Genomic DNA, 111,434 nt, shown 5'->3' with positions numbered 1-111,434 from the left:
TGACCAGGTCACCGCTTTTACCTTGAACTCCACACTGTACTGTTGAGTTCGTTTTCCTGTCTTGTAGGCAGGCATTCTGACACCTCAATCTATCGATTTTGGTGTCCACTAAAACGGGTCAACTTCATTGTCCGCTTAAACGCCTTGTTAGAACACGTTTACTAAAAACTAGGTATTAGTTAGTTGCTTTACTTTTTGATTTACAAAAATAAATATATTTGACGAGAACATACCTACAAGTATTGCGACCAAAGCCATTGAATAAAATGCATCCTCCCCTTGCGCCGGAAAAGATACAACTTTTTCGCCGACCTCTTTACTAACTTTCTCTACATATGGTGACACTAAAGTGAGGAATACTTTGCTTTTTATTCCCATCCACGAGAATGCAGCGATAAGGCCGGACGAAAAAATAATCTTGTAATATTCATTAGTTTCTTCACCTGAAATTAGGACACGTGCATATGCTGCGAGCGCTCCGAACATAAAAGGAACAACCAGCAAAAGAATAGCATTTATTGCTTGATTCCATACTTTTAAAGTCTCGCTATTAATAAGAAAAACATGGGGGTTAAGATAAGCTATATAACCTAAGCCGAATAGAGCCCCGGTAGCGGCATATACAAACGTAATTTTCTTGTAGGTAAGGAGTCTAGATGCTTGGACTATGGTAGAGTGTTCCGATTTTTGAACAGGTTTTTTTTCGTTTGCAGGTTCTTTACTTTTGACGGCGTTTTCCAGATGACTAACTTTCTTTTCTTCCATAGTTGGAAATTCCTAGATTTTGATTTAGTGTTTTAACAGCTATTTTTATGCGGCTAATCGCCGCCTTTCACTCGGGACACTCTTGCCGCATATCTGAAAGCCGCAGCCGTAAGTCGTTGAGATCATTTTCCAAATATATCAGTAGATTAGGTCGAGCTCAACGCCCTTAGGTGCGTGTTCATCAGCACGAAAGGCGGATCTGCTCGAAAAAAAGCGGCAAAGCCTTATGTGGTAAACGTCAATGACCGGTACTAGCGCCGGAGCGGGTAGCCCCCGGGGGGGGGGCCAGGCGCAAGTAAGCCAGTGACAAGCTGTTGGCTCCTGATGGCACGCATCAACTAATCGGAGCCTCAACTCGCAACACCACCAAAACTGTCAGAGTACCGTTTTATACAGAATACTGCCCAATTGGTACCCTGGCTGTTATGGCATCTAGCGCTTTGTATCTTTGTTCCAGCCAACTTGTTGCCAAGTATCACCCTCACGCCACACGACACCTTCAGAACGACGCCAACAAGACTCACTATTATTTCCATTAGGCCATGTGTTTCTTTCTGCGATCATCACCCAAAGAGGCTCAATGTCGAACTTGCCTACATAGTAGTTAAGAGTTTCTTCATCAATTACTACTGCGGTTTGATGCTCAAAAGGTTTGTGAGCTTGGACTACAACATCGCCAAATTTATTTAACCATATATAAGGTTCACTCTCAGACATCGACAACTCAAGTTCATCGGCAAACCACTTTTGTGGCATATAGCTGGAAAAGCCATCAGGAAGGGATTTATCCAAATGACTCTCCCAGTGGTAGTTGGCTACAGGGATTGCAAATTTGCAATCATCAGGAGCATTCCATAAACACTCCGAGAACTTTTCAGACTCCCATGTATTACGCCAATGTGCTTCATGAAGATATGGCCCATCGGTAAACTCCCTTGGTTTAAAGGAGTCAACATCAAGGCTTTGTTTAGCTTTAAGGAATTCTGCTAGTTTTCTTGCTTTTCCTTTCTTTAGAAATACGCAATAAAAGAACCTAAATTCCTCGTATCGCATCCCATGCAAGCCTTGTCTAGGTCCTCGATATTTATCACTAGCACAATTAAATTCATACAATACACGCCAGTTTTTACCGTCTTTATCAAGCCTCGATAGGTTCTCTACTATCGACGTCGTCGGGTCTTCCTCAAATGGCCACTGCTTCAGGTTTTCTTCGGCCACTTTCGGGAGTTTGATAATCGGCTCTACAATCCAACCCTCTGGTCGAGCGTCTGGCGTTTCAAACGGCAGAATAGTCGGTTCAATATTTCTACGAAAGTCATGATTGCTGTACCGATAGACAAGCGGTTCTTCAGGCCAACCTTGGACTAACCAAAAATTATCTGCCAGCCTAGCTTGAATTTCATCCAGAGCGATACGTTGGTACTTTTTTCCTATCCGTTCAAAATCATTATCATATCTAGAATAACTCGTACCATAACCATCCCTAGGAAAGAGTTCTGAATTCCAACCAAGTTCATAGGCTCTTTTGGTTATCCAAAGTCGGCATTGTTGAACGTCAACTTTGTCAAAGTCTTCATAGTCGCCGTCATCTCTAAAATAGTCCGCCGAAAGCCTTTCTCTCTCATCGACATCTAGCAAGCTTTCTAAGCGGCGGAGGATATTAACTTGAACATCCTCCTGAGCAGAGCCTTCGTTTTCGGCCTCCTCTTTGTCGGTCTCATCCTCAAATAGGCAAAAAAGTGCCTCTTTAGAGAAACTGGACGCTTTCTCATATTCTTCTAACGCCTTAACACGCTCGCCGTGAGGAAATATCACTTCCTCGACGAAAGCTCGCTTTAATTCTTTCTTTGAAATTGGCTTTGGTTGAGAAAGGGGGGTTGTCGAAAAACTTCTAACACGACCTGGAATACTATATTTTCCGAAGTCACCCCATTCACTTGAAGCCGAATTTAAAATTTCTTTACCACCTTTTTCTTCAGAAATTTTCTTCACTTCCTCCTCAGTCAAACCAAACATTGGCGCATCAGAACCCAATGGGTGATAGCAATCCTCAAGGTTAATATCGCTGCTCAGTGCACTTTTGCTATCAGCGAGTTCAATGATCCCCAATGCGTAGTCTCTGGTAAGCAGGGCAACTGGTGGCTGTTTATTTGCAAAAATCTTCACAAAGACTTCACGCGAGTAAATATCCAGACGCTCAGAACTTTGATCGATGCAGCAAGCGCCAAAGGCTGCCGCATAGAGTCGCTCTACCACATACGGATCATCGCAATCGTACATTTTTTCAATCACAAAGCCAAATAAGCTTGAGTTGACCAAAAATAACGTCGTTAATGCTTTGGTCGCTCGATCACGCAATGTCTGGTGGGACGACGACAAAGACCACGCCAGAATTATTGAAGCTAACTCCATGTGTTTAACGTCTGCGGATCGATTACGTATAGACAAGGCCCAAGAGACAATCCTGTCTACTTGATTGAACTCTTCTCGCGAGGCCCTATTTATCCAACGTGTCCAGTGACTATCTCTTTCTGGCATTAACCACTGCTTCAGACGGCAGTGTAGGCGCAGAGCATTGAATGGATGATCAATTGTCATCGACACTTCCAATAGCAGCCCCAGAGATTCTACATGACAGTAGTCCAATCGGTTCAATAGCTCTCGAGTAGTATCTGAAAAGGCATCCACACATCTCCATTTGAAACTTTCACCAAAGCTTTCTTGAAGTAGCTGATCCCTTTCCCAATGCTGCTCCCAGTCTGGTAGTGCCTTAACAAATTCGACGCCAAGCTTCTCAGGATAGATTGTGGATAGAGCGCTAACCAATCCCGCATACTCATAACGGAAACCAGAGTCTGATTGCCCATCATAAAATAGGAAATTGAGAGGCCCGCCCGCATCGAAAGCTATATTTGCTTGATCTCCGGCCACCTTCGAAACCAAAGATGTTGCCATGAGATGGTCTTGGAATCTCTGAAAGGAGAAGCGTATTAGTTCCGGTGGCGGATTAAATGGATCAGCCTCTTTCGAATAAGGCGGTGGATCGCGCCGAAACAAACTTGTTTCTATTAATACTTGCAGCCAAGTCTTTCCCTCTGGCGGAGTCCTGCCCTTAAAGCTGTCATCTGCAAATGTTGTCGCCTCTCCGATTTCAATGAAGTCGCAACCATTCGTTGCCATCTTATCAGCGACGAGGCCAACACACTTTTTGATAGAAGCAGAAATAGTATCTGAATTTGTTGCTTCTACCCCCGTTCGCCAACTCAGTGCATCGAGATACAGCGCCATTATTTGTGATATTCCGTTCAGCCCGCGAGGAAATTCTGTAAGTCCTTTCGCATGCAAAGCCTCACTGGCACTTTTTAGGAAGAGCGGGTTACTAAATTCCGGCGATAGCCACGGTGTATTCGGTCTAGCTATACCTTTGGTATCAAGGTATCGGATTGCCGCTCGTTCCATCTCCTCTGGGCTGGAAAAGCCTTTGATAAAGAATTTTGGTAATTTATCCGATAAAGTGTCCGGAACTGCATACGGAAGATACTCATCGCGACAAGAGAATACGGCGGACAAATGGGAGTATTTTTGAATCGCGTTTAAAACTTCCGGCAGATTCTGCCTCCAATATTGTGCACCAACGCCTTCGTTGATTGCGTCGAAGAGCAGAATAGTCCGTTCTCCTTTACGCTCACCGGCTGCGCTAAGAGTTCCCAAAACATCCTCTACGGTTCTGCCTTCTAGACCCAACACACTACCGATTTGTTCCCAGAACACTGACTTTGAAAGGCTCTGACCTAACACTAGAACTGTTGGAAAACCCGCACGAGTACGCTGTTCTGCCACCAACCCAAGAATATGAGACTTTCCTGCCCCTGCTGGTCCATAAACTACAGCACACCGGAGAGCTTCAGCTTTAAGATTACGGTCACGAAAGATATCGCTTAATGAGGAGCAGGAAGAGGAAATATCGCGGAGACTTCGGGACAGAGTTTCCAGTTTACTTTGGTCATCCTTTGCAAGAATTTTCTTGTCTATTGAAGCATACTGCCTTTCAAGCGTCCAAACTGCACTGTGAAGACGTTCTAGAATCGAGGTTGCCGAATCAATGTCCCATTCTTTAGTAAAATCCTTCGTAAACGAGCCCTTAAGTTCCACAAGTTTTAGCCAAGCGTCATTTGCTATTAAAAGTGCGTCGGCGTCTGGTGCATGCTCTGTAGATATAAGCTCTATACTTGGAATTCTTGCCTTCTCAAGTTCGTTGAAGGCATTTCTCAATTTTTGAGCAATACCTGGACCACGGGCCATGGTGTCGAACAAGGCTTCAATAGACACTTCGACGTGATCATCAGGGTTGAAACGATCATCTAATGCTCGCTTTGCCACATCAATTTGATTTTTGAACCAAGTATCGTTCAAAACGTCGCCACCAAACCAATGCTTGATCAAAGCGGCGTTCTCTTCTCGAAGGAGCATTTCCTTTAAAGTGGTTTCGGACCAAAGCTCAAATTCTAGGTCAATTGACTTTTCTTTTGCCCAGATTTTCCACTTTTGTACTCGGTCATCCCACTTTTCTCGTTGAGATTTACCTTGTGTTCCCCTAGCTGGCGTTAAGTCTTTTGGTAATGCAAAAATATATGTTTGAAGTTCGGGGTGCACCTTCAACGCTTGTTTTACAGATTCATCCATTTGACTCCATTGGGAGTCACTAATTGAAGTGAAATACTTCGCTTGATAACCAATTTTTCGCCCATTGTTTAGAATCCAGATCGCTTCTACACCTCCATCTCCCCCACAACCATCATTGGGTTGGAAGTCGACCCCATTTTCAGGGTGTTCACGACGAGCAAGAACACAAATCAAGTCTTCAAAGGACTCTCTTGGCCCTTTATTGAAGGGATTAATAGAGGAAAAATCAATCAAGTTTGTATTTCCTTTTTATTGTCTGAAAGGTAGGTACCGTAGATCACTTTGATACAGCGGTTGTTGGCTTTCGCAGGCTCCGATTGCCTCGACAGTGGGTTCCAAGACCAACGGTTCAGAATGGATTGAAATAAAGTTCATATCAACCCAGTTCAGTCCGCAAAAGTCAACAACAGACAAACGGCCGCAGTTGGCGCCAATGGTATCCTTTCCTCATAACCTGCAAACCCAAACACTCAACTCTTCAACTGTAGATAGCTGGGTCCAACAAACGACCGTTAAATGGACCCAGAGAAAGGCAGCGCTGAGTAGGGTCATCAACCTAGGGATATGCTTTGCTGGGCCCGTTGAGACGATGAACCCAGGTATGTTGAACCTGCAGTCATGGCTGTTTACTACAATGATCGCTATTGGCGCCATAGCAGCCTAAGCTCGCTTCTATCAAAATGCGCCGCTGGGCCAGAAGGAGCGACCTGGTGGACAGGTGTACAACCCGCAGCGCCATGACGGCGCTAAAACCTTGACGCCACTATGGCCCAGGGGCGGTCTTGGGTCAGCACCTGTGTCTGTTCGAAGCCCAGCCCCTCGGTCAGCATCTGCAACACATGCTCGACCCGGGTGGAGCGCTTGTCGATGCGGTGGGCGTCGCTGGCCAGGTAGTGGTAAGCGCCCTTGTCCAGCAGTTCCCAGGCGACCCGCTTGATCTCGACACCGAAACTGCCCCCCAGGGCGCTCAGGGTCCCCTGCAGCCAGGCCCCGGTTCCCTTGAGGGTCAGCGCCAGGCTGGGATGGGCGATGATCTCCCGGTTGCGCTCCGGGTGGGCCACCACCGGCTGCACCCCCTGACTGCTCAGCCAGCGCAACAGCTGGGCCGTCCCGGCCGGCACGTGGCTGTAGGGCATCTCCAGCAGCAGCACCGGCCGCCCCTGTTCGGTGCTCCCCAGCTTGGGCAGGCCCTTCCAGGCCTCGCCGAGAAGCAACTCCGGCGCCATGCGCACCTCGGCCCCCAGGGCAACCTGCAGGGGAATCGCCCTCTGGGCCAGGGCCTTTTTGAAGCGATGAAAGTGCGGCGTCAGCGACTCCAGGGTGTTGGGGTAGTGGCGCAGGTGGATGTGGGGAGTCAGCACCGAGTGGGTGATCCCCTGCTCTACCGCCAGTTGCGCCAGTGCCAGGGCCTCCTCCATATCCCGGGCGCCGTCGTCCACCCCGGGCAACAGGTGACAGTGAAGATCGATCATGGCATGCCCGTCCCATAGTAGCTCTGGTAGCGCTTGTAGGTCGCCAGGTCCTTGGGCACCCCGTTAAGCACCACCCCGTCCACCCGCGCCTGGGCGGCGAACAGCCGCCCCAGCGAGCGGGCGATAAGATCACGCCTGGCCTTGCCACACTTGACCACGTACACCACCGAGTCCACCCGGCGGGCGATCACCAGGGCGTCACTGACCACGTCCACCGGCGCCGTATCCACCAAGATTCGATCATAGTGGCCCTGCAACCGCTCCAGCAGGGTGCTGAAGCTCTTGGAGGCAATAAGCTCCAGGGGGGTGGAGACCCGGGTGCCGGCCACCATCACATCCAGCTCGGTATCGGGCACGGTGTACAGGCAGTCGTTCAGCTTGTGGGTGCCGCTGAGCAGATTGGACAATCCGGGCTGATAGTTGGGCAACCTCAACATCTCCCCCACCACCGGCTTGCGCAGATCCGCCTCGATCAGCAACACCCGCTCCAGCTGGGACAGGGCCAGGGCCAGGTTGAAGGAGCTGGTGGTCTTGCCTTCGCCGGGCACCGTCGAGGTCACGCACAGGGTCTTGGCGCCATCCTCCACATGGGTCAGCAGATAGCCGGTGCGCACCGTTCGCCACGCCTCGGAAAAACTGTGGGCCTCCTTGGAGAAGAAGTGGTCCGCCTTGAGCCTTTTTCGCGCCTTCTGCTGGGGGATCGCCCCCAGCAGCTTGGCGGAGAGTTTGCTCTCGACCTGGTCGCCGGCGGTGATGGTGTCGGTCAGGGTGTGGTAGACCAGGGCGAAGGCACACCCGAGCAGTCCCGACATGACCGCCACCATGATGACGATCAGCTTCTTCTTGGGCTTGGAGGGATAGAGGGGCGGTTCGGCCCGGTCGGTGAACCGGGCATGGGCGGCATCAAAGTCGGCGACGGCGCCGGTCTCCTTCATCCGGTTGAGGAAGGTCTCATAGATGCGGCGGTTCGACTCCACCTCCCGCTGCAGCTCGCGGTACTCCACCTCGACCCGGCTCTGCTCCTGGTACTGGGACTTGATGCCGCCGAGCTGGCGCTCCAGGGCCATCACCGCCGAGTCCAGGGTCTGGAACTCCTGCTCAATGCCTCGCACCAGCTGGCGCACCTGGGCACGCATGTTGGCGCGCACCTCGGCCAGTTGCGCCTTGGCGGCAATCATCTTGTTGTGTTTCGGGCCATAGCGCCGGGACAGCTCCGCCACATTGGCCGAGGCGGTGACCTCGGCCTGCTTGACCTGCTCGATGAGCGGGTGGCCGCTGATCTCCGCCAGCCCCTCCAGGCTGTCGATGTTGTCGCTGCCTTTACGCCTCACCAGGTTCAACAGGGAGCGGGCCTCCTCCCGCCTCTGCCTGGCCAGCCCCAGTTGCTCGGTCAGCTCATTGATCTCCTTGGAGGCGGTGCCCACGGAACCGTCGAGCTCCAGCAGCCCCTCCCTTTCACGGAACGCCTGCAACTTCTCTTCCGAGTTGCGCAGCCCCACCAGCAGCTCGTCCAGGCGGCTGCTGAGCCATTCGGAGGCCTTGCGGGTCACCGCCAGCTTGGCCTCGAGGTGATTTTCGATGTAGATCTCGCCCATGGTGTTGGCCACCAGCGCCGCCAGGCTGGGGTTATGGGCGTAGAAGCCCACATCCACCAACTGGGTCTGGGGCACCGGCGACACCGTCAGCCGCTTGGAAAACTCGTAAAACAGGCGGACCTTTCTCGTCGCCAGGCGCTGGGCTTCATCCACCGACTCCGGCGTCAGATCCACCGGCAGCCAGGAGAGCCAGCCGCGCACCACCTCCATGGGATCCTGGTTGGGCGCCGTCGGTATCAGGCTGAGTATCTTGTCCTGCCAGGGGGGACGTTCGGGGATAATGAACTCCGGATGCCGGGTCAGTTCCAGCCGATCGATCACCCGCTCGGCCAGGTGGCGGCTCTTGATGATCTCAAACTGGGTCTTCAGGTACTCCTGGCGGGAGGAGTCCAGGCCATAGACATCTTCGATGGACACCGCCTTGGCCTGCTGCGACTCGAGCAGCAGCCTGGCCTGGGCCCTGTACATAGGTTGCACATTCAGCAATACCGCGACGGCGATGGCGGTCACCAGCATGGAGAACAGCAGGATGCGCCCCTTGTACCGCCACAGCACCCGGAAGTACTGAGTCAGGTCCAGATCCCGTTCCGAGGCGAAGGCCTCCTTATCCATCTGGATCGCCATGTTGGACATCTGCTCTCCCCTCAAAAGAAGCTGTCTTTAATCAGGATGGAATCGTCCGGATAGACCGAGGTGGACATCGAGACCCTGATGCTCTTCTCCTGGCCACTGAGGATACGGTTGATGGTCATATCCTTGATGGAGGCCCTTTCGGTCAATCCCCCCGCCAGCGCCACGGCACGCTCCACCGTGAGTCCCGGCTGATAGGGGTAGCCGCCGGGCGCTTTCACCTCGCCGTAGATGTAGAAGGGACGATACTCGGTGATGCTGATGTGAACGCTGGGATTGATCAGGTAGTCACCCTTGAGTCCGCTGACGATGCGGCTCTCGAGCTCGGCCACCGTCAGCCCCTTCACCTTGATCACCCCCAGGTAGGGGTAGTTGATCACCCCGGACTCCCCCAGCCGGGTCTGCAGGGTCAGATCATCCTCACCATAGACGTGGATGGAGATGGTGTCGCCGGAGCTGAGCCGATAGTCGCCGGTGGCGGCGGCCACCGGCAGGCACAGTACCAGCAGCAACAGGACACTACAGAGAGAGGCGCACTGTTGCCAGGAACAGGTTCTTGTCATAGTTGAGCCTATCGATGTTGGAGCTCTGGTCCGCGTAGCGGTACTCGAACTCGGTGGAGAGCCAGCGCTTCCAGATCAGGGTGGCTCCGAGGGTGGCTTCCCACAGCTCATCGTCCCTGTCGATGCCGGTGAAACTCTCGTCCAGGTAGCGGATGGCTGCCAGGGTGGAAAGGCGGCTGCGCCAATCGTGGGTCCAGCGCACCCCTAAACTGTTCTCCTCCACATAGTCGCCCAGGGTGTCCGGATCCTTGGCCCGGCTACCGCCGTCGATGGTAAAGGTGGAGTAGCTCCTGGGCTTCCAGTCCACCGCCACGTTCCAGGCGACGCCATCGAAATCCTCCCGGCTGTCGGCATCGAAGTTGCGGTCCTCATAACCCAGCTTGACGGTACCCGAGGTTTTGCTGGTGGCATCCCATTTGAAGCCCACCAGCAGACGCTGGTCGAAGCTGTCCCTGGAGGGCTCCCCCTGGGCGGAGCGGTCGTAGCTCTTGTCCTCCCCGTCCCACTCGAACAACACGCTGGTCTTGGGCCCCAACCGCCAGTAGACGGTGGCCCGCCCCAGCACGCTGTCGTAGTCCCGGAACTGGGAGATGGTCTCCAGGTTGGTGTAGTTTTTGTCGTAGTAGCCCAGTTCCAGATCCAGGTTGATCTTGGCAGAGGGGACACCGAAGCCGTAGATCAGGCCGACATCGTGCACATCAAACTCGGCCACCTCATCGAAGTCCTGGCCAAAACCCTCGGTGATCCCCTCACCCCTGGCCTCGTGGTCCCGGTAGTAGGTGTAGTTGAAGTTCAGGCGATGACGACGGGTGAACTCGTGGTGGATGTCCAGCTTAACCCTGTGGTCGGTGAAGTCATCCTCGCTGCTGTCTTCATAGTTGCCATCTGTCACCAGGTAACTGAGCTGATAGCTATTGACCTGGTTTCCGGCATGGATCAGAAACTCCGGGCTCACCTCCCAGTACCAGCTGTCGATGGCATCGGCACTGGAGTGGGCGGTGTTATCGTCATACCCCAGGCCCACCCCCAACTGGGGCATGAACTGCCACCCCTTGCCCATCTCGAGATTGGCGGGTTGATACTCGCCTGCGCCCACGGTAAAAGGCAGTAACAGGGAACCGGTTAGCAACAGTGGCGTGAGTGCTTTCATGGTGATCATCCTTCCTTAGTAAGCGTTGGAGCTTGTAAACCCCTGAAAAACAGTACGAATAACAATCTTTATATCCAGCCATACCGACCAGTTGCGAATGTAGGCCAGATCAAACTCCAGCCTTTTCTGCATCTTTTCCAGCGTGTCTGTCTCCCCCCGCCAGCCGTTGATCTGCGCCCATCCGGTGATGCCCGGCTTCATGTGATGGCGCAACATGTAGCCATTGATCAGCGCCCGGTACTCCTCGTTATGGGCCACCGCATGGGGCCTGGGGCCGACCACCGACATCTGGCCGGCGAGGACGTTGAAGAACTGGGGCAACTCATCCAGCGAGGTGCGGCGCAGGAAGGCGCCGAACCGGGTGACCCTGGGGTCGTTGCGGACGGCCTGCTGCACCACGGGGCCATTGTCCTGGGAGGTCATGGAGCGAAACTTCCATACCTCGATCTTTCGGCCATCCAGGCCATACCTGTGCTGCTTGAACAGCACAGGTCCCGCCGACGTCAGCTTGATGACCAGGGCGATCACCAGCATCGGCAGGGCGACGATCGTCAGTATCACCGTGGCCAGCAGGATATCCTCCACCCGCTTCACCCAGCTGGTCAGGTCATCCAGGGGCGAGTCATAGACACTGAGGGACTGCACCTCACCCACCTCATGCCAACGGGCATACAACAGGTTGTAAACGAAAAAGTCCGGAATGATGTGCACCGAGGCGGTGCTGTCCCCGCACATCATCAGGATCTCGGTAATCCGCTCCTCGGCCCGCATCGGCATGGCGATATAGAGCACGTCCACCGCATTGCTGCGAGCCAGCTTGATGGCCTGATCGATATTGCCAAGAAGAACGGGCTGCCTCTCCCCTATCCCGTCAAACCGTCCCGGCTCCCGATCGTCGAAGAAGCCGATAAGCCGAATCCCCAGCTGCGGATTCTCCTCGAGGCTCCTGGCCATGGCCAGGCCCGAACGGGTGACCCCCAGGATGGCGGCGGTCTGGGTGTTATAGCCCCGTCGCCTCAGGGAGAAGATCAACTGCCGGCCCAGGATACGGAAGGTGCCGAACACCAGCAGTCCGACCACCGCCCACAGGATCAGGATCTCGCTGTCGATGGACAGCCTGGCGGGCACCAGGTAAGAGCAGGTCAGCACAAACAGCCCCGCCAGAAACCAGGCGGCAAAGTTGGTCGCTAGCAGTTTCATCAGCCGGGTGGAGCGCCAGGAACGATAGAGGGACAGGGATTCAGCAAAGAAGGAGAACCCGGCAATGGCCAGGATCGAGGCCAACAGGGGGTCATCGAGTTGACGCCCCGCAACCGCCTGAGCCAGCAACAGACTGAAGGGGACGATGACCATGTCCACCAGGCGGAACAGCACGGCGAAGCCGTGAAACCGGGTGAAGCTCATTCCCTTGTGTGGCGGTGATGCTGAGTGCATAGCCGTTGTCCCGCTCCCAGGCAGCAGCCGGACCCCATGCCCGGCGTCAAGGCGCCATCCCTGCTTATCCCATCCCTGTACCTATAAAGCGTAGACGAAAATTTTCAGTGGAAACCAACAAATTAGACCGGGAGCCTCAAGGGTTGCCACCACCCTGCCCGTCGCCGGTCAACAGCCCTTTGAGCTCATCGGTCTTGCGCCGCATCAGGGCCTCGTCCCCCCTGGACTCCACATTGAGGCGCACCACAGGCTCGGTGTTGGAGCTGCGCAGGTTGAAGCGCCACTCCCCCTCCGGGCCATCGAAGCTCATGCTGATGCCATCGGTTTCATCCAGCTCCCGGGCCTGGTGACGATAGTGCTGCACCACCCGGTTGAGGGACTTGGCCGGAGCCGGCAGCCTGAAGTTGATTTCGCCGGACGAGGGGTAGGCACGGATCTGCTGTTCCACCATCTGGGCCAGGCTCTGACCACGCCGGCTGATCAGCTCACACACCAGCAGCCAGGGGATCATGCCGCTGTCGCAATAGCCAAACTCTCGGAAATAGTGATGGGCGCTCATCTCGCCGCCATAGAGCGCGTCCTCGGCGCGCATCCGCTCCTTGATGAAGGCGTGCCCGGTCTTGGACTGGATCGGCACGCCGCCGCCCTGACGAACCACCTCGACGGTGTTCCAGAGCAGCCTCGGATCATGAATGATGCGGGCGCCGGGATGACGGGCCAGGAAGGCCTGGGCCAGCAGGCCGACGATGTAATACCCCTCGATAAAGCGGCCCCGCTCATCGAACAGGAAGCAGCGGTCGAAGTCGCCGTCCCAGGCGATTCCCATCTGTGCGCCATGGGCCAGCACCGCCTCACTGGTAGCCGCCCGGTTTTCCGGCAGCAGCGGGTTGGGAATGCCGTTGGGGAAATGTCCGTCGGGCTGATGGTGCACCTTGACGAACTTGACCGGGACGCCGCGGCGCTCGAACACCGACTCGATGGCGTCCACCACGTGACCGGCGGCGCCGTTGCCGGCGTTCATCACCAGGGTCATCGGCTTCAGCACCGAGGTATCGACGTAGCCGAGCAGGTGAGCCACATACTCATCCAGCGGGTTGCAGCCGCGCAAGCGGCCCATCTGTGCCGGAGGCACCTCCTCGAACCTGGCCTGCTCCGCCAGGCGGCGGATCTCATGGAGGCCGCTGTCGCCTGAGATCGGCCGACTCTGACTCCGCACCAATTTCATGCCGTTGTAATCTTTGGGGTTGTGGGAGGCGGTCACCTCGATGCCGCCGTCGGCATCCAGGTAGCGGGTGGCGAAGTAGACCTCTTCGGTTCCCACCATGCCGATGTCGATAACGTCGCACCCCTCCTCCATCAGCCCGCGCGCCAGCGCCTGCTTGAGTCCGTCACTGCTCAGTCGCATGTCGGCGCCCACCACCACGGTCTGGGCGTTGAGGTAACGGGCAAAGGCGCGGCCAATGCGCCAGGCGATGGTTTCATTCAGTTCATCACCCAGGCGCCCGCGGATGTCATAGGCCTTGAAGCAGCTGAGTCTCTCCATGGATCATGTCCGTCCGTAGTTGTCCTGCAGGCGCACGATGTCATCCTCCCCAAGGTAGGACCCCGACTGCACCTCGATAAGCTCCAGCGGCACCTTGCCCGGATTCTCCAGGGCATGGACCACCCCGACAGGGATGTAGGTCGACTCGTTTTCCGTCACCAGGAAGGTGCGCTCGCCGTTGGTGACCCGGGCGGTGCCCGACACCACCACCCAGTGCTCGGCCCGGTGATGGTGCATCTGCACACTCAGCTTGGCCCCGGGTTTCACCGTGATGTGCTTGACCTGATAGCGCTGGCCATGATCGATGGAGTCGTAATTGCCCCAGGGGCGAAACACCTTGCGGTGGCAGATCACCTCCTCCCGGCCCTGGGCCTTAAGCTTCTCCACCAGGTGCTTAACCTCCTGGGCCCGCTCCCGGCGGGCCACCAGCAGCACATCCTGGGTGTCCACCACCACCAGGTCGTCCACCCCCACGGCGGCAATCAGGCGATCATCCCCTTGAATCAGGCAGTTATCGCAATCATGCAGCAGCACATCGCCGCGCAGGGCATTGCCACGTTCGTCGTGCTCGCGTACATCCCACAGGGCGGACCAGGCCCCGACGTCGCTCCAGCCGGCATTCAGCGGCACCATCACCGCGGCCTCCGTATGCTCCATCACCGCATAGTCGATGGAGTCTTCCGGGCAGGCCTCGAACGCCTCGGTGGCGACCCGGACAAAATCCAGATCCCGGCTGATGTCAGAGACGGCCCCCTGACAGGCGCTCAGAATCTCAGGCCGGTGTTGTCCCAGCTCCTGCAGGTAGCGGCTGGCACGGAACAGGAACATACCGCTGTTCCAATAGTATTCACCGCTGCTGAGATAGGCCTGCGCCCTCTTTGCATCCGGCTTCTCGACAAACTGACTGACCCTGAAGCCGCCGTCACAGGCGTCACCGCGGCGGATGTAGCCATAGCCGGTGTGGGGGGAGTCGGGCACCACCCCAAAGGTCACCAGGGCCCCGGCCTCCGCCAGGGGGGTGGCCGCCTCAACCGCCCGGGTAAACGCTTCGGTGTCGGTAATGACGTGATCCGCCGCCAGCACCATCAGCAGGGGATCCTCCTGCTGTTGCAACAGCGCCGCCAGGGCCAGGGCGGGGGCGGTGTTGCGCCCCACCGGCTCCAGCAGGATCTGTCCCACCCGGCCGATGGCACGCAGCTGCTCCGCCACGATAAAGCGGTGCTCCTCATTGCAGATCACTGTCGGTGGAACCGTCTCCAGGTCCCCCAGGCGGTTGAGGGTTTCCTGCAACATCGACTGCTGTGCGGCCAGGGGAAGAAACTGTTTGGGAAACAGGGTGCGGGACAGGGGCCAGAGTCGGGTGCCGGCACCACCGGCCAATACCACGGGGAGTAGAGTCGCCATCGTTGTGCCTGCTCCATTGCCATCCGGCCCCGGCGCGTCGGGACCTCATTGATCCATGGGCTAAAGAATAGCAGCGGATTTAACACGCGCCGCCGAGAGTGGGAAAACACGCAGGAAACCCATTCTCGGTCTAAGCTAAAAATCAGGTGCTTGCAGCGATATGAAATGAACGGTGGCGAGAGGGAGGTAAGGTGAAAACCAAGGTAATGGTGTCTGCCATCGACCAGGGGCTGCTGAGTGCCTTCAACTTCGGTCTAAACCTGCTGCTGATTAAGTTTTGGACTCCGGCGATGTTCGGCGTCTACTCGATCCTGTTTACCCTGGGCTTCGTGTTCATCAGCCTGCAAAATGCCCTGATCAACACCCCCTACTCGGTGCTGATTCCGGCCCGAAAGAACCCCGACGCCCTGAGGCGTGCCCTGTCCCAGGGCAACCTGATGTTTCTGGTGTCCCTGGCGTTGCTCTGCCTGCTGCTGCAGTTGCTGCCCGGCTTCAACCAGTCCTATGCCTCCCCGCTGCTGATCACCCTGTTCTTCGTCGTCCGGTTGTTGCGGGAGTACCTGCGCTGCCGATGGTCCGCCGAGCTGGACCTGATGCCGGTGATGTGGGCCGATATGGCCTTTGTCATGCTGTTTGCCCTCGGCGGCGCCTGGCTGTGGTGGCAACAGGGGTGGGGCGACTTCTCGCTGAATCAGCTGCTGTGGCTGCTGTGCATGAGCCAGCTGCTGAGCCTCTGCTACCTGCTGGCCAAGGAGGTCCCGTTATTGCGGCCCCTGGGGTGGCGCAGGCTGGCACGGGTGTATGCCCCGGTATGGCAGCAGTCCCGCTGGTCCCTGGTCGGCGTCACCACCACCGAGATTCAGAACCGTGGCTACATCTTCGTGGTGGGGCTGCTGTTCGGTTCCGCCATGGTCGGCTTCATCCAGGCCGGCCGGGTGTTTTTCGGCCCCTTGAACATCATCACCTCCGCCTGGACCCGGGTGGCCAAACCCACCCTGGCCCGTCTCAACGCCGAGGGGAACCAGGGGGCCTTTTTCAGGCTGGTCCGCCAGGGGCTGCTCGGCTTTACCCTGTTCAACCTGCTGTTTGGCCTGACCCTGTGGCTGTTCTGGCCACTGATGGATCGGCACCTGTTCTCCCATGAGTACCACGGCGTGGGCTGGGTCACCCTGCAGTGGGCCATAGTGACCCTGCTGTTTCACCTCAGGGCCACCAGCAGCGCCGCCATCCAGGCGCAGAACCGCTTCAAGCCCCTGGCCAAGGCCACCTTGTGGGGCGCCGCCTTTGCCCTGACCACCCTGGCCATCATCGGCCTCACCCATGGTGGGGAGTGGGTGGTGCTGTCGGTCATTCTTGGGGAGGCGGTGGCCTTCGGGTACATCATCAAGCTGCTGCAGCCCCAGCCGCCTCTGCCCCTCAGCCCGAGGGTGACCCATGATCCTTGAGCGCCTGTTCAACTGGTTTGCCGGCCGGGACAGCCGGGTGTCTACCCTGAACAACGTGCTGGCGGTGCTGATCATCGCCTTGGTGACCGCCCTCTCCTTCGACGTCCTGACTCCTCAGCTGGAGGCGGCGGTAGAGCTGGAGGATCTCGACCTGAGCGCCCACTCCGCCAGCACCTCCACCGGCAACAGGTTCAATCAGCTGTTCTGGATTGCCCTGATGGGGCTGTCCGTGTACATGGTGGCCCGCCAGCCCGAGCGTTTCCAACGGATCATCCTGGCCCAATGGCCGCTGCTGCTCATCGCCGCCCTCGCGCTGATCAGCGTGCTCTGGGCCCTGGCCCCGGGGATCGCCTTTCGCCGCTCTGTGCTGCTGATCTTCGTGATCACCACCATCTTTGTCGGGGTCTGTTACCTGCGCAGCCCCTACCAGCTGCCATTGATCGTCTATCGCATGGGCACCCTGGCGCTGGGGCTGAACCTGGTGGCCGTGGGCCTGGGCAGCTTCGACATCGAGGGTTACTTTTACGGCATACACGGACACAAAAACGTGATGGGGGCGGTGGCGCTGACGGCCCTGTTTTTCGGCATGGCGGTGCGCCACTTCCACAGGGAGAGCATCAGCCGTTTCTACAACAACCTCTACCTACTGCTGTGGTTTGGGCTGCTGCTGCTGTCGGTTTCCAAGACCTCCATCGGCCTGCTTTTTCTGGTGCCGGGGATCATCTTCGGTGCCCAGACGCTGTCCCGGGGCTTCAGGCTCAACCTGGGGTTGCTGATGTTGGGGGTGACCCTGGTGACTGTGCTGTCGGTGTTTATCCTGCTGGCCTGGAATGACTGGCACATCAAGCAGTTTCTGGCACTGTTCATGTCGGACACCGGCTTTACCGGGCGGGACTATATCTGGGCGTTCCTGCTGGAGCAGATCGACAAGCGCTGGTTGCTCGGCCATGGCTACGGCTCCTTCTGGGGGATCGGGCTGAACTCACCCAACATCGTCCACGGCCGTGGATTCCTGACCCTGCTGAACCAGGGACACAACGGCTACCTGGACCTGCTGGCCAAGCTTGGGGTGATGGGCCTGATGGTCTATCTGCTGGTTATTGTTCAGTTTGCTCGTCAGTCCGGTGCCATCCGGGCGCAACACCCCGGGCTCTTCACCCTCTGCTGGATCCTACTACTATTAACCCTGTTGCATAACATCACCGAAAGCAGCCTGCTGCGCGGCAGTCACTCCCTGTGGGTGATTCAACTGCTTATGCTGGCCCTTATTGCCCGGCTTTACATGGACAAGGAGAGAGCCCGATGACGGCAACCATCAGCGTCTGCCTGTGTACCTACAAGAGACCCCAGTTGCTCGACACCCTCTCCAGCCTGCAGGCACAGAGACTGCCACCGGGTGTCGCCATGGAGATATCCATCGCCGACAACGACGCCCAGGGCTCGGCCAAGGCGCTGGTGGACCGCTTCCGGCGCAGTGTGACCTTCAAGGTGCTTTACGAGGTGCAACCGGAGAAGAACATCTCCTGCGCCAGGAATACCACGGTCAAGAACGCCTCGGGTGACTGGCTGGCCTTCATCGATGATGACGAAATTGCCGAGCCCGATTGGCTGGCTTCGCTGTTGGCCTGCGCCCAGGCCCACGACGCCGACGTGGTGCTGGGCGCGGTGCAGATTCACTATCCGCCTCAGACGCCCGAGTGGATCCTGGAGGGCGACTATTTCCGTAAATTCACCCCTCCGACCGGGACGGTGATGAATGTGGGCTCCACCTGCAATGCCCTGGTGAACCGGCGGGTGCTGCCGGATCCCGAGGCGCCTTTCGACATCAGGTTTGGCATCACCGGTGGCGGTGACACCCAGTTCTTCAACCGCATGCACCGCTCAGGGGCCAAGATCGTTGCCTGCCGGGAAGCCAGGGTGTCTGAGACCGTTGAAGAGAACCGACTCAACCGGGACTACCTGATGCGTAAGGCGACCCGAATCGGTGAAACCTATGCGGTGATCTTCTTCTCCGCACTGCCTCTGCCCGCCAGGGTGTGGCACTGCACCCGGGCGGCGGCCCAGGCGGCCGTTGCCGGAAGCCTGGCGCTGGTCTGTGGGCCACTGAGTGCCAGGCGCAGCTTCCGCTACCTGATGAAGATGCGGGCAAACTGGGGCAAGGTGCGCTTCTTCATCAATACACCTCCGGTTGAGATCTACAAATAGGGGAGCCGATGCGAATCCTTCACCTGGTGAGACAGTTTGCTCCGGCCGTCGGTGGACTGGAGAACTTCGTCCGCTGCCTGGTCCGGGAACAGCGCCGACAGGGGGTGGACGCCCGGGTGCTCACTCTGGACCGGGTGTTCCACCAAGACCAGCCCCCCTTGGCCGATCAGGAGCTGGTGGACGGCATACCGGTGATCCGCATCCCCTACCGGGGCAGTTACAAGTATCCCCTGGCGCCCTCGGTGCTCAAACACCTGGCCAGCTTCGACCTGATCCACGTCCACGGCGTGGACTTCTTCGCCGACTTCCTGGCTCTCACCCGCCGCCGGCATCGCAAGCCCCTGTGCCTCTCCACCCACGGCGGCTACTTCCACACCAAATTCGCCCAGAGTTTTAAACGGCTCTACTTCCAGCTGATCACCCGGTACACCCTGAGCGCCTACACCAGGGTATTTGCCTGCAGCGTAAACGATGAGGCCCTGTTCCGCCCCCTGGCCGGCGACCGGCTGCAACTGCTGGAAAACGGCGTGGAGCTGGACAAGTTTACCGATGCCGGTAGCAAAGCCTGGACTCCCCATCTGCTCTGCCTGGGGCGGTTCTCGGACAACAAACGGATCGACCGGCTGCTGCTCGTCATGGACAGGCTGCGGCGCCGACACCCCGACGTGCGGCTGTCTATCATCGGACGCGACTGGGACGGCAACCTCGATGCACTGCTGGCGCTGAGGGCACAGCTGCAGCTTGAACCCTGGGTCAGCATCGAGACGGACCTCGACGACGCGGCGATCCGGAAGAGGATTGGTACAGCCAGCTTCATCGTCAGTGCCTCTGAGTACGAGGGGTTCGGCCTGACTCTGGTCGAGGGGATGTCCGCCGGACTCATTCCCCTGGCCTCCCCCATCCCCAGCTTTCGCCGCATCGTGGAGAGGGCCGGGATCGGCACCCTGGTGGATTTCGACGCCCCGGAGGCGGCGACCGATCAACTGCACCAGTTTATGCTTGGGTGCCGCGACGGCTACCCACAGCTGCGTCAACAGGCGATGACCGCGGCACAGCGCTACGCCTGGCCGGGGCTGGCCAGCCGCTTCATCCAGGCCTACCGGGAGCAACTCACCGTGCCCAGGGTGATCCAGGGGGTCGCGATGGACGCCCGCAGTGGTGAAGAGATCATCCACCACCTGGATGACGCCATCGACAGCCATACGCCGGTCAAGATGGCCTACGCCAACGCCCACACCATCAACCTGGCCCGGCAGGACGGTGAGTTTCGCACCATCCTCAACCGATTCCTGGTGGTCAACGATGGCGTCGGGGTGGAGATCGCCAGCCGCTGGAAGTATGGCCGAGGCTTCCAGGAGAATCTCAACGGCACCGACTTTACCCCAAGGTACCTGGCGGAGAGCCGCCACCAACTGCGGGTGTTTCTGCTGGGAGCGGATCAGCAGAGTGTTCAGGGCTGCTTTGAGGTGTGGCGCAGCCGGTTCCCCCGGCACCAATGGGTCGGTTTCCATCACGGCTTTGCCCCGGAGTCGGCCCAGGCCGGGATCTGCGATACCATCCGCCAAAGCGGTGCCAACCTGGTGGTGGTCGCCATGGGCAATCCCCGTCAGGAGCAGTGGATAGAGACGCACCTGGAGGCCACCGGCGCCACCCTGGCCATCGGCGTCGGCGCCCTGTTTGATTTCACCGCCGGCAGGGTCAGCCGGGCACCGCCGTGGATGAGAGCCATTCGGGTCGAATGGGCCTATCGGCTGGCCCAGGAACCCAGGCGGATGTGGCGCCGCTATCTGCTGGGCAATCTCAGCTTTCTGTTCAACGCCTGGGGAGATCAATCGTGACCGGCACCCCTGATTCCAGCCAGACGAGAACGCGTAAGCGGGTGCTGCACCTGGCAGTGGAGTACCCCTCGCTGAACCGGGACTCCAACACCCCGGCCGTGCGCCATTTTATCCGGGCCAACCCTGATGTGGACTACCGGGTGTTTGCCCTGAGGCGCACCAGCAACCCTTTTGCCGTCAACGCCCTCGAAGGGGATGACGAGGGCGATCCCAAGGTTACGTCGATGCAGTACTGGGGACTGCCCTGGGGCATGCTGCTGTTCCTCTCCATGACCCTGCTGGCCTGGCGCATACGCCGCCAGATTCGCCGTGAGCGGCTCCACGTCGACCTCGTCCATGCCCACAAGTTTGCCTTCGAGGGGATCGCCGGCTGGTGGCTGTCACGTTGGCTTGGGGTTCCCCTGGTGCTGTCGGTCCGAGGCGAGGCGGAAGCCAAGATCCTCAGGTTCAAGCCCCACTACGACCTGTTTTTCCGCCGCCAGCTCCGGGATGCCGCACGCATCTACTATGTGTCGGCCTGGTTCAAGCCTCTGCTCAATGCCAGATTCACCATCGACCCCAACAAGCAGAAACTGCTGCCCAACTTCGTCGCCGAGCGTCACTGGGTGATCACCCCGGACTTCAGGGAGGATCACCTGGTCAGCATCATGGATCTCAATGTGCTGAAGAAGAAGGGGCTGGCGAAACTGCTGACGGCGGTGGCGCGGTTGGCGCCCCGCCATCCCAAGCTGAAGCTGGACATCATCGGCGGAGGCAGCGGTGCCGCCATGCGCCAGGCCCGGCAGATGATCGCGGCACAGGGGGTCGAGGACAGGGTCACCCTTGTCGGCGAGATGGACAACACCCAATTGCTGGCGCAGCTGCCGCGCTATGGCGGCATGGTGCTGCCCAGCGTGGATGAAACCTTCGGCATGGTCTACGTCGAAGCCCTGATGAGCGGCGTGCCCATACTGCACTCCAAGGAGACCGGCATCGACGGCTTCCTGGAGGAGATCCCGGCGCGGGTGATGGCCGATCCCTATTGTGATGACTCGGTGGCAGAGGCGATGGAAAGGCTGCTGAGCAGCCAGAGAGATTACCGGGAATGGCTGCTGGCCCACCAGGATGTTGTTGCCGAGAAATTCAGCCGACGCTCCCATATCGAGGAGTACAACAGGGATCTCAGCCTCTCTACCCTGCTCGGCACCGTCGGTGATGCCGTTTCCTGAGGCGCCGCTCGTCGTCAACGCCGAACACCCAGGACACAGAGTGCCCCGGACGCGCACAGCCCCCTTTCCGGTGCCGGGTGGCACAACCTAATTCAACCAAGATCAGCGGGCTTCAAGGACTTTCATCCTGACTGGTTTCACCGGTCAGGGGCAGCTTCTGACTCTTCGCCGGCCTGATGGGAACCAGGGACGACCGAAATCCCCACAGATCTTTCGCAGCCCGGAGAAGGACATAGCCCAGTATCACCCAGGCATGCCATTGAAGCAGCTGCGCCAACTGGACACCACCAGCCAGCCAACACACCAGCAACAGCATGATCAGCAACAGCCCGTTCATCAGATGCAACGGCATCCCCTTGCGCTCGCCGCCAAACCGGTAGGTCACATAGGGGATCCACTTGGAGACACTGTGGGTAAAGCAGTAGAGGGCGCCGACCAGCGATGTGGAAAAGATCACCAGATAGCCGGCGGTTCTGGCCAGCTGCAACAGCAGCATCGGCACCACTCGACCCCGCTCCCGGATGCGGTTGAACCAGGCGAACACCACACGCACCGCCACAAGCAGTGACATGAAGACCATCCACACCGCCGCGGCGCTCTCCATCGGGGTCGGGGCCAGATTGCTGGTGATCCAGCTCAGGTCCCTGGCCAGCCAGGCGCCCGGAAGGGCAAACAGGGCCGCACAGCTCCAGGCAAACCATGGACGGAAGGCCTCGGCGAGTGACCCATACTCCGGACTGACCTTGGGCTTCTCCTCGTAGAGCAGTCCCAGCCGGTCATTTTCGAAATAGCCGATCTCATAGGCGCTGAAGTAAGCCAGCAGGAAACAGAACAGGCTGGCGGCAACCGACAGCGGCTGAGCGCTGCCCAGGGCGAACACCAGAAGCAGCGTCAGGTAGTCGTGGCCGAAGATGACGCGGCTGATGTAGCTCTCCGTCGGCCGCTTAACCTTCTTGGTATACACCAGCGGCAGCATCGGCTCCAGCCCGGCTCGCAGGGGTCGGCTCTCGGGCCACTGACACAGCAGACCGACAGAGCAGGCTTCCAGCAGATCCCGATCCAGCAGGCTGTCGGTCAGGCACCAACTGGCGGCCAGGCGCTCCCGCCCGAGCAGGCCGCGAAGCTCCGCCGCCTTTCCCCTCATCCTCAGCTCCACGGTGTTGTCCAGGGTGGAGCTGAGCAGCAATGGCCACTCCAGCTTTGCAGCATCCAGTATCGGGCGAATAATGAAATCGAAGCCAAAGCTGACCAGATGCACCGGCCCCCTGTGGCTTCGGAGCAGCGCGCACAGCGGCTGATTCAGGTAATCCGGCCCTAGGGAGTGGGCGGCCCGCTGCCACTGGCTGCGGCACCAGGGAAACAGTAAGAGGACAACCCTGATGCGCAACAGATCCCGCGAGTGCCGGTGTCCCCCGCGGGTAAACCAGCGCCACGGCTGCAGCAGGTCGAGCAGCTGCAATACCATGGACACCAGCAGCGCCGGGCGAACACAGGCAATAAACTGTTCGGTGGAGTTGGCCAGCCACAGGGTGTCGTCGAAATCCACCAGCAGCAGTGCCTCCTCCGGGCAAGCTGACAGCCTGGTGGCCAGCTCCCCGGGTGTGGTTCGGGAGAAGGATTGCTGCGCCTTGGTCTTCGAATGTCCCAACGGTTTCTCAGGATCCGCCACTCACCCTCCTCCGTTTTACCTGTGCCATTTCGCTAAGTTTAGGCAGCCTCCAAACGAGGCTCCAGCAAAGCGGGTAAATTCAGCGGCGGGTTCCCGCTGTATCTTCCTCTCAGACAGGATCTATTCCGAGATCTGGATCACGCAAAAATCCTGCTTAAGACAAACATTCATTACTGATAAAGAACGTTTTACGCATGGTAAATAACAAAATTTTTACCACTCATGGATGTCTCTGTTTTAAGGTTGGATAATTGCACTTTTGCTTCAAAATAACCCAATAAATCCAAATATTAGGTTGTTTTATGATCTCTTGTTGGGCATTCTAACCTCGCCTTCGGGCCCTGGGGTCGCTCGCACACCATAAGGGTGGTTACGCCAATGTTGCGAGCGACAGGTATATCCACGACAGCAGACAAAGGCAAACTTGGCGAAAGCCAAGGACGCAACATTTCCGGTCTAAAGGCTCCGGCCCAAGATAGCGGGATTACCTCATGTCGATGGTGTACTGTGGACACACAACTCCTTGTAAAGAAGAGAGGTTGTGTCTTGTTGTCGCAGTCCCTCACTGACGTTGCCGTTTTGTCTGCCTACTTTTGAGGCTTGTCATGATTGCTCGGCAGTTTTTTTGGGGGAAGTCACTAAGGCAGGGTGGCTCGCTAGCGCACACCTTTGTTTTTATTTTCCTTTTCTCTATTTTTTTCACTTCGACCGTTTCGGCATCCGACGCCGTCTATTTCAGCGGTAAACATGCCTACGCCAAAATCGATACCTGGAAGCCCAGTGGCTCCTACAAGGTCATGGCCTGGTTTGCCGAGCTGGATCCAACCGCCAGTAACAGGTCGATTCTCCTCAGTTCCTCCTCAACCAGAGAATTTCTCTCTTTTACCCACAATAGCGTACAAGGCCAGTGGGGAGGAGAATACCCCGGAATCTGGAACAAATTCGACTTCAACGCCTCCCGCTACCTGGAGATTCAGGTGGATTACGGCAAACTCACCGCCAGCGACGGTGTGACCAGCGCCACTGTCTCCAACAGCGCCATCACCCCGACCGCCGTCAGCTTTGACCGGCTGTTCCGCCGCGGCAATAACGATTACTCCCAGGGTGCCCTGCAGGGGCTGGCGTTGATCGACCTGGGAAATGCCGCCAACTCGCGCGCCTTCGCCTTCCATCAGGGACAAGGCATGACCGAGGTGGGTGGCAGCGCCTCGTTCGCGCCCCTGGTAAAGGTCGGCAGCGGCGACTGGCGCACCGGCCCCCATACCATCGGCAACCCCTCTGCTGAGCATTTTGATGACGGCCAGTGGGATGCGGCATTCGGCAACGGCACGGTAGACCCGGTCGAGCCCACCGATCCGGTGGAGCCGACCGACCCGGTGGCCCCCACTCCTGCGACCCAATCCGCCGCCGCCCGCTTCAACGGTACCAACGCCTATGGCGAAATTGCCTCTTGGCAGCCCACCGGTAAGTTCCGGGTTATCGCCTACCTGAGCGAGCTGGATCCTGCAGCCGGCACCCGCACCATCCTGCTGAGCGACTCCCGCTCCAAGGAGTTCATCGGCCTGAACCACGGCAGTGTTCAGGGACAGTGGAACGGCCAGTTCCCCGGCATTTGGAACAAGTTCAGCTTCAACACCACCCGCTACCTGGACCTGACCGTCGACTTCGGTAAGATCACCGCCAGCGACGGACTGGTGACTCACACAACCAGCAACAGTGCCATCGACCCCACCAGCGTCGGCTACAACTGGTTGATGCGTCGTGGCGGCAAGGACTACTCCCAGGCCGGTGTTCAGGCGCTGATCCTGATGGACCTGGTGAATCCTGCCAACTCCCGGGCCTACGGCTTCGACAACGATCAGGGCCTCGCAGAGGTTGGTGGTGCCAGCGGCGTGAATAGCCTCAAAGGTGTTGGCAGCAGCGACTACTCCGCCGGTCCCCACCTGGTGACCAATCCCGACCGCAGTGTCTTCAGCGATGCCGATTGGCAGGCAGTTTTTGGCAGCGGCGATAGCACCGACCCGGTGGATCCCATTGACCCGACAGATCCGACTGATCCGACCGATCCCACCGATCCCGTTGAGCCTACACCTCCTGCGATCGCAGCTCAGGCGGTTCGCTTCGACGGTGTCAACAACTACGGTGAAATTGCCCCATGGCAGCCCAAGGGCAAGTTCCGGGTTGTCGCCTGGCTGGCCGAACTGGACAGCGACGCCGGTGCCCGCAGCTACCTGCTGAGCAATTCCGCCACCTCGGAGTTCATCGGCTTTACCCACAAAGATGTGCAGGTGAAGTACGGCAGTGACTTCCCCGGCGTCTGGGGCAAATTCGACTTCGCCGGCCAGCGCTACATCGATGTGACCATCGACTACGGCAAGTTGACCGCCAGTGACGGTGCCACCACCGCCTCCGCCAGCAGCAGCACCATCGACCCGACTGCGGTTGCCTTCGACTGGCTCTACCGCCGCAACGGTAGCTACTCAAAAGGTGCCCTGCAGGCGATCAGCCTGATCGATTACGCCGACCCTGCCAACTCACGCACCTACGCCTTCGACGCCGAGCAGGGCATGGTGGAGTTGGGCGGCAACAACGGTACTGTGCACAACACCAGCAGCTCTGACTACTTCCAGGGCGACCTGACCGTGTCCAACCCCGAGCCGACCCACTTCGGCCAGGCTCAGTGGGACGCGCTCTACCCTGCCGGTGACGGCGCTGAACCGACGGATCCGACCGACCCCACGGACCCGACCGACCCCACAGACCCAACCGACCCCACGGACCCTACTGATCCGGTTGACCCGGTTGATCCCCCGGTCACCAACCCGGATGCGGACCTGCTGCTGCCTGCCGACGCCAAGGCGGTGCAGTTCAGCGGCAACGGTGCCTATCTGGACCTGCAGACCTGGCAGCCCGGCGGTGAGTACCGGGTGGTTGGCTGGCTGGATCAACTGGACAGTAACGCCGATGCCAAGAGCTACCTGGTGAGCGGCAATGGCAACTACCTGGCGTTCAGCCACCACAGCGTGGAGGCCAAGTTTGGTGGATCCGTGGTTCGTATCGACAACCGCTTCGCCTTCGACCAGACCCGTTACGTAGAGATCAACGTCAAGTCGGGCGTACTGACCGCCTCCGACGGCCAGACCACGGTATCCGCCAACAACGGTGCGGTATCCACCAGCGCCAGCTTTGATGCCTCTTTCCGCAACGGCAGCAGCTACAGCAGCGGTGCCCTGCAGGCCCTGGCCCTGATCGACTACAGCAACGACAGCAATGTCCGTGGCTACACCTTCAACGCCAGCCAGGGCGTGATCGAAACCAAGAGCAACAGCACCGACGCCAGCTACCTGGCCAATGTGGGCTCCGGCGACTTCCTGACCATCAGCCAAAACGTGGTGGCCCCACGCCCTCTGCTGGCCACTCAGGCAGAGTGGGACGCCCAGTTTGAGAAGGTGTATGGCAACGGCAGACCCTTGCTGAACACCACCAATGGTAACGATCAGAAAAAGTTTGCCTGGGAGGGCCACTACTGGTTGCGCTCCTACCTGACCATGGCCAAGACCTTCAACGACGACAAGTACCTGGACTACGCCGTTGAACTGATCGACCACATGTTCAACTACACCGACGAGAAGCGGGTTGCCCGTGGCGAGCTGAACCTGGGCAGCCAGCCCTATAACCTGGCGCCCAAGTACTACCTCAACAACCCAGGCAAGGCCGCTCCCGGCTGGCGTCGCCCCTACAACGGCTGGCGTATCGAGGTCCTCAGTGACGGTCAGATCCTCAACGGCATCACCCGGGTGGCGGACTACATCAAGTCGGCCAACAAGACCCAGTACACCGCCAAGGCGGACCAGTACCTGGCCGAAGCGGCGCGGATCATCCGCAGCCACGACTCCTCCTACAGCACCACCAAAAACAGTGCGATTCAGGGGTCCTACTTCTACGTCAACTACAAAAACAGCGACTACGGCGACTCGGGGCTGTTCTCCAACCCCATGCCTTACAACCACGACATGACCATGGGCATCGCCATGATCTATGTGAACAAGTGGCTGGATGGCGGTGAGCCTGTGATGGCCCAGCGGGTCCGGGAGATCCAGGGCTTCTTCAAAGACCATCTGCGCTACAACAGTGACGGCACCTGCTCCTGGGACTACGCCTTCAACAGCAGCGGTGACAACAAGCTGGAGGACGTAAACCACGCCCACCTGGATGTCGGCTTCATGGTGACCGCCTACAACGAGGGCTACGCCTCCGATGACAGCGACCTGAGGTGTCTGACCAAGACCCTGACTGACAAGGTGTTCATGGCACCCGGCATGCTGCACTACGACGTCGCCGGCGGCGGCATCAGCGCCCGCTGGGACCAGATCGCCACAGGTTACGACTGGTCTGAACTGGCGCCCTGGGATGCCCGCGTTACCGAGATCAACAAGCACGTGCTGCGCCAGTACGGCAAGGTCACCTGGTACCGGCCCTACCTGGCCTGGGCCCAAGTGCTCCACTGGCAGAACAAGTAACCTCTCCCAACACCAAGGCGGCCTCAGGGCCGCCTTTTTTGCGACCTCAGAGGAGGGAGGGCCAGCAAGAAGCCCACTTAAGGCGCTGGACTACGGCGTTCGCCGGAGGGACATTGTGCGAATGCCGCTGGAGTGCTTTCAGAGAACAGCTACGCAAAAAACCGACTCACGAAACTGAGTCGTTTTTTTAAGTAGTCGGCCAGAGGGATTTGGCCCGGTCGGCGTCCCGGTCCGACCCAAAGCGCCCCGCGCGTTTCAGGGTCGAAATAACGAAAAAAGGCCCTAACTTACCGTTAGAGCCTTTTCTCAAATAGTGGTCGGCCAGAGGGATTTAACCCGGCCGGCGCTCCGGTCCGACCCAAAGTGCGAAGTACTTTTTAAGGGGCGGAGAAAGCAAAAATCCCGCAGTCCTTCCGAACTGCGGGATTTCTTGAAAAGTGGTCGGCCAGAGAGGATTCGAACCTCCGACCCCCGACACCCCATGACGGTGCGCTACCAGGCTGCGCTACTGGCCGACAACGAGGACGCATATTACCCTGTCCCCGGGGAATTGCAACCTTTGAACGCCCGAGTGCTATATCTTTACCCAATTCCTCACTTCAACGGTGAATATTACGACAAACATGCTGGAATCCGGCGATCTTCGGCAAGTCGGAGCATCCGTGTCCCTGCGAGCCAGGACGCTGGGCTCCGGCGTTCGCCGGAGTGACATAGTGGGAACACAGCCCAGTCAGCCGCCGGGGTGCAAAATCCACTCACCTGACGCCCCCTAGAGACGCGACCTGACCCACCGCCCCCGGCCAGGGTCCGATCAAAAGCGCCCCGCGCGTTTCAGGGTCGAAATAACGAAAAAAGGCCCTAACTTACCGTTAGAGCCTTTTCTCAAATAGTGGTCGGCCAGAGGGATTTAACCCGGCCGGCGCTCCGGTCCGACCCAAAGTGCGAAGTACTTTTAAGGGGCGGAGAAAGCAAAAAATCCCGCAGTCCTTCCGAACTGCGGGATTGCTTGAAAAGTGGTCGGCCAGAGAGGATTCGAACCTCCGACCCCCGACACCCCATGACGGTGCGCTACCAGGCTGCGCTACTGGCCGACAAAACTGATTTTTCACTCCAGAGCTCGCAGTTGCTTCTGAAATGTTTTGACCCGGAGTACCAAGGACTTTTCAGGGTCGAAAGTCATCGAAGATCTTTTCTCTTCAATGACTTTAAGAAAAAGTGGTCGGCCAGAGAGGATTCGAACCTCCGACCCCCGACACCCCATGACGGTGCGCTACCAGGCTGCGCTACTGGCCGACAACGAGGACGCATAATACTCCGTCCCGGCAGATTTGCAAGGGCCAAAGGTTCAAATGGTCTATCTTTGCCCAGCGCCGTAGTCAAGCGCTGCATTTCACATCAAAGCCTGATTATATTGTGTCTAAATGACTAAAAATTAACGCATTGAATCGCCGTCCGGGATCCGGTTCAAAGCAAAAAATGGTGACTGAGTACCTTGAACAACTCGGTCCCCTGGCGCACGCTCGCCGAGGCAAAGTGCAGAACTGGGATCACCGCCTCGGGCAGCGTCAGTTCCCGGCTCTCCCGGTCGCCGGTCATCAGGGCATCGAAGTGCCAGACCCGCGCCAGGGGCTCGCCGGGCGCCAGCGGTTGCCCCAGGGTGGCCAGGTATTCAATCTGGCCGCCACAAGGACTGTAGACCGCCCGGTAATCGTCCAGGTAACAGGCATACTGAGTCATCTCCGGCAGCGGGACATCAAACTTGGGCAGTGCCCCACGATGCTGAAGGTAGCGGACGATGCCCAGGGCATCCCGGTAGGCATCCTCCACATTCAGGTACTCCTGGGATCCCAGCTCCAGGGTAAAGGCATCCACCATCACCGGAAACGCCCTGCCCTGCTTGGCCAGGGCCTCGGACAGCTGCCACCAGGGGCTGAAGCTGGCCTCATCCATGGCCCCGGCAAAGTCACTGGGGATCAGGATGTTGAGAGGAATATTAAACAGGTGCGCCCGCTCCCTGGCGTACTCGGGCACATAGAGGTGGCGGGCGGAGATGGGACCAGTGTGCAGGTCCAGCACGATGTCTGCCTCCAGGGCCATCTTCTGCAGCCTGAGCGCCAGGTGCTGACCGCTCTTGACACCGAAGGGCGATGCCAGCTTGTCCTCGATCTGGCGGGCGATCCCCTGCCGCAGGGCCTGGGCAAGTTCCTGCTCACTGGCGTCCGCCATGTCCCGTGCCAGTTGCTGCACCAGTGCCGGATCGAAGTGATACTGACGGTTCCAGTTCTCGCCACTGACAGGATCGAAACGTCCCAGGGTGAACTCGCCGCTCTTCTGATTGATGCCCAGGGGATTGGCCATGGGAACCAACACCACATCCCCAAAGGGGGGATGGGTCTTAAACAGCTGCACCAGGTGGTGGATCACCCCGTTCCCCTGCACCTCGGCACCGTGGACATTGGCCTGGATGTAGGTGCGCGGGCCACGTCCCTGCCCCTGAAAACGAATCACCGGAACGGTGATATCCGTCCCCGTCGCCTGTTGGCCCACAACCAGTGATTGGGTGGTGACTGTCATGACCTGCTACCGCCTAGAGGGAAAAGCCCCACACTAGGCCAGTGTCCGGTGAAAATCCAGAGTCATGACGCCATTTGGGTTTGAACGCCAAACTGATACACTGAGCCCTTGCGGTATGAAACGGATAATGACGGAGCGACCATGTCGTTAGCGGACCAGCTTTTGAAAGCGGGCCTGGCCGATAAGAAATCGGTACAGAAGGCCAAGAAAGAGAAACACAAGCAGCGTAAAACCAAGCAGGCGGTGACCGATGAGTCCAAGCAGCTGGCGGAGCAGCGCAAGCGGGAGCAGCAGCAGCGCGACCGTGAGCTGAATCGCCAGAGGCAGGAGGAGGCCGAGGCAAAGGCGATTCTCGCCCAGATAAAACAACTGATCGACACCAGCAAGCAGGATCGCAGCAGAGGCGACATCGCCTACAACTTCAGCCACGATGGCAAGATCACCAAGGTCTATGTCACCAAGGCCCAACAACAGCAACTGATTGCCGGCCAACTGGGCATCGTCATCCAGGAGGAGAGCTATGAGCTGGTACCCTCCAAGGTGGTGGAGAAGATCGAACAGCGTGACCCCGCCATGGTGATTCCTCTGGCCAAGAAGGAGGAGAACACCCCGGAGGAGGACGACCCCTACGCCGACTACCAGATCCCCGACGATCTGATGTGGTAACCCAGAGGGCCGGCCCTTGCCGGCCCCTCTTTTTCCCGCCCGCCATCGAAATCGCCCAATGGCTGCTCAACTCTGACTCAGTGTGCCAATCGACTCTTGCCAAGGCTCAACACCGCCGTTTACTTGACCAGGATCACACAACAAATCTCTGACAGTGCAACAAAATATTGACGGTGATAAATTTTCCGGATCAATATTCGCCAATGGATTTGGGTGGTTGAACAGGAAGCAGGGCCAGAGTCTGTTGGCCCTATTTGTCCTTTTACTCCTGCCGTTCTGGACTCAGGCCGGAACCGTGGAGATGCGGGTCTTCTATATCGAGGACGGCGGCAGCGACCTTGCCGTTTACGACATCGCCCGGATGAGCCCCGCTCAATGGCACCCTCTGACGGACAACACCGCCCGCTTCGGCCTGTCTGACTCCACATTCTGGCTGAAAGTCTCCCTTACCAACCACTCGGAATACCCCAGGACCCGGCTGCTGGAGTTTGGCTCCGCCACTCAGGACTACATCGAGGTCTTCTCCGAGCTGGCAGGCCACCACTCGATGGGCGACCGGGTCCCCTTCAGCCAACGGCCGCTGCAGAGCGTTACCCCCACCATCGAACTGACCCTGGCCCCCCACGGGAGCAGCGATGTCTGGGTCAGACTCGATACCGCCAGCGGCTTTTTCGAATGGATACCGGTGCGGCTGCACACCAAGGAGGAGTGGGCTCAGACCCAGCTGGCACAAAACTTCCTGCTCGGCATGTTCTTCGGCTCGCTGGCGATCATGCTGGTGTATGGACTGACCCTGTCCATGGTGTTGAAAAACATCAACTTCATTACCTACAGCGCCTATCTGTCTGCGGCACTGATCTGCACCTTCGTCTATTACGGCTTCGGTTTCCGTTGGCTGTGGCCCAGCTGGCCCACCCTGAATTTCTGGGCACTGCAGATCAGTTACACCGGCCTGATTCTGACCTCGGCCCTGTTTGCCGAACGCTTCCTCAACATTCGTCAACACTACCCAGTACTACACCGGCTACTGCAGCTGCTCAGCGGCCTGCTGCTGGTGGCCATGTTGCTGACCCTGACTGGCGTCCCCCGGGCCACTATGGCGATGCTGGTGCCGCTGTCGATGCTGATCCTGGCGCTGCTCAGCGGCTGTGCCGCGGTGACCGCCTGGCGGCTGCCCGGCTGGACCAGTCTCCTGTTCCTACTGGCCTGGCCCAGCCTGCTGATCTGCATCGGCCTGAGCTTTGCCAATGCACTGAACTGGGTGCCCATCGCCCTGGATACCAAGTATCTGCTCAGCGGCCTGTTTACCGTGGAGATGCAGTTGCTGGGCATCCTTATCTCCAGGCAGTTCTACCGACTTAGAAACGATCTGCTCAGTGCCCGCAGTGACACCTCCCGCCAGACCAACCTGGAGGTGATGGCCCGCAACCGGGAGCTGGAGGTGCTGAATCAGAAGCTCAAGGAGCAGGCCTACCGGGATCCGATGACCGGTCTGAGAAACCGTCGCAGCTTCCGCTACGCCCTGGACAAGCTGGAGATCGAGGTCAGTGGCCAGGCCCGGGCCCTGGTGCTGATCGATCTGGATCACTTCAAGTCGATCAACGACCGCTTTGGCCACCAGGTCGGTGACAAGGCGCTGAAACACGCCGCCGGGATCATCGATCGGGCGGTCTCCCTGGTGCATGGACAGTGTTTCAGGGTGGGGGGTGAGGAGTTTGCCGCCATGTTGACCGCGCCGGACCAACCCGGGCTGGCGGCCCAGTGCGAGATGATCCGCCTGCGCCTGGCCCAGGCTCCCCTGACGCTGACGTCCGGTAGCCTGCCCATCACCGCCTCCATCGGCATCAAGATGGTGGATCCAGGTCAGTTCGAATCCTCCCGGCAGATCTACCAGCAGGCGGATGCCGCCCTCTACCGGGCCAAAAGGCTGGGGCGAAACCGGGTGTGCGAAGCGGGCATTGGCAGCGAGTTCAGCGACACTCCCCTGCCCGCCTGACCCCGGCGGCCACAGGGCCCCAACCGGGGTCCCGTGGCATCGCCCAGACTACTCCGGCACGATCCACCGCACCCGGAAGTTAGCCTGTTCATCCTGGGCCAGCTTGTCGGTGAGCCAGGGAAGCAGTTTCAGCATCTGCTGCTCGAGGGTCCAGGGGGGATTGATGACAATCATGCCCGAGCCAGTCATGCCAAACTCGTGGGTGTCACCGGTGACGTTCAGCTCTATCTGCAGGATCTTGCGGATCCCGCTGGCTTCCAGGGCCTTCTCCAGGCGGTTGATCTCCTGGCGACGCACCACGGGATACCAGATGGCATAGGTGCCGGTGGCCCAACGCTGGATCCCCTGTTTGACCCCCTTCACCAGGTCCTGGTACTCCCCCTTGAGCTCGTAGGGCGGGTCGATAAGCACCACGCCGCGTCGCTCCTGCGGTGGCAACGACGCCTTGAGGCGGGCGTAACCATCCTCCTGATACACCCGAACCCGACGATCCCTGGCGAACTCCTGTTTCAGAAGCGGAAAATCACTGGGGTGCAGCTCGGTAAGCACCATGCGGTCCTGGTCGCGGATCAGTGCCCGGGTCAGCAACGGACTGCCCGGATAGTAACGCAGGTTACCACTGGGGTTGAGGGCCTTCACCGCCTTCAGGTAGGGGTGCAACTCCTCGGGGCAGTCCTCTCCCCACAGGCGGCCGATGCCATCGACATACTCGCCGGTCTTCTCCGCATGCTCCGAGGTCAGATCGTAGCGCCCGACGCCGGAGTGGGTGTCATGGGCGACGAAGGGCTTCTCTTTGCGCTTAAGGGATTCAAGGATCAACGCCTGCACCGTGTGCTTAAGGACATCGGCGTGGTTGCCAGCATGGAAACTGTGGCGGTAGCTCAGCATGGTGTTTGAGGCTCATGTGGATTGCAATCGGCGCAGTATATCAACTTGCCCGCAGCGCAGGGACACAAATCTGCCGGTTTAGGCCCAACTCGTGACAGGCTGATTATACTTTACCCCACGGCTTTCGGTTGCCCGCTCCGTTGGGGCGCGAGCGCAAACGGGAGAGGACCATGACCAGACACTTCTACCTCGCCAACAGCTTGTGGGAGCTGGGCCAGATCGAAGCCCAGCTGGAGCGGCAGGGCCTCAGCCCGGCCCAGATCCATGTGGTCAGTGACAAGGGCAATCTGGCGACGCGGTTTCACCTGCAGAATGGCAGTTCTCTGCTGTTCCTGGAACTGGCCCACTTCACCCTCAAGGGAGCCAGGATCGGTGCACAGCTGGCGCTGCTGTGCCTGGCGCTGGCCAGCCTGTTTGACGTGGGCAGCAGCAATGTCGGCTGGCCCCCCTTCCTGCTCCTCTCGGCCATCCTGCTGGGGTTCTGCGTCTGGGAAGGAGGCCTGATCGGCATCTGTGCCCCCTACCAGCTGCGATGCCGCTACCACCACTCCATCGAGCGGGGGCAGCACCTGATGCTGGTGGATGTGGAACAGGCCCAGGAGGCTGGGCTCTCCAGGGTGCTCGAGCAACACCCTATGGTTATACCCCTGGGCCGAGGTGCTGGGGTGGAGTCCGGCGCGGTGCGAATGCAGCACTGGTGGCTGAAGCACCCGTTGTGGTGACCGCCAGTTCAGGGGGGCCTCCGGACAGATCCCCCACGTCAGCGTTCGAAAGCGCGCTCATAGTCCGGGCTGACAGCCCGACTCAGTCTCCGATAACGAAATGGGTCAGACGCAACAGCTGGGTGTAGTCCGACTCCATTGCCATCAGCGCCACCAGCACCAACAGCGTCAGGGGGGGCACCAGGATGGCGTAGATCAGTGCCAGCCTCTCCCACATCATGTGCATGAACACCGCCACGATCAGCCCGGCTTTGAGTAGCATGAACAGGATGATCAACGACCAGCGTAGCATCCCCTGCAGACCAACGTAATCCACCATATAGCTCATGGCGCTGAGGACAAACAGCAGCCCCCAGATCTTGAAGTAGAGGCCGATGGGGTGCTGCTGTCTCAGGTCACTCGAATGCATACTCCCTCCTACCACAGATAGAAGAACGCGAAGATAAAGACCCAGACCAGGTCAACAAAATGCCAGTAGAGGCCGGCGGTCTCGACGATGCCGTAGTCGCCGCTGGCCTGGTAGTCACCCCGGCGGACCTTGTTGGCCACCACCAACAGCAGGATCACACCGATGGAGACGTGCAGGCCGTGGAATCCGGTGATCATGAAGAAGGCCGCCCCGAACTGGGAGGCGCCCATGGGGTTAGCCCAGGGGCGCACCCCCTCTTCAATCAGCTTGCTCCACTCGAACGCCTGCATCCCCACGAAGCTGGCCCCCAGCAGTGCGGTCGTCACCATCAGCGCCGCCGCCACCTTGCGGCTTTTGCGATAGCCGTAGTTGACCGCCATCGCCATGGTGCCGCTGGAGGTGATCAGGATGAAGGTCATGATGGCGATCAGCAGCAGTGGTACGGTGGCGCCGCCCACGGTCAGGGCAAACACCTCGGAGGGCACCGGCCAGGGGACGGTGGTGGACATCCGCGCCACCATGTAGCCCACCAGGAAGGAACCGAATATGAAGGTGTCACTGAGCAGGAAGATCCACATCATCGCCTTGCCCCAGGAGACCCGGAAGGTACGGCGCTCGCCGGACCAGTCGCCCACCAGCTGTTGCAGGGAACTCATGTTAGCCTCCTACGTCTATGCCACACAGGGCCGCCAACACCTTGTAGGTGGCCGGCGGCCGACTGACCAAGGCGAACAGCACGCACCAGATCAGGAACAGGTAGTGCCAATAACGGGTCAGCAACCTCAGTCGCCGGTCGCCGCTCTCCCGCCACAGCTGCGGCAGAATCAGGGCGACCACCAGCAGCGCCGCCAGCAGGTGCAGGGCATGCAACCCGGTCAACAGAAAATAGAATCCGGCAGCCGGCCCGCTCTGCAGGCCAAAGCCCTGCTCGGCGAAAGATTGCCACACAGACCACTGGCCGATGAGGAACAGCAGCGCCAGGGCCAGCCCCAAGGCCACCGCCGGCCGGCCTCCGCCGTCACGCCGCTGCAGGCAGGACAGCTGCATCACCAGGGAGGACCCCAGCAGCACTAGGGTATTGATCCACAGGGGGGTCAACCGGAACAGCGGCTGCCAGGGCTGTTCGGTCAACGGCTGCCAGTCCGGGGACTGGGAGCGGATGATGGCGGAGAGCATGAACAGCGTAAACAGCGAGGTGATCACCGCCAGAGCGACCCACAGGCCCACGGAACCGGCGTCCCTGTGGGCGCCCGCCTCGGGCAGCTGCCCCGAATCCTGCCAGGGCTTTTGCGTCAGGGTGTGCAGCAGTTTCATGGGCTGGCCTCCGACTGAAGGTTAGCCTTCAGGGCATCCCCACCCCGCCAGGGATCGGTCTGCACCACCATGTCCTCCGGGTGGCCCGGGACGCTGTAGTCGTAGGCCCAGCGGTAGACCACCGGCAGCTTGGGTCCCCAGTTGCCATGACCGGGCGGCAAGGTGGGGGTCTGCCACTCGAGGGAGGCGGATTGCCAGGGGTTGGGCCTGGCCCTGGGACCGCGCACATAACTCCAGGCCAGGTTGAACAGGAACAGCAGTTGCGCCACACCGACTATCAGGGCGGCGACGGTGATGAAGGCGTTGATGCTGTGGGCCTCAGGGGGAATGAAGGCGTAATCGTCGTAGGCGTAGTAACGCCGGGGCAGTCCCAGCACCCCCAGGTAGTGCATCGGAAAGTAGATGGCCCAGGTGCCGAGGAAGGTGATCCAGAAGTGCAGCTTGCCCAGGCCTTCGTGGAGCATGCGGCCGGTGACACTGGGGTACCAGTGATAGATACCGCCGAAGATCACCAGGATCGGCGCCACCCCCATCACCATATGGAAGTGGGCCACCACGAAGTAGGTGTCGGACAGGGGCAGATCCACCACCACGTTTCCCAGGAACAGCCCGGTCATGCCGCCAAAGACAAAGGTGAGTACGAAGGCGACGGAGTAGAGCATGGGCACCGTCATCCGCACGTTGCCTCGCCACAGGGTCAGCACCCAGTTGTACACCTTGATGGCGGTGGGTACGGCGATGATCAGCGTCGACACCGCGAAGAAGAAGCCGAAGTAGGGGTTCATGCCGGAGACATACATGTGATGGGCCCAGACCACGAAGCTGAGCACCCCGATGAAGACGATGGCCCAGACCATCATCCGGTAGCCGAAGATGGTCTTGCGGGCATTGACGCTGATGAGATCCGACACTATGCCGAAGGCGGGCAGCGCCACGATGTACACCTCTGGATGTCCGAAGAACCAAAACAGGTGCTGGAACAGGATGGGACTGCCACCGCCGTAGTCGGTGGCCTGTCCCAGTGAGATCAGTTCGGGCATGAAGAAGCTGGTGCCCAGCAGCTTGTCGAACAGCATCATCACCGCACTGACAAACAGGGCCGGGAAGGCCAGCAGTGCCATGATGGTGGCCATAAAGATCCCCCACACCGTCAAGGGCATCCGCATCAGCGTCATCCCCCGGGTGCGCGCCTGCAGCACCGTGGTGACGTAATTGAGTCCGCCCATGGTGGCCGCCACGATAAACACCGCCAGGGAGACCAGCATCAGCACAATGCCGCCGTCGACGCCCGGGGTGCCCTGTAGGATCGCCTGGGGCGGATAAAGGGTCCAGCCGGCACCGGTGGGTCCGCCGCTGACAAAGAAGCTGGCCATCAGGATCAGCACCGCCACCAGGTAGGCCCAGTAGCTGAGCATGTTCAGGAAGGGGAACACCATGTCCCTGGCCCCCACCATCAAGGGGATCAAGTAGTTGCCAAAACCCCCAAGGAACAGGGCGGTAAGCAGATAGACCACCATGATCATCCCGTGCATGGTGATCATCTGGTAGTAGGAGGCGGGATCGATGAAGTCGAACTGACCCGGAAATCCCAGTTGCAGTCGCATCAACAGAGACAGCACCAGGGCCACCAGGCCGACGGCCACCGCGGTCAGGGTGTACTGGATGGCGATCACCTTGTGATCCTGGCTGAATACGTATTTCCGCCAGAACCCAGTGGGCGCCGGATGGTCAAACTCCTGGCTCATACTCGCCTCCCGTCAGGGGCTGTCAGACAGCTCCTGGATGTACTGGATCAGTGCCTGGGTCTCGTCGTCGGTCAAGGGAAGGGGCGGCATCAGTGGCTGATACCCTTCAACCAGTTCTGCAGCAGGCTCGGTGATGGCCCGATGCAGGTAGGCCTCGTCGGCGATCAGGGTGCGGCCATCGGTCAGCGTCCGTTCACTCCCCGCCAGACCCAGCCAGCTGGGTCCCACTCCCGGGCTGCCGTCGAGGCTGTGACAGGCAATGCAGCCCTTGGATCGCGCCAGCCCTTCACCGGAGAGCGGATCGGCCGTGACCGCGCCCTCGGGGGCGGGGGGCGTCGCCGGCGCGGACTTCTCCCCTACCGGCGCCACGTCATCGGCCCCGGCGCTGCCGCCGCGCTCACGGATATAGGCGATGATGGCATCCAGTTGCAGTTCCGTAAGCGCCGGATAGGCAGGCATCACATTGGCATAGCCCTTAACCAGCCGGGCGCCCGGCTGGCGTATTGACTCGATCAGGTACTCCTCATCCACCGTCAGGGTGCTGCCGTCCGACAAGGTTTCCTGTTTGCCATAAAGCCCAAGCCAGCTGGGTGCCAGCGGACTGGACTCAAAGCCATGACAGGCCAGGCATCCCTGGGAACTGGCCAGGGTTTCCCCCTCCCTGGCCTGTGGGCTGAGATCGCTGGACCCTGACGCGGTCATACTGGCGGCGAAGGTAGGCAGTCCGGCCACCCAGGCCTGAAAAGACTCCGGCGACTCCACCAGCAGGCTGCCCCTCATGTTGAAGTGCCCCACCCCACACAGCTCGGCACAGAGGATCTCAAACTCCCCTTCCCGGGTCGGGGTAAACCACATGGAGGAGACGATGCCGGGCACGGCGTCGATCTTGTTGCGCATCTGGGGAACATAGAAGTCGTGCAGCACATCCTTGGAGCGCAGCAGCACCTTGACCGGCCTGTCCACGGGCAGGTGCAACCGGTTGCTGGCCACCAGGCGATCATCCTGACCCAATGGATCGGCCGGGTCTATGCCAAAGGGGTTGTCCGGGGTGATCCGCTTGATGTCGGTGCGCCCGAGCTGACCATCCTCGCCGGGCAGACGGAACTGCCAACTCCACTGCTGGGCCAACGCCTCAACCTGGTGGGCGTCCTCGGGGACACGGACCACATCGGAGTAGACATAGAGACCGGGCACCAGCATCACGGTGATCCCCAGGGCGGTTAACCCGGTCAGCCACCCCTCCAGCCTGGCGTTTTCCGGCTGGTAATGCGCCTGCCGCTCCCGGCGGTAGCGATATCGGTACACCGCCCAGGCCATAAACACCACCACGGCAATAAACACCAGGCCGGTGATGACCAGGGTGAGGGCAATGGTCAGATCGATGTTGCCCCAGTTGGAGGCCAACTCGGGCAGGCGCCATCCCCCGGCAAAATGAAACCCGAGGGAGAGGAGCAACAGGGCGATCAGGACGATGGCTATGGTCACAGGCGACATCCCATTTACCGCAATGACAACGGGGCCGGGCAGAAGCCTGAGCTGCAAAAGGTTTCCACCTCAGCGATAACCACTAAGACTAGAAGCGAATCTGGCACAGTGCCAAGGCCGACAGTGCAAAGCCCTGGTCAACGCCGAGTATTGGCGCCAATTTTGGAACAGTGAGTTCTCTCTTTTTTGGCGACTTTTTCATCAATCCCGATGGAGGCACCGCCAATATCTGGTATGATTCACGCCACTGGATGCGAGGGCGCAAGCCACACCAACACAGAGAAAAAAAGCCGGTGCGCATCGAGAATTGCCAGTTACATAAGTGACTTGGAGTGCTTAACCCAGTAGATGAACCTCAGGCCCCATCCCGGCCTTGAGGGAAGAGCCGCCCCAGAACAGCAATAACAGCAGGCCGGTCTCACCCATCATTGTGCGAATACAAGAACGCAGAGTTCTCATCTTGCGACCACGGTGGGAACGTGCACCGGAACCCGGGTCCATAGCCCGGCTTCGCACCCTGGCCCACGGCGCTCCCACTGCCTCTGGCACACCCTACAACCTCATAAAACAGGACAGTTGTCATGAGTCTCGCCGACAAAGTTTTGGCCGTTAACAACGATCTCCCCATTCGTACCGAACAGCCGGTACACAGCGGTAAGGTGCGCAGCGTCTACTGGCTCACCGCCGAAGACAGCGCTCGCCTGATCGAGGAGAAGGGCTACGACGTGGCCGCCGATGCTCCCCTGGCCATCATGGTGATCAGTGACCGCATCAGCGCCTTCGACTGCATCTGGCATGGCGAGAATGGGCTGGCCGGAGTGCCCGGCAAGGGGGCCGCCCTCAATGCCATCTCCAACCACTGGTTCAAGCTGTTCCGTGAACAGGGCCTGGCCGACAGCCACATCCTGGACATCCCCCACCCCTTCGTGTGGATCGTTCAGAAAGCGCGCCCGGTGATGATCGAGGCGATCTGCCGCCAGTACATCACCGGCTCCATGTGGCGCAGTTACACCAAGGGTGAGCGCGAGTTCTGTGGCATCCAGCTGCCCGAGGGTCTGGAGAAGGACCAGAAGCTGCCTGAACTGCTGATCACCCCCTCCACCAAGGGAATTCTCAAGGGGATTCCCGGGGTGCCGGAGGCGGACGACGTCAACATCACCCGTCAGGACATCGCCGACAACTACCAGGCGTTCAACTTCCGTGCTCCGGAAGACATCGAGCTCTACGAGAAGCTGCTCAAGGAGGGGTTCGATCTGATCAGCGACACACTGGCCAAGCTGGACCAGGTGTTTGTCGACACCAAGTTTGAGTTCGGCTATGTCACCGACAGCCAGGGCCAGGAGAAGCTGATCTACATGGACGAAGTGGGTACCCCCGACTCCTCGCGGATCTGGGACGGCCCCAGCTACCGCGATGGCATCGTGGTGGAGAACTCCAAAGAGGGGTTCCGTCAGATGCTGCTCAGCCACTTCCCCGATCCGGATATCCTGCTGAACAAGGATCGGATGGCGGAGCGCCAGGCCCTGGCCCGGGATAACGACCTGCCCGAATCGGTGCTGATGGAGGTGTCCCGCACCTATGTGGAGATCGCCGAGAAGATCACCGGGCAGGAACTGTTTCTCTCCGACAACCCCAAGGCGGAGATCATCCAGATCCTCAAGGAGCAGTACGGCCTGATCGACTGATCTCTTCGTCCGGCAGGCCGCCCGGGCGGCTTGCCGACGCCCCCGCCCCGGTTACTGCAGAAAACCCGCTTCGTGATCGATATATGAGTTTTGCTTAATTTAGATATTTCTTATATACAAGACGCAGCAACCGCTTTATCCTTGCCCGCACACCCATTTTCGCAAGGAAAACACCATGTCTTCGTTGAAAACCCTGCTGGTCGCAGCCCTGTCCCTGATCCTCAGCCTCAACCTGGCGCCGGCCCAAGCGTCTGAGCGCCCCCTCGACAGCCAGGCATTGGCCGGCGTTACCCAGGGAAAAGCGCTGTTTGATATCAACCTGGGAGAGCTGGAGAAGCTGCCTCTCTATCTTCAGGTCATCGAGATGACCTACGACGGGCTGGTCGCCCAAGGCGTAACGCCGGAGTTTGTCATCGCCTTCCGCGGCGCTGCGGTGCAGTTTATCGACAACAGCGACGCTACCGTCCCGGCCCGCCAGCAGATCGCAGCTCAAATCAAACAGCTGCACACCAAGGGGATCCGCCTGGAAGCCTGCTCCATCGCCACCGAGCTGTTCGGAGTCGACAACGGCCAGCTTCTTCCGGGCATCACTCCGGTAGGCAATACCTTCATCTCACTGATCGGTTACCAAGCCCAGGGCTACGCCACCGTGGTGATAATGTAAACGCGAAGGGGCCCCACGGGCCCCGGACGCTACACCTTGAACTGGGCGACAATCTGTCGCTGCTCGACCGACAGCTGCTGCAGCTCCTCACTCAGACCGGCGGACGCTTCCGCCTCGGCGGCGATGGAGCGACTGGCTTCACGAATGTTGCTGACATTCTGGCTGATTTCATTGGCCACCCCGCTCTGCTCGGCAGCCAGGTTGGCGATGGTGGCACCGTTGTCGGTGATGTGACGGATATGGGCCACGATCACCCGCAGCGCGTCGTCCATCGCCTGCACCTGGTTCACCGCCTCCAGCGCCTTGTCGTTGCCGCTGCTGATCGCCTGCACCACATTGCGGGTGCCCCCCTGCAGCAGTTCAATCAGGCGACGAATCTCCTCCACCGACTGCTGGGTGCGCTCCGCCAAGGCACGCACTTCCGAGGCCACCACCGCAAATCCCCGGCCCTGCTCACCGGCCCGGGCCGCCTCGATGGCGGCGTTGAGCGCCAGCAAGTTGGTCTGCTCGGCGATCTCCTGGATCACCTTGAGAATCGACTCGATGTTCCGGCTCTCCTGCTCCAGCTGACGGGCCATGGGCATCGCCTCTGAGACGTCCTGCACCAGGGACTGCACCGCCGTGCTGGTGTCACCCGCCACCTGCTGACCGGAGGCGGCAGCCTCACCGGCGGCCCCGGCGGCGTTGGCGGCCTGGGCGGCATTTTCCGAAACGCTGCCGGCGGTGGCGGTCATCTGCTCCAGGGCGGCGGCCACCTGCTCCATCTCCATCAGCTGCTGCTGACTGCTGTCGCTGGTGCGCACGGCAATCTCCGATGCCTGGCGTGAAGTCTGTTCTCCGCTGACCACCGACTGGTCGATGGCACTGACCGTGTCCTGCAGTTTCTCCAGGAACTGGTTGAAGCGGTGGGCAAGCACCCCTATCTCGTCGCGACTCTCCAGCGTCAGCCTCTGGGTGAGGTCCCACTCCCCGGACGCAATGGTGGTGATCCGTTCGGTGACCTTCTGCAGGGGCTTTACCAGTTGGCGGGTGGAGATCCCCACCAGCAACAGCGCCAGCAGCGAGATACCCAGGGCGACAACCACCTCCTCCCACAGGGCGTCGCGACCCAGCTCGGTCAGTCGACGATCCAGATCCGTGGCGGCCGCCAGCACCCGATCGGAGGGGGCGCTGATCGCCAGTCCCCAGTCGGTGGCGGCATCGCCGAAGTGAATGGGGACCCAGCTTCTCAGCTGGGCGCCATCGTCGCTCCACTGGGTCAGGGGCTGGCCGGCACTCTGCCAGCGCTGTACCTGCCCTCGGCGGATCAGGCCCGACTCCGGTAGCGGCGCCCCCAGGCCATCGCTGCCTCGATCCCAGGCCGCCACCAGTCCCCCCTGGCTGAGGAGAGCGACTTCGCCCTGGCCGTCAACCAGCCGCGCATCCACCGACTCGATGATCGGCTGCAGGGCGGCCAGGGAGATATCGATGCCGATCATCCCCACGGTCTCATCACCCTCCACCAGGGGATAGGTCACCGAGGTCATCAACATCTCCTGGTCACCGACATCATCCAGGTAGGGATCGAGGACGCAGGCCTTGTGCTCGCGCAGGGCGCAGCGATACCACTCACTCTCGGCGATGCCAAACTCGTTCAGGTCGGTGACGTGCAGATCCGACTCGAGCATGGTTTCCAGTTCGAACTGCCCCTGGCCCGCCCTGTACCAGTAGGGGGTGAAACGACCGACGCTGTTCGAGGCCAATCCGGCATCATCGACAAACTCGGCATCTGCCCCCAGGGCATCCCGGTTCATCACCATGTAGACACCGAGGATGTCATCGTACACGGACAGGTTGTGCTTCAGGAACGCGACCAGCCGATCCCTCTGCAGGGCGCCGCTCTCCCCGCTTTCACGGGACTGTGCCCTCAGGAACAGCGCTCCCTGCGCCAGGGCACGGCCCCGGATCAGGTTTCTGTTGATGATCGACTGAATGACTTGAGACTGCTCTGCGGCCAGGACCTGCAGGTGTTGCTCTGCCGACTTCTGCAGATTTTGCGCCGTTTGGTCGCGTGAGATGGTCTGAAGCTCATCGGAATGGTAGAGAGAGAATGTAACCAGGATGCCCAACGCCAACATCAGGCAGCTTCCAGCAATCAGTGAGATCTTGCGGTGAATATAGTGTGTCTGTTCCATCGTCCTACAGCCGCCCGGTACCGTGACTAACTAACGAGATGGAAGCAAATGTATACAGATGTATTTACAGTGTAAACAATGACGTTCTCCCATCGGCTCAAGGCATTAGGTGAATCACATTCTGGAAACAGGTTCATTTACAAGCACAAAAATCGCTCACCACCGAGTTGCAAGCAGCCTAGAAATTTGGTTGCCCATACAACCGCTGGTGACTGAACCGTCCGCGCCAGGGCGGCAGCACCCGCTAGCGCTGGCTGCCGCAGTTCAGCTTGAGGGAGAAACCCGGCGCGGTTGTCAGCGATTCTGGCCGGCACACAGCCCGCAGCAGTTGCCTTGCCTGGGCGCGAGTCGGGGGCGCCCCGTCCGTGCCATAGGCCCAGAGGTAGAACGCGTCGAGGGCTGCAAGGGACTCGCCCTCCAGCCCCTGTCGCAACCGCCGATGCCCACCCGGTTTGCCGGCGACATAGGCCTCCAGGACCCGGGACATCCCCAGCGGATCCTGACGGGAGAAGGAGCGCCAGTAACTCCGCCTGAGCCGCCTTTCTTCGGCCCCGCCCTTTGCCCCTTTGAGTGCCAGCGTCAGGCTCGTGAGCGACAGCAGAGACAGCACCACCAGGAACAGCAGCATCTGCGCGCGTCGCTGGTGCCACAGCCGGTAGAACCACGGCGGCAACGGGCCCCCGGCCTTCCAGGTAACCGCCGCCACCTCGGCACTTTCCAGCCGGGAGTGGTCCAGGTTCCACCAGCTCACCCTCTGGGGTGAGATGGTGAAGGTTCCGGGGCGCTGGACGATGTAGGTCACCTGCTCGGTGCGGCGACCCACCGGCTCTCCCCGGCTGTTGCGGTAGTTTTGGAGCTGAGCAGGCCTGCGGTATTGACTGGCTCCCTCCAGCTCCGGCAGAGACAGAGACGGCAGCAACATGGCATCCACTCCGGAGGCCATGATCGAATAGGTCAGTGTCACCGCGTCCCCCACCTTGAGATCATCCTCGGCGTCGATGGCGCTGTGACTCAGGGTCAGTTGAGGAGTCACCAGCGGCTGACGCCCCTCGGGCCATTCGGGTGGCCGCCGGACATCGATACTCAGCGGCGCCGAGGCCACCGTCACCTGGCGATACCGGTCACTGGGCCGATCGTAATAAACCAGCTGCATCTCGATGGGAGCCAGAACCAGAGTCCCCTGCCGCCGGGGGTAGATTTCGAACTGCCGGGTCAATATCTCTTTCGGACGATCAACCTGCTTCTCCGTATCCCGGTCAAACTCCTGGCCGGGATCATGGATCACCAGGGCGTCCTTCAGCCCCGGCTGGCGCAGCGCCACCCGCCCCCAGAGGCGCCCATCCAGGGCCAGGGTCAGCTTCACCGGCAATCGACCGTTGACGTAGTAGGGGCCCGCCTGCAACAGTTCCAGCCGAACCTCCACCCCGGGGTCGCTGCGGTTGATGCTGACCACGTTGGCCAGGGCCAGCAGCGGCATCATCGCCACCAGCAGGATCCAGCCCCTCACCGCTGCGCTTCCTCAAGGGCGCGCCGGTACTCCATGGCGAACTTACGCTTTAAAAATGGCTGGGGGCTGATCTGCAGCTTTCTCAGCCAGGCCTCTTTGGGTATCCCCTGTTGCATGCTCTCCTCCGCTGTTCGCTCCGCGCCCTGCCGTTGTCCCTGACCATTGGCCCTCCCCCGGCTGTCACCCAGCTCCGGGGCCACCTGCTGCCTGCCATCGGCCGACTTGCGCCCCGAGTCCTGCTTTTCCATCTCGGCGATCAACGTCTCCACCACCTCCAAATTGATGCGGGCGGCCCCCAAACGGGGATTCTCCCTGAGTAGCCGACGATAACCCGCCTGGGCCTGGCGATAATGTTGACCATGGGCTAACGCGTTGGCCCGGGCGAAGGCGGCCAGTTCGCCGTTCACCTGCTGGTACAGCCGGGCACTGTGCCCGAAATCCCCGGCCGCGTAGCCGGCAAACGCCCGCCAGTGCAAATCCTCGAAACGGGACGCCGCCTCCCGGTATCGTCCCAGTTGAAACAGCAGTCGCCCCTGCTGGTCCCGGCTTAAGAACGCATCGGCCGCCCCCTGGGGGTAGAGGCCGCTGACCAGGATGAGCAGCAACACGGCGGCTAGGGGCCAAAAGCCCCGGAACCGGGCCAGTGGCCGCAGCCGGTCTCTCAGTCTGGACACCATCACAACCTCCATCCACGGCGAAACCACAGCAGCCCCAAAGGCAGCTGCAGCCACAGCAGCAGATAGCCGGCGTCGTACCAGGGCTGTTCACTGTTGCCGCTGCGCCTCATCTGCACCCCGAGCTCCCCGAGGATCTGCTCGATGTCGCCGTCATCATGGGCAAAAGGCACCAGCTCGCCTCCGGCGATCTCCGCCAGGGACGACAGGCGCCGCTGCGATTCCGGCGCTATTCGCCCTGGGTCCGCCACCTGCCATAGGAGCAGGCGGTGCGGACCGCCTGCCAGGTGCGCCTCGAACGGCCTCAACGCCTCGGAGGGGACATCATCGGTGATCAGCAGCAGGGTGGCCGGCTCACCATTATGGCTGAACAGCTCTTCCGCCAGGGGCAGCACCCCGGCCGGTCTATCCCCCTCACTGGGCATCACCTTAGGGTCCAGGGCATCCAGCAGGTGCCACATCATCCGCCGGTCGTCCGTAGCTGGCATCGCCAGGTGGGCGCTGCCCGCATAGGCCACCAGGGCGGTTTGGCCATCCCCCCGCCGCCTCATCAGCTCAACGATCTTCTGCTTGGCGCGGACCAGGCGGGTCGGGCTCAGGTCGGTGGCCTGCATCGACTCCGACAGCTTCAAGGCGATCACCAGCAGGGAGCGGTCACTGGCCATGGGCGCCTCGGTGCGATACCAGCTCGGTCCCGACAGCGCCAGGATGAGCAACATGAATTGACACAGCCACAGTCGCCTTGGGGCCCGGGCCCGAAAACGATCGCCGGGTACCGTCATCGCCGCAAGCATCTCCGAGGAGAGCAGGCCGCTCCAGCGGCCCATGGCCCCCCGCGACGCTCTCAGGCGGCGGTATCCCCACACCAGTGGCAGCAGTAACACCAGCCAGCCGGGACGCAGGAGATGAAACTGGGACAGGGTGGTCCAGTCAACCATCGGCCCGGCCCCGCTGCCGCCACCCTGACAGCCCCATAAGAGGCAATGACACCGCCAGCCACAGGCTGAGGGGCCAATGGTGCAGGCTGTGTTTCGGCCGGTGGACACGGCGGCCCCGCAGGCTCGGCTCCAGCCGGTTCAGCTCGGCATTGATGGCCAGCAACTGGTTGCGATCGGCGGCGCGAAAGTCCCGGCCACCGGTGATGCTGGCGATCTCCGCCAACTGGCGGAAATCAGGCTGGTTTTGGTCGCCGGATCCGGGGTCGCCAATGGCGATGGTGTGGATGCGGATACGGTGCCTGGCGGCCAACTGGGCCGCCTCCAGGGGGGGCACCATCGACGCGTTGTCCTTGCCGTCGGTGATCAGCACCAACACCCGGTTGCCGGTCCTGGCCTGCTGAAAGGCATGGACCGCCAGGCCGATGGCATCCCCAATGGCGGTCATGGAGCCGGCCATCCCCTGTTCACTGCTCATCAGCAGCTGCAGCCAGGCATCCAGGCTGTCGGTGAAGGGGGTTTGCAGGAATGGCTGGTCGGCAAACAGGATCAGCCCCAGCCGATCATCGCGACGCGCCTGGGCAAAACGGGCCATCATCTCCTTGACCCCCTGGACCCGGTCCATTGTTCTCTCTCCCTCGACAAAATCGGTTTCATTCATGGAGCGGGAGAGATCGATGGCCACCATGATCTCCCGCGCCGCCACCGGCAGCGCTACCGGCGGTGCCAGCCAGAGCGGCTTCGCCAGGCTCAGGCACAGTGCCACCCAGCCAGTCACAACCACCACCTGTTGCACCGAGGCTTGCCCGGGCACCACCCTGGCGACACCACCAAGCCCTCGGTGAAGGCACGCCAGTTCGTCAAACAGCGGAAAGCGCAGGCTCTCCTCCCTGATCTCAAACGGACGGCAGCAGTACTGAACCAGCAACGGCAGTGGCAGTAGCAGCAGCGCCCATGGATGGCCAAGCTCAAACATCTCTCCTCCTGTGATCGCGAACCCAATTTCGGACCTGACCCAGCAGTTGAGTCATCTCAATCTCACTGAGGGGATCGGGCATATAGGCCAGCCGGTACAGCAGTCCGTGGGCGCGGCCTGCAAAGTCACAACCCGGACAGCGGCTGTCCAACCAGGCCTCCCAGTCCCGGCCCGACAGAGGGGCCACCTCACGGCGACCGTCGCTGCAGAGGGCCACTTTACGCAGCAGGGCGGGAACCCTGGCGTACTCCGGTCTGGGGCTTGCGACACGGTAGGGAGGCAGGGCATCGAGCCAGGCCAGGGCCTGACGCCGATATCGGTTCGCACGGTATCTCAGGTAGCTGTTCCGCGCCCACCGGGCGGTGACGGCCGCCAGGCACAGCGCCAGCACCCACCAGCCATAGCCATGAAGCTGCCAGGCCAGCTCCGGCGGAGGCGGTGTTTCGACGAAGGGATCCAACTTGGGGTTGCCCCACCCCAGGCCAAACCGGTTCAACGGCCTGTCCCCAGGCTGGCGCGGAGCTGGAGGTCTGTCGGCTGGGTGGTGGTGACGGCGATCCTGGTCATGGGCAGGGTGTCCGCCAGGAGGCTGAACCGGGCGTCGAAGCGAAGCCAACGGCGACGGTACGCACTCGCCACAGGGCCGCCCCCGTCAAACCTGAGTTGACGATCACCGTCGCTGACCACAAGGTTATCCATCTGGGGCAGTTGCCGCTCCAGCGGGTCGCTGATCTGCAGCATCACCACCTGGTTGTCGCTGGTCAACGGCTTCAGCAGTTGGGTGTCTTCGTCGCCCCAGCCCAGGCCGTCGCTGATGAGGATCAGCAACCATCCTCTTGTCACCCGGGAAGCAATCCTGCTCAGCCAGGGGGTCAGCGTCTGTCCGCCGCCCCCCGCTACCGCCGTCAGCTCCTGGTTGAATCCCGCCAGCGCCGCCAGCGCCCGGCTCAGGTGCAGGCGGCTGCTGCCGGGAGCAAACATCTCGCTGCGCCTGTCGTTAAAGATGAGAGCCGCCACCCGATCGCCCTGGTGACGGCAGGCCCAGGCACACAATGCCGCCGCTTCCGCGGCGATGACCGACTTGGTTTTGCCCTGGCTGCCGAAAAACATCGACTGCCGCTGGTCCACCACCAACAGCACCCTTCGCTCCCTCTCTTCACTGCAGAGGCGAACATAGGGCCGCCCAGCCCTGAGGGTCAGCTTCCAGTCCAGGGCGCGGATGTCGTCCCCATGCTGATAGGGGCGCATCTCTTCGAAAGTGCTACCCTGCCCCAACAGCCGGGAGCGGTGGGCTCCGGGGTGAAGCCAACTGACCGGGGCGGGCGCCTTGGCGCCAAGAGACTTGGCCGCCTCCTCCAGCGCCATCAGTTCGGCAAGGCTCACATGGATGTTTCCCGCCACGGTTCAGGCCACCACGGCCTGGAGCAACAGCTCATCGATGATCTGGTCGGCAGTGACACCCTGAATCCTGGCGTCATAGCTGAGCAGCAGGCGGTGACGCAGTACCCGGTGCACCACGGCCCGAATATCATCGGGATCGACAAACCTCTTTCCCTGCAGGAAGGCGTGGGCCCTGGCACAGCGGTGGAGAGCCACGCTGGCCCGAGGGCTGACCCCCGCCAGCAGCCACCCCTTCAACGGAGAGTCTGCCAGCCGCTCCGGCTCCCGGGTCAGCATCACCAGGCCGACGATGTACTGGGTGATCGCCTCACTGACATGAACCTGCTGCACCGCCTTGCGGCCAAGTTCCAGCCAGCCAGGCGTCAGCGCCAGGGTTGCTCCCTTGCTCCCCTCCTCGCGATGCACCAGGTCGATGATCGCCGCCTCAGATTGCTCATCGGGGTAGGGAAGCATCACCTTCATCAGGAAGCGGTCCAACTGGGCCTCCGGCAGCGGGTAGGTCCCCTCCTGCTCCAGGGGGTTCTGGGTCGCCAGGACCAGAAACAGCTCCGGCAACCTGTGGGTACGCCCGGCGACCGTCACCTGGCGCTCCTCCATCGCTTCCAGCAGCGCCGCCTGAACCTTGGCGGGCGCCCGGTTGATCTCATCGGCCAGGAGCAGGTTGTTAAAGACGGGACCGGGCTGAAACTGGAGCCGGTGCTGTCCAGAGGACTGCTGATACACCTCGGTTCCGGTGATGTCGGAGGGCAGTAGGTCAGGGGTGAACTGGATGCGGCCGAAGTCGACCCGCATCGCCCGCGCCAGGCTCTTGATGGCCCGGGTCTTGGCCGTGCCAGGCATCCCCTCCAGCAGCAGGTTGCCGTTTGTCAGCAAGGCGATAAGCAGGGCCTGGGTCAAGTCGGTCTGCCCGATCACCGATTGATTCATGTGGTGCTGGAGCTGTTGAAACGGGGCCAGAGGGGTCGTCATAGTTTAGGCGCAGGTGAACTGAATTTGGCCTAGGACTTTAACCGGTCGACAGGAGAAGAAAATGGAGCAATCTCCCAGGTTTTCCGGGGAAAAATTTCACTCTGAGGCGACGGGATGGCCGCCGGCTTGGCCGAGGAGGGCAACCCTCTGGATAACGAGAGGGGGCAGCAGCCCGCCCAAGGCGGCCGCAGAGGCCGTCAGCGACCCGGGACCCTGACCTCTATATGCCGTGCGCCTCGGCCCAGCTCTTCAACTGCTCCAACACCGCCAGCGACGAGCGGCCGAACTCGGTTATCTCGTAGGCCACGGCAATGGGGCGGTCACTGAGCACCTGACGTCGCACCAGGCCTTGCTCCTCCATCTCCTTGAGCCTCTGATTGACCATCTTCTTGCTGGCACCACCGAGGATACGGGCCAGATCGTTGAAGCGAACCGGCCCCTCTTTCAGGTGCCACAGTATCGACCCCTTCCATTTGCCGCCGATGATCCTCATCCCCCGTTCGATGGGACAAGGCTCCAGACAGGGGGCAAGCGCCTGCTTTCGCCCCTGCTGATCCTGAGTCACTCTGGCCTGGGTCATGACCTCTCCTTGCGTGGTTACTAAAAGTATACTGGTTGACGATGGTAACCAAGGATACCAGAATGCGCATCAGAACAACATTCCCCCTCGCATTGGAGACCAGTACCATGAACGTTTTGCTGATCAACACCCACCAGCCCTACCCCTTCTCCGAAGGCAAACTCAGTGCCGCCATGATCGACCTGGCCGCAGAGATGGCCCGAGGTAAGGGACACCAGGTACAGACCACAGTGATGACCACCCCCTATGAGGTGCAGACCGAGATCGACAAGCACCTGTGGGCCGACCTGGTGATCCTGCAGATCCCGGTCAACTGGATGGGGGTCCCCTGGAGCTTCAAGAAGTACATGGATGAGGTCTACACCGCCGGCATGATGGGCGCCCTGTGCGAGGGTGACGGACGCCGCCGCGAGGATGCCGGCCGCCAGTATGGCAGCGGCGGCAAGCTCGGCAGCCGCTACCTGCTCTCCCTCACCTTCAACGCGCCGGCGTCGGCGTTTGACGACCCGGACCAGCAGCTGTTCCGGGGCAAGGGCGTGGACGACCTGATGTTCCCCATGCACATGAACCTGCGCTTCTTCGGCATGGCGCCCCTGCCCACCTTTTCCGCCTTCGATGTGATGAAGAACCCGAAGACCGAGCAGGATCTCATCCGCTTTCAGCAGCACCTGAGCCAGATCCTTTAAGGAGAGACACCATGAGTCATGCCCCAACCACCAAGTTGGCCGCCGGCCAGCCCTTCCCCGAGCTGGTTGTGACCCGCCCTGACGGAGAACCGCAGCGCCTGGGCCAGCCGCGCCCCGAGACCGGCACCGACTGGCATCTGGTGCTGGTCTACCGCGGTCGCCACTGCCCGCTGTGCACCAGGTACCTGAACCAGCTGGAAGGGTTCCGCGAAGAGCTGAAGGAGATCGGCGTGGACATCATCGCCGTCTCCGCCGATTCCAAACAGCAGCTGCTGGATCACCGCTCGACACTGGAGGTGAGCTTCCCCCTGGCCTGCGGCCTGACCCAGGAACAGATGGAGGCCCTGGGACTCTATGTCTCCCTGCCCCGCTCCGACCAGGAGACCGACCACAACTTCGCCGAACCCGGCCTGTTCGTGGTCAACGAGCAGGGCAACCTGCATGTGGTGGATATCTCCAACAACCCCTTCGTCCGGCCGGAGTTGCGGACACTGGTCAACGGCCTGCGCTGGATTCGCGATCCGGACAACCACTACCCCATTCGAGGCACCCGTCAGTGGCCGGAGTCGACGCTGATCTACAGCTAGAGCGGTATTGGCTCGATTAAGCAAAGAGGATGGCGTTTGCCATCCTCTGTCCTTTCAGTCCGTCGCATCGCCGAGACCTGGCCAAGCCCCGAACATTGAACCGTAGGGTTCAAGCGTCCAGATCCCGCCAGGCCCACCCCCGCTGCGGCAGCTTCCACACCGGCTCCTGGACAGTCGACTTGTCATGAAGCTGGCACCTCAAGGCACCCGTTCTGCCTTGATATCAGTACTGGGCTATCCTGATAGTTTCAGCAGACTCGAACTTGAGTTTGATGGCAGGTTGATGACTCATAAATTGTGAGCATGAGGTTTGCTTAATTGAGTATTGGCCAAGATCAATCCAAAGCCGTGGTTTTCAGGTTCTGAACCAGAGCACAAAGTAGAATACCGGGTAGATCATGTGACACCCATATCGCAGTCATCAATTCCTAAGGAGCGGGATACAGTCATGGACAATAACTTTAGCGACAGATTGCGTGAAGCAGTGGCTTATCGAAAGCAGACACGGCTTCCCAACGTCAACCTCATTATCTCTTTTGTCTCTCTCTCTACCCTTGCCTACATCGTACTTGCTCTGTTTGCCATCCCATCAGGAACCCTGCCTGATTACCACTTCGTAAACGAAGGCGGTGCAATAACCGCCCTGTCGGCAATCTATCTGGCGATGGCAAGCTCCTTCTCCATGGGCGCGCTGGCGGTAACCATTCGAGCCAAAGACTCCAACGTCTGGCCTTGGGTCATCATGACGTTGGGATTCGGAGTTCTGGCGTTGGATGAACTGCTTCAGTTTCACGAGCGCTTTGGCTCCGTCCTTGGTCAATACATGGAGTCCGGCATGTTCAGGAACTGGAATGATGTCATCGTCATACTCTATGGCGTTGTAGCGTTACTCATTGTGGCATCAATCTTACCGAGTCTAATCAGGTGCAAGATGTTGCCCGAGCTCTTTGTCATAGGTTTTGTCTTCTACGGAATCCACACGTTTATTGATGCGACCCAGGAACCAAGGACCGTAGTTTCTGCCATTTTTGAAGAATCCGCCAAACTCCTCTGCGTACTATTTTTAGCACTCGGATCATTTGTTGGCTTCCTCGGAATTTTATGGAACTTTAACCCTGCAAACAGTGCAGTGAAACGTTCATAGATAATCACACAGGGCCTCAAGATTAACGCCCCGCTTTGGTTTTATCCCTTGTGTAACGACACTGGTCGGCGCCGACCAGCCTGCTGGCATCGGCTGCAGGGCGCAGCCGTTGCTGGACACCTCTAGATTGACAAAGTTGGGCTTCCACAAAATGGGGGCCTTGTCATTGTCTCTCCTTCGTCCGGCCGGAGCTGCGGACTCAGGTCAACGGCCTGCGCAGGATTCGCCAACGGGCAACCGCTATCCGGGGCGCCCATTTGGGAACGGAGTAGGAGCTGAACTGCAGGTCATCGGTATTGGCTCGATAAAGGCTAGAGGATGGCTAAAGCTAGCCTCTTTTGGTTTAGGGTCTCCGTTTTGGTGCCAAAGCGCATGATTGGAGCTGTCCTTGGTTGGCGCTATTCGTACGACCATTTAAACAAAAGATGTAAGCTTGGCCCTTGAGCCAAGCTTACGTCCGCGGCCTAGCCCTTAGGTAAGGGTATATAACTGGAATGTATTACTCGCCAATTCACCACGAATGGTGATGGAATATTTCAATGTTTCTACAGAATCAATAAAGTCAGGCAAATTGCCAGGTGTAAACTGGTAGACCCCTTGACTTACTTCAATCATCTCTCCATCACAGCCTGTGGTTTTGGCGTCGCAAACAAACCGTTTCGCTTCGTGCCATGGAACTGAGAAAGAGGAATCCTTGTGTCCTGGAAAACCAAGATACATCACCTCATAGCTAGATGCCGCATCGGTGATTACCTGCCCCTGTTCATTGGTTAACCTAAAGTTTATGGACAAGGTATCTTGACTCACCGAGTCAACAGTCAACCGAATGCTGTCAGCCTGGCTCAATGTCACACTTGCATCCGGAATATCGGGAATCGTGGTTTCACTCCCATCGGAGCCACACGCCGTTACCCACCAAACTAGAGATGAAACTAAAATGATCTTTCGCATCCTGCACCCCCCCCTATTTGTGGCAACTATTGCAACTGCCATCATCCGCATGTTCGGGGATGCCCCCCAACTGCTCATGAGAAGAGTGGCAAGTCTGACATTCAACCTTGGCGTTCACATCGGCGGCAACATATCCATCGGGTTCAAGAGCGGTTGGCTTATGACAAGCTGCACACTCTACATTTCCCTCGGCACCTCTTTCAGCGGAAAGCGTGCCCACCAAAGATTGATTCAAAAACTCCACAGTAATAAAGGCGATTTCTGCGGTTATCTGAGCACAGCGCTCTAATTTAGCGGCGTGTTTAGCTCCAAACTTGCTCGCCGCAGACCAGTTGGTTACGGATGTATGGCAAAGAATTGAGTTGGCAACTGACTGGCCAATTAATTCGGCGTTGAGCAGCTCGCCATCGTCAGCTTGACGTGTCGGCGCACCGATCGAGTTGAGGAAATCGCTATCGCCCCTTGGCATCGGAGTCTTTTCGTAGTAACGAAAGACAGCGTCAATCACTGCGGCACGATCAACGCCAGCCAACATGTTGACAGCCATTGCGGAAGCATTCACACAACCACAAATTGACCCCCATCCGTTTACCCCCCCACCGCCATACACGGTGATATTTGTTGGAATAGCCGAGAAACGACATGCATCTTCATGGCCCTGACTGGCCAACTCCTTGACGATGGCGTCAAAGACACCATACATACACCCACCTCGGGCATAGCCGGCATAAGCATGGCGGGCCACTCTGATGGGATCGAGCTTTGCGTACGTCAGGAGACTGTTGCCGAGCTGTTGACCTCCCTCACTACCTATACCAATGGCCTCATCCGTCGGGCAAACATCAGAAGCGAGCAGAGCTGGCGATACCATCCCGACTCCCGCGGCCATTCCGGCAAAGCCAAGCATCTTTTCCATGGCCTGACGTCTATCTATGCTCATAATCATCTCTCCATAATGCTAGAAAACGCTATTCTGTATTTCCGAAATCCACAATACAGAATTATAATATCCTTAAATATCAACAACTTAAGTTATTGATAGGGAGATGATAGTACAAAAAGTTGATTACAATCGGGCATCGATCACACTTTTGATTCTGCCGATTCATCTTATGCTGCTTTAGGAAAAATGGGGCTATTCAGGATCAGGCGGTTGTCGTACTGGTAGCGATTCGCCCGGGCGCAGGTACGGCTGACCCCTGCCAGCCGGCTGCGCAGCCATCCCAGCTACACCGGTGGCCAACTTCGTATGCGGGGCGCCTCCCCCTTGTCCGCAGTCTCGTTAACGTCCGCCATAGAGAGAAGCTGACTTAAACCACATGAAAACAAGCCCTTCGCCAGACACCTTCTAAACTTGCCATTATGGTCGCAAACATTAGAGGATCTTCTCATGGTACGATTTTGGTACCCCCCCTCTTTACCGCAGAGTTTGCCGGCCGCGACCATGATCCAGTTAAAGTCTTGAGGTAGTGATGAGTTAGCTGAGAAATGAAGGAAGATCCAACCCTTCTCTTGTCTGCGACCAAGCCGGTGTCAGTGTGGCAAACAGGTGATAGCCAGGTGTCGCCCCTTCATTGAGGTTGGTTTGCACCATCACCACTGGGTCTCCGTCTAGCCCCTGAAGCATTCGGGAGGCGGCCCCAAAATGCTCCATCGAGATGTCTCCCCCTCCCAGCAGCGTTAGTACCAATGCACCAATCTGACCACCTTGGTCATGTGCCCGCTGTTCCAAGTCGCATACTGCCTTGTAGACCGCCAGCGGCACACTGTCATAGGGAAAACCCGTTTCAGCTCTCTGCTCGAACAGCTCTCCTTGGTCCAGGCATCGGCGCACATCTGCCCAATCGACACAGGAGAGGGAGAAACCGCAGCTCACATGGGCCAGCAGGTTCAGCACCGCGTGCAACTGAATTTGGCTTTTCAGCTTGTAGACCGGGGTATCACCCAGGGCGGCTCGGATGCAGCCTTCGCTCTCCTCATCGGTCTCCGTCAACAGGAACAGAGCCTCGACGGGAACACGCCTCAGCATTAAGCCAAGTTCGCCGTCATCGCTTTCATCACCCAGAAAATCACCATCGACAAAGAGGAAATGGCAGGACGCCTCGGTAATGAGCCCGGGTTCATCAGCCCGGTGGTGTTCAACATAACCCAAGGGCCAGTGGGCCAGAAAATCACTCACGGCGCTCTCCATCCTCGGCCCAATTGTTGTAAATACCTTCAGTAACTGACCTTGATTCATCTTTTTCTCTCCGCCTGCGGCTGGCTATCATCACAACCGGGCAACAGCAGTTATTCAAAATGGCCTAAATGAGATGTGGCTTCATCCGTTTGATGCAATGCACTGTTCGACGCACTCTGCTGGCACTCCATATTCAAGCGCACTGCTCGGGCCGATGATGATGCCGAACCATCTCACCGCGCTCCTTTCGCGAGTGTACCGATAACTCCCCCCTTTCGGAAAGCTGTGCTTCAACAGTGTGTTGAAGCACTCGTGTGACCCTCTTAACCGGGAAATTTTAAAAGCACAGACGTAGAGCAGGGTATCTGTTGCCGTAGTGAACTGGGTATGAGTCAGGCCCAACACCCGGTTACCGGCACAAAAAAGCCGGTGCGGATGCACCGGCAAACCACTACAGACAGAGATAGTCAGGGAGCGGGACGGCAATCCTCGATGACGATGCCGTCCCTGGGCAGGCTGCCGGGTGCCACCCAGGTCACCTCGGCCCCCAGCTTGAGCAGCGCCCGGGCCAGGGTGGCCACTTCGGACTCCGGCAGGGTCGGCTGGCCCTCAGGCTCGCACAGCAGGGTCAGGCGATCGTTGTGCTGGTGGCGCTCCACCCGGGCGCGGATGCGGCTCATTCCCGCCACCCGGTTGCGCAGCCTTTCCAGCTGCACCGGGTGAACAAACATCCCCTTCACCTTGGTGGTCTGATCCGCCCGCCCCATCCACCCCTTGATGCGGCCGTTGCTGCGGCCGCAGGGGCTGGTCCCTGTCATCATCGCCGACAGGTCGCCGGTGGCGAAGCGGACTAGCGGATAGTCGCGGTTGAAGCTGGTGACCACCACCTCGCCCACCTCACCGTCGGCCACGGGCTCACCGCTGCCGGGACGGACGATCTCCACCAGGAGATCCTCCGCCAGCACCAGCCCCTGATCCGGCTCACTCTCGTAGGCGATGAGTCCGATGTCCGCGGTGGCGTAGGCCTGGCGCACTTGGATCCCCGCCTCCAGGAACAGCTGGCGCAGGGGCCCGGGCAGCGCCTCGCCGGTGACCAGGGCGTGGGTGAATGAGAGGCTCTGGTCCTTCTCCGCCGCCCGGTCCAGCAGGATCTTCAGGAACGAAGGGGTGCCGCAGTAGCCCTGGGGCCTTAAGCTGGCGTTGATCTCCAGCTGCAGTTCGGTCTGGCCCGGCCCAGCCGGGATCACGGTGCAGCCGCAGGCGCGGGCACCGGAGTCGAGGATAAAGCCGCCGGGACTGAGGTGGTAGGAGAGGCAGTTCTGCACCAGCTGCCCTGGGCGAAAGCCGGCGGCATAGAAGGCCCGGCCCATGCGCCACCAGTCGTTGCCGGTGTTCTCCGGCTCGTTGATGGGACCGGGAGACTGGAACAGCCGCTCCACCCTGCCCCCCTCCGGGTTGAGCCCGCCCAAGGGACCGCGCTCCTGCTGCAGCTCAATCAGCTGGGATTTGCGGGTCACCGGCAGAGTGGCCAAGGCTTCCCGGCTGTCTAATGGGCCCTCCAGCTGCGCCAGCAGCGCCCCGTAGTAGGGGCTGCGGCTGCGGGCAAAACCGATAAACTCATCCAGTTGCGTCAGCAACCCCGCCTCACGCTCGGCAGGATCCAGACACTCCTTGTCATCGAAAAACTCGCTCATACCAACCTCCTTAGAGCCAGCGTTTGCGCCGCTTGTAGGATTTGAGGTTCTTGAAGCTTTTGCGCTCCTCGTTGCCGCCGCCCAGGTAGAACTCCTTCACATCCTCGTTATTCAGCAACTGCTCCCGGGTGCCGTCCAGCACGATCTTACCCGACTCCATGATGTAGCCGTAGTGGGCCGCCTTCAGGGCGTAGTTAGCGTTCTGCTCCACCAGCAGCATGGTGATCCCCTGCTCCCGGTTGATCTTCTCGATGATGGCGAACACCTCCTTCACCAGCAGCGGCGACAGCCCCATGGAGGGCTCGTCCAGCAAGATCATCCTGGGGCGGGCCATCAGCGCCCGGCCGATAGCCAGCATCTGCTGCTCACCGCCTGACAGGTAGCCGGCCAGGCCGGTGCGCTCCTTCAGGCGGGGGAAATAGTCGAACACCATCTCGATGTCCGCCGCCACCTCGTTGTCGCTGCGGGTGTAGGCCCCCAGCTTGAGGTTCTCGATCACCGTCATATCCTCGACGATGCGACGCCCCTCCATCACCTGGAAAATGCCACCGCGGACGATCTCCTCGGCGTGAGCGGTGTCGATGCGTTGGCCCATGAAGTGGATGTCCCCCCGGGTCACCTCGCCATCTTCGGTCTTGAGCAGACCGGAGATCGCCTTGAGGGTGGTGGACTTGCCGGCGCCGTTGGGGCCCAGCAGGGTGACGATCTTGCCCTGGGGCACCTCGATGCTGACCCCGCGGAGCACCTGGATCACCTCGTCGTACACCACCTCAATGTTGTTGACCGCCAGCACCGGCGCTTCGGTCTGAATCTGAACTGCAGCTTCTGTCATGGGGACTCCTCATTCCTTGACCGGGGCGCCGGGGCGCCCCACTTGCTTGTTGGGTTGACCGGCTCAAAATCCCAGCCAGTCGTCACGGCGCTCCAGGGTCATCTGGCTGACCCGTTCGACCTGAACGTTGCCGTCGTTGTAGTTACCCTTGTAGATGTTCACCTGGTTGATGCCGCGGTGATCCTCTTCGCTCCAGTTGGCGGCCAGACACACCCCCTCGAGCCCCTTGGGCACCCAGTTGTCGCGGGCGTACATCCCCTTCTTGATGTTCTCACCGGTGATGCCGCCGTTGGCCTTGGCCCACTCCATCGCCTCCTTCATGTAGTAGGCGGAGCACACGCCGCGAATGTAGTGGTGCAGGCGCTCCTCCTTGCCGGAGGGATCGGAGACCCTGGAGATCGCCCGCACCAGCTTCATGCCGGGGACATCGTCGGTCCAGAACGGGGTCATGGTGGGGAAGATGTAGTCCTTGATCCCCTCGCCGGCGGCCTCGAACACCTTCTTGTCGCCGCCCCAGATGTTGGACATGAACTGGATGTCGGTGCCCACGGTGTTGCAGGATTTCACCAGGGACAGTACCGAGCCCCCCAGGTTGCCGATGTAGCCGTAGTTGGTGCCGGAGCTCTTCAGGCTCAGGCACTGGGCCTTGAAGTCACCTGGCTTCATGGAGATCACCACCGGAGGCATCACCTCGAAGCCCAGCTCGGTGGCGTAGGCCGCACAGGCCTCCTTGGGCGCATTGGGATAGGGGTGGTTGGCGCCGATGTGGGTGAACTTGGGCTTGCCGCCGTTACCCTTGGCCTTCCAGTCTTGGGCGGCCCACTGCACCAGGCCACGGCAGGCGTCGGAGTAGGAGGCGCCGTAGAAGAAGTTGTAGGGTGCCGGCTTGGAGGTGTTGGGGTTCTTGCCCTGAGGATCGGTCAGGTGACCGGAGTAGGAGGCGGAGTAGACCGGGATCTCATCCTTGGCGACGAAGGAGATCAACGCCTCGGTGTCGGCGGTGCCCCATCCCTGCATCGCCACCATCCCCTTGCGGGATTTCCACTTCTTGTAGGAGGCGATCGCCTGGGGCACCTTGTAGGCGTAATCGATGGTCTCGAACTCCAGCTTGGTGCCGCTGATGCCGCCGTGCTCGTTGATGTAGGTCATGGCATCGCGTACGCCGTCGGCGTACACCTTGCCCACGAAGGCGGTGGGGCCTGACATGTCGGCCAGGTGGCCAACGAATACCGAGTCCTCGGCCAGGGCCGGCGCGGCCATGGTCAGGGCCGCAGTGGCGGCAAAGAAAGCAGATCTCTTATACATAGTTATCGTCCCTTGGTTTACGGGCGCCACAGGCCCGATTTCCGTTGTAGGGGACGCCCGACCGCCCGGCGCCCCCGCGCACCCCTCAGCACACCGAGGGGCAGAATTTGCGGTTGCTAGTAGGCGAAGGGGTAGAACTTCCAGTAGTTCTTGATCTGCTGCCAGCGGTGGGCCAGCCCCTGGGGCTCGAAGATTAGGAACAGGATGATCACCAGGCCGATGGCCATCTCCTTGATGTAAGCCAGGCCGTCCACCACCATGGGGATGTTGCCCCACTCGGTCATCTTCATCAGGCCCACGCCCCCCTCCAGAGCCTCCGGCAGCAGCACCATGAACACACAGCCCATCAAGGTGCCCTTCACCGAGCCCAGGCCGCCGATGATCACCATCGCCAGAAACTGCACCGACATGAAGATGGTGAACCCCTCGGCGGACACGTACCCCAGGTAGTGGGCGTACAGGGCGCCGCCGATGCCGGCGTAGAAGGAGGAGATGCCGAAGGAGAGCAGCCGATACTTGTTCAGCTTGACCCCCATGATCTCCGCCGACAGGTAGTGATCCCGCACCGCCACGAAGGCACGGCCGTCGCGGCTGCGCATCAGGTTGCAGCCCCACAGGTACATGAACACCAGGGCGAATAGGGCGATATAGAAGAAGCTCTCGTCGGTATCGAACACCATGCCGAACAGGTTTACCGGCTCCGCCATGGACCCGGCGCTGCCGCCGGAGAACCACTCGGCTCGGCCAAAGAAATCCTCGATGATGAACTGGGCCGCCAGGGTGGCGATGGCCAGATAGAGCCCCTTGATCCGCGCCGCCGGCATGCCGAACAGCATCCCCACCCCCATGGTCAGGTAGCCCGCCAGGGGGATACACAGAAACACCGGAATGCCGAAGCTGGTGTTGAGCCAGGCGGAGGCGAAGGCGCCGAAGCCGAAGAAGGCACCGTGGCCCAGGGAGATCTGGCCGGTGTAGCCCACCAGGATGTTCAGACCCAGGGCCGCGATCCCCAGGTAGGAGATCTGGATGAACAGGGTCAGGTAGTAGGCGTCCAGCACCAGGGGCGCCAGACAGGCCAGGGCGATGGCCGCCACCGTCACCCAGTGGATGGTGCGGGTCTCGAAGATGGTGTTGTCCTGCTTGTAGCTGGTGCGAAAATCGCCGCAGGGTCGCATGGCCGGGCTAGACATGGCGCACTCCTTTCACAATAAAACTCATGGTTACTTCCTTTTAAATCCGCTCGATGTCTTTGGTGCCGAACAGGCCATAGGGCTTGAACCACAGAATCACCAACAGCACATAGAAGGGCGCGATGTCATACATGTTGCCGATATGCAGGTACTGGCTGTCGGCGAACTCCGCCAGGTTCTCCAACACGCCGATGGTGATGCCGCCGACGATGGCGCCGACGATGGAGTCCAGGCCGCCGAGGATCACCGCCGGGAACACCTTGATCCCCATCACCGACAGCGAGTCGGAGACGCCGTTGACCATGCCGATCACCACTCCGGCGGTGGCGGAGACGGTGGCGGCGATGCCCCAGCTCATGGCGAACACCTGCTTGACCGAGATCCCCAGGGACTGGGCCACCTGCTGGTCGAAGGCGGTGGCGCGCATCGCCAGGCCATGCTTGGAGTGGGTGAAGAACAGGTAGAAGCCCACCATGATGAGGATGGCGATGCCGGTGCTCATCAGGTACGCCAGCTCGATGTTGAGGCCGAACAGGCTGATGCTCTGGGTGTCAAACACCTGAGGGTAGCTCTCCGGCGCCACACCGAAAATCCACTTGGTCAGCGACTGGAAGAAGATCGACAGGCCGATGGTCACCATGATCACCGAGATGATGGGCTCACCGATCATCGGCCTGAGCACAATCATCTGCAGCGCCACCCCGAACACCGCCATAAAGGCCAGGCTCAGTAGGAAGCCGACCAGGAAGGGCAGCTGCAGATAGACCAGCAGCGCCCAGCAGGTCCAGGCGCCCACCAGCAGGAATTCCCCCTGGGCGAAGTTGACGATCTGGGTGGACTTGTACACCAGCACGAAGCACATCCCCACCACACCGTACAGCAGGCCAACGATCAGCCCGTTGACCACCAGTTGCAGTAACAACTCGAAATTCATGATGCTCTCCTTTGCTCGGTATCGGGCGCCTGCCCGGAAGGCGGGTCGATGAGGGTGGCCACCTCCAACTGGGTCTGTACCCGGGTGTTGGAACCGTCCTGGAAGGTGATCACCGTGTCGATATCCACCCGAGTCTGGTCGTCATAGATCGCCTCGATGATGTCACCGTACTTCTCGGCGATGACGCCGCGGCGCACCTTGCGGGTCCGGGTCAGTTCACCGTCATCGGCGTCCAGCTCCTTGTAGAGCAGCACAAATTTGGCGATCTTCTGCGCCGGCGGCAGGCTGGCGTTGACTCGCTCCACCTCTTCGCTGAGCTTAGCGTATACCTCGGGCAAACTGGCCAGGTTGATGTAGTTGGTGAAGGCCAGCCCTTGCTGCTCCGCCCACTTGGCGACAATGGAGAACCGGATGCAGAGGATGGCGGACAGGTAGGGGCGGTTCTTACCCAGGATCACCGCTTCGCCGATGAAGCTGGAGAACTTCAGCTTGTTCTCGATGTACTGAGGCGAGTACTGGATGCCGGTGCTGGTGTGAGCCAGGTCCTTGATGCGGTCAATCACCACCAGGTGGCCGGACTCCTTGAAGTAACCGGCATCGCCGGTGTGCATCCAGCCCTCCTTGACGTCCTCATCAAAGGCGGCCTGGTTGCCCAGGTAGCCACAGAACATCCCTACGGTCCGGGCCACCACCTCCCCCAGTCCCTCGGCATCGGCGTTGATCACCTTCACCTCGGCGTTGTCGAAGGCCACGCCGACGCTGTCATAGTCCACATCGTCAGCATGGTGAATGGTGTAGGCACCACACATCTCGGTCTGGCCATAGAGCTGACGCAGGGGCACGCCGATGGACTGGAAGAAACGGAAGGTGTCCGGGCCCATGGCGGCGCCGCCGGTGGCGGCGGACTTGAGGAAGGAGAAGCCGAGGCGATCCCGCAGCGCCTTCATCAGCAGCCACTCCGCCAGGGTCGACTTTCTGCCCTCATCCAGGGCCTTCTCCGCACGCTTCATGGCGAACTCGTACAGCTTCTGCTTGAGTGGGGTGGAGTCCATCATCCGTGCCTGCACATCGGCCAGGATCTGTTCCCACACCCTGGGAGCCAGCAGCACGAAGCTGGGGCCAATCTCGCGCAGGTCGGCCATCATGGTCTCCTGCTCCTCGACGAAGTTGACGATCTGGCGGGCGATAAGCGCCTGACCCACCGCGTACACCTGCTCCATGATCCAGGGCAGCGGCAGCACCGACACGTAGTTGTCGCCCGGGCTGCGGGGGTCTGCCCTCAGGTAGGCGCTGCAGTGCTGGACGAAGTTGCCCCCCTGCAGCAGGGCGATCTTGGGCTTGGAGGTGGTACCCGAGGTGGTGCAGTAGATGGCCACCTCCTCCGGACGGGTGGCATCCACCATCTGGTCGAACCGCTCGGGATGACGGTCCTCCTGCTCGCGGCCGATACGGTAGAGATCCTCCACGTCCACCAGCCGCGGGTCGTCGTACTTGCGCATGCCGCGAGGATCGCAGTAGACGATGTATTTCACCCCGGGGATCTGATCCCCCAGCTCCAGCAGCTTGTCGCACTGCTCCTCATCCTCGGCGATCACCACACAAGTACCGGAGAGCTCGATGAGGTAGGCCACCTCCTCGTGCAGGGAGTCCTGGTAGATCCCCACCGAGTAGCACCTCAGGGTGTGGGCCGCCACCTCGCCCCAGACCCACTCGGGCCGGTTGTCCCCCAGCAGGGCGATGGTGTCCTTGGCCTGGATCCCCAGCTTGGTCAGGGCCAGCGCCATCCATTTCACCCGGTCCCGGTAATCGGCCCAGGTGAATTCGTTCCAGATGCCGAACTCCTTCTCCCGCATCGCCACCTCCCCGGGCCAGTGCCGGGCGTTGTGGCGCAGGATCTTGGGAAAGGTGTTCAGCTCACCCATCTCAAAGCCGTGTTCGGCTGCGTTAAATACCTGACTCATCAGCCTGCCTCCTGCATCTCGTCGTCCTCCTCCAGCCCGAGGTAGGCGCGCTTGACGTGCTCATCCGCCATCACCTGCTCCGGCAGGCCACTGATCAGCTTCTTGCCGAAGTCCAGCACCATCACCTCGTGGGAGATGTCCATCACCACCCCCATGTCGTGCTCGATCATCACCACGGTAATGCCGAACTCCTCGTTGAGGTCGAGGATGTAGCGGGCCATGTCCTCCTTCTCTTCCAGGTTCATCCCCGCCATGGGTTCATCCAGCAGGATCAGCTTGGGCTTCAGCGCCATGGCCCGGGCCAGCTCCACCCGCTTGCGCAGGCCGTAGGAGAGGGTGCCTGCCACCGACTTGCGCACATGGGTGATGTCGAGGAAGTCGATGATCTGCTCCACCTCACGGCGGTGGGTCAGCTCCTCCTTTTCCGCTGGCGACAGCCAGTAGAGGGGGCCGGTGACCCAGTTGTTGTTCATCAGGTGGTGACGGCCCACCATGATGTTCTCCAGAACCGTCATGTGGCCAAACAGGGCCAGGTTCTGGAAGGTGCGGCCGATGCCCAGATCGGCGCGGTCATTGGGTCGAAGGTGAGTCACCTCGCGGCCGTCAAAATGGATGGCCCCTTTCTGGGGACGGTAGCGACCTGAGATGCAGTTGAGCATGGAGGTCTTGCCGGCGCCGTTGGGGCCGATGATGGAAAACACCGATCCCCTGGGCACTTCAAAACTGACGTCGGTCAACGCCTTGACCCCGCCGAAGGCGAGAGAAACGTGCTCGACTTTGAGGATGGAATCTGTCATTCCCAAACTCCTGATTCTTGGGTGGGGGCATCCGCTGCCCGGTTGAAGTCGTGCAGTAGCGTTGCGGCGGGGAAAATTCCCCCCGCCGCACAAAGCGTTACAGGGCGTAACGCATGGAGAATTGGCCGTAGTAGGAATCGGCATCGGCATTGTGCATCTTGAACTGCCCCACCTCAAAACCGACCGCCAGTTCCTTGGTCAGATTGTTAAACAGGTTGACGCTCCACTGGCTGTTATCGGCGTCGCCCAGGTCAGTTTCGGCGCGGCCATACATGAAGGTGCTGCGCAAGGTCTCGTTCCACCAATGACGGTAGGCCGCCAGGTAGGCGGTGGTGTCCTCCACCTTGCCATTGACCAGGTCCTTGGCCAGAGCTACGCCAACATAGCGGCCCACCTCGCCGAAATGCACCTGGAAGCGGAAATCGTCCTTGCCGAAGGTGTTGATCTTACCGGCGACAGAACCACCAAAGGCGGTCTCGCTGTCGTCCTTATCGATGTTCAGTTCGCGTCCCATCGCCGCCAGAGAAAGGTTGCCCCAGTCCCCCGTCAGGGTGTACTTGGCGATCACATCGGGGATGTTGTCGTAATCTGGCGCGCCGCCCTCGGACTCTGGGTTTTCGATGGAGAGCTGCAGGCCGCCGTTGGTGTAGCGCAACTGCCCCTGGCGGATAAACACCAGGCCCACGGTGGCACCGGCAAAGTCGGCGGTCTCCGGGATGGCGCTGGTGTTCATGAAAGTAGACCAGGTCTGGCCGGCCAGCACATTTTTGTAGTTGATGAAGGCGTGACGGATTCTGGGGTTGGCAGAGTTGGAAATGACCTGGGTACCGCCGCCGCCGTAAAAGTCCATCTCGATGAAACCGGTGAGATCACCGTGCACATACTTGGTGTTGAACCGGGTCTCGTTGGCGAAGACGCGGAACTGGGAGGCGTTGTCCTCTCTGGGGCTTCCCGAACCAATCCAGAAATCCTTGTAGCTCACATCCCCGTCCACATAACGGGCATCCATCTTGATGTAACCGCCGAAGATCAGCTTGTCATCGTCAGAAAGCTTGATCTCGTAACCGGAGAGGGCACTGCCGGAAAAGGCCAGCAAAGCGCCGGCCGCAGCCAGCTTCAGTGAGTGTTTCATCATTACTATCCCTTGTTGTAGTGGTGTCCTAAACATCGTGAAAGGTGACCTCAGTCACAATTGGGAATAGGTATTAAGTCGGAGGTCTTAATACGAAAGTCTTAGGCGATGGCCGAGACTGCGGGGTTACACTGGGGCAAAAGCCGGCCCAGGGAAGCAGCGGGCCGCCACAACCACAATAGGGACTGTTCATGTTTCCAAACTGGCTCCTGGTGCTGATCAGCCTGGGCTACATCGGCCTGCTGTTTGCCATCGCCTTTCTCGGTGACCGCTACCGGCACAAACTGGCCCCCCAGCAGCACAGCCTGATCTACGCCCTCTCCCTGGGGGTCTACTGCACCTCCTGGGGGTTTCTCGGCACCGCCGGCCAGGCCTCCCGTGGGGATTTCTCCTACCTGCCGGTGTACCTGGCCCCGATCCTGCTTTTTGTCCTGGGCTGGCCCTTTATCCAGCGGATCATCCGTGTCTGCCTGAGGCTGAACATCACCTCCATCGCCGATCTGCTGGCGGCGCGCTTTGGCAAGTCGCAGAAGCTGGCGGTATTGGTGACCCTGGTGGCCCTGTTCGGCACCCTGCCCTACATCGCCCTGCAGTTGAAGGCGATCGTCAACTCCTACGAGATCCTGCGGGAAACCCTGACCCTGACCTCGTGGCAGCTGGGGCTGCTGGTGACCCTGGTGCTGGCGGGCTTCACCATCATCTTCGGGGTGCGGGCCATCGATGTCACCGAACGCCATCCTGGGGTGATGGTGGCCATCGCCTTCGAGTCGCTGATCAAGCTGGTGGCCTTCCTGGTGGTGGGGCTGTTCGTCTCCTTCGTGGCGTTCGATTCCCCCGCCCAGATCTGGCAACGGGCCACGGCGGCCGCGGCCGAGCCCGCCTTCACCGGTCACAGCCTGGTGTCCATGCTGGGGCTGACGGTGGTCGTGGTGTGTGCCTTCCTGTGCCTGCCCCGCCAGTTCCAGGTGACCATGGTGGAGATCAAGGAGCCGGCGCAGGCCAGGCTCAGCCGATGGCTGTTTCCCCTGTATGTGTTGGTGTTTGCCTTCTTTGCCGCCCCCCTGGGCCAGGCCGGCGCCCTGCTCTACGGCGACACCATGAGCCAGGACGCCTACGTGCTGTTCCTACCCGCCTACCATGGCCACCTGTGGCTGAGCCTGCTCAGTTTCCTCGGCGCCATCTCCGCCGCCAGTGCCATGGTGATCATCTCTACCATGGCGCTGAGCATCATGCTCAGTAACGAAGTGGTGTTCCCGGCCCTGTTCCGCCGCAGTGCCCTGGAGGAGACCGATTTCCTGAGATTCAGGGCGCGGCTGCTGCTGGTGCGCAAGGCCCTGGTGCTGGCGGTGATCTTCCTCGCCTTCGGCATGTTCCTGGTGACGCCGCCTCACACCCTCTCCTCACTGGGAGAGGTGGCCTTCGGTGCCATCGCCCAGATTGGCCCGGCGCTGTTCGCCGCGTTCTGGTGGCGCAAGGTGAGCCTGGCGGGGGTGATCTCCGGCATCGGCGCCGGCTTCGGCATCTGGCTGCTGTTCAACCTGATGCCGCAGTTGGGGGCCTATGCCCATCCGCTGGCGGACTCCCCCTTCGGCGCCACCACCATGGCCACCCTGCTGGGACTGGCGGTGAACGTCATGATGATCTGGCTGATCTCGGCCTTCAGCCGCCAGACAGTGAAGGAGCAGATGCAGATGGAGCTGTTCTTTGCCCGCCCCGACATCCGCGAGAGGCTGCCAATCAAGGCTGGCCGCATCGATCCCAAGGAGCTGGAACTGCTGGCCGCCCGCTTCGTCGGCTCCGACAAGGCGACCCGGGGGTTCGAACTCTACTACCGCCACCACCCCAGGCTCCGTGAAGGACGCCAAAGCGTCGATCAGGAGCTGGTGCTCTACACTGAGAACCTGCTGGCCACGGTGATGGGATCGGCCTCCGCCCGGCTGGTGATCTCCTGTGCCCTGCAGGGGCGGGACATCGCCCTGGATGAGGTGGCCCAGCTGATGGATGAGGCCACCAGCCAGCGCACCGCCCTCAGCCGCGAGGTACTGCAGAGTGCCATCGAAAACGCCTCGGAGGGGATCTCGGTCACCGACAACGACCTCACGCTGGTAGCCTGGAACCGCCGCTATCTCAGCCTGTTCAACTACCCCGAAGGGCTGGTCTACCCCGGCTGTCCGGTGGCGGATCTGATTCGCTACAACCTGAATCAGATGAGCGACGATGCGGACGAGGTAGATCGCCAGGTGGCGCGCCGGCTCCATTACCTGCGCCAGGGCAGCCGCCACAGTTCGGAGCGGCAGCTGCCCAACGGCACGGTGATCCGCATCGAGGGCAACCCCATGCCCGGTGGCGGTTTCGTGATGCTGTTCTCCGACATCACCGTTTACCGAGAAGCGGAAGCGCTGTTGACGGAGAAGAACCTGGATCTGGAGTCCCTGGTCTCCGAGCGCACCAACAAGCTGGCCCGCGCCAACGAACAGCTGGCCCGATCCAACGCCAAGCTAGCCGCCGCCCGCGAGCAGGCGGAGGCGGCCCACCGGCAGAAGAACCAGTACCTAAAGGCGTGCAGCCATGATCTGCTGCAACCCCTGTCCGCCGCCCGGCTGTTCTCCTCCACCCTGATGGAGGAGGGGGGGCTCACTGCCAACCAAAGGGCCGGGCTGGAGCAGATTGACCGCTCACTGCAGGTGGCCAATGAGCTGCTGCTGGACCTCAATGCCATTACCAAGATCGAGAGTGGCACCATAGTGCCCAAGCTGGAGTCCTTCCCGCTGCAGACGCTGCTGGACAGCCTGGTGGGAGAGTTTGGGGCCCTGGCGCCCCGCTACCGGGTCACCCTCAGGGCGGTGCCCTGCAGCGCCTGGGTTCACAGCGACCGGCAGCTGCTGAGACGGATTTTGCAAAATCTGCTGTCCAATGCCCTGAGGTACGCCAGTGGCGGCAAAGTGCTGCTGGGCTGCCGCCGTGGCGAACAACTGGAGATCCAGGTGCTGGACACCGGCCCCGGCATTCCGGCCGAGAAGCAGCAGCTGGTGTTTGAGCAGTTCACCCGACTGGACGGTAACGGCACCGGTCCCAGCGGCCTGGGGCTGGGTCTCAACATCGCCCAGGGCCTCAGTCAGCTGCTGGGACACACCCTAACCCTCGACTCCGAAGCTGGCCGGGGCTGCTGTTTCTCCCTGGCCCTGCCGCCGGCACGGCCACAGCTCCAGCCGGCGCCGGCCAGGGCCAGCGCCTTTACCCTGCAGGGAGTACGGGTGCTGTGCGTCGACAACGACCCATCGGTACTGGCCGGCATGGAAAACCTACTGAAAAGCTGGCACTGCAGCGTCTTTGTCGCCGACAGCCTGGCCAGCGCCGAAGCCCTGATCCGCAGCCGTCATGGCGAGGTGGACATCATGCTGGTGGACTACCAGCTCGACAACAACGAGGACGGTCTCACCGTGATGAAGCGGATGCAGCAGCTGTGCGACCGTCCGATCCCCGGGATCCTGATCAGCGCCACCACCGACGAAGGGGTGGTGGCCCAGGCCAAGGCGGGCGGATTCGGGTTCCTGCGCAAGCTGGTGAAACCCGTGGCACTGCGTGCGATGATGAGCGCCACCCTGGTGCGGGAACTGCAGCAGAACTATGCCCAGGCAGAAGCCCAGGAGTGATCACGGCGGCGGCCTAGGCCGAGGTCTCCGGCTGCAGCTGTTTCATGGCGATCACCGCCTGGGTACGGGTGCGCACCCCGAGCTTGAGAAAAATGGCGCTGGCGTGGGCCTTGATGGTGGCCTCCGACAGACCCAGCTCCTGGGCGATCTGCTTGTTGAGCAGACCGTCGGCGAACATCATCAGGATCTTGTGCTGCCTGGGGGAGAGGCTGGCGATCTTCTCCTCCACCCCATCACCGGCACCCTCATTCAGATCGGTGCCCTCGGGCAGCCACTGCTGTCCGGCCATCACCGCCTCGACCGCCTCGATCATCCTGGGCACCGGTTGGGACTTGGGCACGAAGGCGGCGGCACCGCAGCGGACACTCTGGGCAATGGTGCGATTGTCCTCCTGGCCGGAGATGATGATCACCCCCAGTTCGGGGTGACGGGCTCGAATCTGCACCAGGGTATTGAAACCGTGGGCATCGGGAATGTTGAGATCCAGCAGCAGCAGGTCGGCGTCGCCATGTTGTTCCAGCAACTCCTGCAACTGGCACACCGACTCCCCCTCCAGCACAGCGGCATCGGGGAACTGCTTCTCCAGCACCGAGAGCAGGGCCTGACGAAACAGCGGGTGGTCGTCGGCGATGATGATTTTTTCCGGTTGATACATATGGCGTCCTTGTGGGTGCGCTGATGCCACCTCGCGCAGCGGCGGGCAGTTTACATTGGATACCCCAGGCGCCCAGGCACCTATCCTTGGCCTAACAGATTAGTCTGAGTCTATCGAATTGACCCATCTGGGCCATTAGACCTTTAGTCAATTCAACGTTACTGTTACAGCCGCAGTTAACCTAAATCCTATTAGACTATGATTCAATACCCTTGAGGCCTGAGCAGCCCCCCCGTTGACCCGGGTTGGCCTGTGACGGCGCCCTCCTCTGTCGGCAAAGGGTAATGCACCAGCTCTCACCATGGGGTTGAAACCTGGTGTGCCTCTCTCGGAGAGAGCCAGCACACTTCACTGAATACCAAAGACAGGTTATGCACAGTCGATCTCTGCCGCTCCTTGCCTTCGCCCTTTTGCCCACCCTGGCGCTGTCCGCCGAGGTCCGGCTGCTGACCTGGGAAGCCTACCTGGCGGATGAGGTGGTTAGCGCCTTTCGCCGGGAAACCGGCCACACCATCCGTCAGTTCTTTATCAGCTCCGATGCCGAACGCAACGCCATGCTGCAGGCGGGAGGGGCCACCCTGTTTGACCTGATCATGGCCGACAACACCGCCACCGACGAGTATGCCAGCCAGGGGCTGATTCAACCTATGGCTGGGCGGGTGGCTAACCTCAGCCACATCGACGAGCGCTGGCAACAGGCCTGCGGGGAGTATGGCGCGGCCTACAGCTGGGGTACCCTGGGCATCGCCTATCGCTCCTCCCTGGGGGTACAGATTGACTCTTGGCATCAGTTGTTCGATCCTCCGCCCCCCTTCCGAGGAAAACTGGTTGTCCTGAGCGACTACCGAGAGTTCACCGCCGCCGCCCTGATGGCCCTGGGTTTCAGCCCCAACAGTTCGCAACGGACAGAGCTGGAACAGGCCTTCGCCCTGATGGGGGAACAGAAGGCGCATCTGCTGGCCTACGACTATGGCGTCTCCTATGCGCTGAGCTGGCAACAGGAGAGTGAAATGGCCATGGCGCTAGCCTACTCGGCCGACGTGGAAGAGATCATCGACGCCACCGGCCAGGAGGATTGGACCTATGTGATCCCCAAAGAGGGAAGCCTGCTGTGGGTGGATTGCTGGGTGCTCCCCGCCGGCCGTCCGGTCAGCGAGGCGACGCTCGCCTTCCTGAACTTTATCAACCGCCCCGATGTTGCCGCGCTGAACGCCGAAAAAGCGCAGATGCCCACCCCCATTAGTGCCGCCAAGGCACTGACCTCAGAGGCTTACCAGGGAGATCAGGAGCTCTATCCCACCGGCGAGGTGTTCGACGGGGCTCTGTTGCTTAGGCGCCGCGCCAACGAGACCGAGCGCCGAATAATCGAGGCGGTCGACGCCCTCAAGCACAACTAGACTTCCAAGGTTCGCCGGCCCCGGCCCGTAAGCCGGCGACCCGACGTCCCCCCTCCGGGTCGGCCCTGACCGCCATTCTGCCGGACAGCTCACACTCCAGGTTAAAAATCCATCGACCAGAAGTTACTTATACATATAATAAATTTAGGTTATTGGTGATAGTGGGGGCACAATGAAGATGTTCAGCACCACCCTGTTCATGACCCTGCTGCTCTGCCAGGGTGCCAGCGCCCACCCGATCTTTGCCGACACCATGAAACGGCAACTGAAGCTGTACAGGGTGGAGTGCACCGCCTGTCACAGCAAAGGGGAGCAGTACCAGCTGCGCAACGGCCTGGGACTCAGATTCGAAGCCGAGCTGCCGGAGAGCCTCACCTGGCAGTACCACTCGGTGTTGGCCATGGGCAACCCGGAGGCGATACGCTCGCACGAACGCGCCATGGCCAAGCGCTTCTCGTTGATCCTGCTGAAGCTGGGCCGGGAGCCGATAGGCGACAGATCCCTCACCGAACTGCTGCTGTCCGGCGACATGCAAGGGGTTCACCCGGCCCGCTAAGCCCACCGCAGAGTGTTGCTAGTCTGTTTCAGAATCTATGGCGGCGTAATTCTGGTCTCTCAATGCCCAGAGCGCCCCGCCCATTTTATCCGACGATTCATCCGCATTTGCCGAGTATTAATAGAAGTTCACTGGGCCCTGCCACGTTATTTTCAACAAATTTAATTCTTGTCCGTTGAGCGAAATAGGAATCCAAGCATATATCCCCGCCCCACAGCTTAATCATAATTACAAGCAAAGTTTACCCAGCCTAAACGGGATACCTGTGACCACGCTCCCTTTATCACCAATTACGGAAAAGCGGCCAAAATCGCGGCACTGACGAGTCAACCTCCCGTTAACACCGCATCGGAGCGGATTACATTGCACTATGTGCAAGACGCGTTTTTCACTATTGGAAAGATGGGAGCCCCCCTGCATTAAAACGGTTGAAATATAGCTATTGCTCCCTTCTTAATTCTGTTTGAACTATTTTATTTCCTGCCCAGTTTCTCTTTATTCCGCCTTGCCAACTTGGCGAGGCATATTAAAGGACCTCTTATGTTAGACAGACGTTCATTACTCAAGATGGCGGCAGGGAGTGCGGCTCTGACGCTGATCCCCAGCACCAGTCTGCTGGCCCAGACCCAGGGCAAGCGCATGGCCATGGTGTTCGACGTTCGCCGCTGCACCGGCTGCCTCTCCTGCAGCGTATCCTGCTCCATCGAGAACCAGGTACCCGAAGGCCGAGCCCGTACCCGGGTCACCCAATCCTCGATGGAGACCGCCGACGGCGTCGCCACCCTGGCGGTACCCAACCAGTGCAATCACTGTGACAAACCCTCCTGCGTCGAGGTGTGTCCCAAGAACGCCACCTACAAGCGGGAAGAGGATGGCATCGTGGTGATCGACTACGACAAGTGCATCCACTGTCAGCGCTGTGTCAAAGCCTGTCCCTACGGCGCCCGCCGCAAGGATCCCAAGTACAAGACCGCCCCCGAGAAATGTAACTTCTGTGTGCACCGCCTGCAGCAGGGCCTGCTGCCCGCCTGTGTGGAGACCTGTATCGGCGAAGCCCGGGTATTCGGCGACCTCAACGACCCCAACAGCGAAGTGGCCAAGCTGGTTCGCGACAACAGGGTCTATGGCATGCTGCCCGACTCCGGCAACCTGCCCAGCATCCTCTACATCGGCCTGCCCCAGCCCAGCGATGACAAGAAGATACTGAAACTCAACCACCTGGAATGGCAACGATAGGAGATGACGATGGACAGAAGAAGCTTTATCACTCGCGCCGGCATCGTCACCGCCGCCGCGGCCACAGGCACTGCCTGCAGCTCCACCCCCAAGGATGGCGAGCCCGCCCCCCTGACCGTGGCCAAGAGCAACGCCCGCTTTGGTAACCCGCTGCCCACCGAGGCGCAGTTGGGGAGCGACGGCAAGCTGCACAAGACCCCGGGCATCCGCACCATGTACACCCGCTGCTTCACCTGCAACAACATGTGTGGCCTGCGGGTGCGCATCGACGAAGCCAACGACAAGGTGCTCAAGGTCGCCGGCAACCCCTACTGCGAGATGAACTCCGGCTCTCCCCTGCCCCTGAGCATGCCGGTCCGCGACAGTTACGCCGCCCTGGCGGGCAACGCCGGACTGGAAAACCGCGCCACCACCTGTGGCAAGGGCGCCAGTGGCGTGGGCTGTGTGGACGATCCCCGCCGTGTCACCCAGGTACTCAAGCGTGTGGGCAAGCGTGGCGAAGGCAAGTGGAAGAGCATCAGCTATGAGCAGGCCCTGACCGAGATCCTCGAGGGGGGCGACCTGTTCGGAGAAGGCCAGGTGGACGGCCTCAAGGCGATCCGCCAGTTGGACAAGCCGGCCGTGCCCGGGTACCCCGAGTTTGGCTCCGCCGCCAACCGCCTGCTGGCCACCTTCGGCGAAGAGGACACCCTGCGTGGCAGCCTCTACGCCCGCTTCATGCGCCAAGCCTACGGAACCGTCAACCTGGTGACCAAGCACGCCTACTGTGGCGCCCCCACCGGCATCGGCTACGGCCTCGGCCTGGCCCCCGGCCTGGAACCCGGCCTGGGCGACATCGACTGGGACAACGTCGAGTACGCCATGTTCCTGGGGACCGCCCCCGGCTCCTCAGGCGCCAGCCTCAACCTGCTGGGTCGCAGCCTGGCCGATGCCCGAGTGGAACGTAGCCTCAAATACACCAGCGTCGATCCCCTGCTGCGCACCGAGGTGGCCAACGACACCCGCGCCCAGTGGCTGCCGATCCGCCCCGGTCGCGACGCCGCCTTTATGATGGCGATGATGCAGGTGATCTTCGCCGAGAACTGGTTTGACGCCGACTTCCTGGCGCTCCCCAACGCCGATGCCGCCAAGGCTGCCGGTGAAGTGAACCACAGCAACGCCAGCCACCTGGTGGTCACCGACGCCAACCACAAAGACCACACCCTGTTTGCCAAGGCCGCCGACTTCGGTGTCGGCGGCGACGAAGCCGTGGTGGTGGAGAACGGCAAACTCGTCTCCGCCAACCAGGCGAAGAAAGCCGAGCTGTTGGTCGATGGTCTGTTTACCGACGCCAACGGCAACCAGGTCCAGTTGACCTCCTCCCTGGCCCTGCTGAAAGCCCAGGCCAACCGGGCGCCTCTGGCCGAACTGTCCGCCGATTGCGGCATCCAGCAGTCCCAGATCAAGCAAGCCGCCAAAGACCTGACTCACCATGGCCGCAAGGCCACCGTGGTGACCAACTCCGGTGCCAACAGTGGCGACGCCATCATGGTTGGCTGGCTGGTCTCCACCATGAACACCCTGATCGGCTCCCACGATGCCAAGGGCGGAACCGTCTACCCCAATGGCGCCTACTGGGGCTTCGAAGGCAACTACAACCTGGGCGGCTTTGACGGTGAGCTGGATGTGAGCGGCGACATCAACATCTGCCGCTCCGGTGCCTATGAGGACTCCACCGAGTACAAGCAGAAGCTGGCCAAGGGTGAGAACCCTTACCCCGCCAGCGACATGTGGCACAACCTGGTGGCCGGCTACGCCTCCTTCAACGCCGCCGAGGCGCTGACCGCCCACACCAACGCCAACCCCTACACCGCCAAGGCCCTGTTCAACTGGCGCAGCAATGCCCTGTACAGCGCCGCCTCCATCAGCAACGATGTGGAGAAGGCGCTGGTGGACACCGACAGTCTGCCGCTGTTTGTCGCCATCGACTGCTACATGAACGAAACCAACCGCTACGCCGACTATTTCATCCCCGACCGGGTGATGTACGAAGAGTACGCCGCCGACCGTATGTGGGGGGCGTTTAAGCTGGGCGTGGTGGCCGGTGCACCTCTGGTGACCCCGCGTACCCCCAAGAACGCCAAGGGCCAGCATATCTGCATGGAGCAGTTCATGATCGACCTGGCCATGGCGATGGATCTGCCCGGCTTCGGTAAGGGTGCCATCCCCGCCGCCGACGGCCGTAAAGTGGACCTGCTGACCTTCGAAGACTGGCACTCCCGCTACCTGGCCAACATCGCCGCGCAGTGCAGCAAGCTGCCTGCGGTCAGCGATGAGGACCGCGAGTGGGCGGCCCTGGAGTACTCCATGGCGCCTCTGCGTCCCCGCCTGACCGACGAGGAAGCGGCCAAGGTGGAAGCCCTGCTCTCCCGCGGTGGCTACTATGAGGAAGCCGAGAAATACGACGGCGACTTCATCAATGGCGGCGGCGGCAAGTTCCTGCAGATCTACAACGCCGACATGGCCCAGCTGCGCCATTGCCACTCGGGTGAGCGTTACCCTGGCGTACCCTCCTACGAGCCCAAACGCTTCTGGAACGGTGACACCTGGGAGCAGCACTGGCCTGAGGAGCAGTTCCCTCTGCTGTTCTCCAACTACAAGCCGACCCTGCGCTCCAACTACTCCGCCGCGTTCGATCGCTGCGCCGAGCTGACTCCGCAGAACTTTGTGTACATGCACATCGACACCGCCGCCGAGATGGGGCTGACCGATGGTGACAAGGTTCGGGTGGTGTCTGGCAACGGTACGCCCGCCGAGGGCGTGCTGCAGGCGGACTCCGGCGTAGCCAAAGGCTCGGTGTGTGTGTCCCACTGCTTCGGCCACAAGCAGGGCTACGGTGCAGACACCCGTGAGATCGATGGCAAACTGATCGAAGGCATCGCCCGCCGTGGCGGCGGTACCGCGGTCAATCAGATGATCCCCGCCGATCCGACCCGTCCCGGCAAAGTGGCCATGCTCAATGACTACTACGCCGGCACCAACTGCCGTCAAGGCATCCCGGTACGAGTGGAAAAGGCGTAAGGCGGATTCGTCTTTGCTAGGACCAAGGCCTTCTAGGAAAGTCTACTGACCTGCAGCCCCGCCAATAGGCGGGGCTCTTTTTTAAGCCTATAAAGCGAAGGGGAACCAATCGGCCCCCCTTTCTAACGACCTCAGCAATTGACATTACAGTCGATAGGTCAGGCTGAGGCTGACGTTTCGCTCCTCACCAGGCATACCGCCGAGGAACATCGCCTTCTCGTAATAGGTCTCGTCGAACAGGTTGTCCAGGTTCGCCTGCAGCTTCCAGTCACCGGCATCATAGGCGATGGCCGCATCCACCTTGGTGTAGGCCGGCACATGACCGTCAGGGATACCGAATGCGCTGGAGTGGGTGCTACGCTCATCCACGTAGGCGGCGCCCAGGCTCAGACTCAGGGGCTGGTTCAGGTTGAACCACTGGGCATCGTAGGTCACCCAGGCACTGGCGGTTACCTTTGGCACCCCCTTCTGGGGTAGGTCGTAGTCGCTGCGGTTGGGGTCCTTCTTGTCCCGGGCATCCTGGTACATGGCGTTGATGTTCAGCTTCCACTGCTCATTCAGGTGAGCGTTCATGTCCAGCTCCACCCCCTTGGTCTGCTCCTCACCGTCATACAGGTACTTGGGTACCTCGGGACCGGTCACCCCCTCTTCGTACAGAGGGTTAGTGAAACGCAGGTTGGTACGGGAGCTTTCGAACACCACCAGGGACGCCAGAAGCTGATCGTCGAAGCCTTTAAAGCGGATGCCGAAGTCATTGCTGATGGACTCGGAGTCCTTGCGGTCGGTGTCATCACCGGCAATGCTGCCCAGGATGCTATAGGCGGTGCGCCCCTTGGAGTGGTTGATGAACAACGACAGGTTGTCGGTCGGCATATAGGTCGCACCCAGGTTGTAGGTCACGCCGCTGTCCTTGGTGTCCTCTTCCGGAGTGAGCTGGGCCCGGCTGGCACTGTAGCGTGGGTCCACACCGAAATGCTCATAGCTCTGCTCAATCTCGTTGAAGGCCAAGCCGATGCGGGTGGTCAGGCCCCAGTCCAGGTAGGCCACATGCTGAATGCCCACGCCCCAGGCGCTGACGGTCTTGTTGTAGTTGGCCGTCATCAGGGGGTCGTAGTCTTCGAAGCTGCCATCGCCCCAATTGGGATTGCGCAAATCATAGATGTAGGGCAGTTGGCCCTGGTAGATCACCTCCCCATCGGAGTTCTTGATCACCTTGTCGGCGTCATAGATGGAGTACTGCTTGAAGCGAATATCCCGGTCTTCGTAGTTGGCGTTGACCAGCAGCTCGTTGTCGATGTCGCTCAGGCTGAAGTCATAACGCAGGTCGGCGAAGTACTGCCAGGAGGACTCATCCGCCTCCACCTTGCGGTACTCCTGACGTCGGGCCGCATAGGGGTAGAGTACCCCGTCCTCCACCAGGGGCGCTCGAGGATCGGCGTTGATGGTGCCGCGGCGATTCCAGTAGACGTAGTTGTAGGCGCCGGTCTGACGGGCAAAGCCACTGTCGTAGTTGCGATACTGCAGTTGCTGGTTGAGGAACAGCTCCGGAGTGAAGTGGATGTTGTGGGTCAGCTTGAACCTGAGCTCCTCCCCTTCGTTGTCCCTGGCCATAGGGGAGATCAGATTGGAGTCCCCCAGATCGACAGGTTCCAGGCCGTCTCCTGAGGCCAGGGAATCGGCCAGTTGCTGACGCTGCTGGTCGGTCAGTTGCAGGCCAACGCCGTTAGGGTCGTTGATGAGATCCTCCCAGGTCACCTCGTCCGCCAGTGTGCCGCCGGTGGACTCGGCGCTGTAGATGCGGATCGGGTGGCCGATGGAGTCCACGGCGATGGCATCCTTGATGTAGGCCACGGAGAACAGCAGGTCCTGATCGTCGCTCAGCAAGCCTTTCAAAGAGGCATACACTTCATCGCGATCGGTGCCCACACCACGATAGCCATCACTGCGAGCGCTCTTGGCCACCAGACGATAGGCGGTGTTGTCACTGAGGGCGGCGGTGCTGTCCAGGGCCAGGGAGTAGGTGTCCCACTGGCCAATTTCGCCGGTAAACTCGTGGCTGGACTCGAACTGAGGCTTTTTCTCAATCAGGTTGATCACCCCACCGGCGCTGCCCATACCATAGAGGCCGGTGGCTGGCCCCTTGAGTACCTCGATGGATTCCACGTTGGTCATGGAGCGGGTGGGGTTGAAGGTGTTGCCCAGACCGGCACCGCCGTACATGCCATCATAGGTATAGTTGGCACCCAGGCCACGGATCACCAGGTTGTCACCGATGCCGTAGTTATTGCCCGCCTGAGTCAGGCCGCTGATGTTGCGCACCAGATCCTGCAGCTTGTCGGCTCCCTGGGTCTGGATCAGTTCCCTGTCGATCACCACCACCGCCGCCGGGGTTTCCATCAGGGACATGTCGGACTTGGTGGCCAGACCGGAGTTCATCACCACCTGATTTTGACGACCATAGACGGTAATGGTCTCAGGGTGTGACTCCACGTTCTCGTCAGCGGATTGCGCCACCTGGGGCATCAGGGTTGCCGTGCAAGCCATGGCCAACAGGGAGTAACGAAACTGCATCTTTGTAAACCTCTGCAAAAAACAAGAGGCAATGATAATCAATTTCATTCGCATTTCAATGCGGTACTCTGCTGAGCGGCTTAAGTTAAACCACTTCCCGCAGTGGCAGTGAAAAATCCGGTATTTTTTCACCTATTTCTGTTGCTTTGGCGAGTGCCTCTTTGCCTGGATGTTACGGATGGCCAGCAATGGCTGTTGCACCCACGAGCTTTTTAATCGAATCTGACATGCCACTTAAGATTTGCTGACATTCACCAGGGGTTTCTACCCTACCAGGTCACAATACTCAGGCCACATGGGCACCATCTTTCTCAGCATTCCCTTCTCTGTTAACGGGTTCTCTCTAAGGAAACTGCGCGTTCACCGGCACAGGCCGTCATAACCACTGACAACCGTTCAGGCAACCACCGGACTCACACCCTGGTCACATTCAGCGCCGCCGCTTTACATCAGCAACAACCCTCGCCCATTGACCAACATCCCACTTTGGCCTGAATGGTCGACACTGGGGTCTTCAAGTGATCGACTGGAATTTCGAGATCACACAACGGCGATCTGGCTGGCACAGATCATTGTCTGCCGATGGCGGCAGGCATAGGATGAAACCATCCAGCGAAAGCAGCAACGAGGCGCTTATGGACAGGCCAAACCCTTCTTTTCTCCCGGGGACCGCTCATGATTGAGCGCTTCTCTCCCTCCAGAGACGGCTTCCTGCGGGGACACGGGCTGGTGGTCACCAGTGTTTTCCTGCTCACTACCATCCTGTCCATCAGCCTCACCGGACAGATGGCGGGAGGCCTGTTCGTCGCCGGCGTCATCAGCGTGTTCTTCCAGGTCCGAGACAAGGGCAATCATGCCGTCGAAGTAGATCCTCACACCCTCTCCGGCATGATGGGCGAACTGGGAGACAGTCCAGAGCGGGGACGCATTGCCCTGGCGCTGGAGGAGATCGACCTGTCGCGCTCCCGCCACCGGACCTGGCTGGACACGCTGTGCTTCAGCTATCGGGTGCACACCCACAGCGGCCGCAGCGTGGTGGTCAGCGGTACCCTGTTCGGGCTCACCGAAGCGCCCAGAATCCACCGGCAGATTCTCGACCTGGTCGACAGGCTGCAATCAGGCCAGGGTGGCGAACGCTCATTCATGGCCTGATCTCTCACTGATGGCGCCCACGACCATCGCTCCCCTGGCCGGATTTTTCCGAACCGGGTTCTGAGATTGATTTGAAGGGGCAGTCACAAAAAAGTAATATGCTGACCGGCGAAACTGGCTCTTAGGAGTCATAGAGATCCTGGGAAAAATGGATTTGACCACAGGAGTGTTCGCTTTATGGTCCGGTAGCCAATCCGGCTGAGGCCGATGAATCAAGGAAAGATGCGATGACAGAACAACAACCCAAATATCCCCTGCCCATTTCCAGCATCCCCATAGGATGCTTCTCACCCCGCAGCGGCAACGCTGAGCAAATTTTGCCTATCCATCACCCAACCCTGATTTGTTTGTCCTGACGTACAGCTCCACAGAAGAGCCGTAGGAGATATACTATGAAACGGATTCTTACCACCGCATTTCTGATCACCAGCCTGCCGGTGATGGCCCAACCCCAACCCGTCACCCCTGTGGGCACCTGGTGCCAATCCAATGACTACGGCGTCAGCTGCTTCCAATACCTGACCTACCAGGCTGACGGCACCCTGCTGACCCAGGGCCAATACACCGAGATGGGCATGGGCTTCGAGGGTGACGCCACCTGGAGCCAGCAGGGCAACCAGGCCTGCATCAGCGAAACCCGCATCGACACCTATAAGCTGGGAAGCGGCACCTGGGTTGGCGAAGCCTACATTCCCGCCCGCTGTGACACCGTATTGACCATTGACGCCGATCATTTCCGCTATCGAAAGCCCAATGGCGAGCTCGAGCAGCTGTTCCGGGTGGACCCGGATGCCCCTAAGCAGCTGGAGTTGACCGCCGGCGGCCACTGACCCCGCTGCTGAGGAACAAATTTCGAGAACTCGTCCACTCCTTCTGGTCTTAACTGATCGAAATCAAGATAATATGAACAATTTGAAATTAGTATGTTCCTGCTAAGCCGGGGAGAAAACTATGGGCACCGAACGCATCACCGTATCATTGGACAGCGATCTGCTGGGCGAACTGGATCAGCTGGCAGAGGATGGCGGTTACCGAAATCGCAGTGAGCTGTTCCGGGACATGATTCGGGAGAAGCGCAAAGACAAACTGCTGGAGGCCGACCCCTATACCCCCTGCATCGCCACCCTGAGCTATGTGTTTGATACCCGAAAACGGACCCTGGCCACCCGGCTGATGGAAAACCTCCACCAATACAGTCATATTGTCCGCTCCACCATGCTGGTCTGCCTGGACGAGCATTTCCGCATGGAGTCCATTGCCCTGGAGGGCAACGCCCAGAATCTCCAGGAGTTCGCCAACGTCCAGCTCAGTGAAAGCGGCGTACTCAATGGCTGCCTGCACCTGGTCCCTCTGGTGGCGGACGAAACCATCTGAGCGCGACCGGCGGCCGAGGGCACCGCAGAGGTCACAAACTCCGTCCCTTCGGTTGACTGCGAATTGTTATCATTTAAAATCTGTAGCGCACCCTCGAGGAGTTACAGATGGACAAGCACGCCAAAAAGCAACTCAAACGTCAGGCCAAAGCGCTGAAGAGGTCACTCAAACGCTCCCTGAAGGAGGCCGGCAAGGCCGCCAGGAAGCACCAGCTGGAACCGGTCGCACTGGACAAGAAGCGGCTGAAATCGATGACCGATCAGCTGGTAGCCCAGGCACTGGAACTGCCACCTGCCCAGGCCAGGGTGATCAGCCTGCGCCCCATGAACCAGGATCCCATGGCCTTTGCCCGCCGGCCCTTTAAAAAGTCCCCCTGCAAGCGTTGCCCGGCCCTACAGGGTGGTCTGTGCGCCTGCGCCATCAAGAAGCAGAAGCGAGCCGCTTAGGTCAGCTTCGATTCGCCCCACTTCGGGGTCCAAAGTGCGATGGGCCCCTGCAGCCTCCCCTCGGCATCCAGCTTGAGCCTGGCCATGGCCGCCGTAGGGAACTTGTTCAGTTCCGTGGTCAACCAGCGCCCCAGCAACTGCTCCATCGCCGGGTTGTGTCCCACCCAGACCTGAGTCCCTCCCCGGCCCAAAAATCGTTCCAACTGGGCGTAAAGCTCCTCAGCACTGGCACCGTAGAGCTCCGGCAGCACCAACAGCTGTGCCGACGGATAGGCCTGAGACACCGCCTCTGCGGTCAGCCTGGCCCGGCAGGCATCACTGCTGACGATCAGATCCAGCTCTTGCAGCCAATGGCCCAGTTGGGCCACCAGCTTAGGAAGAGCCCTCCTGCCCCGGGGGCTGAGCTCGCGCTGCCAATCACCGTCCACGGGCGACGCCCAACTGGACTTGGCATGACGTAGCAGTATCAGTTCCATCTTGCCTCCATTGTCTGTGGAAATATCTAAAGCCTCTCAGACAAATTTTGGGCCTATGGAGCGATTTTCACTGTATTTTCTTAAAAGCTATTGCCATTTCAGGAAATTTTTTTATTTTAACCAAATGCAAATGCGAATTTTTGTGCCACACTGTTGACGGCACATACTATTCGGTGCCGTGTTGATGAAGGAAAGGAGAGGATATGAAGTCCAAATTGTTACTGGCGGCCACCGCCGCTTCCGCACTGATGCTGGCGGGTTGTGCCAATAACGCCGAGCTGGAAGCCCAGATCAGCGCACTGTCCAACAAGGTGGAGAATCTGACCAGCGACCAGGCTCGCCAGGATAAAGAGATCACTGCCGCCAAACGCGCCGCCGCCAACGCTCAACGTGCAGCCGACGATGCCGCTGCCGAAGCGATGCGTGCCAACCAGCGCATTGACAACATCGCCGAGTCCTACCGTAAGTAAGGCCGGGCGTGGGCTGGCTAGGGCCAGCCCACCACTTTCGGCACCCCACTCTGCTCCGCCAGTGCCTCGGTCACCCACTCCTGGTTGACGTGGTTCTGCTCCATCATCCTCAGCTGTTCCAGCGAAAACGTCAGGGACTGCTTCTGACCGTCTTTTGAGGTCAGCGGCGAATGCACCTCCAGCATCACCTCCCCCTGGGCTCCTGTCGCCACCTTGATCGGCTGATTGATCACCCTGACCTGCTCTCCCCGCTTCACCAGGGCGAACAACTCCTCGATGTCGTCGGGCCACAGGCGAATGCAGCCGGCACTGACCCGCAGGCCAACACCGAAATCCTTGTTGGTGCCATGAATCAGGTACTGGCCCTGGTCGAAGCCCAGCCTCAGGGCAAACTGTCCCAAGGGGTTGTTCGGGCCGGCGGCCACCACCTGGGGCAGCTCGATCCCCTGGGCCAGGTACTCTGCCCGGGTGGAGGCCGTCGGGGTCCAGGTGGGGTTGGGGGTTTTCTGGGTCACCCTGGTGACGCCCAGCGGCGTGTCGTTACCGATGCGGCCAATGCCGATGGGGTAGACATGCACCTGTTGGTCATCGAAGTGATAGAGCCTGAGCTCCGCCAGGTTGATGACCACCCCTTGGCGGGGCGCATCGGGCAGCAACATGTAGGTGGGCAGCTTCAGCTTGGTGCCCGGAGCCGGCAGGAAGGGGTCCACGCCGGGGTTAAGCTCCATCAGGGCGATGAGGCCCACCCCATACTTCTCAGCAATAGGGGCCAGATGCTCTCCAGGCGCCACCGTATGGCCCTGCGGCGTTCCAACCAGCCGGACCCCTTCCGGAGGCAACGGATAGCTGACAGCCGATACCTGAGCCGCACCCAGCGACAGTGACATAACCAAACCCTGTATCCAGCCCTTCACTCCGTCTCCTCGACAAAAAAGCCCGCGCTCTGCGGGCTTTTATACAACAAGCTGGCGCGTTAGGCGACCACTTCCGCCGACTCACGCTTCTCCAGGCGCACGGCACACACTTTGAACTCAGGGATCTTGGCATGGGGATCCAACGCCGGATTGGTCAACCGGTTGGCGGGCGCCTCCTCGAAGTGGAAGGCGGTAAACACCACGCCCGGCTGAATCCGCTTGGTGACAAAGGCATTAAGCTCGATCTCACCCCGACGGGTGGTCAGCCGGATAGGGTCGCCGTTACCTATGCCAAGGCGCTCCGCATCGGCCACCGAGATCATCGCCGTGGGACCGGCCAGATCATTCAGCCCCTGGGTCTTGCGGGTCATGGTGCCGGTATGGAACTGCTCCAGCAAACGGCCGGTAGTCAGCACCAGAGGGTACTCCTCGTCAGGCAGCTCGGCGGCGTACCTGAACGGAATCGGTTCCATGAAGGCACGCTCACCGATGGCAAAGGTGTCCACATGCATCACCGGCATGCCGTCGCACTTGTCGTCGACACAGGGCCACTGAATGCCGCTGGTGCCAACACGGTCCCAGCGGATGCCGGCGTACTGAGGCACTGCCAGGTTGATCTCGTTGCAGATGGCCCGCTCATCTTTGTAGCGCCAATTGGCCCCCAGGGCCTGGGCCAGCAACTGCAGGATCTGCCAGTCGCTGCGGGCCTCGCCCGGCGCGGTCACCGCCGGGTTGAGCCGCTGAACCCGGCGCTCGGTGTTGGTGAAGTGACCGCTCTTCTCCGCAAAGGCGAAGGCGGGCAGCACCACATCGGCCATCCTGGCGGTTTCGGTCATGAAGATGTCCTGAACCACCAGCAGGTCCAGGGCCTTCAGCGCCTTGATCACATGGTGCTGATCCGGGTCGGAGAGCACCGGGTTCTCCCCCATCACGTAGAGGCCGTCAACCCGGTCATCCAGGATGGCATCCATCACCTCGGTGACCGTCAGGCCGCTGTTGCCGGACAGGTCGGTGTGCCACAACGCCTCGAACTTCTCCCGCACCAGCGGGTCTTCCGGATTCTGATACCCGGGCAGGTAGTTGGGCAGCGCCCCCATGTCACAGGCGCCCTGCACGTTGGACTGGCCCCGCAGCGGGTTGATGCCGGCCCCCTCCACGCCGATGTTGCCGCACAGCAGCTGCAGGTTGGCAATGGCCCGGACATTGTCGTGGCCGGTGGTGTGCTGAGTGATGCCCATGGCGTAGTACACCGCCGTCTTGTCGGCGGTGCCGATGAGTCGGGCCATCTCCCTCAGCTGGTCTGCCGGCACGCCGGTGACCGCCGCCACCTGCTCCGGCTGGTAGTCGGGCTTCATCACCTCGGCTTTAAACGCCTCGAACCCCTCGGTACGGCGGGCCACGTAGGCGTCATCCTGCCAGCCGTTGACCAGGATCTCCCGGGCGATGCCGTTGAGCAGCATCACGTCGGTGCCGGGACGGTGGCAGGCATACAACTGAGCATGATCCGCCAGGCCGATGCGTTTGGGATCCGCCACCATCAGGCGGGCGCCGTAGTGGCGAACCGCCTGCTTGATGTGGGAGGCGATCACCGGGTGCGCCGCCGTGGTATCGGAGCCGATAACGAAGATCAGGTCCGACTTCTTGATGGAGGGGATGTCGTTGGTCATGGCGCCGCTGCCCACCGCCGCACGCAGACCACTGACGGTGGTCGAGTGACACAGGCGGGCGCAGTGGTCGATGTTGTTGGTGCCGATCACGCTGCGGAACAGCTTCTGGAACAGGAAGTTATCCTCGTTGGTCGCCTTGGCGGAGGCGAAACCGGCCATGGCGTCGCCGCCCTTGGCCTTGATGATGGTCTCGATCTTGGCGGCGATAAAGGCGATGGCGTTGTTCCAACTGGTGGGCACCAGCTCACCATCCTGACGGATCAGCGGTTGGGTCAGGCGCTCGGCGGACCCGATGAAATCGAAGCCGAAGCGGCCCTTCACACAGAGCATCCCCTCGTTCACCGGCGAACCCTCGACGCCGGTGACCTTGACGATCCTGTTCTGCTGTTCATCCACATGCAGGCGCACGCCACAACCGACGCCGCAATAGGTGCAGATGGTGTCCACCGTCTTGAGCTCGAGGGTGCGACCCTGGCTGCGGTCGCGGGCGTCAGTCAGGGCGCCGACCGGGCAGGCCTGGATACAGGCACCACACTGGCTGCAGTTGGAGTTGGCCATCAGCTCACCGTCGTTGAAACAGACGCGCTGGTGCGGGGCCCGATTGTCGAAGCCGAGCACCCCGTGGACGCCGCGCTCGTTACAGGCCACCACGCACTGGCCGCAACTGATGCAGCGATTAGGATCAAAGTTGATAAAGGGAGCACTGGAATCGATGCGTTTCTGCTGCGCCTTGGAGTAATCCAGATCCTCGTCGCTGATGCGATACTCGGTGGCATAGTCTCGCAGGCCGCACTGGGTGTTAACCTGACAGCCGCACTCCAGGCAACGGGCGGCTTCGGCGATCGCCTTGTCCACGTCGAAGCCCAGCTCCACCTCGTCGAAGCTGTCCCGGCGCTCCTGGGGCGGAATCTCCGGCATCAGCAGACGTCCCTGCTTGGGCCAGTGATCCAGGAAGCGGGCTTCCACCTCCTTCAGACTCTTGGCCTTGCGGGCGTTGAACTGGGCCTTGGGCGGCACCACCAGCCCCTGCTGCAGGAAGGCATCAATGGCAACGGCGGCCCTCTTACCATCGCCAATCGCCTCGACGGCGGTGGCCGGCCCCAGGCGGAAATCACCGATGGCAAACAGGTTGGCCATGCCGGTGTGCATGGTGGCCGGATCGGCGTCGGCGGTGGTCCAGCGGGTCAGCGGCAGGGACTCCCCCTTAAGCTGACTGGCTTCAGAAGCCAGCAGTTCGGCATCGGGCTTCTGGGACACCGCGGCAATCACGGTATCAAACTCCATCCAGCGGAACTCGCCGGTGGACTCGGGGCGGCGACGACCTGAGGCGTCCGGCTCGCCCAGCTTCAGGGTTTCCACCTTCACCTTGCAGACCCGGCCATGCTCATCGGCCTGGTTCTCTACCGGCAGGGAAAGGAACTCGAAGTCGACCCCTTCGACCTCGGCCTCGTGAATCTCGTAATCTTCGGCGGGCATGTCTGCCTTGGTACGGCGATAGAGGATGCTGACCTTGGCCCCCTGGCGCAGGGCGGTGCGGGCACAGTCGATGGCGGTGTTACCGCCACCGATCACCGCCACACGCTTGCCGACGGGCACATCCTTGCCCAGGGCGAACTCCTTCAGGTAGTCAACCCCCAACATGCACCCCTTCAGGTCGGAACCGGTGTAGTCCATGGCCACCGCCTTCTGGGCCCCTATGGCCAGACAAACGGCATCATATTCCTGGCTCAGCTGGTCCAGGGTGAAGTCGCGGCCCAGGGATTGGTTCAGCCTGATCTCCATGCCGGCCCGGCACATCAGCTCGATCTCCTGATCGAGGGTGGCCTTGGGAAGGCGGTACTCCGGAATGCCGTAGCGCAGCCAGCCGCCCGCCTTGGGCATCGCCTCAAACACCACCGCCTCATAGCCGTTGTGGCTGAGGAAATAGCCGGCGGACAGGCCGGCGGGACCGCCACCGATGATCGCCACCCTCTTGCCCTTTTTGGGGGCGATGGGCGCCAGGTACTGCTGGTCGTTGAGATCCAGATCGGCGGCGTGACGTTTAAGCTGGCGGATCGCCAGCGGCTCATCCACCAGGGTGCGGCGACAGGCGCTTTCGCAGAATGCGGGGCAGACCCGGCCGATGGAGAGCGGCATCGGCAGGGTGTCCTTGATGGTATTGACCGCCTTGGTGTGATCCCCCTGGGCGATGTCATACAGGTATCCCTGGATATCCACATCCGCAGGACAGGCCACCTTGCAGGGCGCTTCACAGTCGGCGGTGTGGTCGGACAAAATGCGTTTCAGGGCCGCCCGGCGGGTTTCGGTCAGTACCTCGCTCTGGGTCTGTACCCGGATCTCCTTGGTGACCGAGTAGCGGCAGCTCAGGGTCACCTCACCGTCCACCTCTACGGCACAGAGGCCGCACGCCTGCTGGCCTTCGCCGTTATGGCCACCGCACAGAGAGGGCACCTCAAAGCCGGCGGCCCGGCAGGCCTCCAGCAGATTGGCGGACTCCTCAAGTTCAACTTCTTGATTGTTAATGGAGATCTTTATCATTTTTTGCTCTTCTCTGGCCGGTGTCAGCCGCACCGGCCTACTACTACAGAGGTAATTGTCAGGAAAGGGTCAGCTGAACTCCATTCCTGATCGATCAGGCTATCAACCCCCCAGCCTGGTTTGAAGAAACCCTGAGTGCATCCGTGATCTCAGTCATAAAGACTGCAAGAGGTAAGACCAATCTGGCCGTGATGACTTGGATTCAGGAAACGGCGGGAGTGAGAGAACAAAGATTTTCACCAAACCCCTATAGATTATAGGGAGATCACGCCAATTTGACCGAGTACCCCAACCAACACAGCGAACAGGACAAGGCAAGAGCCGTCGGTCTCTGGGCCGATGGCCAGGCCCGCTTCCTCCCTCTTCGCGCCGAGCCGGGGATTCCCCGAAGGGCCCGTCTCGGCAATGCCAACGGCAAGGAGATCATAAGCGCGCACCGGTGGGAGTTTTTGCCCCGCTCTGGTTGCTTTTTGCGATTCCGTCCCCATCTTCAGTGGATAGAGTATTTCAGGCTGGAAAGGGCTTATGCAGCACGAAGAGATTGATCTGGTTCATGAAGAGGAAAACACCACCACGGAGTTGATCGTTCCCGATGAGCAGCGGCCGCAGCAGCTGCTGATCATGCCCATTCAGAACCGCCCCTTCTTCCCGGCCCAGGTGATGCCGGTACTGATTAAGCAGGGGGATTGGAGCGACACCCTGAAGCAGGTCAGTCAGAGCAGCCATCAGATGCTGGCCCTGTTCTACAGCGAAGATTTCGACCGAGACCAGGAGTTTAATCCCGACACCCTACCGGAAACGGGTTGCATGGTGCGGGTTCACCAGGTCAAGGAGAGCGACGAGGGCGATATCCAGTTTATCGCCGAGGGGATAGAGCGGGTCCAGATCGACAGCTGGGTGCGCACCGAGCATCCCTACCTGGCCAACGTCAGCTATCCGGGTGAACCCGTGGGAGAATCCAAGGAGATCAAGGCCTATGCCATGGCATTGATCAGCGCCATCAAGGAGATGCTGCCGATCAACCCACTGCTGTCCGAGGAGCTCAAGGACTATCTCAACCGCTTCGGGCCCAACGAACCCTCCCCGCTGACCGACTTTGGCGCCGCCATCACCACCGCCCCCGCCCCGCTGCTTCAGGAGGTATTAGACAGCGTCGAACTGCTGCCCCGCATGCAGAAAACCCTGGCCCTGCTGAAAAAGGAACTGGACGCTTCCCGCCTCCACAAGGAGATCGCCGAAGAGGTCAACCGCAAGATCAGCAAGCATGAGCGGGAATTTTTCCTGCGTGAGCAACTCAAGGTGATCCAGCGCGAGCTGGGCGTAGCCAAGGATGACAAGACCGCCGATCTGGAGGAGTTCCGAGCACGCCTCAAGGGCAAGACCCTGCCCGAAGCGGTGGAAAAGAAGGTCAAGGAGGAGATGCAGAAATTCTCGGTGTTGGAGTCCGGCTCCCCCGAGTATGGCGTCACCCGCAACTACCTGGACTGGATCACCCAGATGCCCTGGGGGATCACCGGCACCGACAAGCTGGATCTGGCACAGGCGCGCAAAGTGCTGAATAAGCACCATGATGGCCTGGACGACGTCAAGGACAGGATCCTCGAATTCCTGGCCCTTGGGGCATTCAAAGGGGAGATCAGCGGCTCCATCATCCTGCTGGTGGGCCCGCCCGGAGTGGGCAAAACCTCCATCGGCCGCTCCATTGCCGAATGCCTGAGTCGCCCCTTCTACCGGTTCAGCGTCGGCGGCATGCGAGATGAAGCGGAGATCAAGGGCCACCGCCGCACCTACATCGGCGCCATGCCAGGCAAACTGGTGCAGGCGCTGAAGGAAGCGGAGGTGATGAACCCGGTGATCATGCTGGATGAGATCGACAAGATGGGCGCCAGCTACCAGGGCGATCCCGCCTCCGCCCTGCTGGAAACCCTGGACCCGGAGCAGAACGTCAACTTCCTGGATCACTACCTGGATCTGCGCATGGACCTGTCCAAGGTGCTGTTTATCTGCACCGCCAACACCCTGGATTCCATCCCCGCGCCTCTGCTGGACCGGATGGATGTCATCCACCTCTCCGGCTACCTGGCCGAGGAGAAGCTGGCGATCGCCAAACACCACCTGTGGCCGCGCCAGTTAGAGCGGGCCGGCATCAAGCGAGGCCAACTGAAGATCACCGAACCTGCCCTGAAGAAGGTGATCACCGATTACTGTCGGGAGGCCGGTGTACGCAGCCTGGATAAGGCCCTGGCCAAGCTGGTGAGAAAGTCGGTGGTCGAACTGCTCGGCAATCCCGAACAGAGCATCTCCCTGGGGCTGAAGTCGATCCCCACACTGCTGGGGCCCGCCAAGTTCCGCGAGGAGCAGGCCCTGTCAGGAGTCGGCATCGTCACCGGCCTGGCCTGGACCTCCATGGGGGGGGCCACCCTGCCGGTGGAAGCCAACAGCATCCATCAGCAGAGCCGTGGCCTGAAGCTGACCGGCCAGCTGGGCGATGTGATGAAAGAGTCGGCGGAGATCGCCTTCAGTTTCGTCAGCAGCCATCTGGCCAAGTACGGAGGCGAGGAGAACTACTTCGACAAGCGCTTCGTCCACCTGCATGTGCCTGAAGGCGCCACCCCCAAGGATGGCCCCAGCGCCGGGATCACCATCTCCACCGCCCTGCTCTCCCTGGCACTGGGCAAGGCCCCCAAAGCCAAGCTGGCGATGACCGGCGAGATCACCCTCAATGGCTATGTGCTGGCGGTGGGCGGCATTCGGGAGAAGCTGATCGCCGCCAAGCGCCAGGGAATCACCGAAGTGATCCTGCCGCAGGAGTGCCACGGCGACTATCAGGAGCTGCCCGAGCATGTCCGCGACGGGCTCAGCGTCCACTTTGTCAGCCACTTCGACCAAGTGGCCAAACTGGCGTTCGCTTAACTCTCAAGGAGATCGAAAAAGGGAGCCGACGGCTCCCTTTTTCAGTTCACGGGCTCTCCTGGATTCAGCATGCCAGGCCCGGAATTGTCGCGGCCTTTGGCCTTACTCGAAACGGCGCGGCCGCTTGGTCTTGATGGTGCGGATATAACCGTGCCAGGTGGCGTACCCCAGCATCGGCATGATCACCAACATGCCCACTCCGGCGGTGGCAAACCCCACCACCACACAGGCGGAGATGATCAACGCCCACACCACCATCACCCCGGCATTATGGTAGACGGCACTGACGCTGGTGCTGATGGCGGTCATGATGTCTACCCTGCGCTCCATCATCACCGGGATGGAAAAGGCGGAGAACGAGAATACGCTGACGGTAAACAGCAGGCCGAACAGGGTGCCCAGGCTAAGGAAGGGCAGGAACTGTTCGATGTGAGCATCCTGGTTGATGGGATAGAGGGCATGTATCATCGCCGCCACCCGCATCCAGAAGATCATCATCACCGCCAGCAACACGGCGAATCCCCACTCGGAAACGCCATTGCGGCGAATGGCGCGGATGGAGTGGAACAGGTTGGGCCGTTTTCCCCTCTCCAGTTGCCAACTGACGTCATACAGCCCGGTGGCCAGGAAAGGACCCGCCAACATGAACACCACCAATGAGGGCAGAATCACCAGGTGAGTGCCCTGAATAAACACTGCGGCCCAGATGGCCACGGAGGCGACTGTGAAACAGAAGCCATAGAACAGGCTCACCATGGGCGCCGCGATAAAGTCGCGTATAGCAAGGTGCATCCAGTGGAAGGGATCACTGTAGTTCAGAGAGTTATGAGGAATCACCCGGGCAAAGGCCGGTGTCCGGGATGCGGATTTCTGTCCCCCCTTGGGGACGGGTGCTGTCTGAGGCATAACCACTCCTTGTCGGTCCTAAGACCGTTTCGACTAGCAACAAGCACACCGACTTCGGTTGTGCTCCACGACGGGAGCAGGGCCGTGCGTCGGGTACCCCTACAGTCAGCATAGTCGCTTCGGAGTGAGTTATTCGGTTTGGTGCAGGCTGTCAGCGCGTTTCAGGACGATCGGACTGGTATTCGGGCAGCTCGGTTTTCAGGGTCAGGAACACCAGGAAAATAATGGCCAGGGGCGGGATAAAGGCACTGAAGAATCCAAGTACCGAACAAGCCAGCGGAGAGGTGACTTTTTTTCTGGCCAGCAGATAGGTCAATACCAGCATCACCAGGGCAAACCCCATCAGATTGTTGGCACTGAGACACGAGACCAGACTCATCCTATTTTCCCTAACAAAAACATGGATGCCCCACCGCTTTTACAACGATTCAACATCCTGATTATAAAGAAAAGTTTCTATTATTCAGCCTGCCCAGATTGTACCAGAAGCCACAGTTGATTGCGCCTGCGCGCCGTAAAAAAGCAGCAACCCCTGCCCGTGAGACCGATCACAGCCCATCCTGTTGTTATGAACTCCATCCACTGAGGTCTATGCCCCCTTCCGGTAGCGGGCGGCGCTGATGAACTGCCCGAAGGACTCACACCAGATGATGGCGGTGGTGTACTCCTCCAGGCGGATCCCCTCAGGCAGGGTTAACATGAAGTTGCGAAACCGCGCCACCCTGCCGACATCCACCATTTTATGTCGATGGTCCAGGAATCCCGCCTCGGTGTCGACAAACTGCGGTGACAGATAGAGGCGGTAGGTAGGCCCGGGGGCCAGCTCGCCCTCCAGGGTGATTCCCTTCGGGGACAGGTACAGCGTGCCTTCGCCCCAGTGCAACAGATCGCTGCCCTCCAGGCCTCGGCGAAACTCGCCGCGGAACACGGCCTGGTTACGAAGCCGCTGCAACGCCCATTCCGGCACCGGGGCCGGCTGAGCCAGTATGGGCAGCAGGTAGAGCCCCAGCATCACCCCTGCAGCCAGTGTTAGCAGATGGCTCAGGGTCAAGAGAGCCGTCCTCATCGTCACTCCCGCCTCCGCGCACTCAGACCGTCCCCGTGCAGACACAGACCTGTCGACCACCGTCGGGATTTCACCGAAGAGGCAGAAACCCGGTTCACCCAATCCGTCGCACGGTTTGACTTTGGTGTAACACCAGGCCCGTGGTAGCGTGTCGCATAACCGAAATTTACACACGATCCCAAGAGCTTATGCATCACCCCCAGTTTCATTGGTGGGACATGAGGCGCGCCTCCGCCATACAGCGCCTACTGGTGTTCCGTACCTTCGCCCTCGCCGCCCTGGCGATACTGTTGCCGGCGGCAGAGTTCTTTGTCGATCCCGATATCGGCTACCCGGCCCTGATCCCCATCATTACGCTGATGATCGTCTTCCACATCTTCAGCTTAATCCGCTACCGCCATAACATGGTGATCAGCACCATCGCCATGCTGGGCCAGGTCCTCGCTGACCTGTTGTTCCTCACCCTTATCCTCAACAGCACCGGTGGTGCCACCAACGCCTTTGTGTCCCTGCTGCTGCTGCCCATCGTCTTTGCCGGTGTCAGCCTGAGCATCCAAATGCTGGGCATGGTCACCCTGCTTGCCATGGCGGCCTACAGCTACCTACTGCTTACCATGCCCGAACACGCCATGCACATGATGGACATGAAGCAGCACTTCATCTTCATGGGGGCCAACTTCTTTATCTCCGCCCTGGTGATCGCCCTGGTGGTGGGGGCCATGGCACGAATGATTGCCGACCGCGAGCGGATGATGGCGAACCAGAGAGAGGAGCAGCTGCGCCAGGAGCAGCTGTTGGCACTGGGCAGCGCCTCCGCCCAGGTGACCCACCAGCTGGCCACCCCACTGGGGCACATGCAACTGCTGTTCGATGAGCTTAGAGAAGCCTATCCCAAGGAGCCTGTAGTCGAGGAGCTGGCCCAGCCTCTGGCGCAAACGGCACGCCACCTGGATTACTTCCGAACCCTGGCCCAGGCGATCCGGGAGGGACGTTCCGAACAGATAACCATCAATCAACTGCTGTCGAAGCTGGCCGACGCGGTGCTACTCCATTTTCCGGAACAAAGCCTGGAATACCGGAGGACCGAACTGCCGGGCACCATCCAGTGCGATGCGATGCTGCTGCCCGCCCTGCTTAACCTGGTGCAAAATGCGGTGCAGGCCAATGAAAGCCGCGGTGCCAAACGGCTAAATCTGGACTGTTCGGTCGAGCAGGGCCGCTTCACCCTGATGCTGAGAGACTTCGGTCCGGGCATCGGTGACCACAACCTGGCCCACCTTGGCGACGGCCTGCAGAAGAGCGAGTCGGGTCTGGGGATGGCGCTGATGCTCTCCAATGCCACCTTTGAACGGCTCGGCGGTCACCTGACCCTGTCTAACCACCCCGAAGGCGGCGCCCTGGCCCGCGTGACCCTGAACCTGGAGCAACAGAATGAAACGCCTGCTGATCGTTGAGGACGAGGCCGCCTTCGCCGCCATACTCTCCAGGCGAATGGCCAAACAGGGATTTGAAACCCGCACCGCACAGACCAGCACCGACGCCCTGCTGTGCGCCAGGCAGTGGCATCCAACCCACCTGCTGCTGGACATGAAGCTCGCATCGGAAAACGGATTGGAGCTGCTCAAGCCCCTGCGTCAAAGCCTGCCTGACGCGAGAATCGTGCTGCTCACCGGCTTCGCCAGCATCGCGACCGCGGTGGAGGCGATCAAACTCGGCGCCGACCACTACCTGGCCAAACCGGCGGACACCCACACCCTGTTGAAGGCGCTGACCGAAGAGGGGCCGCTCGAGGAGGATCTGGAGGAGGAGAGGGTGATGTCTCCGGACCGGCTGGAGTGGGAGCACATTCAGCAGGCGCTCAACGCCCATGACGGCAACGTCTCCGCCACCGCCCGCGCCCTGGGGATGCACCGGCGCACGCTGCAGCGAAAGTTGCAAAAAAAGCCGGCACATCGCTGATGGCCGGCTAACACAGAGAATATCCTTGTGCAGGAAGGTGACGCTTACCTGACGTACCATCACCCGATACCATTTTCTGCTCCTGTGCCGCTGGCTTCAAGCCCAGAGTCGCCAACTGCGACAATCTGCCGCACCCGCCGTCAGCAGAGGGCTGAGGTCGAACAATTTTAATCAAAAACAGTTAATTACAATGTTCCCATTGTTGCGGTTTGACTTCACCATCACAGGCCCCTATTTTAACTTTTCTCCAACATCCACCCGTGACTGGATCCCATGCCCGAAAGGACTTTCCGATGATGACTCCCCTAGCCCGCTGCCGGAGCCTGCTGCTGGCCGCCGTGACGCTGCTTCCAGGACTGGCTGACGCCAACCCGGCAGCGCTGACACCGTGCTATCTGGATGGCCTGAATGAACAGGTACAATGCGGCAGTCTGCGCCTTCCCGAGGACTATGACCGGCCGCAGGGACGCAAGATTGAGGTACATTTTGCCCGCATCCCCGCCATCAAGCAGGTCCCCGGGCTCAAGCCGCTGCTGGCGATCACCGGCGGACCCGGGCAATCGGCCCTGGATGACGCCGCCCTGTTCGAGAAGGTCTTCAGCCGCATTCGTCAAAAACGGGATCTGATTCTTATCGATCAGCGCGGGACAGGGCGCTCCAACCTGCTCAGCTGCGACGACCAGTTGTTCGACGACCCGCTGGTCACCAATGACGAAACCCTGGATTACCCGAGGCTGCTGGGGGAGTGCCTGGAACAGCTCGACGCCGATGTGCGCCACTACGACAGCCTCACCGCCCTCATGGATTTCGAACAGATTCGTCGACACCTGGGTATCGACAGCTGGCACCTCTATGGCATCTCCTACGGCACCCGGATGGCCCAGCTCTACATGCGCCATCACCCCCAGGTACTGAAGACCGTCACCCTGGACGGGGTGGTGCCCATGGATCAGCCGGTCGTCACCATCAGCGATGCGGTCACCCGGGCCAGCGAGCTGCTGTATGAAGAGTGCCACCAGGATCCACACTGCCAGTCCAGATTCGGCGATCTGAAACAGAAACTGGCCGACCTGCTGAACCGGCTAAAACGGCAGCCGGTGGCGCTGCCGGTCACCGATCCCATCAGCGCCGAGCGGACCACCTTCCTGGTCACGCAGAACAAGTTGCAGGGTGCGCTGCGCATGGCCCTCTACTCCCCCTCCAGTCGAGCCCTGATCCCCTACACCATCGATCAGGCCTGGCGGGATAACTTCCAGCCGCTGCTGGGGATGCAGATGACCTCGGAGAGCGATGGCTTTGGCATCGCCTTGGGTATGCACCTGTCGGTGATCTGTGCCGAAGACCAGCCCAGGCTGTCCGCCGCCGAGGCAAAGCGACTGTCGCAGGCCTCACTGACCGGTAAAACCATGGTGAACCTGTTCAGCACCGCCTGCCAGCTGTGGCGGATGCCGGCAGTGGATGAGGCGTTCGGTGCTGCCTTGACCAGCGACATCCCCACCCTGCTGCTCTCAGGCGAAAAAGATCCCGCCACGCCCCCCGCTTGGGGAATCAAGGCCCAGGCCGGCCTAAGCAACAGTCTGCACCTGATCGCCCCCTATGCCACCCACGGCGTTGCCTTCCAGAGCTGCGCTCCCAGGCTGATTCAGCAATTGATCGACTCGGGTACCCTGGCCGAATTGAACGGCGAGTGCCTGCAGACGGATACCCGCAGGGCTTTCTACCTGAACGCCAACGGCGTGGAACCGGTAACGAGGTTAAAATGATTGAAGTTCAAGGACTAAGGAAACGCATCGGCAACGTTCAGGCCCTCGATGGCCTGAGCTTTCGCGCCGAAGATGGCCAGATCACCGGCCTGCTGGGACCCAATGGCGCCGGCAAGACCACGGCACTGCGCACCCTGTTTGGGCTGCTGAAGGCGGACGAAGGGCGGGCCCTGGTCAATGGGTTGGACGTCCAGAGCAACACGGTGGAAGCCAAACGCCAGCTGGGGCTCTTTCCCGACCCGTTCGGACTGTATGAGCGCCTCACCCCCAGGGAGTATATCCACTACTTCGCCACGGTGAATGGCCTGTCCAAAGCGGAGGCCCGGCGGGCGACCGACGAGGTGCTGGCCCAGATGCAGATGCAGGAGATCGCCGATCGCCGCTGTAAGGGATTTTCCCAGGGGCAGAGGATGAAAACTGCCCTGGCCCAGGCCATTGTCCATCGCCCCAACAACATCATCCTGGATGAGCCCTCCCGCGGTCTGGATGTGATGAGCACCCGTATCCTGCGCCAGACGCTGAGCGATCTGCGGGATCAGGGGCACTGCGTGCTGTTCTCCAGCCACGTGATGCAGGAGGTGGCCGCCCTCTGTGATCAGGTGATCATCATCGCCAAGGGCAAGCTGGTGGCCCAGGGCAGCCCCCAGGAGTTGTGTCGGATCACCGGGCAAACCTCCTTGGAGGAGGCGTTTATCCAGTTAATTGGCACCGATGAGGGGATTGCCGCATGATGTCTCGGATTCTGACCCTGTTTCTAAAGGAACTGAAAGATGGGTTGCGGGATCGCCGCTCGGTGATGGCCGCCATGTCCTATGCCCTGACCACTCCTCTGGTGTTTGCCGGGATCTTCATGATCACCATCAGCGACATCTCCGAAAAGATGGAGGTGCCCATCACCATTGAGGGGGCCGACCACGCACCCGATCTGGTGCGCTTTTTAGGAGCAGTGGGCATTGAGCACGATCCCCAGGAGCCCCTGGGGATCACCCTGACCATTCCAGCGGCCTATGCCGAACAGATGAGCCGGGGCGAGCCCGCCGAGGTACTGCTCACCGCCGATGCATCCCGCAAAGAGCTCGCCCAGCCCCTGGGGCAGATCAAGAAGGTGATCAGGGCCTACGCCGATGAGATGGCCTCCCTGAGGCTGGTAGCCAGGGGGATCAACCCCAAGGTGATCCAGCCGGTGGAGCTGGTGTTTCATGACAAGGCCACCAACGAATCCAAGGCCAGCCTGATCATGGGCGCCATGCTGCTCTCCATCTTACTGTCGCTGTTTATCTCCGGCATGAATGTGGCCATAGATACCAGCGCCGGCGAGCGGGAGAGAAACTCCCTGGCACTGCTGCTGTGCCAGCCCGTCTCCACCCTGGAGATCGTGCTGGCCAAAGCGCTGACCGTCACCAGCTTCGCACTGCTCGGTCTGCTGCTGACCATGGTGGTTTCTGTGGTGGTGTTTGCCCAGGTCCCCTGGCACGAACTGGGCTTCAGCCTCAAGTTCACCCCGGTGGTTGCCGGGCTGATTGTGGCCATCTGCCTGCCGGTCGCCCTGTTTGCGGCAACGGCTCAGCTGTTCTTCTCCTTCTTCGCCAAGTCGTTTAAGGAAGCCCAGTCCTACCTGACTCTGCTGCTGTTTATCCCCATGGCGCTGATCATGCTGCCCACCTTCGAACTGTTTGGCGACGTGCTTAAGTGGCTGCCCATCTCCGGTCAGCAGCTGGCCATTACCGAGATGATCAAGGAGCAGCCGATCCCGCTGGCCGAACTGGCGGTCAGCAGCCTGGCCACCCTTGGCCTGACCCTGATGCTGATCTGGGCAAACGCCCGGGCCCTAAAGAGTGAAAAAGTGGTGTTTGCCCTCTGACACCAGGCCAGATAAAGCAAAAGAGGGACGCGGCGGCGTCCCTCTTGCTGTCTAATGACGGGATTAGCCCTGGCTGGCTATCAGGGCCAGCGTCTCCTCCCTGGTTGGGATCGAGCTTTGAGCACCGAGCCGGGTAACCGACAACGCGGCCGCAGCCTGACCGAAGCGAATGGCGTCATCGACCGACTGGCCCTCGAGCAGGGCGGTCACGAACCCTCCGTTGAAGGTATCGCCGGCGGCGGTGGTATCGATGGCACTGACGCGGAAACCTGGCACCAGCCTCTGCGCTCCCAGGTGGCTGAGCCAGACGCCGCGCTTACCCAGGGTGATGATCACCATCTCAATACCAAACTTCTGGTGCAGGCACTCGGCCGCCTTCGCCGCCGCCTCATCGTTGGCCACCGCGATACCGGTCAGTTGTTCCGCCTCGGTTTCATTGGGGGTGATGATATCGACATGGCGAAGCAAAGCGTCGGGCAACGCCTTGGCCGGTGCCGGGTTGAGCACCACCCGGGTTCCGGCGGCCTTGGCCAGCTTCGCGGCCTCTATCAGGCTCTCCGTTGGCGTCTCAAGCTGAATAAGCAGCAGATCCGCCTGTTCGATTGCCTGCCTGTGAGCCGCCACCCGGTCGCTGCCGAGGGCCCCGTTAGCCCCGGGCCAGATGCCGATGTTGTTCTCCCCCTGGGCATTCACATAGATCATCGCCAGACCGGTCGCCTCTCCGGGCACCGAATCAATGGCAGAGGTGTCGATGCCATCCGCCTCAAACCCCTGTTTCATCGTCTGACCAATGGGGTCGTCTCCGATGCAGCCCACCATGGCCACCCGGGCGCCGAGCCTCGCCGCCGCCACCGCCTGGTTTGCCCCCTTGCCGCCGGGAATAGTCTGGTAATTTTCCGCTTCCAGCGTCTGTCCCGGCCGGGGAAACTGGGCAACCTGCAACAGGTGATCCACGTTAATGCTGCCCAATACGGTGAGTTTGGCCATCTACTACTGCTCCTAGAAAGTCTGTTGCCGGCAAAACAGCTGCCGTTAGTTGATGAGGCTAATGGTAGATCAGTGAACCGAGACCTCAAAGCGTCACACATCCATCTGCGTTATTCTGCACCAGTAACAACCCTCAAAACGATCAGCAGCGAGACGAATGTCTTTCGGCAGCATTTATCTCCTTTCAGATTCACTTTTCTGCCACTTTAAACTAAATGTTTAGGGTCAAGATCAAATATTAATCACGAGGAGTGTTCGTATTTGAAATACCGAAACTGTAATTCACTTGTTGAATCAGCACCAACATCAACAAGAGCTAATGTAATTGTGTAGCTTTTACCCTAGTCAGTGACCAACATCCATCAAATCAAGGTTAATTATTTTCGCTAAACCACAGATATATGTGAATAAATTCGCAATAATAGACATTGAGCATGAATAGATATTTCCATCACGTGATCAAAGTCACTTTTCGCGTAATTTAGCAACAAACTGCAAACAGGAATACGTTAAAGTTGAGGCGCATTTTACAATAATAAATGGGTCCAACTGATGAATAACATTCCAACGATGAAAGTGATTTCGCCTGCTATATCTCCCCCCCCTTCTTGAACACCATGTAACTCAAGCTCTACTAAAAACCACTTTTAAATCTGAGTTCGGCCTTTTTAAAAATTGGCTGAAGAATTACTGATCGGAAATAGACGCAATGATTAAAAAATCAACCGTTGCCATCGCCTTAGCTGCACTGTTTGGTGCGGGTTCAGTTCACGCTGTGACCCTGGAGCAAAATGGTGAAGGGGACTACCTGCGCTTGTATGGCGAGGTGGGTGTTGGGGGTCACATTGACACCAATCCAGATTACAACCACGACGAGTTTTACGATACCAAGGGCTACGTCGATGACAGTTTCGCCACCATGGGCGTAACCGGTCAGCGCAAACAGTTCACCTATCGCCTCGAACTAGACTACCAGCGCCGCAACTGGCTGGGTGGCGACGGCGAGTTCGAACTGGACATCGACAAGATGTACGTTGGCTACGCCTTCAATGACCAGCAATGGATCGAAGTGGGCCTAACCGACACCGCCTTCGACGATTACGATCACTTCGGTGATTTTACCTTCAACAAGTCTGTCGAAACCGGTGAAGCCGGCGATCAGGAAAACACCGTCAAGTACCAGGCCGAGTTTGAGCACCTTATCTTTGGCGCCTCCTACTCCTACGAGGGTGAACACAAGAGCGGTGCCCTCCAGGGTGACATCGTCAACGGCTACGTTGGCTGGATGTCCGACTTCCTCTCAGTAGTAGTAGGCCTGGAAGCCCGTGGCGGCTCCGACGGCATCTCTAAGTACGGTGAGCAGCAGCAGGTTGGTCTGGGTGTACGCCTGCAGGTCATGCCCAAGCTGACCCTGGGCTTCAACGGTTTCCTGGAAGATGAAGACCTGGCAACCCGCAAGAGCGGTGACGGTAGTGTTTACCTAGACTATGAGACCTTCCGCAACTACGGCCTGACCCTGACCTCCAAATACGACCTCAACGATCGCTGGGAGATCATCGCCTCGGCAAATCACGAGGAGTATGAGGGCTGGGACCTGATTGGCCCGAACTTCGACTACAGCGAGCAGCCACCCGAATACGGCAAAGAGCGTCGTTGGGCCAGCCTCGGCTTCAACTACCGCCCCGCCAGCGACATCGTCCTGTCTCTGGAAGGCCGGGTTGGTGAAGCCCCAGAGGCGGCATACGCCTACGCACGCATGTACTTCTAGTCCTAGTTCGAGTCCAATATTTTTATAGAGTTTGCTATGAAGAAAAGTATCCTCTCGCTGGCCATTGCCAGCACCATCAGCATAGGCGCACACGCTGGCGTTGAAGACCTGCTGATCACCGAAATGACACAGAAAGACTACGCGGGAGACGCGGGGTCTGTTGAGATCACCAACACCCACGCCACCGACGCATTCACCTTTAACGATGACACCAAAGCCTTCCTGCGTGGTAACGGTAAATACAACAATGAGCTGAAAAAGGATGACGGCACACCCCTGCTGTCCGGCGTCACCATCGAAGCTGGTAGCTCATTGGTCATCCTGAATAAAGATGCCAGTGATGCCCACAAGCAAGCGGTGATTGACAATGGCGGTACCTTCGTCATTGGTACCGGCGATCCAAACACCAGCTACTCCGATTTCTACATGAGTGGTAACGATGGCTTCTATCTGAAGAATGGCGATACCGTTATCGACCGTGTTGGTGGCGAAAATGACACCTCTGTTTGGGCAGCAGATACCACCTTGGTTCGTCGATTCGACGCCGATGGCAATGTGCCGGCCCCTTCCGCCAGCTTTGATGCCTCCCAGTGGGAAGAAACCTCTCCCCTGACCACCGCTACCCTGGGTAAGCCAAACTACGCCGAAGCCTACGTCCCCTTCGTCTGCGAGAACCTGACTAACATCGGCGCGATTCAGGGCACAGGTTTCACCTCGCCTCTGGTTGGTCAGGACGTCGCCGTAGAGGGCGTTGTTACTGCAGTTGTGTCCGTGCCAAACAAGGGTTTCTACATTCGCGACCTACAAAGCGACAACGATCCTCTGACCTCTGACGGCATCTTCGTCAAGAGTGGCAGCGCCGACAGCCAGCTGGTAGGCCGCACCGTATGTCTGGGCAGCACAGTAGCCGAATTTGACGGCCAAACTCAGCTGGCCGCAGATAAGTGGGAAGTCAGAAACTCCAACTTCACTGACACCGCTGCAACCACAGTTGAAATTCTGGCATCCGATGAGGGCTCTTTTGATAAGACCCTGGAGCGCTACGAAGGTATGCTGGTTAGCCTGCCAGCGGATCTGGATCCTCTGACTGAGGGTAACCAGGACATGCGTGTGTCACGCAGCTTCAGCTACAACTACCTGCCGTCGCCCAACGGTCGCAACAACCTGGTCGTGGCCTACACCCGCCCCAACGTGCAGCCCAACCACCTGCATGTTGCCGGCAGCCCGGAGTCCAAAGCCGCAGCTGAGCAAAACGATGACTACCGTCTGGTTATCGAAAGCGCCGAAGTGTCCCGTAACAATGAGTTGCCCTACTACCCGGCCTTTAACAGTGACCCTCACACCAACTACATCCGCATCGATGACAGCGTCGTCGGTATGGAAGGTGTGATCAGCCAGTACAAGACCGCTCTGGACAACGCCACCGGCGAATATGAGCAGGATTACAGCCTGACCGTCACCAATGAGCTGACCAGCGACAACTTCATCCACAACCTGCCTCGCACCAAGAGCCCAGCTCTGGGTCAAGAGGTGGAGAAGGATCACTTCGCTATCCGGGTAGCCAGTCAGAACCTGTTCAACTTCTTCAATTCCCCGTTCGGTGGTGACAACAACAACTTTGGTCAGAGCCGTGGTGCCGAGACCCACGATGAGTTTATCCACCAGAGAACCAAGCTGGTTGAAGCGATCCGCTCTCTGGATGCCGATGTGCTGGCTCTGATGGAGATGGAGAACAACGGCTTTGGCGAAAACAGTGCCATCGCCGAAATGGTGAACCAGGTCAACATCGAGTATGTGGATGAGCGTGCCCGTGACTACAACGGTCCTACCTCCACCGAGAACCGCTACGTGTTCGTTGGCTTTGACCACAACGGCAACCAGATTCTGGATGAACTGGACGCCATCGGCGCCGATGCCATCGCCACCGGTATCATGTACCGCCCCAGCAAGATGAGCATTGAGCGTACCCGCGTACTGCCCATGCCTCAGCAAAAGGCCCCCACCATCGTCAACGACAACGGCGAAGTGATTAAGGACCAGTACGATGAGATTCTGGAAAATGGCCAGAACTATCACCGTGATGCCCTGATCGTGACCTTTGTGGTTAACCAGACTGGTAAGCGCCTGACCCTGGCGGTGAACCATTTCAAGTCAAAGGGCTCTACCTGCTGGGAAGACTGGCAAGGTGTTGAGTTCGGTGACGCTACCGAGTGGAACAACCGCGAAGCCCCCGATCTGGATCGCCAGGGCTCCTGCGCCGAGTTCCGTGTCGCCGGTGCGGTACACCTGGGTGAAGAGATGGAAGAGGTTCCCGGTGACAAGATCATCCTGGGTGACCTGAACGCCTACGGTAAGGAAGATCCACTGCTGGTTCTGACTGAGAACCCACGTAACAAGACCCTGGTGACAGCCAGCCACACCTTCATCGGCAGCAAGCCTCAGTTCAACGAAAGCGGCTCTTTTGCGACCATCACCAAGACCTATGGTTACGTTGATATTGTTGGCAAGTACTTCGATAAGAAAGAAAAAACTCCCTGGAGCTTCTCCTTCAACGATGAAGTGGGTTCCCTCGACCACATCCTGATCTCTCCCACTCTGGAAGATCGCGTGATCGATGCCACCGACTGGCACATCAACGCCGCCGAATCCAACCTGTACGACTACAAGAACCAGTACAAGGGAACCATCGACGGCAGCGGTGCGCACAAGTTCTACAAAAACGACATCTATCGCTCTTCTGACCACGATCCTGCGCTGATCACCCTGAGCTACATGCCTGGTGAAGCCGACCCGGGTCACGCTCTGGTTCTGCCCAAGCTGAGAAAGCTGGCCAAGGTTCCCTACCAGGTTCCTGTTGCTGCTGGCGCTCTCAAAGGCGACGTAGCCACCATCAAACTGAACCCCGACGACGACGAAGCCAACTTGGACCTGCGCCAGATGGTAGAGCCGAACGTGGTGCTGACTGAAGATGGTCAGGCTCTGGTGACCTTCGAGGTCTTCGGTGCCCCATCCGCCCGCTACAACGCCACCGTTGCCCTGGAGCGCGACGGCAAAGTGGTGGCGGGTTCGAGCAAGACTCTGAAGATCGACATCACCAGCCGTGACTCCCTGGTTGCGGACATCGTCGAAGAGGAAGCGGACGGTTCCGGCGGCAGCACCGGCTTCATCAGCATGCTCTCCCTGTTCGGCCTGGCCGCCCTGCGCCGCCGTTTTCGCAAGTAAGAGTTGATCTCGACATTGAAGCGCCTGCCTTTGGGCAGTGCGCTTCGAGTCATGAAATTTAGAGTGATAACACTATGACGATTAAATTAAACGCAGTTGCCACCGCGACTGCCATGATTCTGGGCACCCTGTCCACAGTCGCAAACGCTAACCTGGTCATTACCGAATACGTTGAAGGCAGCAGCAGCAACAAAGCGCTGGAAATCTCCAACGTAGGCAACAGCACCATCGATCTGGACGCTAACGTCTACAAGCTGAACCTCTACTTCAACGGCAAAACCGAGGTTGGAAAGACTGAAACCCTGACCGGAACCCTGGACCCCGGCAAGAGCATTGTCTATCACAACTCCAGTGCTGCCGATGCCTTTAAGGTTGACACCGCATCCGAAATTACCTGGTTCAACGGAGACGACACCATTGTCCTGACCAAGGATGATGCAGTGATCGACCGCATTGGCAAACTGGGGGAAGATCCTGGATCCGCCTGGAGCGATCCTAACAATGCCGACTTTTCCACTGCCAACAAAACTCTGCGCCGAAAAGCCAGCGTCACTGAGGGCGACAAAGTGGCCGACGCTGACTTCCCCGGGTCTGGTGACCAATGGGTTGTTCTCGATCAAGATACCTCTGACGGCCTAGGCTGCGCAGGCGAAGCTGCGTGCAGTTCTGAAGCTACTCCGGGTGTACTGCTGATCACCGAATACGTTGAAGGCAGCAGCAGCAACAAAGCGGTAGAGATCTCCAACGTGGGTGGCACCGCCATCAACCTGGACGCCAATGTCTACAAACTGACTCTGTTTGGCAATGGCGGCACCGATCCTGGCAACACCGAGACTCTGACCGGCACCCTGGAGCCAGGCAAGAGCATCGTATTCCACAACGCCAGCGCTGCTGATGAGTTCAAAGTAGGTACCGCCTCTACAGTAACTTACTTCAATGGTAACGACGCCCTGGTCCTGACCAAAGACGACGTGGTGGTCGATCGCTTCGGTAAACGTGGCGAAGACCCGGGCTCCGCCTGGTCCGATCCAAATGATGCCAATTTCTCCACCGCAAACAAGACTCTGCGCCGTAAGGCCAGCGTGACAGAGGGCGATGCTGTAGCTGAAGCTGATTTCCCCGGCACCGACAACCAGTGGCTGGTCTTCGATCAGGACACCTTTGATGGCCTGGGTTGCGCTGGCGAAACCGCTTGTCCTGCAGAACCTGAGCCAACGGATCCCTGCACCGGTTGTGAAACCCTGACTCCGGTCGCCGATCCCAAGACCTTTAATGGTGATGCGTACTACTCCAACGTTCTAAACGGTGACTTCAAGACTGCTGACGATCTGAAGAAAGCCCTGTCCACCATCATTGCGACTGGCCACAAGCAGCTGACCTACAAGCAGGTCTGGACTGCACTGACCTATACCGATCAGGATCCAGGCAACGACAAGAACGTCATCGAACTGTACACCGGTGCCTCCATCTCCAAGCACGACAATCAGACCAGTGGCAGTGGTGCGGGCAAGTGGAACCGGGAGCACGTCTGGGCCAAGAGCCATGGCTTCCCAAGCGAGTCTCAGTGGGGTTACACCGATGCCCACCACCTGCGCCCCGCCGACACCGCAGTCAACACCAAGCGCAGCAACAACGACTTCGGTGAGTGCAGCGACTCCGGTGAAGAGATCGTCTTCGACGGCCGCGGCACAGGTAACTACCTGGATACAGCCAAAGACTGCTTCGAGCCTCGCGACGCCATCAAGGGTGACGTGGCCCGTATGATGCTTTACATGGACACCCGCTATCAGGGTAGCGACGGCAGCATGCCCAACCTGACTCTGGTCGATCGCACCACCACTGCTGATGAACTGTCCGCCAACGCGCCAGTACACGGCACCCTGTGTCTGCTGTACAAGTGGCACCAGGATGATCCAGTAGACGCCGCCGACCAACAACGTAACGATGCGGTATACACCTATCAGGGCAACCGTAACCCCTACATCGACCGCCCCGAGTTGGTAAAAGAGGTGTATGGCGCTGCCTGTGGCGATGGGGTCCCCGCCCTAGTGGTAGAGGGTGAAATCACAGCACCTGAGAGCGTCATCGAAGGCGCTGCCTTCACCTTGGATGCCTCTGCAATTACTGCGGGTGAGGGCAAAATCCTGACCTTCAAGTGGGAGCAGATCGCCGGTGAAGAGAAAACCCTAGTTGGCAACGACGCGGTACTGTCTCTGACCGCCCCCATGGTGAAAGCCGACACCGCGCTGCAGTTCACCCTGACCATTAGCGACGGCACCCTGGACACCACCGAGGTCATTAACCTGCCCGTGACCAACGTGCCCCTGACTCTGGACATCACCTTCGACGGCAACACCAAGCTGACCGAAGGTGACAGCACCAGCATCACTGCCACTGTAGCCAACGCCCCCGAGGGCCTGACCTACAGCTGGAAGCAGGTGTCCGGTGCCACTGCCGAGTTTACAGCCAACGGCCCGAATCTTGATGTGACCTCTCCTCAGGTAGACATCAACCAGGCTCTGGTGTTCGAGCTGGCTGCCAGCAACGAAGACGAAAGCTACAAGACCACTGTTAGCATCGACGTTCAGAACACCGAAGAAGCCGGCTGGAGAAAGCCTGACGGCGCAGGCAGCTTCGGCGGTCTGATGACCCTGCTGCTGCCGCTGGTGTGGCTGCGTCGTCGCCAGTCCTAAGCCGTTGAGTCGATGAGAAGCAGCACCGAGAGCACTCTGGGTGCTGCTTTTTAATTGGACATACGCTGCTTTCTCTCCGGGCTTGAGCATCATGCACTCCCCTTCTACAGGGAAACACCAGTCCCAAAGACAGTGGCGACGTTTCATCTTTATATTGAAGGATTACCATGAATCGTTCACTCCGTCCTTCCAGCCTGCTTCTTTCCGGCTCAGCCCTCGCCCTTGCGCTGGTGTTAACCGACTGTGGTAAGAAACAGGAGGAAGAGGCTCCTAAGGTGACCGCATCGGCCGCCTGCCTCGCCGCCGGCGATGATTGCAAACGCTTCACCCTGCTCCATACCAACGACCACCATGGCCGTTTCTGGCACAGTAAAAGAGGTGAGTATGGTATGGCGGCGCGAAAGACCGTCATCGACCAGATCCGTCAAGAGGTTGCCGAACAAGGTGGCCAAGTGTTGCTGCTCTCCGGTGGCGACATCAACACCGGCGTTCCCGAGTCCGATCTTCAGGACGCTGAGCCTGACTTTATCGGCATGAACCATATTGGCTATGACGCCATGGCCGTGGGCAACCATGAGTTCGACAATCCCACGTCCATCGTAGACAAGCAGCGCGACTGGTCCGCCTTTCCCTGGCTGTCGGCCAACATCTATCGCCAGGTCGACGGTGAGTGGCAACTCTATTTCGAACCTTACAAGCTGTTTGAAGTTCAAGGGTTGAAACTGGCCGTAGTAGGACTGACCACAGAGCAAACCGCCGAGATCGGTAACCCAGAGTATGTACAGGACCTGAAATTTACCTCTCCTCAGGAGGAGATGAAGGGCATCCTAGAGGAGCTTGAGGAACAACATCACCCGGATCTGGTCTTCGGCCTCACCCACATGGGTCACTACGAAAATGGCGGCCATGGCAGCAACGCTCCGGGTGACGTCGCCCTGGCCCGCAGCCTTGAGCCTGGTCAGGTTCAGGCGATCATTGGCGGTCACTCGCAGTTACCTGTCTGTATGGAGGGGGAGACCGGCGAGTACGTGGAGGATTACGGCCGCGATGAGGAGTGTAAGCCGGATCGCCAGAACGGTACCTGGATCATGCAAGCCTACGAATGGGGCAAATACGTCGGTCGCGCCGACTTCGAGTACTATGGTGGAGAACTTCACCTGGCAAACTACCAACTGGTTCCAGTGAACACGGCCACCAAGTTCGGTTCCATGTATCCGTTTCAGATGCTCACTCCGAGAGATCCGCAAACCCTCGAGCTGCTGCGTCCCTACCAGAACAAGGGCCAGCAAAAGCTGAAGGAGAAGATTGGTGTCGCGGAGGATGATTTCATCGGCAAGCGTAAGATCGTGCGTTATCAAGCCACACCCCTAGGGATCATGATCGCCCACGCCCAGACTCAGCTTCCAGTGCCCGCAGACTTTGGCATCATGAACTCGGGCGGTATTCGCACCACCATCGAAAAGGGCCCGATCCGTTACCGCGATGTCCTCAAAGTGCAGCCCTTTGCCAACAGCGTGACTGTGACCGAGATGAATGGTGCGGATCTGAAGAAATATCTGTCCAAGGTCGCAATCAAGACGCGGGGATCCGGCGGCTTCGCCCACTTCAGTGGCATCAAGATGACCGTCGACTGTGTCGCCAGAGATGTGGACATCAAGTCTGTTGGCGGCAAGCCCTTCAGCCTGACTGGCACATATCGATTTACCCTCCCCAGCTACAACGCTGCGGGTGGTAACAAGTATCCAAAACTGGAGCAGGCTCGAAACACAGGCTTTGTCGATGCCGACATGCTGTATCAGTTCATCAAACAGCAGGGCTCCCTCAACCCGATGGACTACGACAAGGCGAAAGATGTTCGGTACACCAACTCCAGAAGTCCGTATGGCTGCGGTGGTTAACCCTTATCATCAGTTAGGATTAACCAGCTGATACCTTAGAACCAAAAGCAAAGCCCAACCATTCGGTTGGGCTTTGCTTTTGGGCGGGAGTGTTACTGCTCCGCTCCCCGCTCCTGCTGCAGCTCTTTCACCACCACCTGGATGGCCTCGGCCATGGAGAGCCCCTCTGCAGTTAAAGCCTGAATTCGCTCTACCGCCTTCTGCTGCTCTTCGTGGGTCAACCCCAACAGTTCCGACATACTCACCTCCCTACGCTCGAGGAACGCATTCTACCCTGTGGCCTCCTGCCGCTCCAGCGCCTTCTCAAGCCACATAATCCTAAAGGGATTCTCTGAGAGGCTGGCAGCGTTTGGAGGGATTCCCAGCCTAGCACCACCGTCCCCGCTGGCGGGTATCCAGCTCCTGAAACAGAGGCCACCAAGCTAAAAGACTAAGCCACTGGGCCCGGCCCCTGGCCGGGGTAACAGTCCCCGTAGGCCATGCTGGCACACGTCAGTACCCAGGCTCTTTGTTTGCCGAGCTCTTATGAAGTTCCTTTCATAAAAGCCACTGGATCCTGATTGTCATCAGGATGACGATTGTGCGTGTGAGGCGGAGTGAGACGCGCTTCGTTGCCACTGCCGCCGGGTGGGTATCGACGACAACACCGACACGTTCGGCACGCTCCGTTCCAGTTCATGCCTGTTCGGCTTCTCCAAGCACCGTCATGCCGGCGCACGCCGGTATCCAGGGTCTTGTCAAAGTAAGCACAAAGCCACTGGGCCCCGGCCTTCGCCGGGGTGACGATGGTGCCTGTGAGACGTCCTTTACGAGCTATCTGGAAGCTCTGTGGAGCAGAAACGAGAAAAGCCCATAGCGTTAGCTACGGGCTTTTTCGATTTGTTGGCGGAGTGGGTTTCGAGCGACCGAAGCGAAGCTTCGCAGCACGAGAAACGCGAGGCAGGCCGCCGAGCCGAGGGATTCACCAGGGATGGGTTCCACCACCCAAGGGGGCGATTGACTGCCAGCGCCCTAAAGCGTGACTCGGGTAGTCCACTCACAGCCAAAAACGAAAAAAGCCCATAGCGTTAGCTACGGGCTTTTTCGATTTGTTGGCGGAGTGGACGGGACTCGAACCCGCGACCCCCGGCGTGACAGGCCGGTATTCTAACCAACTGAACTACCACTCCGCCGAATTGGGCGCCTGACGCAAGAGACTGATTGGCGCTCTCACATCAAGGAAATAAGTGCCTGACGATGACCTACTCTCACATGGGAACTCCCACACTACCATCGGCGCTACTGTGTTTCACTGCTGAGTTCGGCATGGGATCAGGTGGGACCACAGCGCTATGGTCGTCAGACGAAATTTGT

General features: G+C 59.8%; 81 protein-coding genes, 4 tRNA genes, 1 rRNA gene and 1 riboswitch. Of the genes, 34 read left to right on the top strand and 52 right to left on the bottom strand.

The window, feature by feature from the left end:
• Window positions 1–168: 168 nt before the first annotated feature.
• The 9 genes from FCL40_RS13830 to FCL40_RS13790 form a co-directional block, all read right to left on the bottom strand.
• A complete protein-coding gene (locus FCL40_RS13830) occupies window positions 169–765 on the bottom strand; it encodes a hypothetical protein (RefSeq protein WP_136853896.1) in 597 nt (198 codons plus the stop codon).
• 432 nt (window positions 766–1,197) lie between these two features.
• Window positions 1,198–5,682, bottom strand: coding sequence for an NACHT domain-containing protein (locus FCL40_RS13825; RefSeq protein ID WP_136853895.1), 4,485 nt, complete (start codon window positions 5,680–5,682; stop codon window positions 1,198–1,200).
• A 512-nt stretch (window positions 5,683–6,194) separates the two neighbouring features.
• On the bottom strand, window positions 6,195–6,920 hold the full coding sequence (locus FCL40_RS13820; protein ID WP_136853894.1) for a tyrosine-protein phosphatase: 726 nt from the start codon (window positions 6,918–6,920) through the stop codon (window positions 6,195–6,197).
• Window positions 6,917–9,148, bottom strand: a complete 2,232-nt coding sequence (locus FCL40_RS13815) for a GumC family protein (RefSeq protein ID WP_136853893.1) — start codon at window positions 9,146–9,148, stop codon at window positions 6,917–6,919. The genes FCL40_RS13820 and FCL40_RS13815 overlap by 4 nt, the downstream gene beginning before the upstream one ends.
• A gap of 11 nt (window positions 9,149–9,159) precedes the next feature.
• A complete protein-coding gene (locus tag FCL40_RS13810) occupies window positions 9,160–9,708 on the bottom strand; it encodes a polysaccharide biosynthesis/export family protein (protein ID WP_136853892.1) in 549 nt (182 codons plus the stop codon).
• On the bottom strand, window positions 9,665–10,858 hold the full coding sequence (locus FCL40_RS13805; protein WP_169307131.1) for an outer membrane beta-barrel protein: 1,194 nt from the start codon (window positions 10,856–10,858) through the stop codon (window positions 9,665–9,667). Before FCL40_RS13805 ends, FCL40_RS13810 begins: the two co-directional genes overlap by 44 nt.
• Before the next feature lie 15 nt (window positions 10,859–10,873).
• Window positions 10,874–12,292, bottom strand: coding sequence for an undecaprenyl-phosphate glucose phosphotransferase (locus FCL40_RS13800; RefSeq protein WP_136853890.1), 1,419 nt, complete (start codon window positions 12,290–12,292; stop codon window positions 10,874–10,876).
• A 136-nt stretch (window positions 12,293–12,428) separates the two neighbouring features.
• Window positions 12,429–13,835, bottom strand: coding sequence for a phosphohexomutase domain-containing protein (locus FCL40_RS13795; RefSeq protein ID WP_136853889.1), 1,407 nt, complete (start codon window positions 13,833–13,835; stop codon window positions 12,429–12,431).
• Window positions 13,836–13,838: 3 nt separating this feature from the next.
• Window positions 13,839–15,239 (bottom strand): mannose-1-phosphate guanylyltransferase/mannose-6-phosphate isomerase, encoded by a 1,401-nt coding sequence (locus tag FCL40_RS13790; RefSeq protein WP_136853888.1) that lies wholly within the window; start codon window positions 15,237–15,239, stop codon window positions 13,839–13,841.
• A 191-nt stretch (window positions 15,240–15,430) separates the two neighbouring features.
• Here FCL40_RS13790 and FCL40_RS13785 point away from each other — a divergent pair, with 191 nt between their 5' ends.
• The 5 genes from FCL40_RS13785 to FCL40_RS13765 are packed head-to-tail and all read left to right on the top strand — an operon-like array spanning window position 15,431 to window position 21,935.
• The gene (locus FCL40_RS13785) at window positions 15,431–16,684 is read left to right on the top strand and encodes a lipopolysaccharide biosynthesis protein (RefSeq protein WP_136853887.1); all 1,254 of its coding nucleotides are present in this window, start codon (window positions 15,431–15,433) and stop codon (window positions 16,682–16,684) included.
• Entirely contained in the window at window positions 16,674–17,990 is a 1,317-nt protein-coding gene (locus tag FCL40_RS13780; protein ID WP_136853886.1) for an O-antigen ligase family protein, read from the top strand. Before FCL40_RS13785 ends, FCL40_RS13780 begins: the two co-directional genes overlap by 11 nt.
• Window positions 17,987–18,889, top strand: coding sequence for a glycosyltransferase family 2 protein (locus tag FCL40_RS13775; RefSeq protein ID WP_136853885.1), 903 nt, complete (start codon window positions 17,987–17,989; stop codon window positions 18,887–18,889). Before FCL40_RS13780 ends, FCL40_RS13775 begins: the two co-directional genes overlap by 4 nt.
• Before the next feature lie 8 nt (window positions 18,890–18,897).
• Window positions 18,898–20,727 carry a WecB/TagA/CpsF family glycosyltransferase gene (locus FCL40_RS13770; protein WP_136853884.1) on the top strand — a complete coding sequence of 610 codons (1,830 nt, stop codon included), beginning with the start codon at window positions 18,898–18,900 and terminating at the stop codon, window positions 20,725–20,727.
• Window positions 20,724–21,935, top strand: a complete 1,212-nt coding sequence (locus FCL40_RS13765) for a glycosyltransferase (protein WP_169307130.1) — start codon at window positions 20,724–20,726, stop codon at window positions 21,933–21,935. Before FCL40_RS13770 ends, FCL40_RS13765 begins: the two co-directional genes overlap by 4 nt.
• Before the next feature lie 112 nt (window positions 21,936–22,047).
• Here the strand turns inward: FCL40_RS13765 and FCL40_RS13760 are convergent, their stop codons facing one another.
• Window positions 22,048–23,583, bottom strand: coding sequence for a hypothetical protein (locus tag FCL40_RS13760; RefSeq protein WP_136853882.1), 1,536 nt, complete (start codon window positions 23,581–23,583; stop codon window positions 22,048–22,050).
• A gap of 428 nt (window positions 23,584–24,011) precedes the next feature.
• A riboswitch (cyclic di-GMP riboswitch) is annotated at window positions 24,012–24,096 on the top strand.
• 485 nt (window positions 24,097–24,581) lie between these two features.
• Here FCL40_RS13760 and FCL40_RS13755 point away from each other — a divergent pair.
• The gene (locus FCL40_RS13755) at window positions 24,582–28,124 is read left to right on the top strand and encodes a hypothetical protein (protein ID WP_136853881.1); all 3,543 of its coding nucleotides are present in this window, start codon (window positions 24,582–24,584) and stop codon (window positions 28,122–28,124) included.
• 438 nt (window positions 28,125–28,562) lie between these two features.
• Here FCL40_RS13755 and FCL40_RS13750 read toward each other — a convergent pair.
• The 4 genes from FCL40_RS13750 to FCL40_RS13735 form a co-directional block, all read right to left on the bottom strand.
• Window positions 28,563–28,639: transfer RNA gene (locus FCL40_RS13750), tRNA-Pro, on the bottom strand.
• Between the two features lie 499 nt (window positions 28,640–29,138).
• Window positions 29,139–29,215: transfer RNA gene (locus FCL40_RS13745), tRNA-Pro, on the bottom strand.
• A 125-nt stretch (window positions 29,216–29,340) separates the two neighbouring features.
• A tRNA-Pro gene (locus tag FCL40_RS13740) sits at window positions 29,341–29,417 on the bottom strand.
• Window positions 29,418–29,588: 171 nt separating this feature from the next.
• Window positions 29,589–30,698, bottom strand: a complete 1,110-nt coding sequence (locus FCL40_RS13735; protein ID WP_136853880.1) for a M14 family metallopeptidase — start codon at window positions 30,696–30,698, stop codon at window positions 29,589–29,591.
• Between the two features lie 141 nt (window positions 30,699–30,839).
• On the opposite strand from FCL40_RS13735, the gene FCL40_RS13730 reads away from it, so the two are divergent.
• Together FCL40_RS13730 and FCL40_RS13725 are read left to right on the top strand one after the other, a co-directional pair.
• Entirely contained in the window at window positions 30,840–31,364 is a 525-nt protein-coding gene (locus FCL40_RS13730) for a DUF2058 domain-containing protein (RefSeq protein WP_136853879.1), read from the top strand.
• Between the two features lie 301 nt (window positions 31,365–31,665).
• Complete coding sequence (locus tag FCL40_RS13725; protein WP_136853878.1) at window positions 31,666–33,360, top strand: sensor domain-containing diguanylate cyclase; 1,695 nt, start codon at window positions 31,666–31,668, stop codon at window positions 33,358–33,360.
• Window positions 33,361–33,408: 48 nt separating this feature from the next.
• On the opposite strand, the gene FCL40_RS13720 is transcribed toward FCL40_RS13725, so the two are convergent.
• The gene (locus FCL40_RS13720) at window positions 33,409–34,248 is read right to left on the bottom strand and encodes a 23S rRNA (adenine(2030)-N(6))-methyltransferase RlmJ (RefSeq protein WP_136853877.1); all 840 of its coding nucleotides are present in this window, start codon (window positions 34,246–34,248) and stop codon (window positions 33,409–33,411) included.
• Window positions 34,249–34,418: 170 nt separating this feature from the next.
• On the opposite strand from FCL40_RS13720, the gene FCL40_RS13715 reads away from it, so the two are divergent.
• On the top strand, window positions 34,419–34,970 hold the full coding sequence (locus tag FCL40_RS13715; RefSeq protein ID WP_136853876.1) for a hypothetical protein: 552 nt from the start codon (window positions 34,419–34,421) through the stop codon (window positions 34,968–34,970).
• An 82-nt stretch (window positions 34,971–35,052) separates the two neighbouring features.
• Here FCL40_RS13715 and FCL40_RS13710 read toward each other — a convergent pair whose 3' ends face one another.
• From FCL40_RS13710 to FCL40_RS13690, 5 genes are read right to left on the bottom strand one after another with little or no spacing between them, the layout of a single operon-like run.
• Complete coding sequence (locus FCL40_RS13710; protein ID WP_136853875.1) at window positions 35,053–35,379, bottom strand: cytochrome C oxidase subunit IV family protein; 327 nt, start codon at window positions 35,377–35,379, stop codon at window positions 35,053–35,055.
• Between the two features lie 8 nt (window positions 35,380–35,387).
• Window positions 35,388–36,035, bottom strand: a complete 648-nt coding sequence (locus FCL40_RS13705; protein ID WP_136853874.1) for a heme-copper oxidase subunit III family protein — start codon at window positions 36,033–36,035, stop codon at window positions 35,388–35,390.
• 1 nt (window position 36,036) lies between these two features.
• Window positions 36,037–36,693 carry a cytochrome c oxidase subunit 3 gene (locus tag FCL40_RS13700; RefSeq protein ID WP_136853873.1) on the bottom strand — a complete coding sequence of 219 codons (657 nt, stop codon included), beginning with the start codon at window positions 36,691–36,693 and terminating at the stop codon, window positions 36,037–36,039.
• Complete coding sequence (locus FCL40_RS13695; RefSeq protein ID WP_136853872.1) at window positions 36,690–38,438, bottom strand: cytochrome c oxidase subunit I; 1,749 nt, start codon at window positions 38,436–38,438, stop codon at window positions 36,690–36,692. The genes FCL40_RS13700 and FCL40_RS13695 overlap by 4 nt, the downstream gene beginning before the upstream one ends.
• Window positions 38,439–38,450: 12 nt before the next feature.
• Window positions 38,451–39,923, bottom strand: coding sequence for a cytochrome c oxidase subunit II (locus FCL40_RS13690; protein WP_136853871.1), 1,473 nt, complete (start codon window positions 39,921–39,923; stop codon window positions 38,451–38,453).
• A gap of 581 nt (window positions 39,924–40,504) precedes the next feature.
• Here FCL40_RS13690 and FCL40_RS13685 point away from each other — a divergent pair.
• Both FCL40_RS13685 and FCL40_RS13680 read left to right on the top strand, forming a co-directional pair.
• A complete protein-coding gene (locus tag FCL40_RS13685) occupies window positions 40,505–41,608 on the top strand; it encodes a phosphoribosylaminoimidazolesuccinocarboxamide synthase (RefSeq protein WP_136853870.1) in 1,104 nt (367 codons plus the stop codon).
• 175 nt (window positions 41,609–41,783) lie between these two features.
• Window positions 41,784–42,272, top strand: coding sequence for a DsrE family protein (locus FCL40_RS13680; RefSeq protein ID WP_136853869.1), 489 nt, complete (start codon window positions 41,784–41,786; stop codon window positions 42,270–42,272).
• Window positions 42,273–42,301: 29 nt separating this feature from the next.
• On the opposite strand, the gene FCL40_RS13675 is transcribed toward FCL40_RS13680, so the two are convergent.
• From FCL40_RS13675 to FCL40_RS13635, 9 genes are all read right to left on the bottom strand, one after another.
• On the bottom strand, window positions 42,302–44,389 hold the full coding sequence (locus tag FCL40_RS13675; protein ID WP_169307129.1) for a methyl-accepting chemotaxis protein: 2,088 nt from the start codon (window positions 44,387–44,389) through the stop codon (window positions 42,302–42,304).
• Window positions 44,390–44,690: 301 nt separating this feature from the next.
• Window positions 44,691–45,953, bottom strand: a complete 1,263-nt coding sequence (locus FCL40_RS13670) for a BatD family protein (RefSeq protein WP_136853867.1) — start codon at window positions 45,951–45,953, stop codon at window positions 44,691–44,693.
• Window positions 45,950–46,627, bottom strand: coding sequence for a hypothetical protein (locus FCL40_RS13665; protein ID WP_169307128.1), 678 nt, complete (start codon window positions 46,625–46,627; stop codon window positions 45,950–45,952). Before FCL40_RS13665 ends, FCL40_RS13670 begins: the two co-directional genes overlap by 4 nt.
• A 2-nt stretch (window positions 46,628–46,629) precedes the next feature.
• The gene (locus tag FCL40_RS13660) at window positions 46,630–47,565 is read right to left on the bottom strand and encodes a vWA domain-containing protein (protein WP_136853865.1); all 936 of its coding nucleotides are present in this window, start codon (window positions 47,563–47,565) and stop codon (window positions 46,630–46,632) included.
• On the bottom strand, window positions 47,558–48,538 hold the full coding sequence (locus FCL40_RS13655; protein ID WP_136853864.1) for a VWA domain-containing protein: 981 nt from the start codon (window positions 48,536–48,538) through the stop codon (window positions 47,558–47,560). The genes FCL40_RS13660 and FCL40_RS13655 overlap by 8 nt, the downstream gene beginning before the upstream one ends.
• Window positions 48,531–49,034, bottom strand: a complete 504-nt coding sequence (locus FCL40_RS13650; protein ID WP_169307127.1) for a DUF4381 domain-containing protein — start codon at window positions 49,032–49,034, stop codon at window positions 48,531–48,533. The genes FCL40_RS13655 and FCL40_RS13650 overlap by 8 nt, the downstream gene beginning before the upstream one ends.
• Window positions 49,031–49,921, bottom strand: a complete 891-nt coding sequence (locus FCL40_RS13645) for a DUF58 domain-containing protein (RefSeq protein ID WP_136853862.1) — start codon at window positions 49,919–49,921, stop codon at window positions 49,031–49,033. Before FCL40_RS13645 ends, FCL40_RS13650 begins: the two co-directional genes overlap by 4 nt.
• A 21-nt stretch (window positions 49,922–49,942) precedes the next feature.
• Window positions 49,943–50,908 carry an AAA family ATPase gene (locus FCL40_RS13640; protein WP_136853861.1) on the bottom strand — a complete coding sequence of 322 codons (966 nt, stop codon included), beginning with the start codon at window positions 50,906–50,908 and terminating at the stop codon, window positions 49,943–49,945.
• Between the two features lie 220 nt (window positions 50,909–51,128).
• Window positions 51,129–51,488 (bottom strand): winged helix-turn-helix transcriptional regulator, encoded by a 360-nt coding sequence (locus FCL40_RS13635; RefSeq protein WP_136853860.1) that lies wholly within the window; start codon window positions 51,486–51,488, stop codon window positions 51,129–51,131.
• Between the two features lie 107 nt (window positions 51,489–51,595).
• Between FCL40_RS13635 and FCL40_RS13630 the strand changes: the two genes are divergently transcribed.
• The 3 genes from FCL40_RS13630 (at window position 51,596) to FCL40_RS13620 (ending at window position 53,905) form a co-directional block, all read left to right on the top strand.
• On the top strand, window positions 51,596–52,174 hold the full coding sequence (locus FCL40_RS13630) for an NAD(P)H-dependent oxidoreductase (protein ID WP_136853859.1): 579 nt from the start codon (window positions 51,596–51,598) through the stop codon (window positions 52,172–52,174).
• A gap of 11 nt (window positions 52,175–52,185) precedes the next feature.
• Window positions 52,186–52,761, top strand: a complete 576-nt coding sequence (locus FCL40_RS13625; RefSeq protein ID WP_136853858.1) for a redoxin domain-containing protein — start codon at window positions 52,186–52,188, stop codon at window positions 52,759–52,761.
• Window positions 52,762–53,209: 448 nt separating this feature from the next.
• Complete coding sequence (locus FCL40_RS13620) at window positions 53,210–53,905, top strand: hypothetical protein (protein WP_136853857.1); 696 nt, start codon at window positions 53,210–53,212, stop codon at window positions 53,903–53,905.
• A 471-nt stretch (window positions 53,906–54,376) separates the two neighbouring features.
• Here FCL40_RS13620 and FCL40_RS13615 read toward each other — a convergent pair whose 3' ends face one another.
• The 11 genes from FCL40_RS13615 to FCL40_RS13565 form a co-directional block, all read right to left on the bottom strand.
• Window positions 54,377–54,856: a hypothetical protein gene (locus tag FCL40_RS13615; protein WP_136853856.1), complete on the bottom strand. Its 480-nt coding sequence runs from the start codon at window positions 54,854–54,856 to the stop codon at window positions 54,377–54,379.
• Between the two features lie 13 nt (window positions 54,857–54,869).
• On the bottom strand, window positions 54,870–55,796 hold the full coding sequence (locus FCL40_RS13610) for a C-GCAxxG-C-C family (seleno)protein (RefSeq protein WP_136853855.1): 927 nt from the start codon (window positions 55,794–55,796) through the stop codon (window positions 54,870–54,872).
• Between the two features lie 537 nt (window positions 55,797–56,333).
• Entirely contained in the window at window positions 56,334–57,035 is a 702-nt protein-coding gene (locus tag FCL40_RS13605; protein ID WP_136853854.1) for a hypothetical protein, read from the bottom strand.
• A 467-nt stretch (window positions 57,036–57,502) separates the two neighbouring features.
• Window positions 57,503–58,729, bottom strand: a complete 1,227-nt coding sequence (locus FCL40_RS13600; protein ID WP_136853853.1) for a phenylacetate--CoA ligase family protein — start codon at window positions 58,727–58,729, stop codon at window positions 57,503–57,505.
• A 10-nt stretch (window positions 58,730–58,739) separates the two neighbouring features.
• Window positions 58,740–59,561, bottom strand: a complete 822-nt coding sequence (locus tag FCL40_RS13595; protein ID WP_136853852.1) for an ABC transporter ATP-binding protein — start codon at window positions 59,559–59,561, stop codon at window positions 58,740–58,742.
• A 63-nt stretch (window positions 59,562–59,624) separates the two neighbouring features.
• Window positions 59,625–60,866: an ABC transporter substrate-binding protein gene (locus FCL40_RS13590; protein ID WP_136853851.1), complete on the bottom strand. Its 1,242-nt coding sequence runs from the start codon at window positions 60,864–60,866 to the stop codon at window positions 59,625–59,627.
• Between the two features lie 116 nt (window positions 60,867–60,982).
• Window positions 60,983–62,056, bottom strand: a complete 1,074-nt coding sequence (locus tag FCL40_RS13585; RefSeq protein WP_136853850.1) for a branched-chain amino acid ABC transporter permease — start codon at window positions 62,054–62,056, stop codon at window positions 60,983–60,985.
• A gap of 40 nt (window positions 62,057–62,096) precedes the next feature.
• The gene (locus FCL40_RS13580) at window positions 62,097–62,990 is read right to left on the bottom strand and encodes a branched-chain amino acid ABC transporter permease (protein WP_136853849.1); all 894 of its coding nucleotides are present in this window, start codon (window positions 62,988–62,990) and stop codon (window positions 62,097–62,099) included.
• Window positions 62,987–64,951: a long-chain fatty acid--CoA ligase gene (locus FCL40_RS13575; protein WP_136853848.1), complete on the bottom strand. Its 1,965-nt coding sequence runs from the start codon at window positions 64,949–64,951 to the stop codon at window positions 62,987–62,989. Before FCL40_RS13575 ends, FCL40_RS13580 begins: the two co-directional genes overlap by 4 nt.
• Window positions 64,951–65,748 carry an ABC transporter ATP-binding protein gene (locus FCL40_RS13570; protein ID WP_136853847.1) on the bottom strand — a complete coding sequence of 266 codons (798 nt, stop codon included), beginning with the start codon at window positions 65,746–65,748 and terminating at the stop codon, window positions 64,951–64,953. The genes FCL40_RS13575 and FCL40_RS13570 overlap by 1 nt, the downstream gene beginning before the upstream one ends.
• A gap of 97 nt (window positions 65,749–65,845) precedes the next feature.
• Entirely contained in the window at window positions 65,846–66,880 is a 1,035-nt protein-coding gene (locus tag FCL40_RS13565) for a DcaP family trimeric outer membrane transporter (protein WP_407644152.1), read from the bottom strand.
• Between the two features lie 191 nt (window positions 66,881–67,071).
• On the opposite strand from FCL40_RS13565, the gene FCL40_RS13560 reads away from it, so the two are divergent.
• Complete coding sequence (locus tag FCL40_RS13560; RefSeq protein WP_136853845.1) at window positions 67,072–70,533, top strand: hybrid sensor histidine kinase/response regulator; 3,462 nt, start codon at window positions 67,072–67,074, stop codon at window positions 70,531–70,533.
• Between the two features lie 13 nt (window positions 70,534–70,546).
• Here FCL40_RS13560 and FCL40_RS13555 read toward each other — a convergent pair whose 3' ends face one another.
• Window positions 70,547–71,188, bottom strand: a complete 642-nt coding sequence (locus FCL40_RS13555) for a response regulator transcription factor (RefSeq protein WP_136853844.1) — start codon at window positions 71,186–71,188, stop codon at window positions 70,547–70,549.
• 371 nt (window positions 71,189–71,559) lie between these two features.
• Between FCL40_RS13555 and FCL40_RS13550 the strand changes: the two genes are divergently transcribed.
• From FCL40_RS13550 to FCL40_RS13535, 4 genes are all read left to right on the top strand, one after another.
• Window positions 71,560–72,585, top strand: a complete 1,026-nt coding sequence (locus tag FCL40_RS13550) for a polyamine ABC transporter substrate-binding protein (protein WP_136853843.1) — start codon at window positions 71,560–71,562, stop codon at window positions 72,583–72,585.
• Between the two features lie 172 nt (window positions 72,586–72,757).
• Window positions 72,758–73,141, top strand: coding sequence for a hypothetical protein (locus FCL40_RS13545; RefSeq protein WP_136853842.1), 384 nt, complete (start codon window positions 72,758–72,760; stop codon window positions 73,139–73,141).
• 540 nt (window positions 73,142–73,681) lie between these two features.
• Window positions 73,682–74,377: a 4Fe-4S dicluster domain-containing protein gene (locus FCL40_RS13540; RefSeq protein ID WP_136853841.1), complete on the top strand. Its 696-nt coding sequence runs from the start codon at window positions 73,682–73,684 to the stop codon at window positions 74,375–74,377.
• A 9-nt stretch (window positions 74,378–74,386) separates the two neighbouring features.
• The gene (locus FCL40_RS13535; protein ID WP_136853840.1) at window positions 74,387–77,437 is read left to right on the top strand and encodes a molybdopterin-dependent oxidoreductase; all 3,051 of its coding nucleotides are present in this window, start codon (window positions 74,387–74,389) and stop codon (window positions 77,435–77,437) included.
• 144 nt (window positions 77,438–77,581) lie between these two features.
• On the opposite strand, the gene FCL40_RS13530 is transcribed toward FCL40_RS13535, so the two are convergent.
• The gene (locus FCL40_RS13530) at window positions 77,582–80,008 is read right to left on the bottom strand and encodes a TonB-dependent receptor (protein WP_136853839.1); all 2,427 of its coding nucleotides are present in this window, start codon (window positions 80,006–80,008) and stop codon (window positions 77,582–77,584) included.
• 675 nt (window positions 80,009–80,683) lie between these two features.
• On the opposite strand from FCL40_RS13530, the gene FCL40_RS13525 reads away from it, so the two are divergent.
• The 4 genes from FCL40_RS13525 (at window position 80,684) to FCL40_RS13510 (ending at window position 82,980) form a co-directional block, all read left to right on the top strand.
• Complete coding sequence (locus FCL40_RS13525) at window positions 80,684–81,160, top strand: hypothetical protein (RefSeq protein WP_136853838.1); 477 nt, start codon at window positions 80,684–80,686, stop codon at window positions 81,158–81,160.
• A 392-nt stretch (window positions 81,161–81,552) separates the two neighbouring features.
• The gene (locus tag FCL40_RS13520; protein WP_136853837.1) at window positions 81,553–81,990 is read left to right on the top strand and encodes a hypothetical protein; all 438 of its coding nucleotides are present in this window, start codon (window positions 81,553–81,555) and stop codon (window positions 81,988–81,990) included.
• Between the two features lie 121 nt (window positions 81,991–82,111).
• The gene (nikR, locus tag FCL40_RS13515) at window positions 82,112–82,534 is read left to right on the top strand and encodes a nickel-responsive transcriptional regulator NikR (RefSeq protein ID WP_136853836.1); all 423 of its coding nucleotides are present in this window, start codon (window positions 82,112–82,114) and stop codon (window positions 82,532–82,534) included.
• A 107-nt stretch (window positions 82,535–82,641) separates the two neighbouring features.
• Complete coding sequence (locus tag FCL40_RS13510) at window positions 82,642–82,980, top strand: hypothetical protein (RefSeq protein ID WP_136853835.1); 339 nt, start codon at window positions 82,642–82,644, stop codon at window positions 82,978–82,980.
• On the opposite strand, the gene FCL40_RS13505 is transcribed toward FCL40_RS13510, so the two are convergent.
• The gene (locus FCL40_RS13505; protein ID WP_136853834.1) at window positions 82,977–83,456 is read right to left on the bottom strand and encodes a SixA phosphatase family protein; all 480 of its coding nucleotides are present in this window, start codon (window positions 83,454–83,456) and stop codon (window positions 82,977–82,979) included. The genes FCL40_RS13510 and FCL40_RS13505 overlap by 4 nt on opposite strands.
• A gap of 203 nt (window positions 83,457–83,659) precedes the next feature.
• Here FCL40_RS13505 and FCL40_RS13500 point away from each other — a divergent pair, with 203 nt between their 5' ends.
• Window positions 83,660–83,926 (top strand): Lpp/OprI family alanine-zipper lipoprotein, encoded by a 267-nt coding sequence (locus tag FCL40_RS13500; RefSeq protein ID WP_136853833.1) that lies wholly within the window; start codon window positions 83,660–83,662, stop codon window positions 83,924–83,926.
• A gap of 17 nt (window positions 83,927–83,943) precedes the next feature.
• Here the strand turns inward: FCL40_RS13500 and FCL40_RS13495 are convergent, their stop codons facing one another.
• Together FCL40_RS13495 and fdhF are read right to left on the bottom strand one after the other, a co-directional pair.
• Window positions 83,944–84,813: a L,D-transpeptidase family protein gene (locus FCL40_RS13495; RefSeq protein WP_136853832.1), complete on the bottom strand. Its 870-nt coding sequence runs from the start codon at window positions 84,811–84,813 to the stop codon at window positions 83,944–83,946.
• Between the two features lie 86 nt (window positions 84,814–84,899).
• Window positions 84,900–89,045 (bottom strand): formate dehydrogenase subunit alpha, encoded by a 4,146-nt coding sequence (fdhF, locus tag FCL40_RS13490; protein ID WP_136853831.1) that lies wholly within the window; start codon window positions 89,043–89,045, stop codon window positions 84,900–84,902.
• Window positions 89,046–89,570: 525 nt separating this feature from the next.
• On the opposite strand from fdhF, the gene lon reads away from it, so the two are divergent.
• Complete coding sequence (lon, locus tag FCL40_RS13485) at window positions 89,571–91,958, top strand: endopeptidase La (protein ID WP_136853830.1); 2,388 nt, start codon at window positions 89,571–89,573, stop codon at window positions 91,956–91,958.
• A 102-nt stretch (window positions 91,959–92,060) separates the two neighbouring features.
• On the opposite strand, the gene FCL40_RS13480 is transcribed toward lon, so the two are convergent.
• The 3 genes from FCL40_RS13480 to FCL40_RS13470 all read right to left on the bottom strand — a co-directional run bounded on the left by FCL40_RS13480 (window position 92,061) and on the right by FCL40_RS13470 (window position 93,930).
• On the bottom strand, window positions 92,061–92,864 hold the full coding sequence (locus tag FCL40_RS13480; RefSeq protein ID WP_136853829.1) for a DUF2189 domain-containing protein: 804 nt from the start codon (window positions 92,862–92,864) through the stop codon (window positions 92,061–92,063).
• A gap of 151 nt (window positions 92,865–93,015) precedes the next feature.
• The gene (locus FCL40_RS13475; protein ID WP_136853828.1) at window positions 93,016–93,243 is read right to left on the bottom strand and encodes a hypothetical protein; all 228 of its coding nucleotides are present in this window, start codon (window positions 93,241–93,243) and stop codon (window positions 93,016–93,018) included.
• 210 nt (window positions 93,244–93,453) lie between these two features.
• Complete coding sequence (locus FCL40_RS13470; RefSeq protein WP_229360335.1) at window positions 93,454–93,930, bottom strand: DM13 domain-containing protein; 477 nt, start codon at window positions 93,928–93,930, stop codon at window positions 93,454–93,456.
• A 218-nt stretch (window positions 93,931–94,148) separates the two neighbouring features.
• Here FCL40_RS13470 and FCL40_RS13465 point away from each other — a divergent pair, with 218 nt between their 5' ends.
• The 5 genes from FCL40_RS13465 (at window position 94,149) to FCL40_RS13445 (ending at window position 99,513) form a co-directional block, all read left to right on the top strand.
• Window positions 94,149–95,384 carry an ATP-binding protein gene (locus FCL40_RS13465; protein WP_169307126.1) on the top strand — a complete coding sequence of 412 codons (1,236 nt, stop codon included), beginning with the start codon at window positions 94,149–94,151 and terminating at the stop codon, window positions 95,382–95,384.
• The gene (locus FCL40_RS13460) at window positions 95,362–95,889 is read left to right on the top strand and encodes a response regulator transcription factor (protein ID WP_136853825.1); all 528 of its coding nucleotides are present in this window, start codon (window positions 95,362–95,364) and stop codon (window positions 95,887–95,889) included. The genes FCL40_RS13465 and FCL40_RS13460 overlap by 23 nt, the downstream gene beginning before the upstream one ends.
• Before the next feature lie 293 nt (window positions 95,890–96,182).
• Window positions 96,183–97,652 (top strand): alpha/beta hydrolase, encoded by a 1,470-nt coding sequence (locus FCL40_RS13455; RefSeq protein ID WP_136853824.1) that lies wholly within the window; start codon window positions 96,183–96,185, stop codon window positions 97,650–97,652.
• Complete coding sequence (locus FCL40_RS13450) at window positions 97,649–98,383, top strand: ABC transporter ATP-binding protein (protein WP_136853823.1); 735 nt, start codon at window positions 97,649–97,651, stop codon at window positions 98,381–98,383. Before FCL40_RS13455 ends, FCL40_RS13450 begins: the two co-directional genes overlap by 4 nt.
• Window positions 98,380–99,513: an ABC transporter permease gene (locus FCL40_RS13445; protein ID WP_136853822.1), complete on the top strand. Its 1,134-nt coding sequence runs from the start codon at window positions 98,380–98,382 to the stop codon at window positions 99,511–99,513. The genes FCL40_RS13450 and FCL40_RS13445 overlap by 4 nt, the downstream gene beginning before the upstream one ends.
• A gap of 63 nt (window positions 99,514–99,576) precedes the next feature.
• Here FCL40_RS13445 and rbsK read toward each other — a convergent pair whose 3' ends face one another.
• On the bottom strand, window positions 99,577–100,500 hold the full coding sequence (gene rbsK, locus FCL40_RS13440; protein WP_136853821.1) for a ribokinase: 924 nt from the start codon (window positions 100,498–100,500) through the stop codon (window positions 99,577–99,579).
• 709 nt (window positions 100,501–101,209) lie between these two features.
• On the opposite strand from rbsK, the gene FCL40_RS13435 reads away from it, so the two are divergent.
• From FCL40_RS13435 to ushA, 4 genes are all read left to right on the top strand, one after another.
• On the top strand, window positions 101,210–102,268 hold the full coding sequence (locus FCL40_RS13435; RefSeq protein ID WP_136853820.1) for a porin: 1,059 nt from the start codon (window positions 101,210–101,212) through the stop codon (window positions 102,266–102,268).
• A gap of 36 nt (window positions 102,269–102,304) precedes the next feature.
• Window positions 102,305–105,490, top strand: coding sequence for an ExeM/NucH family extracellular endonuclease (locus FCL40_RS13430; protein ID WP_136853819.1), 3,186 nt, complete (start codon window positions 102,305–102,307; stop codon window positions 105,488–105,490).
• A 74-nt stretch (window positions 105,491–105,564) separates the two neighbouring features.
• A complete protein-coding gene (locus FCL40_RS13425; RefSeq protein WP_136853818.1) occupies window positions 105,565–108,183 on the top strand; it encodes an endonuclease in 2,619 nt (872 codons plus the stop codon).
• Between the two features lie 167 nt (window positions 108,184–108,350).
• Entirely contained in the window at window positions 108,351–110,081 is a 1,731-nt protein-coding gene (gene ushA / locus FCL40_RS13420; protein ID WP_136853817.1) for a bifunctional UDP-sugar hydrolase/5'-nucleotidase UshA, read from the top strand.
• 92 nt (window positions 110,082–110,173) lie between these two features.
• Here ushA and FCL40_RS13415 read toward each other — a convergent pair whose 3' ends face one another.
• The 3 genes from FCL40_RS13415 to rrf all read right to left on the bottom strand — a co-directional run bounded on the left by FCL40_RS13415 (window position 110,174) and on the right by rrf (window position 111,424).
• Window positions 110,174–110,320: a YoaH family protein gene (locus tag FCL40_RS13415; protein ID WP_136853816.1), complete on the bottom strand. Its 147-nt coding sequence runs from the start codon at window positions 110,318–110,320 to the stop codon at window positions 110,174–110,176.
• Window positions 110,321–111,173: 853 nt separating this feature from the next.
• A tRNA-Asp gene (locus FCL40_RS13410) sits at window positions 111,174–111,250 on the bottom strand.
• 59 nt (window positions 111,251–111,309) lie between these two features.
• Window positions 111,310–111,424: ribosomal RNA gene (gene rrf / locus FCL40_RS13405) — 5S ribosomal RNA — on the bottom strand.
• Window positions 111,425–111,434: the final 10 nt, after the last annotated feature.

Source organism: Ferrimonas sediminicola (assembly GCF_005116715.1).
Taxonomy (GTDB): Bacteria; Pseudomonadota; Gammaproteobacteria; order Enterobacterales; family Shewanellaceae; genus Ferrimonas; species Ferrimonas sediminicola.
Note: the sequence above shows the minus strand (reverse complement) of the source record. Positions and strands in the feature narration are given on the sequence as shown.

Excerpts from the sequence above, each read along its gene's own strand:
- FCL40_RS13830 (WP_136853896.1), bottom strand. The coding sequence starts at position 765 with ATGGAAGAAAAGAAAGTTAGTCATCTGGAAAACGCCGTCAAAAGTAAA.
- FCL40_RS13820 (WP_136853894.1), bottom strand. The coding sequence starts at position 6,920 with ATGATCGATCTTCACTGTCACCTGTTGCCCGGGGTGGACGACGGCGCC.
- FCL40_RS13815 (WP_136853893.1), bottom strand. The coding sequence starts at position 9,148 with ATGTCCAACATGGCGATCCAGATGGATAAGGAGGCCTTCGCCTCGGAA.
- FCL40_RS13810 (WP_136853892.1), bottom strand. The coding sequence starts at position 9,708 with ATGACAAGAACCTGTTCCTGGCAACAGTGCGCCTCTCTCTGTAGTGTC.
- FCL40_RS13805 (WP_169307131.1), bottom strand. The coding sequence starts at position 10,858 with ATGAAAGCACTCACGCCACTGTTGCTAACCGGTTCCCTGTTACTGCCT.
- FCL40_RS13800 (WP_136853890.1), bottom strand. The coding sequence starts at position 12,292 with ATGCACTCAGCATCACCGCCACACAAGGGAATGAGCTTCACCCGGTTT.
- FCL40_RS13795 (WP_136853889.1), bottom strand. The coding sequence starts at position 13,835 with ATGGAGAGACTCAGCTGCTTCAAGGCCTATGACATCCGCGGGCGCCTG.
- FCL40_RS13790 (WP_136853888.1), bottom strand. The coding sequence starts at position 15,239 with ATGGCGACTCTACTCCCCGTGGTATTGGCCGGTGGTGCCGGCACCCGA.
- FCL40_RS13780 (WP_136853886.1), top strand. The coding sequence starts at position 16,674 with ATGATCCTTGAGCGCCTGTTCAACTGGTTTGCCGGCCGGGACAGCCGG.
- FCL40_RS13775 (WP_136853885.1), top strand. The coding sequence starts at position 17,987 with ATGACGGCAACCATCAGCGTCTGCCTGTGTACCTACAAGAGACCCCAG.
- FCL40_RS13770 (WP_136853884.1), top strand. The coding sequence starts at position 18,898 with ATGCGAATCCTTCACCTGGTGAGACAGTTTGCTCCGGCCGTCGGTGGA.
- FCL40_RS13735 (WP_136853880.1), bottom strand. The coding sequence starts at position 30,698 with ATGACAGTCACCACCCAATCACTGGTTGTGGGCCAACAGGCGACGGGG.
- FCL40_RS13730 (WP_136853879.1), top strand. The coding sequence starts at position 30,840 with ATGTCGTTAGCGGACCAGCTTTTGAAAGCGGGCCTGGCCGATAAGAAA.
- FCL40_RS13725 (WP_136853878.1), top strand. The coding sequence starts at position 31,666 with ATGCGGGTCTTCTATATCGAGGACGGCGGCAGCGACCTTGCCGTTTAC.
- FCL40_RS13720 (WP_136853877.1), bottom strand. The coding sequence starts at position 34,248 with ATGCTGAGCTACCGCCACAGTTTCCATGCTGGCAACCACGCCGATGTC.
- FCL40_RS13715 (WP_136853876.1), top strand. The coding sequence starts at position 34,419 with ATGACCAGACACTTCTACCTCGCCAACAGCTTGTGGGAGCTGGGCCAG.
- FCL40_RS13710 (WP_136853875.1), bottom strand. The coding sequence starts at position 35,379 with ATGCATTCGAGTGACCTGAGACAGCAGCACCCCATCGGCCTCTACTTC.
- FCL40_RS13705 (WP_136853874.1), bottom strand. The coding sequence starts at position 36,035 with ATGAGTTCCCTGCAACAGCTGGTGGGCGACTGGTCCGGCGAGCGCCGT.
- FCL40_RS13700 (WP_136853873.1), bottom strand. The coding sequence starts at position 36,693 with ATGAAACTGCTGCACACCCTGACGCAAAAGCCCTGGCAGGATTCGGGG.
- FCL40_RS13695 (WP_136853872.1), bottom strand. The coding sequence starts at position 38,438 with ATGAGCCAGGAGTTTGACCATCCGGCGCCCACTGGGTTCTGGCGGAAA.
- FCL40_RS13685 (WP_136853870.1), top strand. The coding sequence starts at position 40,505 with ATGAGTCTCGCCGACAAAGTTTTGGCCGTTAACAACGATCTCCCCATT.
- FCL40_RS13680 (WP_136853869.1), top strand. The coding sequence starts at position 41,784 with ATGTCTTCGTTGAAAACCCTGCTGGTCGCAGCCCTGTCCCTGATCCTC.
- FCL40_RS13675 (WP_169307129.1), bottom strand. The coding sequence starts at position 44,389 with ATGTTGGCGTTGGGCATCCTGGTTACATTCTCTCTCTACCATTCCGAT.
- FCL40_RS13660 (WP_136853865.1), bottom strand. The coding sequence starts at position 47,565 with ATGGTTGACTGGACCACCCTGTCCCAGTTTCATCTCCTGCGTCCCGGC.
- FCL40_RS13655 (WP_136853864.1), bottom strand. The coding sequence starts at position 48,538 with ATGTTTGAGCTTGGCCATCCATGGGCGCTGCTGCTACTGCCACTGCCG.
- FCL40_RS13640 (WP_136853861.1), bottom strand. The coding sequence starts at position 50,908 with ATGACGACCCCTCTGGCCCCGTTTCAACAGCTCCAGCACCACATGAAT.
- FCL40_RS13635 (WP_136853860.1), bottom strand. The coding sequence starts at position 51,488 with ATGACCCAGGCCAGAGTGACTCAGGATCAGCAGGGGCGAAAGCAGGCG.
- FCL40_RS13630 (WP_136853859.1), top strand. The coding sequence starts at position 51,596 with ATGAACGTTTTGCTGATCAACACCCACCAGCCCTACCCCTTCTCCGAA.
- FCL40_RS13625 (WP_136853858.1), top strand. The coding sequence starts at position 52,186 with ATGAGTCATGCCCCAACCACCAAGTTGGCCGCCGGCCAGCCCTTCCCC.
- FCL40_RS13620 (WP_136853857.1), top strand. The coding sequence starts at position 53,210 with ATGGACAATAACTTTAGCGACAGATTGCGTGAAGCAGTGGCTTATCGA.
- FCL40_RS13615 (WP_136853856.1), bottom strand. The coding sequence starts at position 54,856 with ATGCGAAAGATCATTTTAGTTTCATCTCTAGTTTGGTGGGTAACGGCG.
- FCL40_RS13610 (WP_136853855.1), bottom strand. The coding sequence starts at position 55,796 with ATGAGCATAGATAGACGTCAGGCCATGGAAAAGATGCTTGGCTTTGCC.
- FCL40_RS13600 (WP_136853853.1), bottom strand. The coding sequence starts at position 58,729 with ATGAGCGAGTTTTTCGATGACAAGGAGTGTCTGGATCCTGCCGAGCGT.
- FCL40_RS13595 (WP_136853852.1), bottom strand. The coding sequence starts at position 59,561 with ATGACAGAAGCTGCAGTTCAGATTCAGACCGAAGCGCCGGTGCTGGCG.
- FCL40_RS13590 (WP_136853851.1), bottom strand. The coding sequence starts at position 60,866 with ATGTATAAGAGATCTGCTTTCTTTGCCGCCACTGCGGCCCTGACCATG.
- FCL40_RS13585 (WP_136853850.1), bottom strand. The coding sequence starts at position 62,056 with ATGTCTAGCCCGGCCATGCGACCCTGCGGCGATTTTCGCACCAGCTAC.
- FCL40_RS13580 (WP_136853849.1), bottom strand. The coding sequence starts at position 62,990 with ATGAATTTCGAGTTGTTACTGCAACTGGTGGTCAACGGGCTGATCGTT.
- FCL40_RS13575 (WP_136853848.1), bottom strand. The coding sequence starts at position 64,951 with ATGAGTCAGGTATTTAACGCAGCCGAACACGGCTTTGAGATGGGTGAG.
- FCL40_RS13570 (WP_136853847.1), bottom strand. The coding sequence starts at position 65,748 with ATGACAGATTCCATCCTCAAAGTCGAGCACGTTTCTCTCGCCTTCGGC.
- FCL40_RS13565 (WP_407644152.1), bottom strand. The coding sequence starts at position 66,880 with ATGAAACACTCACTGAAGCTGGCTGCGGCCGGCGCTTTGCTGGCCTTT.
- FCL40_RS13560 (WP_136853845.1), top strand. The coding sequence starts at position 67,072 with ATGTTTCCAAACTGGCTCCTGGTGCTGATCAGCCTGGGCTACATCGGC.
- FCL40_RS13555 (WP_136853844.1), bottom strand. The coding sequence starts at position 71,188 with ATGTATCAACCGGAAAAAATCATCATCGCCGACGACCACCCGCTGTTT.
- FCL40_RS13550 (WP_136853843.1), top strand. The coding sequence starts at position 71,560 with ATGCACAGTCGATCTCTGCCGCTCCTTGCCTTCGCCCTTTTGCCCACC.
- FCL40_RS13545 (WP_136853842.1), top strand. The coding sequence starts at position 72,758 with ATGAAGATGTTCAGCACCACCCTGTTCATGACCCTGCTGCTCTGCCAG.
- FCL40_RS13540 (WP_136853841.1), top strand. The coding sequence starts at position 73,682 with ATGTTAGACAGACGTTCATTACTCAAGATGGCGGCAGGGAGTGCGGCT.
- FCL40_RS13535 (WP_136853840.1), top strand. The coding sequence starts at position 74,387 with ATGGACAGAAGAAGCTTTATCACTCGCGCCGGCATCGTCACCGCCGCC.
- FCL40_RS13530 (WP_136853839.1), bottom strand. The coding sequence starts at position 80,008 with ATGCAGTTTCGTTACTCCCTGTTGGCCATGGCTTGCACGGCAACCCTG.
- FCL40_RS13525 (WP_136853838.1), top strand. The coding sequence starts at position 80,684 with ATGATTGAGCGCTTCTCTCCCTCCAGAGACGGCTTCCTGCGGGGACAC.
- FCL40_RS13520 (WP_136853837.1), top strand. The coding sequence starts at position 81,553 with ATGAAACGGATTCTTACCACCGCATTTCTGATCACCAGCCTGCCGGTG.
- nikR (WP_136853836.1), top strand. The coding sequence starts at position 82,112 with ATGGGCACCGAACGCATCACCGTATCATTGGACAGCGATCTGCTGGGC.
- FCL40_RS13510 (WP_136853835.1), top strand. The coding sequence starts at position 82,642 with ATGGACAAGCACGCCAAAAAGCAACTCAAACGTCAGGCCAAAGCGCTG.
- FCL40_RS13505 (WP_136853834.1), bottom strand. The coding sequence starts at position 83,456 with ATGGAACTGATACTGCTACGTCATGCCAAGTCCAGTTGGGCGTCGCCC.
- FCL40_RS13500 (WP_136853833.1), top strand. The coding sequence starts at position 83,660 with ATGAAGTCCAAATTGTTACTGGCGGCCACCGCCGCTTCCGCACTGATG.
- FCL40_RS13495 (WP_136853832.1), bottom strand. The coding sequence starts at position 84,813 with ATGTCACTGTCGCTGGGTGCGGCTCAGGTATCGGCTGTCAGCTATCCG.
- fdhF (WP_136853831.1), bottom strand. The coding sequence starts at position 89,045 with ATGATAAAGATCTCCATTAACAATCAAGAAGTTGAACTTGAGGAGTCC.
- lon (WP_136853830.1), top strand. The coding sequence starts at position 89,571 with ATGCAGCACGAAGAGATTGATCTGGTTCATGAAGAGGAAAACACCACC.
- FCL40_RS13480 (WP_136853829.1), bottom strand. The coding sequence starts at position 92,864 with ATGCCTCAGACAGCACCCGTCCCCAAGGGGGGACAGAAATCCGCATCC.
- FCL40_RS13475 (WP_136853828.1), bottom strand. The coding sequence starts at position 93,243 with ATGAGTCTGGTCTCGTGTCTCAGTGCCAACAATCTGATGGGGTTTGCC.
- FCL40_RS13470 (WP_229360335.1), bottom strand. The coding sequence starts at position 93,930 with ATGAGGACGGCTCTCTTGACCCTGAGCCATCTGCTAACACTGGCTGCA.
- FCL40_RS13465 (WP_169307126.1), top strand. The coding sequence starts at position 94,149 with ATGAGGCGCGCCTCCGCCATACAGCGCCTACTGGTGTTCCGTACCTTC.
- FCL40_RS13460 (WP_136853825.1), top strand. The coding sequence starts at position 95,362 with ATGAAACGCCTGCTGATCGTTGAGGACGAGGCCGCCTTCGCCGCCATA.
- FCL40_RS13455 (WP_136853824.1), top strand. The coding sequence starts at position 96,183 with ATGATGACTCCCCTAGCCCGCTGCCGGAGCCTGCTGCTGGCCGCCGTG.
- FCL40_RS13450 (WP_136853823.1), top strand. The coding sequence starts at position 97,649 with ATGATTGAAGTTCAAGGACTAAGGAAACGCATCGGCAACGTTCAGGCC.
- FCL40_RS13445 (WP_136853822.1), top strand. The coding sequence starts at position 98,380 with ATGATGTCTCGGATTCTGACCCTGTTTCTAAAGGAACTGAAAGATGGG.
- rbsK (WP_136853821.1), bottom strand. The coding sequence starts at position 100,500 with ATGGCCAAACTCACCGTATTGGGCAGCATTAACGTGGATCACCTGTTG.
- FCL40_RS13435 (WP_136853820.1), top strand. The coding sequence starts at position 101,210 with ATGATTAAAAAATCAACCGTTGCCATCGCCTTAGCTGCACTGTTTGGT.
- FCL40_RS13430 (WP_136853819.1), top strand. The coding sequence starts at position 102,305 with ATGAAGAAAAGTATCCTCTCGCTGGCCATTGCCAGCACCATCAGCATA.
- FCL40_RS13425 (WP_136853818.1), top strand. The coding sequence starts at position 105,565 with ATGACGATTAAATTAAACGCAGTTGCCACCGCGACTGCCATGATTCTG.
- ushA (WP_136853817.1), top strand. The coding sequence starts at position 108,351 with ATGAATCGTTCACTCCGTCCTTCCAGCCTGCTTCTTTCCGGCTCAGCC.
- FCL40_RS13415 (WP_136853816.1), bottom strand. The coding sequence starts at position 110,320 with ATGTCGGAACTGTTGGGGTTGACCCACGAAGAGCAGCAGAAGGCGGTA.